The organism is Rhizobium sp. Root482, from assembly GCF_001426565.1.
In the GTDB taxonomy this organism is placed as follows: Bacteria; Pseudomonadota; Alphaproteobacteria; order Rhizobiales; family Rhizobiaceae; genus Pararhizobium.
Window position 1 is genome coordinate 225915 of the sequence record NZ_LMFA01000012.1, and the last position, 114834, is coordinate 340748.

103 protein-coding genes and 1 tRNA gene (1 of these 104 cut by a window edge) are annotated in these 114834 nt (G+C 62.2%); 44 read left to right on the top strand and 60 right to left on the bottom strand.

What is annotated here, in order from left to right; genetic code table 11:
• The 7 genes from alr to ASD31_RS09130 all read left to right on the top strand — a co-directional run.
• On the top strand, positions 1–530 hold the end of the coding sequence (gene alr, locus ASD31_RS09100) for an alanine racemase (protein ID WP_056332075.1). Its footprint begins 625 nt before the window's first position; the window shows 530 of its 1155 coding nt (coding positions 626–1155); its start codon lies off the left edge, out of view; its stop codon occupies positions 528–530.
• 46 nt (positions 531–576) lie between these two features.
• The gene (locus ASD31_RS09105; RefSeq protein ID WP_244483795.1) at positions 577–846 is read left to right on the top strand and encodes a type II toxin-antitoxin system ParD family antitoxin; all 270 of its coding nucleotides are present in this window, start codon (positions 577–579) and stop codon (positions 844–846) included.
• Entirely contained in the window at positions 846–1157 is a 312-nt protein-coding gene (locus ASD31_RS09110) for a type II toxin-antitoxin system RelE/ParE family toxin (RefSeq protein ID WP_056332077.1), read from the top strand. Before ASD31_RS09105 ends, ASD31_RS09110 begins: the two co-directional genes overlap by 1 nt.
• Positions 1157–2560, top strand: coding sequence for a DNA repair protein RadA (gene radA / locus ASD31_RS09115; protein ID WP_056332079.1), 1404 nt, complete (start codon positions 1157–1159; stop codon positions 2558–2560). The genes ASD31_RS09110 and radA overlap by 1 nt, the downstream gene beginning before the upstream one ends.
• A 237-nt stretch (positions 2561–2797) precedes the next feature.
• Entirely contained in the window at positions 2798–3412 is a 615-nt protein-coding gene (locus tag ASD31_RS09120; RefSeq protein WP_056332080.1) for a CvpA family protein, read from the top strand.
• Positions 3413–3562: 150 nt separating this feature from the next.
• Positions 3563–5053, top strand: coding sequence for an amidophosphoribosyltransferase (gene purF, locus ASD31_RS09125; protein WP_056332082.1), 1491 nt, complete (start codon positions 3563–3565; stop codon positions 5051–5053).
• A 129-nt stretch (positions 5054–5182) separates the two neighbouring features.
• The gene (locus tag ASD31_RS09130) at positions 5183–5923 is read left to right on the top strand and encodes an SDR family NAD(P)-dependent oxidoreductase (RefSeq protein ID WP_056332084.1); all 741 of its coding nucleotides are present in this window, start codon (positions 5183–5185) and stop codon (positions 5921–5923) included.
• A 73-nt stretch (positions 5924–5996) separates the two neighbouring features.
• Here ASD31_RS09130 and pssA read toward each other — a convergent pair whose 3' ends face one another.
• From pssA to ASD31_RS09150, 4 genes are all read right to left on the bottom strand, one after another.
• Entirely contained in the window at positions 5997–6851 is an 855-nt protein-coding gene (pssA, locus tag ASD31_RS09135) for a CDP-diacylglycerol--serine O-phosphatidyltransferase (RefSeq protein ID WP_056332087.1), read from the bottom strand.
• Positions 6852–6886: 35 nt separating this feature from the next.
• On the bottom strand, positions 6887–7585 hold the full coding sequence (locus tag ASD31_RS09140; protein WP_056332089.1) for a phosphatidylserine decarboxylase: 699 nt from the start codon (positions 7583–7585) through the stop codon (positions 6887–6889).
• A gap of 131 nt (positions 7586–7716) precedes the next feature.
• A complete protein-coding gene (locus ASD31_RS09145) occupies positions 7717–9603 on the bottom strand; it encodes an ABCB family ABC transporter ATP-binding protein/permease (RefSeq protein WP_056332091.1) in 1887 nt (628 codons plus the stop codon).
• Positions 9604–9776: 173 nt separating this feature from the next.
• On the bottom strand, positions 9777–11759 hold the full coding sequence (locus ASD31_RS09150; RefSeq protein WP_056332093.1) for a LysM peptidoglycan-binding domain-containing protein: 1983 nt from the start codon (positions 11757–11759) through the stop codon (positions 9777–9779).
• Between the two features lie 259 nt (positions 11760–12018).
• Here ASD31_RS09150 and ASD31_RS09155 point away from each other — a divergent pair, with 259 nt between their 5' ends.
• Positions 12019–12639 carry a TIGR00730 family Rossman fold protein gene (locus ASD31_RS09155; RefSeq protein ID WP_056332095.1) on the top strand — a complete coding sequence of 207 codons (621 nt, stop codon included), beginning with the start codon at positions 12019–12021 and terminating at the stop codon, positions 12637–12639.
• Between the two features lie 13 nt (positions 12640–12652).
• On the opposite strand, the gene rarD is transcribed toward ASD31_RS09155, so the two are convergent.
• Entirely contained in the window at positions 12653–13591 is a 939-nt protein-coding gene (gene rarD / locus ASD31_RS09160) for an EamA family transporter RarD (RefSeq protein WP_056332097.1), read from the bottom strand.
• 195 nt (positions 13592–13786) lie between these two features.
• Between rarD and ASD31_RS09165 the strand changes: the two genes are divergently transcribed.
• Positions 13787–15772, top strand: coding sequence for a bifunctional 2',3'-cyclic-nucleotide 2'-phosphodiesterase/3'-nucleotidase (locus tag ASD31_RS09165; RefSeq protein WP_056332099.1), 1986 nt, complete (start codon positions 13787–13789; stop codon positions 15770–15772).
• Positions 15773–15820: 48 nt separating this feature from the next.
• A complete protein-coding gene (locus ASD31_RS09170) occupies positions 15821–16642 on the top strand; it encodes a hypothetical protein (protein ID WP_056332102.1) in 822 nt (273 codons plus the stop codon).
• A gap of 45 nt (positions 16643–16687) precedes the next feature.
• On the opposite strand, the gene cimA is transcribed toward ASD31_RS09170, so the two are convergent.
• The 5 genes from cimA to cysS form a co-directional block, all read right to left on the bottom strand.
• The gene (cimA, locus tag ASD31_RS09175; RefSeq protein WP_056332104.1) at positions 16688–18307 is read right to left on the bottom strand and encodes a citramalate synthase; all 1620 of its coding nucleotides are present in this window, start codon (positions 18305–18307) and stop codon (positions 16688–16690) included.
• Positions 18308–18470: 163 nt separating this feature from the next.
• Positions 18471–19430: a prolyl aminopeptidase gene (gene pip, locus ASD31_RS09180; RefSeq protein WP_056332106.1), complete on the bottom strand. Its 960-nt coding sequence runs from the start codon at positions 19428–19430 to the stop codon at positions 18471–18473.
• The gene (locus ASD31_RS09185; RefSeq protein WP_056332108.1) at positions 19427–19903 is read right to left on the bottom strand and encodes a GFA family protein; all 477 of its coding nucleotides are present in this window, start codon (positions 19901–19903) and stop codon (positions 19427–19429) included. Before ASD31_RS09185 ends, pip begins: the two co-directional genes overlap by 4 nt.
• Positions 19903–20382 carry a GFA family protein gene (locus tag ASD31_RS09190; RefSeq protein WP_056332110.1) on the bottom strand — a complete coding sequence of 160 codons (480 nt, stop codon included), beginning with the start codon at positions 20380–20382 and terminating at the stop codon, positions 19903–19905. Before ASD31_RS09190 ends, ASD31_RS09185 begins: the two co-directional genes overlap by 1 nt.
• Positions 20379–21806, bottom strand: coding sequence for a cysteine--tRNA ligase (gene cysS / locus ASD31_RS09195; protein ID WP_056332112.1), 1428 nt, complete (start codon positions 21804–21806; stop codon positions 20379–20381). Before cysS ends, ASD31_RS09190 begins: the two co-directional genes overlap by 4 nt.
• Positions 21807–22213: 407 nt before the next feature.
• Between cysS and ASD31_RS26305 the strand changes: the two genes are divergently transcribed.
• Complete coding sequence (locus ASD31_RS26305) at positions 22214–22369, top strand: hypothetical protein (RefSeq protein WP_200952150.1); 156 nt, start codon at positions 22214–22216, stop codon at positions 22367–22369.
• A gap of 4 nt (positions 22370–22373) precedes the next feature.
• On the opposite strand, the gene ASD31_RS09205 is transcribed toward ASD31_RS26305, so the two are convergent.
• Positions 22374–23138 (bottom strand): SOS response-associated peptidase, encoded by a 765-nt coding sequence (locus ASD31_RS09205; RefSeq protein WP_056332116.1) that lies wholly within the window; start codon positions 23136–23138, stop codon positions 22374–22376.
• Positions 23139–23200: 62 nt separating this feature from the next.
• Between ASD31_RS09205 and ASD31_RS09210 the strand changes: the two genes are divergently transcribed.
• The 8 genes from ASD31_RS09210 (at position 23201) to ASD31_RS09245 (ending at position 28371) form a co-directional block, all read left to right on the top strand.
• A complete protein-coding gene (locus ASD31_RS09210; protein WP_056333134.1) occupies positions 23201–23626 on the top strand; it encodes an NUDIX hydrolase in 426 nt (141 codons plus the stop codon).
• A 53-nt stretch (positions 23627–23679) separates the two neighbouring features.
• Positions 23680–24099 carry a TIGR02301 family protein gene (locus tag ASD31_RS09215; RefSeq protein ID WP_056332118.1) on the top strand — a complete coding sequence of 140 codons (420 nt, stop codon included), beginning with the start codon at positions 23680–23682 and terminating at the stop codon, positions 24097–24099.
• A 124-nt stretch (positions 24100–24223) separates the two neighbouring features.
• Positions 24224–24493: a hypothetical protein gene (locus tag ASD31_RS09220; protein ID WP_156392573.1), complete on the top strand. Its 270-nt coding sequence runs from the start codon at positions 24224–24226 to the stop codon at positions 24491–24493.
• A 13-nt stretch (positions 24494–24506) separates the two neighbouring features.
• Positions 24507–25253, top strand: a complete 747-nt coding sequence (locus ASD31_RS09225) for a hypothetical protein (RefSeq protein WP_413813806.1) — start codon at positions 24507–24509, stop codon at positions 25251–25253.
• A gap of 124 nt (positions 25254–25377) precedes the next feature.
• A complete protein-coding gene (locus ASD31_RS09230) occupies positions 25378–26220 on the top strand; it encodes a YgfZ/GcvT domain-containing protein (protein ID WP_056332122.1) in 843 nt (280 codons plus the stop codon).
• Positions 26220–26825, top strand: a complete 606-nt coding sequence (locus tag ASD31_RS09235) for a YfbR-like 5'-deoxynucleotidase (RefSeq protein ID WP_056332124.1) — start codon at positions 26220–26222, stop codon at positions 26823–26825. Before ASD31_RS09230 ends, ASD31_RS09235 begins: the two co-directional genes overlap by 1 nt.
• Positions 26826–27365, top strand: coding sequence for a tyrosine phosphatase family protein (locus ASD31_RS09240; RefSeq protein WP_056332125.1), 540 nt, complete (start codon positions 26826–26828; stop codon positions 27363–27365).
• On the top strand, positions 27355–28371 hold the full coding sequence (locus tag ASD31_RS09245; protein WP_244483796.1) for an NUDIX hydrolase: 1017 nt from the start codon (positions 27355–27357) through the stop codon (positions 28369–28371). Before ASD31_RS09240 ends, ASD31_RS09245 begins: the two co-directional genes overlap by 11 nt.
• Positions 28372–28400: 29 nt before the next feature.
• On the opposite strand, the gene ASD31_RS09250 is transcribed toward ASD31_RS09245, so the two are convergent.
• A complete protein-coding gene (locus tag ASD31_RS09250) occupies positions 28401–28901 on the bottom strand; it encodes a superoxide dismutase family protein (protein ID WP_413813810.1) in 501 nt (166 codons plus the stop codon).
• A 110-nt stretch (positions 28902–29011) separates the two neighbouring features.
• On the bottom strand, positions 29012–29725 hold the full coding sequence (locus ASD31_RS09255) for a sulfite exporter TauE/SafE family protein (RefSeq protein ID WP_413813811.1): 714 nt from the start codon (positions 29723–29725) through the stop codon (positions 29012–29014).
• A 120-nt stretch (positions 29726–29845) separates the two neighbouring features.
• On the opposite strand from ASD31_RS09255, the gene ASD31_RS09260 reads away from it, so the two are divergent.
• Positions 29846–30070 (top strand): hypothetical protein, encoded by a 225-nt coding sequence (locus ASD31_RS09260; protein WP_056332128.1) that lies wholly within the window; start codon positions 29846–29848, stop codon positions 30068–30070.
• Between the two features lie 21 nt (positions 30071–30091).
• Here ASD31_RS09260 and nadC read toward each other — a convergent pair whose 3' ends face one another.
• From nadC to ASD31_RS09345, 17 genes are all read right to left on the bottom strand, one after another.
• Positions 30092–30994, bottom strand: a complete 903-nt coding sequence (gene nadC / locus ASD31_RS09265; RefSeq protein WP_056333144.1) for a carboxylating nicotinate-nucleotide diphosphorylase — start codon at positions 30992–30994, stop codon at positions 30092–30094.
• Between the two features lie 173 nt (positions 30995–31167).
• Positions 31168–32766 carry an L-aspartate oxidase gene (locus tag ASD31_RS09270; protein WP_056332129.1) on the bottom strand — a complete coding sequence of 533 codons (1599 nt, stop codon included), beginning with the start codon at positions 32764–32766 and terminating at the stop codon, positions 31168–31170.
• 186 nt (positions 32767–32952) lie between these two features.
• Entirely contained in the window at positions 32953–34029 is a 1077-nt protein-coding gene (nadA, locus tag ASD31_RS09275) for a quinolinate synthase NadA (RefSeq protein ID WP_056332131.1), read from the bottom strand.
• A 158-nt stretch (positions 34030–34187) separates the two neighbouring features.
• Complete coding sequence (locus ASD31_RS09280) at positions 34188–35429, bottom strand: MFS transporter (RefSeq protein ID WP_056332133.1); 1242 nt, start codon at positions 35427–35429, stop codon at positions 34188–34190.
• A gap of 105 nt (positions 35430–35534) precedes the next feature.
• Positions 35535–36377, bottom strand: coding sequence for an MOSC domain-containing protein (locus tag ASD31_RS09285; protein ID WP_056332135.1), 843 nt, complete (start codon positions 36375–36377; stop codon positions 35535–35537).
• Between the two features lie 157 nt (positions 36378–36534).
• Positions 36535–39369 carry a DUF2339 domain-containing protein gene (locus ASD31_RS09290; RefSeq protein WP_056332136.1) on the bottom strand — a complete coding sequence of 945 codons (2835 nt, stop codon included), beginning with the start codon at positions 39367–39369 and terminating at the stop codon, positions 36535–36537.
• A 376-nt stretch (positions 39370–39745) separates the two neighbouring features.
• Positions 39746–40249 (bottom strand): SRPBCC family protein, encoded by a 504-nt coding sequence (locus ASD31_RS09295; RefSeq protein ID WP_056332138.1) that lies wholly within the window; start codon positions 40247–40249, stop codon positions 39746–39748.
• On the bottom strand, positions 40242–40583 hold the full coding sequence (locus ASD31_RS09300) for an ArsR/SmtB family transcription factor (RefSeq protein ID WP_056332140.1): 342 nt from the start codon (positions 40581–40583) through the stop codon (positions 40242–40244). The genes ASD31_RS09295 and ASD31_RS09300 overlap by 8 nt, the downstream gene beginning before the upstream one ends.
• 119 nt (positions 40584–40702) lie before the next feature.
• Entirely contained in the window at positions 40703–41212 is a 510-nt protein-coding gene (locus ASD31_RS09305; protein WP_056332141.1) for a PaaI family thioesterase, read from the bottom strand.
• On the bottom strand, positions 41209–41973 hold the full coding sequence (gene recO, locus ASD31_RS09310; RefSeq protein WP_056332143.1) for a DNA repair protein RecO: 765 nt from the start codon (positions 41971–41973) through the stop codon (positions 41209–41211). The genes ASD31_RS09305 and recO overlap by 4 nt, the downstream gene beginning before the upstream one ends.
• A gap of 92 nt (positions 41974–42065) precedes the next feature.
• Positions 42066–45008: a tetratricopeptide repeat protein gene (locus ASD31_RS09315; RefSeq protein ID WP_056332145.1), complete on the bottom strand. Its 2943-nt coding sequence runs from the start codon at positions 45006–45008 to the stop codon at positions 42066–42068.
• 237 nt (positions 45009–45245) lie between these two features.
• On the bottom strand, positions 45246–46340 hold the full coding sequence (locus tag ASD31_RS09320) for a glycosyltransferase family 4 protein (RefSeq protein ID WP_056332147.1): 1095 nt from the start codon (positions 46338–46340) through the stop codon (positions 45246–45248).
• Positions 46337–48865: a glycosyltransferase gene (locus tag ASD31_RS09325; RefSeq protein WP_056332149.1), complete on the bottom strand. Its 2529-nt coding sequence runs from the start codon at positions 48863–48865 to the stop codon at positions 46337–46339. Before ASD31_RS09325 ends, ASD31_RS09320 begins: the two co-directional genes overlap by 4 nt.
• 1 nt (position 48866) lies before the next feature.
• Positions 48867–50180 carry an O-antigen ligase family protein gene (locus tag ASD31_RS09330; RefSeq protein WP_056332151.1) on the bottom strand — a complete coding sequence of 438 codons (1314 nt, stop codon included), beginning with the start codon at positions 50178–50180 and terminating at the stop codon, positions 48867–48869.
• Positions 50177–50911, bottom strand: coding sequence for an FkbM family methyltransferase (locus ASD31_RS09335; protein ID WP_056332153.1), 735 nt, complete (start codon positions 50909–50911; stop codon positions 50177–50179). The genes ASD31_RS09330 and ASD31_RS09335 overlap by 4 nt, the downstream gene beginning before the upstream one ends.
• Positions 50912–50924: 13 nt before the next feature.
• Positions 50925–52106 carry a glycosyltransferase family 4 protein gene (locus tag ASD31_RS09340; protein ID WP_056333146.1) on the bottom strand — a complete coding sequence of 394 codons (1182 nt, stop codon included), beginning with the start codon at positions 52104–52106 and terminating at the stop codon, positions 50925–50927.
• Positions 52107–52146: 40 nt separating this feature from the next.
• Positions 52147–53421 (bottom strand): nucleotide sugar dehydrogenase, encoded by a 1275-nt coding sequence (locus ASD31_RS09345; protein WP_056332155.1) that lies wholly within the window; start codon positions 53419–53421, stop codon positions 52147–52149.
• Positions 53422–53918: 497 nt separating this feature from the next.
• Between ASD31_RS09345 and ASD31_RS09350 the strand changes: the two genes are divergently transcribed.
• Positions 53919–55013 (top strand): glycosyltransferase family 4 protein, encoded by a 1095-nt coding sequence (locus tag ASD31_RS09350; protein WP_244483797.1) that lies wholly within the window; start codon positions 53919–53921, stop codon positions 55011–55013.
• A 4-nt stretch (positions 55014–55017) separates the two neighbouring features.
• The gene (locus ASD31_RS09355; protein WP_056332158.1) at positions 55018–56982 is read left to right on the top strand and encodes a heparinase II/III family protein; all 1965 of its coding nucleotides are present in this window, start codon (positions 55018–55020) and stop codon (positions 56980–56982) included.
• Between the two features lie 17 nt (positions 56983–56999).
• On the opposite strand, the gene ASD31_RS09360 is transcribed toward ASD31_RS09355, so the two are convergent.
• The 10 genes from ASD31_RS09360 to rpoZ form a co-directional block, all read right to left on the bottom strand.
• A complete protein-coding gene (locus ASD31_RS09360) occupies positions 57000–59318 on the bottom strand; it encodes a Tex family protein (protein WP_056332160.1) in 2319 nt (772 codons plus the stop codon).
• Positions 59319–59438: 120 nt separating this feature from the next.
• The gene (locus tag ASD31_RS09365; RefSeq protein WP_056332161.1) at positions 59439–60692 is read right to left on the bottom strand and encodes an SAM-dependent methyltransferase; all 1254 of its coding nucleotides are present in this window, start codon (positions 60690–60692) and stop codon (positions 59439–59441) included.
• A 335-nt stretch (positions 60693–61027) separates the two neighbouring features.
• Positions 61028–61960 carry a GTPase Era gene (gene era / locus ASD31_RS09370; protein WP_056332163.1) on the bottom strand — a complete coding sequence of 311 codons (933 nt, stop codon included), beginning with the start codon at positions 61958–61960 and terminating at the stop codon, positions 61028–61030.
• A gap of 105 nt (positions 61961–62065) precedes the next feature.
• The gene (gene rnc, locus ASD31_RS09375) at positions 62066–62782 is read right to left on the bottom strand and encodes a ribonuclease III (RefSeq protein ID WP_056332165.1); all 717 of its coding nucleotides are present in this window, start codon (positions 62780–62782) and stop codon (positions 62066–62068) included.
• Entirely contained in the window at positions 62779–63522 is a 744-nt protein-coding gene (gene lepB / locus ASD31_RS09380; RefSeq protein WP_056332167.1) for a signal peptidase I, read from the bottom strand. Before lepB ends, rnc begins: the two co-directional genes overlap by 4 nt.
• A 127-nt stretch (positions 63523–63649) precedes the next feature.
• Positions 63650–64057: a holo-ACP synthase gene (gene acpS / locus ASD31_RS09385; RefSeq protein WP_056332169.1), complete on the bottom strand. Its 408-nt coding sequence runs from the start codon at positions 64055–64057 to the stop codon at positions 63650–63652.
• A gap of 89 nt (positions 64058–64146) precedes the next feature.
• Positions 64147–64725: a DUF2062 domain-containing protein gene (locus ASD31_RS09390; RefSeq protein WP_056332171.1), complete on the bottom strand. Its 579-nt coding sequence runs from the start codon at positions 64723–64725 to the stop codon at positions 64147–64149.
• 179 nt (positions 64726–64904) lie between these two features.
• Positions 64905–65057, bottom strand: coding sequence for a DUF3563 family protein (locus ASD31_RS25395; protein ID WP_082520492.1), 153 nt, complete (start codon positions 65055–65057; stop codon positions 64905–64907).
• 193 nt (positions 65058–65250) lie between these two features.
• The gene (locus ASD31_RS09395) at positions 65251–67476 is read right to left on the bottom strand and encodes a RelA/SpoT family protein (protein WP_056332173.1); all 2226 of its coding nucleotides are present in this window, start codon (positions 67474–67476) and stop codon (positions 65251–65253) included.
• 153 nt (positions 67477–67629) lie between these two features.
• Positions 67630–68037, bottom strand: coding sequence for a DNA-directed RNA polymerase subunit omega (gene rpoZ / locus ASD31_RS09400; RefSeq protein WP_056332176.1), 408 nt, complete (start codon positions 68035–68037; stop codon positions 67630–67632).
• A gap of 586 nt (positions 68038–68623) precedes the next feature.
• Between rpoZ and ASD31_RS09405 the strand changes: the two genes are divergently transcribed.
• Complete coding sequence (locus tag ASD31_RS09405) at positions 68624–69202, top strand: NYN domain-containing protein (RefSeq protein ID WP_056332177.1); 579 nt, start codon at positions 68624–68626, stop codon at positions 69200–69202.
• Between the two features lie 55 nt (positions 69203–69257).
• On the opposite strand, the gene smpB is transcribed toward ASD31_RS09405, so the two are convergent.
• On the bottom strand, positions 69258–69737 hold the full coding sequence (smpB, locus tag ASD31_RS09410) for an SsrA-binding protein SmpB (RefSeq protein ID WP_056332179.1): 480 nt from the start codon (positions 69735–69737) through the stop codon (positions 69258–69260).
• Positions 69737–70621: a 4-hydroxy-tetrahydrodipicolinate synthase gene (dapA, locus tag ASD31_RS09415; protein WP_056332181.1), complete on the bottom strand. Its 885-nt coding sequence runs from the start codon at positions 70619–70621 to the stop codon at positions 69737–69739. The genes smpB and dapA overlap by 1 nt, the downstream gene beginning before the upstream one ends.
• Positions 70622–70934: 313 nt before the next feature.
• Between dapA and ASD31_RS09420 the strand changes: the two genes are divergently transcribed.
• Together ASD31_RS09420 and ASD31_RS09425 are read left to right on the top strand one after the other, a co-directional pair.
• Entirely contained in the window at positions 70935–72998 is a 2064-nt protein-coding gene (locus ASD31_RS09420) for a lytic transglycosylase domain-containing protein (RefSeq protein WP_056332183.1), read from the top strand.
• A gap of 94 nt (positions 72999–73092) precedes the next feature.
• Complete coding sequence (locus ASD31_RS09425; RefSeq protein ID WP_056332185.1) at positions 73093–74016, top strand: alpha/beta fold hydrolase; 924 nt, start codon at positions 73093–73095, stop codon at positions 74014–74016.
• Positions 74017–74103: 87 nt separating this feature from the next.
• Here ASD31_RS09425 and ASD31_RS09430 read toward each other — a convergent pair whose 3' ends face one another.
• Together ASD31_RS09430 and ASD31_RS09435 are read right to left on the bottom strand one after the other, a co-directional pair.
• Complete coding sequence (locus tag ASD31_RS09430; RefSeq protein ID WP_056332187.1) at positions 74104–75129, bottom strand: porin; 1026 nt, start codon at positions 75127–75129, stop codon at positions 74104–74106.
• A gap of 764 nt (positions 75130–75893) precedes the next feature.
• Positions 75894–75983 (bottom strand) — tRNA-Ser (locus tag ASD31_RS09435).
• Between the two features lie 308 nt (positions 75984–76291).
• Between ASD31_RS09435 and ASD31_RS09440 the strand changes: the two genes are divergently transcribed.
• From ASD31_RS09440 to ASD31_RS09455, 4 genes are all read left to right on the top strand, one after another.
• The gene (locus tag ASD31_RS09440; RefSeq protein WP_056332189.1) at positions 76292–76471 is read left to right on the top strand and encodes a hypothetical protein; all 180 of its coding nucleotides are present in this window, start codon (positions 76292–76294) and stop codon (positions 76469–76471) included.
• A 249-nt stretch (positions 76472–76720) separates the two neighbouring features.
• Positions 76721–77077: a PilZ domain-containing protein gene (locus ASD31_RS09445; RefSeq protein WP_056332191.1), complete on the top strand. Its 357-nt coding sequence runs from the start codon at positions 76721–76723 to the stop codon at positions 77075–77077.
• A 186-nt stretch (positions 77078–77263) separates the two neighbouring features.
• Entirely contained in the window at positions 77264–77632 is a 369-nt protein-coding gene (locus ASD31_RS09450; RefSeq protein WP_056332192.1) for a hypothetical protein, read from the top strand.
• A 120-nt stretch (positions 77633–77752) separates the two neighbouring features.
• Positions 77753–78877: a pyridoxal phosphate-dependent aminotransferase gene (locus tag ASD31_RS09455; protein ID WP_056332193.1), complete on the top strand. Its 1125-nt coding sequence runs from the start codon at positions 77753–77755 to the stop codon at positions 78875–78877.
• A 78-nt stretch (positions 78878–78955) separates the two neighbouring features.
• Here the strand turns inward: ASD31_RS09455 and ASD31_RS09460 are convergent, their stop codons facing one another.
• On the bottom strand, positions 78956–79222 hold the full coding sequence (locus ASD31_RS09460) for a sel1 repeat family protein (protein ID WP_056332195.1): 267 nt from the start codon (positions 79220–79222) through the stop codon (positions 78956–78958).
• 541 nt (positions 79223–79763) lie between these two features.
• On the opposite strand from ASD31_RS09460, the gene ASD31_RS09465 reads away from it, so the two are divergent.
• From ASD31_RS09465 to ASD31_RS09475, 5 genes are all read left to right on the top strand, one after another.
• Positions 79764–80105: a DUF2147 domain-containing protein gene (locus tag ASD31_RS09465; protein ID WP_056333152.1), complete on the top strand. Its 342-nt coding sequence runs from the start codon at positions 79764–79766 to the stop codon at positions 80103–80105.
• A 484-nt stretch (positions 80106–80589) separates the two neighbouring features.
• Entirely contained in the window at positions 80590–80760 is a 171-nt protein-coding gene (locus ASD31_RS26310; protein WP_156392574.1) for a hypothetical protein, read from the top strand.
• Positions 80761–80770: 10 nt separating this feature from the next.
• Positions 80771–80944 (top strand): hypothetical protein, encoded by a 174-nt coding sequence (locus ASD31_RS26315; RefSeq protein WP_200952153.1) that lies wholly within the window; start codon positions 80771–80773, stop codon positions 80942–80944.
• Positions 80945–81035: 91 nt separating this feature from the next.
• Positions 81036–81356, top strand: coding sequence for a YnfA family protein (locus ASD31_RS09470; RefSeq protein ID WP_162251152.1), 321 nt, complete (start codon positions 81036–81038; stop codon positions 81354–81356).
• Between the two features lie 75 nt (positions 81357–81431).
• Positions 81432–82934: an AMP nucleosidase gene (locus tag ASD31_RS09475; protein WP_056332198.1), complete on the top strand. Its 1503-nt coding sequence runs from the start codon at positions 81432–81434 to the stop codon at positions 82932–82934.
• A gap of 3 nt (positions 82935–82937) precedes the next feature.
• Here the strand turns inward: ASD31_RS09475 and ASD31_RS09480 are convergent, their stop codons facing one another.
• Positions 82938–83894: a lysylphosphatidylglycerol synthase domain-containing protein gene (locus tag ASD31_RS09480; RefSeq protein WP_056332200.1), complete on the bottom strand. Its 957-nt coding sequence runs from the start codon at positions 83892–83894 to the stop codon at positions 82938–82940.
• 93 nt (positions 83895–83987) lie between these two features.
• Between ASD31_RS09480 and ASD31_RS09485 the strand changes: the two genes are divergently transcribed.
• Positions 83988–85007 carry a glycosyltransferase family 2 protein gene (locus ASD31_RS09485; protein ID WP_056332202.1) on the top strand — a complete coding sequence of 340 codons (1020 nt, stop codon included), beginning with the start codon at positions 83988–83990 and terminating at the stop codon, positions 85005–85007.
• Here the strand turns inward: ASD31_RS09485 and ASD31_RS09490 are convergent, their stop codons facing one another.
• The gene (locus ASD31_RS09490; RefSeq protein ID WP_056333155.1) at positions 85008–85931 is read right to left on the bottom strand and encodes a diacylglycerol/lipid kinase family protein; all 924 of its coding nucleotides are present in this window, start codon (positions 85929–85931) and stop codon (positions 85008–85010) included.
• A 237-nt stretch (positions 85932–86168) separates the two neighbouring features.
• Here ASD31_RS09490 and ASD31_RS09495 point away from each other — a divergent pair, with 237 nt between their 5' ends.
• Positions 86169–87671 carry a glycosyltransferase family 39 protein gene (locus ASD31_RS09495; RefSeq protein WP_056332204.1) on the top strand — a complete coding sequence of 501 codons (1503 nt, stop codon included), beginning with the start codon at positions 86169–86171 and terminating at the stop codon, positions 87669–87671.
• 12 nt (positions 87672–87683) lie between these two features.
• Here the strand turns inward: ASD31_RS09495 and ASD31_RS09500 are convergent, their stop codons facing one another.
• On the bottom strand, positions 87684–88157 hold the full coding sequence (locus tag ASD31_RS09500; RefSeq protein ID WP_056332206.1) for an Lrp/AsnC family transcriptional regulator: 474 nt from the start codon (positions 88155–88157) through the stop codon (positions 87684–87686).
• 136 nt (positions 88158–88293) lie between these two features.
• Here ASD31_RS09500 and ASD31_RS09505 point away from each other — a divergent pair, with 136 nt between their 5' ends.
• Positions 88294–89199: a DMT family transporter gene (locus ASD31_RS09505; RefSeq protein WP_056332208.1), complete on the top strand. Its 906-nt coding sequence runs from the start codon at positions 88294–88296 to the stop codon at positions 89197–89199.
• 15 nt (positions 89200–89214) lie between these two features.
• Here the strand turns inward: ASD31_RS09505 and ASD31_RS09510 are convergent, their stop codons facing one another.
• Both ASD31_RS09510 and ASD31_RS09515 read right to left on the bottom strand, forming a co-directional pair.
• Positions 89215–89832: a L,D-transpeptidase gene (locus tag ASD31_RS09510; RefSeq protein ID WP_056332210.1), complete on the bottom strand. Its 618-nt coding sequence runs from the start codon at positions 89830–89832 to the stop codon at positions 89215–89217.
• A gap of 102 nt (positions 89833–89934) precedes the next feature.
• Positions 89935–91599 (bottom strand): electron transfer flavoprotein-ubiquinone oxidoreductase, encoded by a 1665-nt coding sequence (locus ASD31_RS09515; protein ID WP_056332211.1) that lies wholly within the window; start codon positions 91597–91599, stop codon positions 89935–89937.
• Positions 91600–92230: 631 nt separating this feature from the next.
• Here ASD31_RS09515 and ASD31_RS09525 point away from each other — a divergent pair.
• The 5 genes from ASD31_RS09525 to ASD31_RS09535 all read left to right on the top strand — a co-directional run bounded on the left by ASD31_RS09525 (position 92231) and on the right by ASD31_RS09535 (position 96573).
• Positions 92231–93529, top strand: a complete 1299-nt coding sequence (locus tag ASD31_RS09525; RefSeq protein ID WP_056332215.1) for an Hsp70 family protein — start codon at positions 92231–92233, stop codon at positions 93527–93529.
• 74 nt (positions 93530–93603) lie between these two features.
• The gene (locus ASD31_RS09530; RefSeq protein WP_056332217.1) at positions 93604–94488 is read left to right on the top strand and encodes a uracil-DNA glycosylase; all 885 of its coding nucleotides are present in this window, start codon (positions 93604–93606) and stop codon (positions 94486–94488) included.
• A gap of 152 nt (positions 94489–94640) precedes the next feature.
• Positions 94641–94817, top strand: a complete 177-nt coding sequence (locus tag ASD31_RS26320; RefSeq protein ID WP_200952155.1) for a hypothetical protein — start codon at positions 94641–94643, stop codon at positions 94815–94817.
• Positions 94818–94861: 44 nt separating this feature from the next.
• Positions 94862–95017, top strand: a complete 156-nt coding sequence (locus tag ASD31_RS26325; protein WP_200952157.1) for a hypothetical protein — start codon at positions 94862–94864, stop codon at positions 95015–95017.
• A gap of 221 nt (positions 95018–95238) precedes the next feature.
• Positions 95239–96573: an MFS transporter gene (locus ASD31_RS09535; RefSeq protein ID WP_056333158.1), complete on the top strand. Its 1335-nt coding sequence runs from the start codon at positions 95239–95241 to the stop codon at positions 96571–96573.
• A 12-nt stretch (positions 96574–96585) separates the two neighbouring features.
• Here the strand turns inward: ASD31_RS09535 and ASD31_RS09540 are convergent, their stop codons facing one another.
• Complete coding sequence (locus ASD31_RS09540) at positions 96586–97524, bottom strand: DMT family transporter (RefSeq protein ID WP_056332219.1); 939 nt, start codon at positions 97522–97524, stop codon at positions 96586–96588.
• A gap of 451 nt (positions 97525–97975) precedes the next feature.
• Here ASD31_RS09540 and pepN point away from each other — a divergent pair, with 451 nt between their 5' ends.
• Positions 97976–100624, top strand: a complete 2649-nt coding sequence (pepN, locus tag ASD31_RS09545; RefSeq protein ID WP_056332220.1) for an aminopeptidase N — start codon at positions 97976–97978, stop codon at positions 100622–100624.
• A gap of 202 nt (positions 100625–100826) precedes the next feature.
• Positions 100827–103232 carry a PAS domain-containing sensor histidine kinase gene (locus tag ASD31_RS09550; protein WP_082520493.1) on the top strand — a complete coding sequence of 802 codons (2406 nt, stop codon included), beginning with the start codon at positions 100827–100829 and terminating at the stop codon, positions 103230–103232.
• Here the strand turns inward: ASD31_RS09550 and ASD31_RS09555 are convergent.
• The 9 genes from ASD31_RS09555 to ASD31_RS09595 all read right to left on the bottom strand — a co-directional run bounded on the left by ASD31_RS09555 (position 103211) and on the right by ASD31_RS09595 (position 114742).
• The gene (locus ASD31_RS09555) at positions 103211–106168 is read right to left on the bottom strand and encodes a bifunctional [glutamine synthetase] adenylyltransferase/[glutamine synthetase]-adenylyl-L-tyrosine phosphorylase (RefSeq protein WP_056332222.1); all 2958 of its coding nucleotides are present in this window, start codon (positions 106166–106168) and stop codon (positions 103211–103213) included. The two genes, ASD31_RS09550 and ASD31_RS09555, sit on opposite strands and share 22 nt — an antisense overlap.
• Before the next feature lie 37 nt (positions 106169–106205).
• Positions 106206–107615, bottom strand: a complete 1410-nt coding sequence (locus ASD31_RS09560; protein WP_056332224.1) for a sensor histidine kinase — start codon at positions 107613–107615, stop codon at positions 106206–106208.
• Positions 107612–108313: a response regulator transcription factor gene (locus ASD31_RS09565; protein ID WP_056332226.1), complete on the bottom strand. Its 702-nt coding sequence runs from the start codon at positions 108311–108313 to the stop codon at positions 107612–107614. Before ASD31_RS09565 ends, ASD31_RS09560 begins: the two co-directional genes overlap by 4 nt.
• A gap of 142 nt (positions 108314–108455) precedes the next feature.
• Complete coding sequence (locus ASD31_RS09570; RefSeq protein ID WP_056332228.1) at positions 108456–110009, bottom strand: Do family serine endopeptidase; 1554 nt, start codon at positions 110007–110009, stop codon at positions 108456–108458.
• Positions 110010–110144: 135 nt separating this feature from the next.
• Positions 110145–110618 (bottom strand): cytochrome c-type biogenesis protein CcmH, encoded by a 474-nt coding sequence (locus tag ASD31_RS09575; protein WP_056332230.1) that lies wholly within the window; start codon positions 110616–110618, stop codon positions 110145–110147.
• Entirely contained in the window at positions 110615–112600 is a 1986-nt protein-coding gene (locus ASD31_RS09580) for a heme lyase CcmF/NrfE family subunit (RefSeq protein ID WP_056332232.1), read from the bottom strand. The genes ASD31_RS09575 and ASD31_RS09580 overlap by 4 nt, the downstream gene beginning before the upstream one ends.
• Entirely contained in the window at positions 112597–113049 is a 453-nt protein-coding gene (gene ccmE, locus ASD31_RS09585) for a cytochrome c maturation protein CcmE (protein ID WP_056332234.1), read from the bottom strand. The genes ASD31_RS09580 and ccmE overlap by 4 nt, the downstream gene beginning before the upstream one ends.
• The gene (ccmI, locus tag ASD31_RS09590) at positions 113046–114191 is read right to left on the bottom strand and encodes a c-type cytochrome biogenesis protein CcmI (RefSeq protein WP_056332237.1); all 1146 of its coding nucleotides are present in this window, start codon (positions 114189–114191) and stop codon (positions 113046–113048) included. The genes ccmE and ccmI overlap by 4 nt, the downstream gene beginning before the upstream one ends.
• Before the next feature lie 131 nt (positions 114192–114322).
• Positions 114323–114742 carry a hypothetical protein gene (locus ASD31_RS09595; RefSeq protein ID WP_056333160.1) on the bottom strand — a complete coding sequence of 140 codons (420 nt, stop codon included), beginning with the start codon at positions 114740–114742 and terminating at the stop codon, positions 114323–114325.
• Between the last annotated feature and the right edge of the window lie 92 nt (positions 114743–114834).

Consider the following 114834-nt stretch of genomic DNA (forward strand, 5'->3'; position numbering starts at 1 on the left):
CCGGCGTACATCTCGGCACCGACTACCATTTCGACCTGACCCGCCCCGGGATCGCCGTCTATGGCGGCGAGGCCGTCAATGGCGTGCCGAACCCGATGAGGCCGGTGGTGAAGGCGCAGGCGCGCATCCTGCAGATCCGCCGCGTCGCGACCGGCGAAACCGCAAGCTACGGCGCCTCGGCGCAGTTTGCCCGCGATAGCCGCGTCGCCATTGTCGCCGTCGGTTATGCCGACGGCTATCACCGCTCCGTCTCGGGCGGCGGCGTCACCCTTCGGCAGGCAACGCCCTCCGGCGCCTTCGGCTTCCTCAATGGAATGAAGATACCCCATCTCGGCCGCGTGACGATGGATCTCTGTCTCTTCGACGTCACGGACCTGCCGGAAGATGCTGCCCGGCCGGGCGACTATATCGAACTGTTCGGTGAGAATATCGCCATCGACGACGTGGCAAGGGCCGGCGGAACGATCGGCTACGAGATGCTGACCAGCCTTGGAGACCGGTACGAGCGGGCCTATATCGAGAGCGCGTAAGCTTTTCGGCTCGGCAGTCTTGGATTCACCGGAGGGATATTGTACCTTGGAACAAAAGGAGATCATCTTGAGCGATATCCAATTGACCGAGGAAGATCGGGCATTCGTTGAAGAGCGTGTGGGAAACGGTCCCTACAAAACTGCAAACGACGTTGTTCACGCCGGGCTTCAATCGCTGCAGCATGCGGAGGCGGAACTGAAGCGTCTCATCCAGGAAGGCGAGGATGATATCGCAGCCGGCCGCTTCTACGATTTTAGCGAAAGCGACGATCTCGCCGAGTTTATCATTGCGCGCTCGAAAACGCGTCACGCCTGATGCGACGAAGAGGCGTTCGCCTGTCAGAACGGGCGGCAGACGATCTGACAGCGATCTATGACTATGTGGCGGACACGAACCCTGATGCCGGCGGGCGCGTGATCAAGGGAATCACCGCCAAGATCAAGGCAATCGCTGCGTCGGGCCTTACCGGCGTTTCCAGGGAACACATGAAGTCGGGCTTGCGGATGATCGCTGTCCGGAATCATCTAGTCTATTTCCGCGTTACAGCTTCCCATGTCTTCGTGCTGCGCATCCTCCACGGGCGCCAGGACATTTCCTCCAAAGACTTCCCCGAAAGCGAGACTTGATGGCGAAAGCCCGGACACAATTCATCTGCCAGAACTGCGGCACCGTGCATGCCCGCTGGGTCGGCAAATGCGAAGGCTGCGGCCAGTGGAATACCATCGTCGAGGAAGACCCGATGGGCGGCATCGGCGGCGGACCGGGCAAGACGCCGAAGAAGGGCCGGCCGGTTGCGCTGACGACGCTTTCGGGCGAGATCGAGGACGCGCCGCGCATCACCACCGGCATCTCGGAACTCGACCGAGCGACCGGCGGCGGCTTCGTGCGCGGCTCGGCCGTGCTGATCGGCGGCGATCCGGGCATCGGCAAATCAACCGTGCTGATGCAGGCGGCGGCGGCCCTGTCGCGCCAAGGCCACCGGGTCATCTATGTCTCTGGCGAAGAGGCGGTTGCCCAGGTGCGGTTGCGCGCCCAGCGGCTGGGTGCCGCCGATACCGAGGTGCTGCTTGCCGCCGAAACAAATGTCGAGGACATTCTGGCGACGCTCGGCGAAGGCAAGCGGCCGGATCTCGCCATCATCGATTCGATCCAGACCCTGTGGAGCGACACGGCCGATTCCTCGCCGGGAACGGTCACGCAGGTGCGCATCGGCGTGCAGGCGATGATCCGGTTCGCCAAGCAGACCGGCGCCGCCCTCGTGCTGGTTGGCCATGTGACGAAGGACGGCCAGATCGCCGGTCCGCGTGTAGTCGAGCACATGGTCGATGCCGTTCTCTATTTCGAGGGCGACCGCGGCCATCACTACCGCATCCTGCGCACGGTGAAGAACCGCTTCGGCCCCACTGACGAGATCGGCGTGTTCGAAATGTCGGACAAGGGCCTGCGCGAGGTCACCAATCCTTCGGAACTCTTCCTCGGCGAGCGCAATGCGAAATCGCCGGGTGCGGCGGTCTTTGCCGGCATGGAGGGAACGCGTCCCGTGCTCGTCGAAGTCCAGGCGCTGGTGGCGCCGACATCGCTCGGAACGCCGCGCCGCGCCGTCGTCGGCTGGGACAGTGCCCGCCTGTCGATGATCCTTGCCGTGCTGGAGGCACATTGCGGCGTGCGGCTCGGCCAACATGACGTCTATCTGAACATCGCCGGCGGCTACCGCATTTCCGAGCCGGCCGCCGATCTTGCCGTCGCTTCCGCGCTGGTTTCCTCGCTTGCCGGTCTTGCCCTTCCCTCCGATTGCGTCTATTTCGGCGAAGTCAGCCTGTCGGGCGCCATCCGGGCGGTTGCGCATACGGCCCAGCGCCTTAAAGAAGCCGAAAAGCTCGGCTTTTCACAGGCCGTCCTGCCATCCGCCTCCGCCGACCTGCCCAAGGGTTCGGGCATGAGCTGGGCGGAAATGGAAAGCCTGCCGGATTTGGTGGCGCGCATTGCCGGCTCGAAGGGAGCCTTGAAACAGGCGGATAACGATGATTGAGGAACGGCATGCCTGAGGGGCGGTTCCGGCGAAAACGGAGCAGATCCCGCACCGACCTCGAAACGCCTGCGGCGTGACGATGGAATGTTCGCGAAAAATCGGCGCGGAATGGGGCGGGCACATGGTTTTTAAATCGCACTCGGTCTAAAAGGCATGCAGCAGAAACATAAGGGGTGCTGCGTCTTATGGCGCGTCCGGAGGGGCGCGCGGCGCGGCAGGCGTTCGGAGTAGGTCAATATGCCCATTACAATTCTCGACGGTATCGTTCTCGGTGTCGCGCTGTTCTCGGCCATTCTTGCCATGGTACGCGGCTTTTCCCGGGAAGTGCTGTCGGTCGCAAGCTGGGTCGGCGCGGCGGCGGCCGCCTATTTCCTTTACCCCTACTTGCTGCCCTTCGCCAAGAACTATACCACCAGCGATACGGTGGCGATGATCGGCTCGGCCGGCGTCGTCTTCCTCATCGCGCTGATCATTATCTCGTTCATCACCATGCGGATTGCCGATTTCATCATCGACAGCCGCATCGGCGCGCTCGACCGCACACTCGGCTTCCTGTTCGGGGCGGCGCGCGGCATTCTGCTCGTCGTCGTCGCCATGCTGTTCTTCAATTGGCTGGTGGCGCCGCAACAGCAGCCGGTCTGGGTAACGACGGCAAAATCCAAGCCGCTGCTCGACAATCTCGGCGGAAAGCTGATCGCCCTGCTGCCTGAAAATGCCGATGCGACGATCCTCGATCGCCTGCGCGGCAAGGATACGACCGGCGAAGGTGAAAGCGAAGGCACGGGCGGCGGCACGACCCAGCCGCCGGCCGAGGAAACGCCGGCCACCAACAGCCCGGCGACCAACGGCTGACGCAAATGACGAAAAAGTGACAGGCCGGGAAGCGCCTTTCGCTCTATCCGCATGAGAAATACGCCGTCCCCGGGTCCAGCGACTTGAAGGGCGGCAAAGCCGATACGATATGCGCAACGCGTTCCAGCCCCAAGACGAAGGCCAGCAGCGATGACCCATTTGCGATCCGAAGAGATCAACGACGAATTCGATGGCGATACGCTGCACGAAGAATGCGGCGTATTCGGCATTCTGGGCCATGCGGACGCCGCCGCCCTGACGGCGCTCGGCCTGCATGCGCTGCAGCACCGGGGGCAGGAAGCCGCCGGCATCGTCACCTTCGACGGCAAGCAGTTCCACACCGAGAAGCACATGGGCCTGGTCGGCGATCACTATACCGACCCGGCCACCCTGGCAAAGCTGCCGGGCTCGATCGCGATCGGCCATACGCGCTATTCCACCACAGGCGAAGTGGCGCTGCGCAATGTCCAGCCGCTGTTTGCCGAGCTCGAAGTCGGCGGCATCGCGATCGCCCATAACGGCAATTTCACCAATGGGCTGACGCTGCGCCGCCAGATCATCGCCACCGGCGCCATCTGTCAGTCGACCTCCGACACCGAAGTGGTGCTGCATCTCATCGCCCGCTCGCGCCACAGCTCGACGGCCGACCGGTTCATCGACGCCATCCGGCAGATGGAAGGCGGCTATTCGATGCTGGCGATGACCCGCACCAAGCTGATCGCCGCGCGCGACCCCACAGGCATCCGGCCGCTGGTGATGGGCGAACTCGACGGCAAGCCGATCTTCTGCTCGGAAACCTGCGCACTCGATATTATCGGCGCCAAATATATCCGCGACGTCGAGAATGGCGAAGTGATCATCTGCGAGATCCAGCCCGACGGTTCGATCGAGATCGATGCGCGCAAGCCCGTCAATGCGCAGCCGGAACGCCTCTGCCTGTTCGAGTATGTTTATTTCTCGCGCCCCGATTCGGTGGTCGGCGGCCGCAATGTCTATGTGGCCCGCAAGAACATGGGCATCAACCTCGCCAAGGAATCGCCCGTGGACGCCGACGTGATCGTGCCGGTCCCCGACGGCGGCACGCCGGCTGCCATCGGCTTTGCCCAGGCGAGCGGCATTCCCTTCGAACTCGGCATCATCCGCAATCATTATGTCGGCCGCACCTTCATCGAGCCGACGCAGCAGATCCGCGCCTTCGGCGTCAAGCTGAAGCATTCGGCCAATCGCGCCATGATCGAAGGCAAGCGTGTCGTGCTGGTCGATGATTCCATCGTGCGCGGCACCACCTCGGTAAAGATCGTCCAGATGATCCGCGAGGCCGGCGCTACCGAAGTCCATATCCGCGTGGCGAGCCCGATGATCCATCATCCCGATTTCTATGGGATCGACACACCGAATGCCGACAAGCTTTTGGCGAACCAGCATGCGGATCTTGCTTCCATGTGCGCCTATATCGGCGCCGATTCGCTGGAATTCCTGTCGATCGACGGGCTTTACCGCGCCGTCGGCGGCGAGGATCGCAACAATGCCCGCCCGCAGTTCACCGATCATTATTTCACCGGCGATTATCCCACCCGGCTGCTCGACAAGAACGGCGATGCCTCGGCACCGCGCCTCTCCATGCTTGCCAGCAAGGGCTGAGCACGCCTGCCCAGCGAAAGCGGCAAAACCCCTCGCCTGCGTCAAATCGAGGCGCCGCGCCGTCTTGCGCAGGGCGTCGCGGATATGGCACAGCAGGCCCCGTATCAATGAACTCGGAGCCATCACGCCATGATCGACCTCAAGGGCCGTCTCGCACTCGTTACCGGCGCCTCGCGCGGCATCGGTTTCTTCACGGCGCTTGAACTGGCCAAGGCCGGCGCCCAGGTGATTGCCTGCGCCCGGACCGTCGGCGGCCTGGAAGACCTCGACGACGCGATCAAGGCCGCCGGCGGGCTGCCGGCAACGCTGGTTCCCTTCGACCTCACCGACATGGCGGCGATCGACAAGCTGGGCGGCGCGATCCACGAGCGCTGGGGCAGGCTTGACATCCTGGTCGCCAATGCCGGCATGCTCGGCGTCATCGCGCCGATCGGCCATGTCGAGGCGAAAGTGTTCGAAAAGGTGATGACGGTGAACGTGACGGCGACCTGGCGGCTGATCCGTTCCGTCGATCCGCTGCTGCAGCAGTCCGATGCGGGACGGGCGCTGATCCTGTCCTCCGCCGCCGCGCACAAGTGCAAGCCCTTCTGGGGTCCCTACTCCGCCTCCAAGGCGGCGGTCGAGGCTCTGGCGCGCACCTGGGCCGGCGAGACGCAGCGCCTGCCCCTGCGCGTCCTCAGCGTCGATCCGGGCGCCACGCGCACGGCCATGCGGGCGCAAGCCATTCCCGGCGAGGATCCCGCAACCGTGCCACATCCTTCAGAGGTTGCCGCCAAGCTGATGCCGCTGCTCGGCCCCGGCCAGACCGAGACCGGCAAGCTTTTTGTCGTTCGCGAAAACCGGATCGTGGATTACCGCCTGCCGGAGTGAATTTCGTCGTTTCAACAAAAAAGCCGCCGCTGAGGTTTCAGCGGCGGCTTTTTCGTCTGCAGATATCGGCAGGCTATTTCGGTTCGCCCGGCAGGCCATCCTCGACTTCCGCCGGATGGTCCGGATGACCGGGCCAGTTGTTGCCATATTTCTTCTGCCATTTGCGGGCGCCGAACGGCAAGCTCAGCAGATAGCCGACGGCGGTGATTACCATGGTCTCCCAGGTAAAGCTCATCAAGGTCGCGACATAGAGCACGACGAATAGGATGATCGGCAGGACGAGATCGCGGCGCACCCGGTTTTCCGACTTGCCGGACCAGACCGGCAGGCGGCTGACCAGCAGAAAGGCGATCAGCACCGTGTAGGCAGAGGAAATGATGCCGATCAGCCGATCCGGCGCCAGTCCGAGAAGGCCGAGATACATCGGCAGGAGCACCAGCATGGCACCAGCCGGCGCCGGCACGCCGACGAAATATTCCGACTGCCAGGATGCCTTCACCTCCCGCTCCGACATGACGTTGAAGCGGGCGAGGCGCAGGCCCGCGGCAATGACGTAGATCAGCGCGGCGATCCAACCGAGCGAGCGGGCCTGGTCGAGCACGAAGGCATAGAGCACGAGCGCCGGCGCAACGCCGAAATTGACGATATCGGCGAGCGAGTCCATCTGCGCGCCGAATTTCGACGTGGCCTTCATCAACCGCGCAATGCGGCCGTCGATGCCGTCGAGAAAGGCGGCAATCAGCACCATGGCGACGGCAAGCTCGAAGCGGTTTTCGAAGGCGAGCCGCACGCCGGACAGGCCGGCGCAGATCGCCAGGACGGTAATCAGATTGGGAACGATCAGCCGCAGTGGAATTTCCCTCAGCCGCGGGCCGCGCGCCTCGTCATTGGGGCCGTTCGGTTCGAATGACGGAAAAGGCGTTTCCATGACGTGCTCCTCTTGCCTGAATGACGGTCGTCGCATCAGCCGCGACGGCTGATGACCGGACCCTTGGCGGAACCGAATTCGGCGAGCACCGTCTCGCCGGCGATCGCCGTCTGGCCGAGGCTGACACGCGGCTGGGCGCCATCGGGCAGGAAGACATCGAGCCGCGAGCCGAAGCGGATGAGCCCAAAACGTTCGCCGGCCTGCAGCGTGTCGGTCTCGCGCGACCAGCAGATGATGCGGCGGGCGACCAGGCCTGCGATCTGAATGACGCCGATCGTGCCGTGCGACGTCTCGATCGCCAGGCCATTGCGCTCGTTTTCATGGCTTGCCTTGTCGAGTTCGGCATTGACGAACTTGCCGGCCCTGTAGCTGATGCGCCGGATGGTGCCGCGCATGGGCGCACGGTTCACGTGGCAATTGAAGACATTCATGAAGACAGTGATGCGCAGCATCGGCGTCGTTCCGAGCTGAAGCTCTTCCGGAGGCGTCACAAGCGCGATGGAAGACACCCGGCCATCCGCCGGGCTAATGACCAGATCGTCATCGAGCGGGGTCAGGCGTTCGGGATCGCGGAAGAAATAGGCGCACCAGGCGGTCAGCAGGAAGCCGATCCACATCAGCGGTTCCCAGAGAAAGCCGAGAACCAGCGAAACGACAAAGAAGCCGGCGATGAAGCGATAGCCTTCCCTGTGCACAGGGACCAGCGTGTTGCGCACCGTATTGATCAAGCTCATGGACTGTCGTCTCCAGTTTTCTCAAGCCCCAGCCCCTACAGGGAAATGCGGAAGCGGGCAATGCGGGAGCTGGCTGGCGTTGGAGAATGGTGGGTAACATCCCTATTCGCTACTCACTACTCACTTCCCCTTCACAACGCCGTAGCGCCGCGGATTACCACGCCCAGATCGTCGCTCTCGCGCACTTTCTTCAATGTTTCCTCGGCCTGCGTCGCCTCGCGCTGGCGGTTCCACATGGAGGCGTAAAGACCGTCCCGGTCGATAAGTTCCCCATGCGTGCCGCGCTCGGCGATGCCGCCGTCCTTGAGAACGATGATCTCGTCGGCGTGGATGACCGTCGACAGGCGGTGGGCGATGATTAGCGTCGTGCGGTTGCGCGAAACGATATCGAGCGCCGTTTGGATCTCCTGTTCGGTGTGGGTATCGAGCGCCGAGGTCGCCTCGTCGAGGATCAGGATGGGCGGGTTCTTGAGCACGGTACGGGCGATCGCGACACGCTGCTTTTCGCCGCCGGACAATTTCAGGCCACGCTCGCCGACCATGGCGCCGTATCCCTCCGGCAGGCTTTCGATGAACTGGCCGACCTGGGCGATCTCGGCCGCCGCCTCGATCTCGGCTTGCGTCGCCGAGGTCCGGCCATAGCGGATATTGTAGGCGATGGTGTCGTTGAACAGCACCGTATCCTGCGGCACCATGCCGATGACGGCGCGCAGGCTCTTCTGCGTCACGTCGCGCACGTCCTGGCCGTCGATGGTGATCGCACCCTGCTGCACGTCGTAGAACCGGTAGAGCAGCCGCGACAAGGTTGATTTCCCGGCACCTGACGGGCCGACGACGGCCACGGTCTTGCCCGCCGGCACTTCGAAACTGATGCCCTTGAGGATGGGGCGGGCCGGATCATAGGCGAAGTGCACATCCTTGAAGGCGATCGATCCCTTGTCGATCGCCAGATCCTTGGCATCGGGACTGTCGATGACCTCGGCTTGCACTTCGAGCAGGTCGAACATCTGCTCGATATCGGTCAGGCCCTGGCGGATTTCGCGGTAGACGAAGCCGATGAAATTGAGGGGGACGGAAAGCTGCATCAGCATCGCATTGATGAAGACGAAATCGCCGAGCGTCTGTTCTCCACGCTGAACGGCGAGCGCCGACATCACCATCATGATCGCCGTGCCGACGCCGAAGATCAGGCCCTGGCCGAAATTGAGCCAGCCGAGCGACGTCCAGACCTGCGTCGCCGAACGCTCGTATCGAGCCATCGACTGATCGAAGCGCTTGGCTTCCATCTCCTCGTTGCCGAAATATTTGACCGTCTCGAAATTGAGCAGCGAGTCGATCGCCTTGGTATTAGCATCGGTATCACTGTCGTTCATCGCCCGGCGGATCGAGATGCGCCAGTCGCTCGCCTTGATGGTGAACCAGATATAGACAGCGACGGTGACGGCGGTGACGAGCAGATAGCTGAATCCATAGCCCCACCAGAAGATGACGGCCGTCAGCAGGAACTCGATCAGCGTCGGCACCGTGTTCAGAATGGTGAAGCGGACGATCGTTTCGATGCCCTTGGTGCCGCGCTCGATGATCCGCGACAGGCCACCCGTGCGGCGCTCGAGATGGAACCGCAGGGACAATTGATGCATATGGACGAAGGTGCGGTAGGCGAGCTGGCGCACAGCATACTGACCAACGCTGGCAAACAGCGCGTCGCGCAACTGGTTCAGGCCCACCTGCAGCAGCCGCGCCAGATTATAGGCGAGCACCAGCATGACGGCGCCGGTGAAGACCGCGGGCAACAGGCCGACAATATCGGTATGTCCGTTCAGCGCATCGGTAGCCCATTTGAAGAAGTAGGGGACGAGCAGCAGGACGATCTTGGAGATCAGCAACATCACTGTTGCCCAGACGACCCGCATCTTCAGGTCGGCGCGATCGCCCGGCCACATATATGGCCAGAGATTGACGAGCGTGCGAAGCGGATTGCCAGTGTCCGCCGATACCGTCTTGTTTTTCGCTGCCACGTTTTCCCCGCTATCGCTTCAAGCCGCTTCGCAACCTTGCCCGCCAGGGGCAGATGATGCCAAGCGCGTGCCTGTAATATCAATCAAAAGCGGCGCCTTTTCAAAAGACGCCGCTTCGTTTCAGATAGGTCCCGCAACAGCCTGCCGCAATGGAGCAGTGGCCAAAAAGGCGATCAGGGCTGCTTGTTCATGCGCTTGCGATGCAGTTCCTGCGCTTCCGCCTCGGACATGGCTTCGTCCGGCACGCCGAAGACCTGGCCGGGCAGGATGCGATCCGGATTGGTGATCTGGCCCTCATTGGCAAGATAGATCGTCGTATAGCGAACCCCGGCGCCATAGACCCTTCGCGAAATCTGCCACAGCGTATCGCCACGACGGATGATGACCGAGGACTTGCTCTCTCGCAGCGGCGCCTGCTGGACGGTGACCGGTTCGGCTGCGGCCGTGTCGACCGCCGGCGCCGGTGCGGGCTTGCTGTCGGCCGTTGCGGCGGCATTTTGCTCCGCCGTCGTTTCCGGCTGCGCAGGCTCGGTCGCTGCCGATTGCGTTGCCGGGGCCGGCTTTTCCACATCGCCCTGGGCTGCATCGGTTTGCGTCGCAGCCGCATCCTGTGCCGGGGCCGTATCCTGGGCAGGCGCTGCGGCAAGCATGCCGTTGCCATCGGTTCGCGGCATCAGCGCCAGATCGACCGCAGCCTCGATATTGCCGAGCGATGCCGAGACGCTTGCCGCATCCTGCGGCAGCGATTTCAACAGGGCCAGAGCATCGGTCGCGCCCTTGGCGGTCTTTGCCGCCATTTCCTTGACGTTGGCATCGAGATTGGCCGCGACCTTGTAGTCTGCCAGCGACTTCAAGGCGATTTCGGTGGCGGACCGGGCAGCCGCAAGCTCTTCCGCTGTCGGCACCTTGCCATTCTCGAACAGGCCCTTCAGCAGGCCAAGCGCCTTCGTCGCCTCCATTCTGAGGCCATCGAAGCTTCCGCCCTCGAAGGGCACGACCGCCCCTTGCACATTTTCTTCCGCAACAGCTGCGACCTGGTCCCCGACCGGACGATCGAAGGGCACGGCGGCACGCAGTTCGACCTTGCCGTTCGCATCAACCACATCGGCGCGGATCGTATGGCTTCCCACCGACAGATCGATCGTGCCATCGACGACGAAACGCCCCGCCTCGTCGGCCTTCATTTCGCCGACCAGTATGTCATCCGCATAAATCCGCACCAAGCTGCCGGCCTTGGCCTTGCCGGCGACGAAAATCTTTTGACCTTCAATCTCGACGGCCGAAACAGCAACGGCCGGATTGTCGCCGGCTGCAGGCGCGGCCGATCCAGCGTCCGTGGCAGGCGCGGCGGCGGACATATCGGCCGGTGCCTGCGTATTCGCCTGACCTGCCGGATCGACAGCGGCGGTTTCCGGCGAAGCGCCTTCGGCATTGCCGGCGGCCGGCGTCGATTGTTCCGTCGCGTCGGTCGGCTTTGCATCAGCCGTCGGCTTTTGCGCGGCGGCCCCGGAATTTTCGGTCGGCGTGGTGATGATGCGGCTCGCTTCGCCCGGCTTGGAAACCATGGCCAGCAGTTCGCCGCCGCCATCCTTGGGGATCGACACCGTCGCGACCTCCTGCGAGGATTTTGTGGCACCGTTTTCGCCGACACTTCGCAGCGACAACTGATAATCGCCGGCCGGCAGCGGCTTGTCGAAGATCGCGGCGAAATCGCCCGTCGCGCCGACATCCGCGGTTGCGACCACCGTATCGCCATCGACGATTTCCAGCTTGGTATTGGGTTGAGCCCGCCCGGCGATAACGGTCGAACCGTCCGGCTCGACACGCAGGACGTCGAAGCCGGGCACGGTCCAGCCAAGGGTCGGATCGGTACCTTCAGGTGACGAGGCCTGCTGGCCATCGGCCGGCCCGGAGCCGGCTTCCCCTGTCGGGGCGGGCGCGGCCGGCGTTTCCGTCTGGCCGGCGGCGTCGGCCATCGGGCGGGCGCCCTTGGCATCCGCTACGGCATCGGCGGGTTTTGTTTCCTCCTGCGCCGGCTTCTCGGCCGTGACGGTGTTCTCGCTCCCGTCGATATTGGGCAGGACGAAGAAAACCATCAGAAGCGATGCGATTGCCAGGACGATAAGAGCCACCCAGCTGGCCTTGTTCTTCATCATGCACATCTCCAAGCGGGACCGCGCCGCCCGCATCGCCATGATCGCGGAACTCCGGCATCTCTCCCCGGATGCGGCGCCTGTCACTCTCCGTGGGTTCATCCGGCGGAGGCAGCTTGCATCACATCGTCAGTTCAACTCTAAAAATAGCTAACGATTTCCGGCGCTTTCCACAAGCATGCTTGCATGTTCCGAAGCCCGGACACCGTGGTTTCCCGTCATTTTTCTTGACCTGCGCTGCGGTGCAATGTCTGTTTGGACCATGAATGAGAAAAATATCCCGATTCGATCCATCTGCGTCTATTGCGGCTCGCAGCCCGGCAATGATCTGTCCTATATGGAGGCCGGCCGCATACTGGGCAAATCCATCGCCGAGAATCATCTCCGGCTGGTCTATGGTGGCGGCACGAAAGGCATCATGGGTGCCGTGGCCAACGGCGTTCTCTCCCATGGCGGCCGCGTTACCGGCATCATACCAGAATTTCTCGTGGATATGGAGGCCACGCGCCAATCGCTCGGGCAATTGAGCGAATTGATCGTCACGCCGGACATGCATGTGCGCAAGCACAAGATGTTCGAACGCGCCGATGCCTTCGTCACCCTGCCGGGCGGGATCGGCACGCTTGAGGAAATCATCGAGATCATGACCTGGGCCCAGCTTGGCCGCCACCGCAAGCCGATCGTGCTTGCCAATATCGGCGGTTTCTGGGATCCACTGATGGAGCTGATCCGCCACATGGCCGATAGCGGCTTCATCCACACCGCCCATCTCGTCCAGCCGATCGTCATCGACCAGCCGGAAGAAATCGTGCCGGCGCTCATGGCCCATTGGGCCGGCGACGTGGACCGCCGCGGCGAAGCCGAAATCATTTCGAAAATGTGAACGGCGCCGCCGCCTATTCCGCCGGGTTCGGCGCGGCCACGCGCCTGGCGCGGCTTTCGCGGATCATCGAGACGGAATAGATGGCAAGGGCTGCCCAGATCAGCACGAAAGCGATCAGCTTTGATGTTCCGAACGGTTCGTGAAAAACGAAGACCGCGATCACGAAGATCATCGTCGGCGCGATATATTGCATGATGCCGATGGTCGATAGCTTCAACAGCTTGGCGCCGTTGGCATAGATCATCAGCGGCACGGCGGTGACGACGCCGGAGGCGAGCAGCCAACCGAAATTGGCCCAGCCGGTATCGACGAAATGCCCCTGCCCCGTTACCTCCAGATAGACCACGTAGCAAAGCGCGGGAACGCTGAGCAGCAGCACTTCGAGGAAAAATCCCTGGTTGGCGCCGATCGGCAGGGTCTTGCGGAAGAAGGCATAGAGCCCCCAGGACAGGGCCAATCCGATCGAGACCCAGGGCAGGCCGCCATTGTCGAATGCCAGCACGACGACGGCGACGGCGGCAAGGCCGATCGCCACGGTCTGCGCCGGAGTGAGCTTTTCCTTCAGCAGCACGGCACCGAGAAAGACCGAGAACAGCGGATTGATATAATAGCCGAGCGCCGTTTCGATGGCGCGCCCGGCGCCGATCGCCCAGACATAGATGCCCCAGTTGATGGTGATGAGCACGGCGGTCAGCATCGCCATCTTCACCATGCGGGGTGAGCGCAGCGCCGCCTTCACATCGCCGGTTCGCCCCAAAAACAGCAGGACGGCGCCGGCAAGCGGCACCGACCACAGGATTCGGTGGGCAACCACCTCGAAAGCCGGGATATGGGCAACGGCCTTCATGAAGAAGGGCAGGAAACCCCAGAGCAGATAGGCCACGAGCGCGAAGCCGAAGCCGCGCGGCGAATCGCCGCTCGGTGCAGCCGGATCTTGTTTCGCATCAGCCATGGCATGTGATCCTGTCGAGAGTGCAATTTGGCCCCGTTCCTACTCCAAAGACCATTGATCAACCAATTCATTTCGGTGAACCTTGCATGCAATCACGCTGATGGAACGATACCTGAAATTTAACGGGGTGCATTCCCGCCTCCCGCATTCTAGGCTTCGATCAGGCAATGACCGGACAGACGAAGGGACTTTCACATGGCATCCGTTCTCGATCTTCATCCGATAAGCCGCCGCTCGCTTCTGAGCGGAGCGGCCGCGACCTCCGCCCTTATCCTGCTGCACCCTTTCGCGGCGCGCGCCGCCGGCAACCAGGCGCATCTGCGCATCATGGAAACCACCGATATCCACGTCCATGTCTTTCCCTATGATTATTACGGCGACAAGCCGAACGATACGATGGGCCTTGCCCGCACCGCCTCGATCATCGATGCCATCCGCGCCGAGGCCGGAAATTCCATGCTGGTCGACAATGGCGACTTCCTGCAGGGCAATCCGATGGGCGACTACATGGCCTACCAACAGGGCATGAAGGACGGCGAGATCCACCCGGTCATCAAGGCGATGAACGTGCTCGGCTACGAGGCCGGCACGCTGGGCAACCACGAGTTCAACTATGGCCTGGACTATATGTTCAAGGTGCTCGGCGGGGCGAACTTCCCCTATGTCTGCGCCAACCTGACCAAGGGCGAACTGGCGTCCGACCCGAAGGACGATGTCCTTTTCTTCAAGCCTTACACCATTGTGGAGAAGACCATCACCGATGGCTCGGGCGCCGCAAGCGTCCTGAAAATCGGCATTATCGGCTTCGTGCCGCCCCAGATCATGCTCTGGGACGTCAAGAATCTCGAAGGCAAGGCACAGACGCGCGATATCGTCGAGACGGCGAAGGCATGGGTTCCGGTCATGAAGGAGGAAGGTGCCGATATCGTCATCGCGCTCTCCCATTCCGGCATCGATGGCTCGGGCCAGAGCGAGCGCATGGAAAACGCCTCGCTCTATCTGGCCGGCGTGGCGGGCATCGATGCGGTCTTCACCGGCCATCAGCACCTGGTCTTTCCCGGCCCGAAGAGCTTCGACGGTATCGAGGGCGTCGATCCGGTCAAGGGCACGCTGCTCGGCAAACCGGCGGTGATGGCGGGCTTCTGGGGGTCGCATCTCGGGCTGATCGATCTTCTGCTCGAAAAGGACGGCAATCGCTGGAAGGTGGTGGATTTCACCGTCGAGGCCCGGCCGATCTATCATCGCGAGGAGAAAAAGGTGGTGGCCGACGTGGCCGGCCGCGCGGATGTGCTTGCCGCAGCCGATGCGGAGCACCAGGCGACGCTTGCCTATATCCGCACGCCCGTCGGCAAGACATCGGCGCCGCTCTACTCCTATTTCGCGCTGGTGGCCGACGATCCCTCCGTGCAGATCGTCTCCAATGCGCAGACCTGGTACATCAGGGAGATGTTGAAGGACACCGAGTACAAGGACCTTGCGGTTCTTTCCGCGGCGGCTCCCTTCAAGGCCGGCGGGCGCGGCGGCTCGGACTATTACACCGATGTTCCGGCGGGCGATATCGCGATCAAGAATGTCGCCGATCTCTATCTCTATCCGAACACGGTGCAGGCCGTCGTCGTCACCGGAGAACAGGTGAAGAACTGGCTGGAAATGTCGGCCGGCATGTTCAACACCGTCGCGCCCGGCGAAAAGGATGTGCCTCTGCTTGCCACCAGCTTCCCGTCCTATAATTTCGACATCATCGACGGCGTCACCTACCGGATCGACCTGTCGCAGCCTGCCCGATATGACAATGACGGCAAGGTCGTGAACCCGGGCTCCAACCGTATCCGGGATCTCGCCTTCGAAGGAAAGCCTATCGACCCGGTGCAGAAATTCGTGGTCGCCACCAATAATTACCGGGCCGGCGGTGGCGGCAAGTTTCCCGAGATTGCCGCCGACAAGGTGGTCTTCGCCGCCCCCGATACCAACCGCGACGTGATCGTGCGCTACATCATCGAAGAAGGCACGATCAATCCATCGGCCGACGGCAACTGGAGCTTTTCGCCGGTCGAGGGCGCAACCGCGATCTTCGAGAGCGGCCCGAAGGCGCGCGGGCTGATTGCCGATGTGAAGGGCGCGAAGATCGAGGAGGTCGGCGACGGCGCGGATGGATTTGCGAAGTTCCGGCTGGTGTTGTGAGTTCACTATCTTGCCAGATCATAGCGACGATAGAGTGAGACCTCGAACATGCCGACAGACGCCGCACCCGACACTACGCAGCAGCCTGATATTGCAGCAATAGAGCCTTGGCATACGACGTTTAATCAGATGTGGGAACTGTTTTTCAGGCCGGAGATCGAACGCCGAAGGGCCTTTGGGAGAATATCTGGGAACTTTCATCTTTACATCGCACAGGTTCTGTTCCCAGAAAAAGGAGACAACCGCGTCCTTTTGAACGAGGAGGTAAAGGGCGAAGCACTGGTCCGCCCTCGCCGTGAATTTCAAAAAGGTGATCCGGTTTATTCAGACGATCTCGAAACTGTCGAGACATTCGAACTGCCTGATGAATTACTTGATCATGGGCATTTTACTATTGTCCGTTCCGGCGAGGGGTGGGCAATGATTTTCAACTTTATGAGCGGAAGGGCGAAAGCCCGAGATATGTTGGAGTTAGCAAATCAGTTTCTTGAAGTTGCAAAGACAAGCAGTATCTTAGGTCACGCCGGGCCGACGGTGGACAATCTCTTCAGTGCATCAGAACTGATTTGTAAGGCAGAGCTGATCTTGCATAGAAGTCGCGCAGTGAGTTCCAAGACGCATTCAACGATATCTAGCGCAATTAACAACTGGTCACGCCTCGGTAATATAAACGCCGCTTTCGTAGCGCTATTCAACGAGTTAGGTCGCCAGCGTCCCAATGCCCGTTACGGAGATGCAACCAGTCGTCCACCGATGCCCGATGCGGAGAGCTTCGAATTGGTTAGCGTTATGATTGAACGAGGCCTTGAGTCCGTCCAAAAGGCTACAGATCGAGCACGCACGCGTGAAGGCATTGAAGAAAACGGCTGATCTGCTGATCTATCGCGCCTCCGCCTTAGGACCACGGCCTCCGCCCTACTCCGCAGCCAGTCCCGCTTGATCCCGGTTCTTCAGCAGTTTGAAGACGATGGAATCCATCAGGGCCTGGAACGAGGCGTCGATGATATTGTCGGAGACCCCGACCGTCCACCAGCGGGCGCCGGTGCCATCGACGGATTCGATCAGCACGCGGGTGATCGCCTCGGTGCCGCCATTCAGGATACGGACCTTGTAGTCCACCAGTTCGAGATCCTCGATCTCCGACTGGTATTTGCCGAGATCCTTGCGGAGCGCCAGATCGAGCGCATTGACCGGCCCGTGGCCTTCGGCGACCGACATGGTGGCTTCGCCATTGACCCAGACCTTGACCACCGCTTCCGACACCGTTTTCAGCTGGCCATTGGCATCGAACCGGCGTTCGACCATGACCCGAAAGCTTTCCACATGGAAGAAGTCGGGAACCGAGCCCAATATCCGCTGGGCAAGGATGGCGAAGCTGGCATCGGCCCCCTCATAGGCATAGCCGGTCGCCTCCCGCTCCTTGACGATCGAAATCAGCTTGTCGAGCTTCGGGTCATCCTTCGAGACGGCAATACCGCGCCGTTTCAGCGCATTGATGAAATTGGCCTTGCCGCCCTGGTCGGAGACCATGACCTTGCGCAGATTGCCGACGCTTTCGGGCGTCACATGCTCGTAGGTGCGCGGATCCTTCAGCAGCGCCGAGGCATGGATGCCAGCCTTGGTGGCGAAGGCGGAGGCGCCGACATAGGGCATCTGCTGGTCCGGCGAGCGGTTCAGAAGCTCATCGAAGGAATGCGAGAGTGCCGTCAGTTCCTGCAGCCGCTCCGCGTCTATCGAGGTTTCGAAACGGCTTGAATAGGCCTCTTTCAACACCAGGGTGGGGATCAGTGCCACCAAATTGGCATTGCCGCAGCGCTCGCCGATCCCGTTCAAGGTTCCTTGAACCTGGCGCACGCCGGCCTCCACTGCGGCCAGCGAATTCGCGACAGCCTGTCCGGTATCGTTATGGGCGTGGATGCCGAGATGGGCGCCCGGAATGCCATGCGCGATGACGGCGGCGACGATCTCGCGGATTTCGAAGGGCTGCGTTCCACCATTGGTGTCGCACAGCACGATCCAGCGGGCGCCGGCATCGAAGGCCGTCCTTGCGCAGGCGAGTGCGTAGGACGGATTGGCCTTGTAGCCGTCGAAGAAATGCTCGCAGTCGATCATCGCCTCGCGGCCGCTTGCCGTGACGGCCTCGACCGAGGCCCGGATCGATTCCAGATTGTCCTCGTTCGAACAGCCGAGCGCGACACGCACGTGATAGTCCCAGCTCTTGGCAACGAGACAGACCGCATGGCTTTCGGCCTGCAGCACCGCTGCCAGTCCCGGATCGTTCGAGGCTGAGACGCCGGCGCGCTTGGTCATGCCGAAGGCGACGAAACGGGCGGTCTTTGTGCGCTTTTCCTTGAAAAACTCCGTATCTGTGGGATTGGCGCCGGGATAGCCGCCTTCGACATAGTCCATGCCGAAAGCGTCCAGCATCGCGGCGATGGCGATCTTGTCCTCGACGGAAAAATCGACGCCCGGCGTCTGCTGGCCGTCGCGCAGCGTCGTGTCGAAGAGATAGATGCGTTCGCGGGTCTTCGTCATCGCTGTTCCCTCCAAAGGAACGATATATCTTTTCCACAATGCCCCTCACCCTAGCCCTCTCCCCGCGAGCGGGGAGAGGGGACGACCGGTGTTGCGGCAATTCCCTTCTCCCCGTTTACGGGGAGAAGGTGGCCGATAGGCCGGATGAGGGTCAGTTCTGCTCCTATGATTTCCCCGCAAACCGATCCGTCGCGCGGATCAGCCGGTCGAGGATGCCGGGTTCCGAATAGGCGTGGCCGGCCCCCTCGATCAGGTGGAATTCCGCTTCCGGCCAGGCCTGGTGCAGCGCCCAGGCATATTTCGCCGGGCATGGCATGTCGTAGCGGCCGTGAATGATGACACCGGGAATGCCGTGGAGCCTGTGCGCGTCGCGCAGCAATTGCCCCTCCTCCAGCCAGCCGGTATTGACGAAGAAGTGGTTTTCGATCCGCGCGAAAGCGTGCGCATAGTCCTCTTCCTCGAACGGCGTCGATGTCGCCGGCTCCGGCAGAAGCGTGATCGTCTCGCCTTCCCAAAGGCTCCAGGCCTTGGCGGCGGCAATACGCGTCGCCTTGTCGTCGCTGGTCAGGCGGCGATGATAGGCATGCAGCATTTCATGACGCTCGGCCGGCGGGATCGGCGCGATGAAGCGCTCCCATTTGTCCGGGAACATTTCGGAGACGCCGAACTGATAATACCAGTCGAGCTCCGCCTTGGTCAGCGTATAGATGCCGCGCAGCACCAGTTCGGAGACACGCTCGGGATGCTTTTGCGCATAGGCGAGTGCCAGCGTCGAGCCCCAGGAGCCGCCGAAGACCTGCCATTTGTCGACGCCGGCCATCTCGCGCAGCCGCTCGACGTCGGCAACCAGATGCCAGGTGGTGTTGGCCTGAAGCTCGGCATGCGGCGTGGACCTGCCGCAGCCGCGCTGGTCGAACAGGGTCACATCATAAAGCTTCGGATCGAACAGGCGGCGATGACTGGGGGAAATCGTGCCGCCGGGGCCGCCATGCAGGAAGACAACCGGCTTGGCGCCGGGCGTGCCGGATTTTTCCCAGTAAATGACATGACCGTCGCCGACGTCGAGATGGCCGGAGGCATAGGCTTCGATTTCGGGGTAGAGGCTGCGCAAGTCGCCGGTCATAGTTTCAATCCGTGTTCTGGCCAGTGGGCGGTATCGTGGTCGGGATGCTGGAAGGAGATGATCTGTTCCTGCTTGGAATAGAAATCCGGATCGTCATAGGTCGGCTGGTCGAAGATCGTCGTCACCCATGGCAGCCGCGCGGCATAATTGACCTGGATTTGCGGCGCCAGGTCGGACCTGTTGTCAAAGGTGCCGATGGCGATTTCGAGACCGCCCGGATGCAGATAGGCAAGCGGCGTGCCGCAGTTCGCGCAGAAGCCGCGCTTCACATTCACCGAGGACTGGAAATAGCTGGGCGCCGTGCGGGTCCATTCCAGTTCGCTTTCGGGAACCGTCACCAGCGCGGAGAAGAAGCCGCCGAACTGTTTCTGGCACATGCGGCAATGGCAGATCGACGGGCGACCCAGTTCACCCTTTATCCTGAAGCGCACGGCGCCGCACTGGCAGCCGCCGGTTCGAATTCTGTCGGTCATCATCTTTCCTCCGGTGGCCAGGTATCGGTGTCGTGATCGGGATGCTGATAGGAAACGAGGTCGTTGAGAAAGGACGTGGCCCCCTGATCGGCCATCGTCTCCTCGCCCGGCAGTCCCGCCACATGATCGACATAGGAGAGCTTGCCCTCGATGCCCCACTGGATGGTCGGCGCGATCGCGTCCGGCTTGTCGAAGACGGCAATCGCCAGCGCGACGCCATCCGGCGCCTCATAGCTGAGCGGCGTGCCGCAATCGCCGCAGAAGCCGCGCCGGACGGCATTGGACGACTGGAAATATTTGGGCGCGCCGCGCGTCCAGGCCAGATTCGCCTGATGTACGGAAACAAGCGGCGCATAGAAATTGCCGAAGGCCTTCTGGCACATGCGGCAATGGCAGACGGAAGCATCGCCCAGCGCGCCCTCGACGCGAAACCGCACTGCGCCGCACTGGCAGCCGCCGGTGTGGATCGGTTCGCTCATCGCTTCACCTCCCAGATGGTCACCCGCTCGCCGGTCGCGGCGTCCTTGCCGTCCTTCAACTGAATGCCCCGCGCGAGCAGATCATCGCGAATCCGGTCGGCTTCGGCAAAGTTCTTCGCCTTCAGCATTTCCAGCCGCATCTCGACCAGTGCATCGACCGCCGAGGCGACGGCTTCGTCCACTTCGCTCTTGCGCGGCAGGAGCCCCATCAGCGCGGCACTTGCGGCAAAGGCCGGCAGACGCGCCGGATCGGCGTTGGCGGCCAGCGCCAGGGCGTGCAGGGCCTGGACGGCTGCAACCGTATTGAGATCGTCGGCCAGCGCCTCCACGACGGATGCATCCGGCGCTGCACCGTCGGCCTCGGCCACCGGCCATCTGGAAAACAGGCGTTCGGCCTCCTCGAGCCGCTTCACCGAAAAGTCGATCGGCTCGCGATAATGGGTCATCAGCATGGCCAGCCGCAGAACCTCGCCCGGCCATGTGCGGCCGCCGAGCTTCTCGCTGTGCAGCAAATCGTCGATGGTGACGAAATTGCCCTCCGACTTTGACATCTTGCGGCCTTCGACCTGCAGGAAGCCGTTGTGCATCCACAAATTGGCCATGCGCTCCGTGCCATGGGCGCAACGCGACTGGGCGATCTCGTTTTCATGATGCGGGAAGATCAGGTCGAGCCCGCCGCCATGAATGTCGAAGACCTCGCCGAGATAGTGCTGGCTCATGGCCGAGCATTCGATATGCCAGCCGGGACGGCCGAAGATGGAGGCATCCTTGCCATCGACGACAAAGGGGCCTGACCAACCGGGCTGGTCGGCGGCGGAGCCCTTCCACAGCACGAAATCGGACGGGTCCTTCTTGTGCGCCTCGACGGCCACGCGGGCGCCTGCCTGCTGGTCCTCGAGCTTGCGCCTGGAAAGCTGGCCGTAATCGGCCATAGAGCCCGTCGAGAACAGCACTTCCCTGCCCTCGCCGCCGGTCGCCACATAGGCATGGCCGCGATCCAACAATTGCTGGATGATCGCCACCATCCCGGCAATATGTTCGGTGGCCCGCGGCTGGACGGTCGGATCGAGGCAGCCGAGCGCCTTGGCATCCTCGATATATTGCGTCTCGGTCTTTTCGGTCACCAGCCGGATCGCCTGGTTCAGCGGCAGGCCGGGGTGGTCTCGGAGCGCCCGTGCATTGATCTTGTCATCGACATCCGTGATGTTACGCACATAGGTCACGTGACCTTCGCCAAAGACATGGCGCAGCAGGCGGAACAGCGCGTCGAAGACGATCGCCGGGCGGGCATTGCCGATATGGGCAAAATCGTAGACGGTCGGGCCGCAGACATACATGCGGACATTTTCCGGATCGATCGGCACAAAATCCGATTTTGCCCGTGTCAGCGTGTTGTACAGTCTCAATGTCGTCCGAGCGCCCATATCCAATCTCCCATTCCGCAATCACCGAATACGCGCAATCGCCCGGCTGAACCTTCGCGTTGTCATCTTGATTTTTGGGAGACGAAAACGGCCAGGCCAGCGGGAAGGCTAGCGAATAATAATCCGGCAGGTGATGCAGATAACCGTTTTCATGGTGAGACTTATCGCGCTTCGATCGGTTTCGGTCAAGAGGTCAGGCGCGCTCCAGCATCATATGATGAAATACTGGATTATTCGTCATCGTTTTGTCATGATTGCACTTATCTGGGAATGCCGGACGCCAGGGAACACAGGCACTTGCGGGATGCACATTAAAGCCTGTTTCCTGGGGCACAATGGGGAGCGCCGTTTCGTGGAAAACACGGGATGAAGCGTGACCGACGCGGGAACACCAAAGGAGAGTTGAAATGCCTGCACCCAAGACCGACAAGAACAGTCCGCGCCCAGCGGCCGATCTCGTCGAGCAGTATCGCCCGCTCGGCCTGAAGGCCGTCCTTGCCGCGGCTTTGCAGGTCAAGCCAAAGCCCATCAAGAAGGCCGCCCTGCCCAAACAGCCGGCCTGACCTTTCAAAAAAGCGATAGCTGATCTGTCGGCGGCTCCTTCGGTTTCGACGGGCTCGGTTGCAGCCGGGGCTGAACCGGGGTCTGCAGATCAGGACCGGTATTCGCGACCTTGTTCACTTGATCCGATACGGCGATGACCTCGAAGAGGTCTTCGTCCGCAGAGACCATGAGGTCGGCCACATCGCGCGGCTCCTGCGTCCGGCAGTCGAGCCAGCGGGAAAAATCCTCCGGCCCGATCACCACCGGCATGCGATCGTGAATGTCGCCGATCCTTGCATTTGCCTTTGTGGTCAGGATCGCGGCCGTATCGACTTCCGATCCGTCAGCCGACGACCACGTCTCCATCAGGCCGGCAAAGGCGACGATGCCTCCGTTCTTAGGTCGTATCCAGTAGGCCTGCGAGGGCTCTCCGCTTTCCTTTGGGGGGCGATGCCATTCATAGAAGCCGGACGCCGGGATGAGAACGCGCCGGTGGCGCATCGCTGCCTTGAACGAGGCCTTGCCGACCGCCGTTTCGGCGCGTGCATTGATCAGCAGCGGAAAGTCACGGGGATCCTTGACCCAGGATGGCGTCAGCCCCCAACGCACGAGCAATGCCCTTCGCTCCGGCAGATTGCTGCCCGGCCTCTGCCGCTCGCTCGCCAGGACGACCAGGATCGGCTGCGTCGGCGCGATATTGAAGCGCGCCGGAAAATCCTCGGTGTCCAGGAGACCGAAGACCTCCGCCAATTCCTTCGGTGTCGCCGTCAGTGAAAATCGTCCGCACATGGCATTCAGATCGCATTTCGCCTAATATAGGTCAAGATTTTCGGTGTTTGCCAGGTTTGAGGATCATGACGACGTCTCCGCAGCTTGCCTCTTCCGCCATCCTCGAACGGGATGGACGCTATCTCCTGGTGCGGCGCGCCAATCCGCCCTCGATGGATATGTTTGCCTTTCCCGGCGGCCGGGCGGAACTGGGCGAGACACCGGCGCAGACCGCGCTTCGCGAATTTCACGAGGAGACCGGCATCCGGGCGCGCAATCCGCACCTGTTCCAGACCTATGACCTGCCGCCCCGCACCGCCGACGGGACGGGCGCCCGGCATTTCTTTCTTTCCGTTTTCAAGGTCGATGCCGATCCGGATATCGTAGCGGTCGCCGGGGACGATGCGGCCGGCATCGGCTGGTACACGGCGGATGAGATATTTCAACTGCCGATCCCCGACAGCGTGCGCGAATGCGTGGAAAAGCTGGAAGCATTTCGGCCGAGATGACAGTTGTTCGAAAATCCGCTTGCCGCGGCGGTGATTCGAGGCTTGAAAGGGGCATGATCCGTTTTCCTGTCGCGCGCTGGTGGTTTTTGCTCGTCCTTGCGGGCCTGCCCGCTGCCGCCATGGCGCAGGCGGGCGTGGCGAATGGCCCGGCTGCAAATACCGAAAAGCCCGTTCCCTACGATGCGCGGCTGCTCCGGCTGGCCGAAATCACCGGATCGGTCCATTATCTACGCACGTTGTGCAAGGACGATAAAGCCGATGACTGGCGGCGGTCGATGCAGGAACTGCTCGACAAGGAGGCTGGAAGCGAGGCCTTGCGGCGTGCCCGGCTAACGGCGGCCTTCAACCGCGGCTACCGTGCATTCGCCTCGGTTTATATGGCCTGCACGCCGGCTGCGGTCACGGCCGACGGCAAATATCGTGCCGAAGGGGCAACACTTGCCTCGGAAATCGTCGCCCGCTTTGGAAATTAAGCATAAATTAACCTCTTTCTTCAGGAGCCCGTGTCGTTTCGGGAAAAGGCTGCTAAAGTCGTTAAGAGAGTGGTAAGAAGTGGCGCCGTTCGAGTCTGGCGGCGGGTAAAGAGCGTGAAACGGCATGGAACGAATGATGGAACCCAGTCTGAATGACATCGACGACATGATCGTTCATGAGAAGATGCAGGCAGCCCTGGAACACCAGAACGAGGCCTGGGCGGACGGAATGGCCGACGGCATCGAGCCGGAAATCATCGCCGATGCCGCCATTGCGCTGGCCATGCGCGAGACCATCCGCCTCCAGGGCGAAGATGGCGCCGAGGCCATGTTGAATTCGCTGCGCGAGCGCATGCTGGCCGGGGAATTCTCACCGGAACGAACCCTGCAGTAGTTTCGAGGCTGTCATGATAGGCCAGATGTCGGAAAACCGGTCTTTCGCGGTTCGTCTGTGTGCGGTCCTTTTCGCTGCCCTGTCCATCGCATTGATCGCCCCGCTGCAACCGGCCTTCGCGCTTAGCGAGTTGAAACAGATCCCCGGCGACAGCGACCAAGGCGAGACCACCGGCGACACGCCTGAAATCGAGGAACCCGAAGAGGTTGAGCCACTGCAGATTCCGATGCCGGATCCGCTGGTCAACAAGCCCTCGCGGGACACCAAGGACGATTCGCTCGAGGAAGAGCCTGTCGGGCCGGTAGAAGTCCTCACCGATATTTCCAAAATCCCGGCGCCCGTTGCGCGGATGCGTAAGCTGATCGTCGAAGCGGCCGCGTCCGGCGATATCGAGCGGCTGCGCCCTCTGCTCGGAAAAGGCCCGACCCAGACCCAGGTCAGCGGAAACGAGGGCGACCCCATCCAGACGCTGAAGGAACTTTCCGGCGATGAGGAAGGGATCGAAATCCAGGCCATCCTGCTCGACGTTCTCTCCACCGGCTTCGTGCTGGTCGACAAGGGAACGCCGGAGGAAGCCTATGTCTGGCCCTATTTCACGGAAAAGCCGCTGGCAACGCTGACCGCGCCCGAAAAGGTCGATCTTTTCCGGCTGATCACGGCTGGCGACTATGCCGAGATGCTCGAAGCCGGAAACTATAATTTCTACCGTGTCGGCATCACCCCGGATGGACAGTGGAAATTTTTCGTCGCCGGAGACTGAGGCGGGGCAAGGCGCTTGCCGGAGCGGCTACAACATCCTACCTGTTTCATTTCCGCGCGCGCGGACGATATGTGTCGGACGCGCCGGCCGGAAGCCACCACGCTTTGTGAACAGGACACTATCGATGCAGGCCTTCGCCCTTCCCGACCGCGCTCTCGTGACTGTCTGCGGACAGGATGCGCAGAATTTCCTTCAGGCGCTGATCACCACCGATCTTGACCAGTTGGAAGATGGCGAGGCGCGACCGGGCGCGCTCCTGACGCCACAGGGCAAGATCCTGTTCGATTTCATCGTCAGCCGCGACGCGGCCTGTATCCGGCTCGAAACCGGGCTCGACCAGGCCGAGGCCCTGTTGAAGCGGCTGACCATGTACAAGCTGCGGGCGCCGATCTTGCTTGCGCTGACGGCGCCGGCCGTGGTCGGCATCTTGCTTGAGGACGTGCCCGGCGGCTTTCGCGACACGGGCTTTGCCAAGGCCGGCCGCACGGTCTTTCGCGTTTATGCGGATGAAAACATGAATGAAGGCAACGCGGCGGATTACGATAGCCTGCGTATTGCCAGCGGCATTGCCGCCCCGGGTGCCGATTATGCCCTGCAGGATGTGTTTCCGCATGACGTGCTGATGGACAGGAATGGCGGCCTTTCGTTCAAGAAGGGCTGCTATGTCGGGCAGGAAGTGGTCTCGCGCATGCAGCATCGCGGCACGGCGCGCCGCCGCCTCGTTCACGTCGCGGCCGCAAGCCCCCTGCCCACGACAGGCACGCCGCTGACGGTCAAGGGAAAGGTGATCGGTGCGCTCGGCACTGTCATCGGCAGTGCGGGCCTGGCGATCGTGCGGATCGACAAGGCGGGCGAGGCGATTGCCGGAGGCGACGCCATTCTCGCCGGCGAACAGCCGGTCATCCTCGCCCTGCCCGCCTGGAGCGGCCTTGAATTTCCGTCGCAGGCCGACGAGGCGAGCGCCTGATGTCTGCGCGTGCCTGGCAGCGCATGCTCTCGGGGCGCAGGCTGGATCTGCTCGATCCCTCGCCGCTCGATGTCGAACTCTCCGACATCGCCCACGGCCTTGCTCGCGTCGCCCGCTGGAACGGCCAGACCGAGGGCGACCATGCCTTTTCGGTTGCCCAGCACAGCCTGGTCGTCGAGGAAATCTTCCGCCGGCATTATGGCGACGCGCCGGACGAATGCCAGTTGGCGCTTTTGCACGACGCGCCGGAATATGTGATCGGCGACATGATCTCGCCCTTTAAGGCGGTGGTCGGCGGCGGCTACAAGGGGGTGGAAAAACGGCTGGAGACGGCCATCCATCTGCGCTTCGGCCTGCCTTCGTCAATGCCCGCCGATCTCAAGAGCCGGATCAAGAAGGCGGACCAGATCGCCGCCTATTTCGAGGCCACCATCCTGGCGGGGTTTTCGCTTCAGGAAGCCCGGAAATTCTTCGGCCAGCCGCGTGGCATCACCCGCGAGATGATCCCGATCGAGCCGATGCCGGCGATCGAGGCGCAGCGCCGGTTCGCCGAGCGATTCCATGCCATCGAGGCGCGGCGCGCTCATGCAAAGGCGACATCCTGAATGCCCATGCTCATCGTTTCACCCCTGTCGCGCATCGGAGAAATGGCCGTCCGTCATCGCTGCCGGGAAATGGTCAGCCTTCTGGCAAAGAACCAGGCTTTCCACCGCCCTGCCGTCATCGCGGCGGACCGGCACCTGCTGCTCGGCGTCAATGATATCAGCTTTGCCGGCAATGCCGCACTGATCGCGCCGCAGGAGGAGCATGTGCGCGCGATCGTGGATTTTTCCCGCAGCTGGGATCGCACCGCGCCGCTGCTCGTCCATTGCTGGATGGGCGTATCGCGCTCTCCGGCCGCCGCCGCCATCCTCGCCCTTGCCGTCGAGCCGGAGCAGGACGAGATGGATCTGGCGCGGCGCCTGCGGGCAGCCTCCGCCTATGTCACGCCGAACGCGCGGCTGATCGAGATCGGCGATCACCTCCTGTCGCGGGGCGGCAGGCTGATCGCGGCGATCAAGACGATCGGCCGCGGCGCCGAGGCCGATGGGAACGCGCCCTTCCTTTTCTCGCCGCTGCCGGAGCCCGTCACCGATGCAGGTTGACGAGGGAGCGATCGGCCAGAGTCCGACAGACGGCGACCGGACGGATGGGGCGCCGATCGCAGTCGAGATCGGCCTCAATGCCGTCATCGTCGCGGTGGCGAACCGCTCTCCTTGCATCCTTTCGGTGAGCGGAGACGGCGACCGCGACGGCCTGCCGTTCGGCCCTTTCGATCCCGCCAGGCACCGGACCTTCGAAACCAGTCTGAGGGCGAGCGTCGAACAGCAGACGGCGCTTGATCTCGGCTATATCGAGCAGCTCTACACTTTTGGCGACCAGGGCCGTTACCGCACGACCGGAACCGGCAGCCGGCATATGGTCTCCGTCGGCTATCTCGCCCTGACCCGCACCGACGCGGAAAGCGATGCCCGGCTGACCGATGCCGGCGCCCATTGGCGCGACTGGTATAGCTACCTGCCCTGGGAGGACTGGAGGCAGGGGCGTCCGATCGTCATCGACCAGGTCATCCTTCCCGCCTTGCGCCTGTGGGAAACCTCAGCGTCGCAGGAGGAGCGCATGGGACTGCCGCAGCGGCGCACCCGCATGCGCCTTGCCTTCGGTCTCGACGATTTTCCCTGGGACGAGGAGCGCGTGCTTGAGCGATACGAGCTTCTCTACGAAGCCGGGCTGGTTGGCGAAGCCGTCATCGACGGCCGGATGGAGGCAGGCGAGACAGTGCCGGTCGGCCTCACCATGCGCCATGATCACCGTCGCATCGTCGCCACCGCCGTCGCCCGGCTGCGCGGCAAGATCAAATACCGCCCGGTGATCTTCGAACTGATGCCGCCGGAATTCACCCTGACGGACCTGCAGGCGACCGTCGAGGCCATTTCCGGCCGCCATCTGCACAAGCAGAATTTCCGGCGCCTCGTCGAAGGCGCCGAACTGGTCGAACCCACCGGCATGCTGACGACGGCCACCGGCGGCAGGCCGGCCGCCCTCTTCCGTTTCCGCCGCCAGATCCTCGACGAGCGGCCCGCCCCCGGGCTGAAGGTCGGCGGCCGGTAGCTCCATCTGAAACAGGAGGCGAATCGGGCTTACTCGATCACCGCGCAGGCAAGCCTTGCGCCGGCATCGCCGGAAGGCTGGCTGCGGTTGTCGTCGGAATTTTCATGGATCATAAGGGCTCGGCCGCGGATGCCGTTCTTGGCATTGTCAAGCACGACCATGGTGTTGAACACCTGGGCGCGCAAGACGCCGTCGCTGCCGACATATTGATTGGGCATGTCACCCGCATGCGGGCCGTTGGCGGCGAGAAAACCATGCTCGGTCTCGCCGGGGTTGAAATGCTTGCCGGCCGACTCATGGTGATCGGCGGCATCGCATTTGCCGGTCTCGTGGACGTGGAACGCCACCCATTTGCCAGGCGGCAGGCCGGTGACTTCCAGCTCGATCAGGACGCCGGCCTTGGCCGCGGTGAGCGAAGCGCGCCCGGTCTCCTTGCCGTCCTTTCCGATGAAATTGGCAATGGCCGTTTGCGACGATGACTGCGCGATGGCGGGCGTCGCGGCAAGCGACAAGGCAAGCAAGGCGATCATGCGTTCCATGAGACGTTCCTCCGGGAGCTGGAATTTCTCCCTTTGCAACGTGCCATCGAGCCGGGGGTTCCGGATTATTTCAGTTCAGCGATGTTTTGGTCGGGAACCGGTCAGAATATCCGGATGGCCGAAGTGGCGATGATCACCAGCGCAACCGCGATCATCAGGGGGCGCACAGGCAGGCGCTTGACGACCAGGGCACCGATCGGAGCCGCCAGCACGCCGCCAAGCACCAGGCCAGCCGCCGAACCAAGATCGGACCAGCCGAGCGTCATCACGAAGGTCGCCGAGATCGTCAGGGTGACAGCGAATTCGGTAAGGCTGGTGGAGCCGATCACCTTCTTGGGCTCATGGCCACGACCGATCAGCGAGGTTGTGACGATAGGACCCCAGCCGCCGCCACCGGCCGCATCGAGCGCGCCGCCGCCAAAGCCGATGAAGGGTACCGCCCAGTCCTTCACGTCGCGCGGCCAGAGGGGGCCGAGCGCCTTGAACAGAATATAGATGCCGACCAGCACCAGATAGGCGGACACGAAGGGCTCGATGATGTCGCCATCGATCCGGGTGAGGCCAAAGGCGCCGAGCGCCCCGCCAATCATGCCGGCCGGAGCCAGGCGCGCAACGAGGCGCCAGTCGATATTGCGATGATAGGCATGCGAAATGCCGGATGCGGCGGTGGTGAAGATTTCGGCGATATGGGTCATGGCGCTCGCCATTACCGGCGGCATGCCGATGGCAAGCAGGCTGGTGGTGGACAAGAGCCCGAAGGCCATGCCGAGCGCACCATCGACCAGTTGGGCAAAGAAACCGATGACGACGAACATCCAGAAATCTGGCGACACGGGCTGATCCTTCTCGATACAGGCGCCTATTTGCGTCAATTGCCGGCCATTGGTAAAGATGCCGGCACGGCACACGATCCGCAAGGGAGCGAAATCGAAGCGATGCAGACGATTGTTCTCTTCCTTGCCGCCACCCTGCTCACGACATCGCAGGATGGGCCGGCCATTCGCGACTATTTCGAAGGCGGTGCCAGCCAGCCGGCGGTCGCACTTTGCAACCTGATCGACGAGGCGGTGAACGGGTCTTCCAGGACCTGTCGCTATGATTGCGGGAAGATGCTGAGCATCGATGCGCGCCTGGTCTGCCCGTTCGTGCTGCCGGAATAGTTCGTTCGCGCGCGCCTGCCTTCAGGCGATCACCACGTCCAGGCCGATATCCAGCGTCGGCGCCGCCATGGTGATCTTCGATGTCGAGATATAGTCGACCCCGGTTTCGGCAATGGCGCGGATGGTCTGCAGATTGACATTGCCGGAGGCTTCCAGCCGGGTGCGGCGCAGGTCGCCAGCATAATCCTCTGCCGCCAGCTGGAAATGAGCGGCATTTAGCGAGACCGCCTGGCGCAGGACCTCCGGTCCCATATTGTCGAGCAGGATGACATCCGGACCGGCGACGAGCGCCTCGCGCATCTGCTCCAGCCCATCGACCTCGATCTCGATCTTGACCAGATGGCCGCAATAGGCGCGCGCGGCATGGACGGCGCCGGCAACGCCGCCGGAAACCGCAATGTGGTTGTCCTTGATCAATACGGCATCGTCTAGACCATAGCGATGGTTGGAACCGCCGCCGAGCCGAACCGCATATTTTTCCAGCGCGCGCAGGCCGGGAATGGTCTTTCGCGTGCAGCAGACCTTGGCGCGGGTATGGGCGATTTCGGCGGCAAAAATCGCGGTGTAGCTGGCGACCCCGCTCAGATGCATCAGGAAATTCAGGGCGACGCGCTCGGCCGACAGCAGTCCGCGAGCGGGCCCGGAGATACGGGCAAGCGCAGTTCCGGGCATGACCCTGTCACCGTCTTCCACCAGCGCCTCGAAGCGGATCGCCGGATCGATCAGGCGAAAGGCGGCGCGTGCCAGTTCGAGCCCGGCAATGACGCCCTCCTCGCGGGCATTCATCTCGGCGGTCGCCTTCTTCTCCGCGGCGATCGTGGCATAGGTGGTGATGTCGCCGGCACGGCCGAGATCTTCAAGCAGGGCGGATCGGACCTGTTCCTCCACCATCAGGGCGGGCAGTTCCGGGCGAAGGGTGGTCAGGGTCATGGCGGTTACTTTCGAAATCACGGTTGTTCGGAGACGGACGCGTCTGCGGAACCCCTCCCATCGTCATCCTCGGCCTTGAGCCGAGGATCCATACTCCCGGGCTGTGGATGCTCGGGTCAAGCCCGAGCATGACGGAGTTTGGGGGAGGCCGCAGTTGACTGGCAATATCAGGCTACTTCCATCTCACTGACCTCGGCGACGATCCGGTCGGCTTCCGCGAGCGTCAGGAATGTGCGGCGTTTCCATTCCGGCCGCGTCTCCGGGCAGTCGGAGCGATAGTGGCCGCCACGGCTTTCGGTGCGCCGGAGTGCGCCGGTGGCGATCAGCTTGGCGGTGGTGAGGATATTGCCGAAGCGCAGGCGGGTGTTCTGGCGCTCGAGATTGGCGATGGCGCGGATGGCGCGCACCAGCGTCTCGCGGGAGCGGACGACGCCGACATGATCGCTCATCACATGGCGCAGCGCCGTCAGCGGCGGGCTGTCCTCGAGCGTGACCGGATCGTCGTTTTCGCCGGCATTGTCACCCCAATCGGTGATCTTCGGCTCCGGCAGCATGCCCTTGATGTTCTCGGCGATGCGCGCCGCAAAGACCACGGCTTCGAGCAGCGAGTTGGACGCCAGTCGGTTGGCGCCATGAACGCCGGTCGAGGTGACCTCGCCCGCCGCCCACAAGCCATCGATCGAGGTGCGGCCTTCCGCATCCGTCAGCACGCCACCCATGTGATAATGCACGGCGGGCACGACCGGGATCGGCTGCGTCACGGGATCGATGCCGGCCGCCATGCAGGAGGCATAGACGGTCGGGAAGGCGTCCGGAAAATACGCGCCGACGGCCCTGGTGCAATCGAGGAAGGCGCCGCGTCCGGCCTTGACCTCGGCAAAGACACCACGCGAGACGATGTCGCGCGGCGCAAGTTCGCCGTCCGGGTGAATGTCGAGCATAAAGCGATGGCCGGCCGAATTGACGAGATGGGCGCCGTCGCCGCGCAGGGCTTCGGTTGCGAGCGGCGCCGGATCGCGGCCGATATTGATCGCCGTCGGATGAAACTGAATGAATTCCGGATCGGCGATGATGGCGCCGGCCCGCGCCGCCATGCCAACGCCCTGCCCGCAGGCCTCGGTGGGATTGGTCGTGACGGAGAAAAGATGACCGACGCCGCCCGAGCAGAGCACGACGGCGCGTGCCGGAAAGGCGACGCGCTTCTTCGACTGACCGGCTTCCGGCCGTGCGACGACGCCGGAAATGAAGCGTCCCTGGCGCATGAGTTCCTCGACCACATAGCCTTCGAGAACCCGGATCGAGGGCGTATTGCGCACGGCCGCGATCAGCGCTTCCATGATCGCCTTGCCTGCCATGTCGCCCTTGACGCGGACGATGCGGCGCTCGGAATGGGCAGCCTCGCGCGACAGGAGAAGCTTGCCTTCCAGATCGCGGTCGAAGGGAACGCCGTAAGCCAGGAGATCGTGAATCCGCGCCGGTCCTTCCGCCACCATCAGGCGGGTCAGTTTCTCATCGACGATACCGGCACCGGCCACCAGCGTATCGGCGACATGCTTGTCGACCGTATCGCCCATCCCCATGGCGGCGGCGATGCCCCCTTGCGCCCAGGCCGACGAGGCGCCATGGCCGATCGGGGCCGCGGCCAGCACCGTGACGGGACGCGGGCTGAGTTTCAGCGCGCAGAAAAGCCCGGCAAGCCCGCCGCCGACAATGACGATATCGTCGATGCCGTTGAAGGACTGCGGGCGGAAATGATCGGTCAGCATTCTCTCTCCTCCTTCGGGACTGTCTCCCTCTTCTCCCCAGTGGGGAGAAGAGCCGAGCGCAGCGAGGCGATGAGGGGGTGACGCGGCAAACTCCCGCTTGCTTGGCTCCCCCTCATCCGGCCCTTCGGGCCACCTTCTCCCCGCTGGGAAGAAGAGGTCCGCCACCATTACCGCTCGTCCTGCCCTCTACTGCTTCAAATTCACCATCCGCTCCACCGCAAGCCTTGCCCGTCCGGCGATCGCCGGATCGACCAGCACTTCCTGCGTCATGTAGAGCAGGCTGTCGAGGATCTTCGGCAGGGTGATGCGCTTCATGTGCGGACAGAGATTGCACGGCTTGATGAAATCGACACCCTTGATCTCCGCCTGGATGTTGGAGGCCATCGAACATTCGGTCACGAGGAGAACGCGGGCGGGCCGCTTGTCCTTGACGTAATTGATCATGCCGGAAGTGGAGCCGGCGAAATCGCAGACGGCGATCACGTCCGGATGGCATTCCGGGTGACCGATGATCTCGATGGTGGGGTCGGCTTCCTTGTAGGCCAGCAGTTCAGCCGCAGTGAAGCGCTCATGCACCTCGCAGTGCCCTTTCCAGGTCAGGATCTTCTTTTTCGTCTGCTTGGCGACATTCATCGCTAGATATTCGTCGGGAATGCACAGCACCGTGTCGCTATCCAGGCTCTCGACCACGGCGAGCACGTTGGACGAGGTGCAGCAGATATCGGTTTCGGCCTTCACATCGGCCGAGGTGTTGACATAGGTGACGACCGGCACGCCGGGATAACGTTCCTTCAGCAGCCGCACATCGGCGCCGGTGATCGATTCGGACAGCGAGCAACCAGCCTTTGCATCGGGGATGAGCACGGTCTTGTCCGGATTGAGCAGTTTGGAGGTCTCGGCCATGAAGTGCACGCCGCACTGGACGATGATCTCGGCATCGACGGTGGTGGCATCGCGGGCAAGCTGGAGCGAATCCCCGACGATATCGGCAACACAGTGGAAAATGTCCGGCGTCTGGTAGTTATGGGCGAGGATGACGGCGCCGCGTTCTTTCTTCAGCCGGTTGATGGCGTGCACATAGGGCGCATAGACCGGCCATTCGAAAGCCGGGATGAACGCCTTGACGCGCTCGTAGAGATCGGCGGTCTCGCGGGCGATCTCCGGGGTGAAGGTCAAGTCGGGCCGTTCGAGAATACCGAAACGTTCGGCGGCAGTGGGCAACGCTGAGGCCCCAAGGGCGGCCTGGTTCTGTGCGATCGTCATCGGTTGCTCCTTTCGCCGGTTTGGCGAGCGCCTATTTTGCTCAACATGAGCATAAATAGGCCAAAACAAAACCGGCACTGCCGGTGAGAGAGATTTAGAAAGTTTTGTGACGGTTTACAAGAACGCCCTCCCGCAAATTTCGCGGGAGGGCGAGACGATCAGGCCAGCGCCGGACGGGCGACGGCCCGCTCCTGGATCGGCCAATGAACCACGGCGGCGACGAGGCCAAGCCCGACCCCGAGCCACCAGACCGGATCATAGGAGCCGAAGCGATCGTAGAGATAGCCGCCCATCCAGACACCGAGGAAGGAGCCAACCTGGTGCGACAGAAAAACGATACCGCCGAGCAGGCCGAGATGGCGCGTGCCGAACATGATCGCCACCAGCGCATTTGTGGGCGGCACGGTCGATAGCCACAGAAGCCCCATGACGATGGCGAAGATCACCACCGAGAGCGGCGATTGCGGAAGCAACAGGAAGGCGGCAACGGCGATCGAGCGACCGATATAGATCAGCGACAGGAAATAGGGTTTCGAATATCGCTGGCTGATGGCGCCGGAGGCCAGCGAACCGATGATGTTGAAGAAGCCGATCAGCGCAAGCGCGATCACCGCATAGCGGGCATCGATGCCGATATCGCCGATATAGGCCGGAAAATGCGCGGTGATGAAGGCTACCTGATAACCGCAGACGAAAAAGCCGGAGACGAGCAGCAGATAGCTTTTATGGGCAAGCGCCTCCTTCAAAGCTTCACCGATCGACTGCTTGTAGACCGCTTCCTTCTGGCTCCCGGAAGAGGCATTTCCGCGCAGGGGAATGGCGACCAGCGGCACGATCAGCATCAGAATGCCGAGATAGACGAGGCTGTCCGACCAGCCATAGGCGGAGATCAGCCCTTGGCTCACGGGCGCAAACAGGAACATGCCGGCAGAGCCGGCCGCCGTGCAGATGCCGAACGCCATGGAGCGCTGCTCCGGCGTCACGTTGCGCGCAAAGGCCGACAGAAGAATGCCGAAGGAGCCCGAGCCCACCGCCATGCCGATCAGCACGCCGCCGCCGATATGCAGCCAGATCGGCGCATCGGCATGAGCCATCATGACGAGACCAGCGGCATAGAGAAGCCCGGACATGGTCAGCACCCGCCAGGTGCCGTATTTATCGGCAATGGCGCCGAAGAAGGGCTGACTAAGCCCCCAGCAGAGGTTTTGAAGCGCCATGGCAAGGCCGAAGGTGGTCCGGTCCCAGCCGGTATCGGCCAGCATCGGCAGTTGGAAGAAGCCCATGGCCGAGCGCGGGCCGAAGGTCAGCATGGCGACGATCGAGCCGGCCGTGATGATCAGCCAGGGCAAGCCGGGACTGGCGGTTGATGCGCCTGATGTGGCGGGGGAAACGGCGGACATTGTCGGCTCCGTGTTGTTGGAGCGGCAATCTACGCTCCGGCTCGCGATGAAAAAAGCCAAATATGGTGACGCATGGATCAATTCGATTGATATATGCGATTTTTCTCATCGAACCTTCATCGGCCAGCGTTCCTGCCGCGACGTGACAATCCGAGCCTCATCGCCAAGGGCAATCACTCCTTCCCCGCGCGGCACGGCATTCCAGCCGAAGAGCACGCCGGGCACGCGGCGGTCCGCCGACATGCGCTTCTCGGCCAAGGCCTGAATGGGATTGCCGCCGATGCGCTCGCCGGTCATCTGGTCCTGCGTCGTCATGATGCAGCGGGCGCAGGGCTTGACGAGATCGAAGCCGATGCCGCCGATCTCCAGGCTTTCCCAGAGATCCTCTTCCCAGGGATCGTCACTATCGAGGAGGATATTGGTGCGGAACCGGTCCATGCCGACCGGCTCCTGCCCCTTTTCCACCAGCGTCCGGTTGACATCGACAAGCGAGCCGGTTGTGGTGATCAGCACCGGAAAACCATCCGCGAAACCCACCTGCACCCCCTCGCCGGCCCACTCCGGCGCCGCCATGCGCTTGGCCTCGGCGTCCATGTGGACGAGCCTGACCGGCCGGCCGAGCCAGCCGGAAAGCGTCATGTTGACCGGCTCTGTCGCGAGTGCCGCATCGACGCCGGTCGACCAGATGGTAACGGCCATACGCGATCGCGGATCGAAGGAGGCGGTCAGTTCCTGTCCGTCCATGGAAAGATGGATGCCGTCTTCCGTTTCCCTGGCTTCGACCCTTGCCAGGCTCTGCAGTTCGCGCTGGGTGACACAGTCGCCCTGGGGATCGACCAGCATGAAGCGACGGTCGCCCCGGATGCCGTCGAGCGCCACGGAAACGGAGGTCTGCGCGATGGCACGGCCGCTTTTCAGGGGATGGATATTGAGACCGGTCACCTTCATGTCATTGCTCCCTATCGCCATTTCCCGGCGTTCAGATGATGATTCAAGCACATCGCGAACTGAATCCGGAAAAATCCGCAAATTGTTGTTCTGGCTAGATTTCCTCGATCAGCATGGCGAGCACGGCCTGCAGCCTTGCCTGCCGTTCGCTCCAGCTTCAGCCCGGCTCGCTGGCTTCAGCCGGTCGGTCGAGGGCAGGTTCCGGCCGGGTCTTGCCCGACAGGATCTTCTGGTAGAACAGCCCGATACCGATCAGGACGCCGCCAAGGCCGATGAAAGACAGGGCTCGGAGGAAGCCTTCCAGATTGGCCATGTCGATCAGGAAGACCTTCAGCACCGCGACGAAGACCAGGACGGCCGAGGTGATACGGATGCTCTTCGCATCGAAGCGCGAGCCGAGTGCCAGCAGAAGCACGCCAAGGCCCAGCCAGACGACCGAATAGCTGTAGGTCTCGCCCTGCAGGAACCCTTTCCAGTCGGCGATGTTCTGGCCCTGCCAGATGCGGCGCACCGTCAAGGTCGCCCAGGCGAAGGCAAGGACGGCGCCGGTGACCGCAAGGGCGGTGACATAGGGCACCGGTCGCCGGCCGCGCGCATATCGGGCAAGGCCGGCATAGCCCATGCCCGGCAGGAGGTAGCCGATCAGAAGCAGATCGAAGAACGGAATGGAGCCGAGCGATTCGCCGCTGAAATAGGGATTGAGGCCGATCAGATGGGCACTGAGGATCGACAGCATGGAGAGCACACCGATCAGCATGCTGCCATAGCGGAAGACCGGGCTCGGCGATTTCCTGTCGAGCGTTATCATGATCGCCGAGGCGCCGATGGCCAGCAGCGTATAGATCGACTGCTCGCCGAGGGTCGGCACCGCACTGTCGAGCACGCCGCCATTCATGGCGTGGCGCACGAGGATGGCGACCGTCAAAAGCACGAACAGGCTGGCGAGCGCCTGCAGCAGGTTTCGAAGTCGCAGATCCGGTGAATTGCGAAGTTCGAAGGCCGCCAGGACCAGAAGCAGCGAAGGCACGCCATAGCCGATGAGGAGCGCATTGAAGACCGGCGTCGTCGACAGGTTCCCGGCGCCGACGATGGTCGGTTCCCAGGCGATGCGCGCGAGGACCGCTATCGCGGCACCCACCATCATCCAGGGCAGCGCCGGCCAGGAGCGCAACCTAGTTGCAGCGACATAGGCGGCGCCAAGGAAGGCGATCAGCAGCGTCGTCGCAAGTCCGTCGGTGAGCGCATGCAGGGCGATCAGGAACAGGCCGAACGATCCGGCAACCAGAAAGCTTTGCGGAAGACGAATCGTCTCTTCCGGCTCGCCGCGGCGCGCCATCCATTCGGCAATTGCCAGGAAGACGATGCCGGCAGCGAGCGCGAACAGGCCATGCGGCAGATCGAAGGAAAGATTGCCGGTCATCAGCAGGGACATCGCGGTCAGCGCATTGGCCACGACGGCCATAATCGCGGCCCAGAGGGCAGCGAGCGGCGGATGCGTTTTCAGATGAAGCCGGTTTGCGACTGTCCCGAGTGCGACGAAGATGGAAGATAGCGCCATGCCGGCAAGCATTGCCGTTTTCCCCAACAGGGACGCCAATAAGACAGGCCTCGCGCCTGCCGGATCGATATAGGTCACGAGATCGCTGAGCGCCATCATGCTCCAGAGCCCGAGCACGGCCGCAAAGGCGGAAAGCAGGGCCGGATAGACGGCATGGCTGCGCAATGATCCAAGGGCGGCAAGTGCTGCAATGATGGCGCAGAATTCGGCGACGGGATAATCCGGCAGTGCGGCCAGCGGGCTGAGCATCGCAAGAGCGGTCAGGACGACACTGATGCCGGCGGTAATCGTCACGGCGGCGAAAGGTGGCGCCATCAGCTCTTCCCAGGCGGATGGCGAGGCGGAGGCATCTTCACCGGAAATTTTGACGTCGGGACCAGGCACGCCGGCCGGCCAGACGAGGCCTGTGCCGGCGATCATCAAAAGCATGACCAGGGTCACCGGCAGCGTCTCCGGCGGGATGGCCGAGACGATATAGAGAAGCGCCCAGAGGCAGAGCCCGATATTGGCCATGGAGGGCACGACCACCCAGCGGCGGAAACGTGAGGCCAGCAGCGTCGCGAGCCAGGCAAGGCCGAGAAAGCTAAACAAGCTCCAGGGGCTGGGGCTTTGCGAGGATACCAGGGCCGGCGTCAAGAGAGAGGCAAGCAGGCCCAGCCCGGCCAGCGCCTGACCATGCAGCAGGGAGAGCGCCACGATGGAAAGCGATACCAGCCCCAGGAGCAGGAAGGCACTTGCCGGCCCGATAAAACCGTAAATGCCATGGGCGGCATAGCAGACGCCAAACAGGGTGACGGCACCGGCGGCGGTCAGGATGCCGGGGATCATGGCGTTTCGGAAGGCGTCAGCCACCAGCGGCACGGCCCTGCGGCGGACGAATTCGCCGATAGCGAGCAGCACCAGCCCGAAGACGGCCGCCATGGACAGACGCACTGCCGGGCTCAAAAGCCCCGCCTCGATCGAATATTTGACCATGAAGATGCCGCCGAGCGCCAGCGCAATGCCGCCGACCCAGACGGCCCAACGGGCGCCGAGGCGGCTTTCGAGGCTTTCCCTTGCCGCCGGTGCGACGGTATCTGGCAGGCCGTCGGGTACTAGCGTTGCGCTGACCGGCTCGCCGCGCGAGGCTTTTTCGACAGCCTCCTGGCTGACCGGCGGCCCGCCGAAGATCGCATCGCCTTTGCCGATCTCGGACAATTGCTCGCGCCCGGCATCCGTGCCTTCGTCCGCCTGCGCGTCGCGCGCCACCACGGCAGCGGCAGTTTCGCCCGCAGCATCGCCGGCTATGGAGACACGGGGTTCCCGGTCGGCAATCCGCTTCAGTTCCTCCTTGAGGGCTGCGATCTCGCCATCCAGCCGCTCGGTCGTCTTGCGGCCGTTGAGAAGCGCCGCAAGCGCGATACCGAAGGCAACGAAAGCAATGACTTCGATCATATTTCCCCCTGCGGCGATGACGGCGCGATGCGTCAGACCATACAGGTTTTCAACCGCAGGCCAATCCGGCAACGGATCGGGGCCGCAATCTCTTCACCACTTTATCGCGAAGTTCTCGCAATGGGGATCATGGAGGTGGCACTGTAGCAGTCAAGGACCGTTGACGGCGGAAAACGGCTGCCAACGCGGGGAAAACCATTCCTTCGCGCCCGGCCAGGGCCGAAACGCTGCCTCTGTCGATCCGGGACGGCACGTTCCTCTTGCCGAGGGTCATGCAAGGCAACGCCTGGCAAAATCAATCTCGTTGCCTCGCGCAAGAGCGAGGGTGATGGCACCGCCTGCGTAACAGACGGCGCCATCACTGATTGCCTTTCGCTTACGAAACGGCGCGATGCCTGTTCTCGGAAAGAGGCGGCGCTCCGGCCGAGGAGAGGCAATTTCCAAGCGAATCCAGCGCCTCGCTCCAGCCGTCATAGACATTATCGTCGCCGGAGAAGCCCGGAAAACCGCGAAGATGGAATGTCAGTTCAGTCTGGGGGCCGCGCTGGCCGAGAGTAATGGTGACCACAGGTGCGCCGTCGGAGGGGTCGGCCGGATTCCCCCAGGTGAAAACCAGCCGCTCGGGCTCGGCCACCTCGAGATAAATCCCGGCGGTCGGAAATTCTTGGCCTGTGGATATATTGACCAGCGTGTAGCGGTAGCTGCCGCCCTCGCGCAGATCGGCAAAGATGCTTTCGGCGGGAATGGCGACGCCGCGCGGATGGTGCCAGAGCGCCAGTTGGGCCGGGTCGGTCCAGGCACGCCACACCTGCTCGCGCGGCGCATCCAGCAGGCGCGTCAGGGTAAATTCTGCTTCTCGGTTGATTGTCCGGTCATTCATCTCTTTTCTCCTCCTTCAGGGTGCGCAGATGTTCTTCCAGATTATCGAGGCGATCATTCCAGTCGTGCCGGTGCAGGTCGATCCATCCAGCAACCTCATCGAGGGCATCCGCGCGGACCGCGACTGTGCGCCATTGCGCCCTCGCCGTGCGCTCGATCAACCCTGCCCGTTCGAGCACTTTCAAATGCTGCGAGACGGCCGGCCAGCTGATGGAAAAGGGCGCTGCAAGCTCGCGAACTGTTGTCGTGCCCTTCGAGAGACGCGACAGGATGCTGCGTCTCGTCGGGTCGGCAAGCGCGAAAAAGGTCAAGCTCAGCGGGTCCGTGGCTGCCAATAAACCAAATCCTTAATTAAGTGATTTATTCGACAGTAGATCGAGACGAAGAAACTGTCAAGCGGAGGCGGCCGCTGGTGGAAGCGTTTTCTACGGAGAATGGCTCGGCTGGCGTGTGGTCAGCGCATCAGGTTTTCGATCGGAAAAATCGCGCAGGTTTCGGTGCCATGCGCCAGGAGCTTGCCGTTCCTGTCCTTCAGCGACGCCTCGGAGGTCGCCAGGGTGCGGCCGCGATGAACAACCCTACCCTCGCAGAAGACCTCGCCCATGCCGGGCAGCAGCGGGCGCACCAGATTGACCTTGAATTCCACCGTCGTATAGGCCTCGCCCGGTTTCAGCGTCGTCATCACGGCGGATCCAAGGGCCGAATCCATGATCGTCGCCGCCCAGCCGCCATGCACGGTGCCGAGCGGATTGAGATGTTCGTCCGTCGGCAGGCCGCGGAACACCACCCGTCCCTCCTCGACCTCATCAAGGCCGAACCTCAAGGTCGCGCTCATCGACGGTGCCGGATGGATGCCGGCCATGAGATCGAGCATGGCCTTCAGCCCTCCGTCGCGCGCGAGCGCTGCCAAAGGGACGGTGCCGATGCCCGAGACGGTCATTCCGGGATAGATTTCGACGGTCATTCTTTGGGGATTCCCTGTGGCTGGTCGGCCGCGTCCTTGGGCTTGAGCGCCTTCAGCGCCGCCTGAACAAAACCGTCGCGGGCGGTCGACAGATCGATGCCGCGCGGCTCACAGACATGCCGGTGGAGGAAGAAGGCCGTCATGCGGAAGGCGGCAAGCAGGCTGTCGTAATCGGCAGCGCCGCCTTGCGCGAGAAAGCTCGGCAGGGCCAGCATCCGGTCGGCATAGGGCGCGCCGGCCACACGGCTGACGGCGCGACCCGATTTCGGCGAGACATAGGCGAGGTCGTCGCGCGTCCCGGTCGCCACGCATTCGGCAAGATCGAGCCCGAAGCCGAGATCGTTGAGCACCGCAATCTCGAACCGAACGAAGAGTTCGCCCGCATCGCTGGGATCGTGCAGGTTTTCGAGAATGACGTCGAGCGCCTCGTAGAGATGGGGATGCGGATCGCGTTCCGGCAACAGCCTGAGCAGCGCGCCCATGGCCTGGACGCCGTAGACCGAGGTTGCCGCCTCCATCAGCCGGGCGGCGCGAAGGCGGACAGGCTCCATCTTGAACTCGCCGAGATGCTCGTCCAGCCGCGCGCGCCAGGTCAGTTCCACCTCGTTTCCCGGCTGCAGCACCGGCTGCATCGACCGCGACCGGCCGCCGCGCACCAATCCGAGATGGCGCCCGTGTTCGAACGTCATCACCTCGGCGACGACGGAGGTTTCGCCGTGGCGCCGGACGCCGATGATGATGGCCTTGTCGCTCCATTGCATGGGACAAGCATATAGCCGTGGTGCCGGGCCGCCACAAGTTCGCAGGCTGGCCTGTCGTCCTGGCGCCCTTCCGGACCGACCCTGACAGACCGTCAGGAGCCGGTTTCGCGCATGAATTCGACAAAGACGTTGCGCGCCGGCCAGCTGAGCGGGCCGGTCCTGCAGGGCTCCGCCCTGTCGCGCTGGTCGCAGAACCGGTTGAATGCCCGGATCGTCTGACTGGTCAGCACGCCGTTCAATCGGCCATCGTAGAAACCTGCGCCCTTGAGGCCATCCTGCAGCACGTAGACATAGGCGTTCCCATTGGCACCGGCGAGGCGGCTGACCAGCGTCGCCCGCGCGGCGGGCTGCAGGCTCTCGGCCTTTTGCGCGACGGCCCGGTAATCCTCCACCGAAGACGCCGTGGACGCCTCGATCAGCAGTTCCTCGCCTTCGCGCTCCTCCTGCGGAATCAGGCTCGCAACGCTCGCAAGCGTTGCTTTGGCGAGCCGAATATCGCGGCGGACATCATCGCCCCTCCCCTGCACATAGAGCTGGATGAGCGTGGACGCCGCCTGAGCATCGCCCTTGGCACTCGCCGTCTTCAATATGTCGATGGCGCCGGCGGGGTTCCGGGCGATGCCGGTTCCGTTGAACATGGCATTGGCAAGCGCCGAGGCAATATTGGGGGCATTTTCGGCCTGCCCTCTGGCGATCAGCGCATGCGCCTGTACCTGCTGCGCCTTCGTTCCCGACAGGAGGACGCCAACGGCATTCGCAAGCGCTGTTTCACGCCCCGCGAGATAGGCTTGCTGGTAGAGATCGGCAGCCTTGGCGACGTCGCGCTGGACCAGCTTGCCTTCGCGATAGAGATTGGCGAGCCCCATCATCGCGCCGGCATCGCCGGCCGCCACGCCCTCCCGGTAGAAATCCACCGCCTTGGCCGGATCGAGCCCGAGCGTCTTGCCCTGCCGATGCAGGTCGCCGAGCCTTGCGGCTGCGTCCATCCGGCCGGCCTGCAGCGCACCGGCATAAAGTTCGGCGGATTTGTGCGCGTCCTTCGCCACCAGCTTGCCGTCACGATAGAGAGCGGCAAGGCCGGCCATGGCCCCCGCATCGCCGGCCGCCGCACCCTGTTCGTAGTAGTCGAGCGCCTTGTTCACGTCGAGGCCGGCCTCCTCGCCCTTCAGATAAAGAGCAGCCAGCGAGGATGCCGCCCAGCTGTTTCCGTCGGCAAGGACCTCCTGGTAAAGAGCAACGGCTTTCGGAATATCCTGTCCGACACCGATGCCGTTTGCATAAAGCGCAGCAAGGCCGGCCTTGGCACCGACATCGCCGGCCGCCACACCCTGTTCGTAATAATCGATGGCCTTCGACGGATCGAGGCCGAGGGCTTCGCCCTGGCGATAGAGATCGCCAAGCTTGGACGCCGCCCAGATATAGCCGCCCTCCAGACTTTCTTCGTAGAGCTTGACCGCTTTCGGGATATCCCGCTCCACCGATAGTCCCGCCGCATAGAGACCGGCAAGCCCCGCCTTGGCCGCCGCATCGCCGGTCGCGACGCCCTGCTCGTAATAGCCAAGTGCCCTGGCCGGATCGAGACCGAGCGTCTTGCCCTGCCGATACAGATCACCAAGCCGGGTGGCGGCATCAAGCCGGCCGGCCTGGAGTGCATCCTCGTAGAGCGCGACAGCCTTCTGCACATCCCTCTCGACCAGCTTGCCGTCACGATAGAGGCCGGCAAGGCCCATCATGGCGCCGGCATCGCCGGCCGCCATGCCCTGTTCGTAGTAACCGACCGCCTTTGACGGATCGAGCCCGAGGCCCGCGCCCTGTCGATGGAGATCGCCGAGCTTTGCCGCCGACCAGATCGTGCCGGCAGCGAGGCTTTCTTCATAAAGTGCAACGGCCTTCGGGATATCGCGCTCGACGGTTGCACCGGTCGCATAGAGACCGGCCAGACCCGCCTTGGCACCGGCATCGCCGGCGGCGGCCGCCTGCTCGTAATAGCCAATCGCTCTGGATGGATCGAGGCCGAGGCTTTCGCCCTGGCGGTAGAGATCGCCCAGCCGGGCTGCGGCATCAAGCCGGCCGCCTCGCAGCGCTTGCTCATAGAGCGCGACGGCCTTCTGCACATCCCTTTCAACCAGCTTGCCGTCACGATAGACGCCCGCAAGGCCGATCATGGCGCCGGCATCGCCGGCCGCCACGCCCTGCTCATAATAGCCGCGGGCCTTCGAAGCATCGAGCCCCAGGCTTTCGCCCTGACGATAAAGATCGCCCAGCTTCGTCGCGACCCAGACCTGGCCAGCGGCGAGGCTTTCCTCGTAGAGCGCCACCGCCTTTGGTATATCCCGTTCCACGCCGCTTCCGTTCGCATAAAGCGCGGCCATGCCGGCCTTGGCACCGATATCTCCGCCTGCCAACGCCTGCTGGTAATAGCCGGCAGCCTTCGTCGGATCGAGGCCGAGGGCTTCGCCCTGGTGGTAGAGGTCGCCAAGCATGGTTGCCGCCCAGAGCTGACCTGCGGCAAGGCTTTCCTCATAAAGGGCGATGGCCTTCGGAATATCCCGTTTCACCGACAGACCGGCGGCATAGAGACCGGCCAGGCCCGCCTTGCCGCCGGCATCGCCCGCCGCTATCGCCTGCTCGTAGTAGCCGAGCGCCTTGCCGGGATCGAGGCCGACAGCTGCACCCTGACGATAAAGGTTGCCGAGCCTGGTGGCCGCGTCCGGGCGGTCCGCCTCGATCGCCTGTTCGTAGAGAACAACGGCCGTCTGAACATTCTTTTCAACCAGTTTCCCGTCCCGATGGAGGTCGGCCATCATCATCATGGCGGCGGGATCACCGTTCTCTGCCATCTCGTTGATAGCCGAAACCGCGGCCTGAAGCTCCGCGCCCGGCTTGGCCGCCTTGACGATCGCAACAAACTGCTCGAACGCACTCGGCCCGGCGGCCGGCATGGCTGGCGCTGCCGCCTGTTGCGAGAAGGCAAATGTCGCCCCGGAGGCCGCCAGGGCAACCGCGCCGAAAAGTATGAATTTATAGCGGGACATGGAAAAACCTCCGGAATATAAAATTTCAAACAATGAATTCGTGAAATGAAAAAACGATATTTATAATATGGCGGAAGCGTAAAACAGGCTTCCCGGATATTCTTCCGTCGCGCAAACAACGGCGCGCGCATCCAGGATTGCGTCGCCGTATCACTCCAACGACAATGTCGTTGCACGCTTTCCCCGGCAGCGATTATGGGCAAACATTTTCCATGGCGCAAGCCATAACGCCCCGGCTCAGAGGTGCCGGTTTCGCAGAAACGCCACATAGTCTTCAACCATGCGGCCGATGGTGAACTTCCTCTCGACCAGGGCCCTGGCGCGCGTACCGGCCCGGCGGCACGCCTCGCGATCCATGTAGCGGGACAAGGCATGGAAGAAGGCATCGTCATCGCCTAGAGTAAACAGCGCGCCGTTGACGCCATTCTCGACCATTTCATTGGCGCCGCCGACATCGCTCATGACCATGGGGATGCCACACGCCATGGCTTCGAGCGCGGCGAGAGAGAATGTTTCGGTAAAACTCGGCAAGACCGCCACGTCGGTCAACCGCAGGAAGGGGCGGACATCCGTCTGCTTGCCGGCAAACTCGACATGATCCGTGAGGCCGAGCGTTTCGACCAAGGCCCGGATGTTCCCCCGGGTCGGCCCGTCGCCGACCAGCAGGACCCTGATCTCGTATCCGGCATCCACCAGGCGGCGGGCGACCCGGATCAGGGCGGAATGGTTCTTCTCCGGTCTGAACGCCGCGATCAGCGACAGGACGATGCAGCCCTCGCCAATCCCCGCCGCTTTCCTGGCGGCACAGATGTCTTGCGGCGAGGGAGGAGAAAAATAATCTGTGTCCACGCCGTTGCGGATCGTGGCAGCGGGGCCGTCAAGCCCCTTGGCATGCCAGTAGGCTCTCTGGTTGGCACTGCAGAATATGGTGGTAAAGCCTTTGCTTATCCTGCCCAGAACGGTGAGTTTGAGTTTCTCCGAGAGCCGGTCGAGGATCGTGCTGTGGAAGATGAACACCACCTTGCGGCGGCGGAAATATCGGCTCAGCGTGCCGACGAGGGCCGCCGACTGGTTGACGCAGACGAGCCTGTCGGCGCCAAGAGCGTTTAGCGTGCGCACCGCCCGCCGCCAGCCGAGAATGTCGTGAAAACCGCCGCCACCGACCGAAACAACGCGCAGGCGATCGTCGATCACAAGGCTGGAATCGGCAGCCTGCGCATGGACGACGAGCGTCACGTCGAAGCCGGCCAGTATCAGATCCCGGGCAAGCCCGATCGTATGGATTTCCGCCCCTCCGGTACCCAGCGACCATATGTAGAACACGATCTTCACGCCCGGACCTCCGGAGGTCCGACGATGGCCCGCCCGATCGTCTTCCAGTTCATCGATGAACCGGCCGTGCGCATGGCACCCTGGCTCAGCCTTTCCCATTCCAACGGGTCGGAAAGGATTTTCTCGAGAGCGCCAGCAAAGGCCGCCACGTCGGCGGGCGGCACGGCGATCCCGTTTTGGCCATCGATCACTTCGACGATCGCCCCCACCGCAGCGGTGACGACCGGTCGGCCATTGGCCATGGCGGCGGCGAGCACGCCGCTCTGCGTCGCCTCGTCATAGGGAAGCAGGACCACGACAGCATCCTGCATGGCGCTGATGACATCCTCGGGCGAAGCATAGCCCTCGTTGAACGCCACGAAGGACCGCGTTGCTGCAAAGGCCCGAACGAAGGCGGCTTCCGAACCGTGGCCAACCACCGTCAGCCGAAACCCCTCGAGCTTCTCGGCCAGAAGATCGGCAACCGCATAAAGCGTCGGCAGGCCTTTATATTGCTCCAGCCTGCCGAAGAAGAGTATGTTTCCCGGCAGCGGCGACCGGAATTTTTCGGGCTCCAGGAGCGTGCCGTGATTGATGCAGATCACCGGCTTTTCCGGCGAAACGCTCTTCAAAAGTGCCTTGCGGCAATAGAGACCATGGACGACATAGCCCGTGGCGACCTTGCGCAGCATCCATCGCAAGCTTCGTTTCAGGCGCGAGATGGACGCGTCGGCGCCGGCATGCGGATCGGGATCGTGGACGATGAGGCGCAAGGGCGCGATCAGCCGGCAGGCGAAGGTCACCAATGCCGGCAGTGGCACAAGGGTTTCATGGGCGACGATCAGATCGGGGCGGAAGCGGCGAATGTCCATAAGGATGCGACCCGCCGACAGGATCTTGCCGAATGTCGATCGTCTCTCGTACCAGACGATATTTTCCAGTCGTTGAACCGAGCCAACGACGGACGACGGTGCCTCCCGGACCAGCTTGTCGCGGTCGACGATCATCTGCGCAGGGTGGTCGTCGCCCAGCGCAAGGCACAGCCGGGCGGAATATTCGGCGAAATGAAACGACAGGATCGTTACCCGGGCGGGTTTCGCCGCGGATCGATGCATGCCCTGCTGGCGCCTTCCAATCATCTTCCCGCCGATCAGGATGACTGTCATGAACAGGCTATAGGCAATGGTGCCGAGGAAGAACGCGCCGATCGGCGGCAGATCGAACTCCAAGGCTGCTTGTCGCATCGCGGCGGCGACAAGCCAGGCGGGTACGGCGCCGATGAGATAAAGCGGAGCACGCGGCCAGTATCCATGCACGCTACGGACGGCAACCAGCCTGATGATGTTGACGAAACACAGGGACAGGCAGGTCGCGACCGCGACGCCCTCCGCTCCGCCGGTCGAGGCACCGATGAACACCGCCACCAGCAGGACGCCGCCGCCGGCGGCGGTCAATGCGCTTTCGAGCTTGTGGTGATGCGCCATCGAAAGCGCGTATCCGACAATACCCAGCACGCCGCCAGCCAGATATCCGAAAGCCAGACTGGAGGCGGTCACCGCGCTGACCGTAAAGCCCTCGCCGAAAATCACATGAAGGTCCTGTCCGAAGACGGCAATTCCGCCGAACAGAAACAGGGAAACTGGAATTGCCCGCAGCGAGGCTTCGTCGATGAGATCCTTCAAGCCCATCCTGTCACCCGCCGCTGCGGCCGCCGCGACCTTGGCTCCCAGCCCCTGGCTGACGGCGAGCGTCAGGGATTGCACCGTCTGCGCGACGAAGCTCATCGCCGCATATCGTCCGACATCGCCGACGGAGACGAACAGGCCGAGAACCAACGTATCCGACGATCGCATCAGCCCGTAGAAGAAAATGCTGACCCCGAGCCACAGTGAGGTTTGAAAGAACTGGCGGAGTTCGGTCCGGCGCTCCTGAGGAGGACGCGTATCGGCCCCGCCGGCGATGCGGTTTTCGCTCATCGCATAGCCGAGCCATGTCAATGCGCCCGCGAAGATGGCGGCCGTCAGAACCGCCTGGACATCGCCGTCAAGCACCAGAACCGCGGCCGTCAGCGCCAGGCGCAACAGAGGCTGGAAGAACAGGATCCACAGCATATAGGGTCGCATGTCGCCGATGACCCGCCCCAGCGAGAAGATCAGCATGGCATCGATCAGGAACGGGGCCGACAGGAGCGTGACGACCAGCGCCATTGCGAGGCCCGGCGCCCGATAGGCATCCTCGAGCGCCGCCGCGCCGCCCATGAGCAGTACCAGGACCGTCACGAGGAACACGGCGAAGGCGGCCGTGCGGGCGAACCGCAACAACTGCGCCGGGCTGCGATTTTCCTGCACCGCCACCGACATGAACCGCTGCAGGCCGAGTTCCATGCCTAACGGCGCGATCATCAGGAAAAACTGCGCCGCCGTGCGGCTAAGCGCATAAATGCCGTATTGGTCGGGACCGAGGAAGCGGCCGACGAGGACGTTGAGCGCCATGCCGCACATCATGGTGAACAGCGAACCGGCCGCATAGAGATAAGCCTGCCGCATCCTAAGGGCCGCCCTTGGCCGGGGCCGGGCTACGCGCCGCCGCTGCCCGTTTGAGCGCCATCGCGACAATGACGAGCGCGCAGGCGAACAGGCCATTGTTGGGCCGGAACGGCGAGGTTTCGGTCACGGCATTCAGGACCCACATCGAGAGAATGACGATCCCAAGCATCGCAAAGGACGGGACGCTCGTTTTCAGTTTCCAGAGCGCCGCAAAGCCGGACAGGACAAGGTAGGAGAAGGCGGCGAGGCCAAGGGCACCCAAGGTCAGGTAGAGTTCGAGATATCCGCTATGGGCATCGACGACGGCCAGGCCGAAAGCATCCTGCAGGTGGCTGCCGATCGTGTAAAAATTGCCGAACCCCACGCCGTTGAGCCGGGGGGCGCCTTCATAGGCAAGCAGCCAGTTCCAGACCTGGGTGCGCCCGGTCAAGGTGAGTTCCCGTCCCGCCGCACCCAGGACGACATCGGCAATCTCGGCATAGAATACCAGGCCGAAGGGCATGGTGACGACCAAAAGGATCGACAGGAACATCCTGAGGGAAAGTGACAAGCGGATAAAGAAGAAAACCAGAATGGCGAAGACAAGCTGGATATAGGCCGTTGCTGACCCCGACTTCACCAGGACGGTGACTGAAACCATGAGCAACGCCCCCCTCAGGAGACCGTTGCTGATGATCTCCCGGCGAGAAAGAACCGTCATCGCCAAATGCAGGGAAGCGACCTGCCCGAGAATGTTCTTGTGAATGAAGATACCCCGCCACAGGCCGGCATGAACGCTTTGCTTGAAATCGTCTGCATTGTGCTGGCCAAGGCTCGGGAAGAGCACGGCATTCACCAGCGACAGAACGACCGCGACGCTGACGGTCACATAGATCAGCCGGAGGGTTTCATCGACTGTCCGGCAGGTGATGAGAACGAGGCCAAAAAGCACGCAAATTCCCAGCTCGAAAGTGGCGCGCGCGGTCAGATAGGGCTCGCTCGACCAGGCAACCGAGAAGAACGCGATCAGCAGAAAAGCAAAGAGCGGTGAAAGAGCCTTGATGTCCCCGATCTTCACCTTCTTGAAGAAAACGGCGACGGCAAGCAGGCAGAGCAACATTTTCAGGATCAGAAGATAGGACTTCCCGGCAGCGTCCCCTGAGGAGATTTCGTCCGCGCCCTTGAACAATTGCGGAAAGGGGTTGAAGGTCAGGAACAGCAGCAGCGAGAAGACGGTGTCCATCACCCGCCAGCGTGCCGTCGCCGGGGTCTTGACCGGGATTTTGGCCGGAATCTGGAAGGACTGCAGGTCCGATTGTGTCGCACTGTCGGTCATCGTTTCGGCAGGAACAGGAAATTGTTGTAATATTTCAGTTCCTGACGCTTGAACCGTTTGCCGGGAAAGACACCGAGGTCCGGTTGGTGGACCTGCTTGTCGAAGGCCGAGATCGGCGTCTGTTGGCCATCCTCGAAGAAGAAGCCTTCATATCCCCAACTCTCCATCATCTGCCCCAAGGCTTCGACGGACCCCTTCCTGTGGCGTTCCTCGACTTCCACAAGAACGACCGGGCGGTGTTTTCCGATCGTCGCGCGAGCGCCCGAGAGAACGGCGTGTTCGTGGCCTTCCACGTCGATCTTGATGAATGAAGGTGCCAGATCGAAGGAATCGAGTGTCCTCAAGGGAACCTGCAAGGCGCGCGCCTGGCTGTCGATCTGCTCGAGCGACGCCCAGCCCGGCGCCTCGCCATTGGAGCCGACGGGTATCGAAAGCGTCCCCTCGCCGCCATGGTCCGACAATGCGACGGCTTGGGTTTTCACCCGTGCGGGCAAACGGGAAAGAAAGCGCGCGAACATCGGGTTAGGCTCGAATGCGACGACCTCCGCGAAATGTCGGCTCATATGGTAGGAATAGGTGCCGTTGTTTGCGCCGATATCGACCGCAAGGGCTTTTCCCGATCCGTATCTCTTCAGGAGCCTCAGCTCCCATTCGCCGTCGCGCGTCAGCAACTGGCGAAAATAGTAGAGCCGCATCGCAACGAAAAACCGCAGATCCGCCCATGTTTGCATGTTCTCTATCCCGTCAGATCTTGTGCGCGCGAATATATTTGGGAGCTTCGAATTCCCAGGAGAGTTCCTCGACAATGCGGCGGCGGCCGATGGCGCCTCGCCTTTGCCGCTCGCCCGGATCGGCAAGCAGTTGCATGATCTTGTCGGCAAAATCGACCGTGTCGTTGGGTCTTGCGTAAAGCGAGGCTTCCTGCGCCGTATAGCGCCCTTCGGTGACGTCGAACTGAACGATCGGCTTGCTGAACGCCATATATTCCAGGATCTTGTTCATCGTCGACTTGTCGTTCATCTCGTTGACCCGGTCGGGATTGACGCAGATATCCGAGGTCGACAGGAGCCTGAACAGGATGTCGTCCGGCGCGCGGCCCATGAATTCGACATAGTCCTCGACGCCCAGTTCCTTCGACAGGGCCTGAAGCTTGACAAGGCTCGGTCCGCCGCCCACCAGGGTAAACTGGATATCGCGCCTTCCCAGGGTGAAGACGATATGGTGGACGACTTCCAGAAGGAGATCGATCCCCTCCTGTTCGCCCATGACGCCGACATAACCCACCAGGAAATCGCGGCCCCGCTTCAGTTTCGGGGCCGGCGGCGGAACGATGATGCGCGACAGGTCAGGCCCGCTTCGCACCACGACGATATCGCTTTCGCGTTTGCCGCCGCGCTGCATGGCGATCTTCTTGTAGCTCTCGTTCGTGGAGATAACGACATCGGCCGTCTTGAAGGTCAGCCATTCCATGGCGACCATTACCCGCCACCACAGGTCGCGCCGTCCGAACTTCGCCTCGTACAGTTCCGGGTTGATGTCGTGATGATCGAAAACATACCGCTTGCCGATCAGCTTGAACTGCCATGCGATCAGGAAGATCAGGTCCGGAGGATTGCATCCCTGTATGGTATCGAAGCCGTGGCGGAAGAATATCCTCCAGGCCAGATAGGTCTCCCAGACCAGCGCCGTCGCATATTCCACGAGATAGCCGATCGCGCCGCCGCCGCCCTCGGCCAGCGGATGGCGATAGACATGGATGCCTTCGAGATATTCGTAGCGGGCGAGATGATGCTTGCCCTGCGGGCAGATGACGCTCACCTGCGCGCCTGCCGTCTTGAGGGCGCGTGCTTCCTGCCAGACGCGCCTGTCGAAGGGAACGGGCAGGTTCTCGACGATGATGAGGATCTTGCGTCCGTTCATGCGCATGGGAATGACCGTGAATTGCAAAGTTGCATGCCGTAATTTCTCATTTCAGAGAGCCGATATCGATCACATCGCCGAAGGTGGCGAGATCAAGCAGCTTTGCCGTCGCATTGGTCAGCACGACACGATCATAGACGGTCGTCTCCGCCGTCTGCCTGTCGACCAGCATCCTGCTCAAGGTGGGGATTTGTGTATAGGCATAGCCCAGATTGGCGCCCACCAGCTTGGAGGCATCGATGGCAGGATCGAACACCGAGACGCGGAACCCGGCTTGCAGAAGGCCCCGCGTCAAATCGATGTTCGGGCTTTCCCTGAGATCGTCTGTCAGCGCCTTGAAGGCCAGGCCGACGACAAGGAGCGATGCTCCCGGCGGCAGGCCGCGGCTCACCTGCTCCAGCAGGCGGTATTTATGGGCATCGTTCGAACGCAGCAGCGAATCCACCAGATGCGTATGGGCGCCGCAATCGGCGGCGATATATTGCATCGCCCGCACGTCCTTCGGCAGGCACGAGCCCCCGAAGGCGCCGCCGGGCCGCATATAATAGGACGAAATGTTCAGCTTGGTATCGGACACGAAAATCTCATGGACCTTCGATGCGCTCAGGCCGAGTTGCAGGCAGACCCGGCCGATCTCGTTGGCATAGGCGACCTTGACGGCGTGCCAGGTATTGTCGACGAATTTCGTCAGCTCCGCCTCGCCCAGCGGCACGTAGAATGTCGGGGCCGAGATATTGCGGTTGAGAATGTCCATCCGCGCGCTGGGCTTGCCGTCCGCGGTGCCGATGACAATCTTGGGCGGATCGAAATAATCCTGTACGGCCGAGGATTCCCGAAGGAATTCCGGATTATAGACGAGTTCGATATCCGTCTCGAAGGCGTCGCCCAGTTCCGACGCCAGGATCGGCGCGATCAGGCCCGCCACGGTGCCGGGACGGATCGTCGAGCGATAGACCACCGTCAGCGGTGCCGTTCTCCTGGCCCCGCCGGCAATCGAGACGGCAATCTGGCGGGTCACTTCGGCGATAAAGGTCATATTGTGCGAGCCGTCCGGCGCGCTCGGCGTTCCCACGCAGACGATCGCCATGTCGCAGCGGTCGATATGGTCGCGGATTTCCGTGTGGGCCGATATCAGCCCGGCTTCGAGGCCCTGCGCCAGAAGGACGTCGACACCCGGCTCGGTGATCGGCGAAATACCTTCCCTGATCTGATTGACCTTCTTATCACTGACATCGAAGCCAATGACCTGATGCCCCTCCTTTGCGAGGCAACACATGGCGGTAAACCCGACATAGCCCAAGCCGAAGATCGCAATAATCACGAACTGCCCCTTAATATGTATAAAATATAAATTTTTTCGGCCAAATAAACCGGCCACATTCCCCGCATAACTGCGGATATTTACAATCAATACCAGAGTATCACATCACGCCCTATTTTGCGGATGTGATATATTTATGAGGCTACAAAATTACTTCCAAAACGACATTTCTAATGCAATTGCCGCGTCAAAATTGCGACTGCATGACTGAATAACCAACCGGCAAGTTATGGTCAACGGATAATGACGATCGCGGTTAATCCCTGAACGACTGGGACTGGCCTGTGCTTGCCGACACTGCGATCTATCCCCGCCGCGAGCCGGCCACTCTGTCTATCGGCATTGGCAAATTCCTTCTCCCTCACTATACAGTCGAGTGGTTCTTATGCTTTTGTATTTCCATATTTTACGTATTTCCATTCCGCATTTCCGTCGGCCGGCGTCTTTGGTCGATCCGGCAACCATTTAGAATCCCATAGCATTTTGAAGAGTTCCACATGTCCGCTCGCCCCCTTTCCGTCTTGATCGCCACCCCTCTTGGCGAGGGGGGAATGGGCGGGATCGACCGGATCATGGATGAGGTCAGAAGGCTTGCACTCGAGCATCCACCCGAAGACATGCGCATCTTTTTTGGGACGACGCGAGGGCAGGGAAAGCTCCTTTTCTCACCCTTCCATCTTGCCTGGTTTCTGGCGAGAATGACATTGCTGCGGGCGTGCGGAAACCTCGATGTCCTCCACATCAACCTCTCCAGCCACGGCAGCACGCGGCGCAAGAGAATGGTCGCGGCCTGGGCCCGGCTGTTGGGCATCCCCTATGTCTTGCACCTCCATGGTTCGCGCTACCGGCAATTCTGGAACGACAGTTCGCCTCGCGCAGCAGCAAGGATCGCCGAACTGTTCGCAAAAGCCACGCGCATCGTCGTCCTTGGCAAGGTCTGGGAAAATTTCGTGGCTGAGAAGGTGCCGGACGCTGGCGGCCGCATCGTCGTCATCCCCAATGCGACGCCGACGGCCAGGCACGCACGCCTGGAAGACGAAGACGGACGATTGCGCATCCTGTTTCTCGGCCGGGTCGGCGCACGAAAGGGTGTGCCGCAGCTTCTCGAAGCCCTGTCGATGACGGGCGACCGGCATCGCTGGCACGCGATCATCGCCGGCGACGGCGATCTGGCCGAGGCAGGCCGGGTCATCGAACGCCTTGGCCTGGCGGACCGGGTGACGCTGCCCGGCTGGGTAGGTCCCGAAGAGGTGCACCAGCTGCTGGCCAGCTCGGATGTCCTTGTCCTGCCTTCCTTCGACGAAAACCTGCCGATGTCGGTCATCGAGGGCATGGCCGCCGGCCTGGCGGTTATCGCAACCCCTGTAGGCGCGGTGGAGGATATCATCATCGACGGCGAAACCGGCCTGCTTGTTCCCGTCGGCGACGCCGAGGCGATCGCGGCATCGCTACGGCGCCTGATCGAGCAGCCGGAGACAAGAAGACGCCTCGGGGAAAATGCCCGGCGCCTGCACGCCGAGCGGCTGGAAATCGGTATGTATTTCGACAGCCTCGTCGCCCTCTGGGTGAGCATTGTTCGCAAGCCGGTGTGAACCAATGTCCCTTGCCTGGTATTTCAACCGCCTGAAAGCGATGGGCACCGCCGAAATCCGCCACAGGATCGTCGAGCAGGCCAGGAAGCGCCTGGCCAAAGGCCGGCTGGAGGGCTGGGAGCGCTACCGGGTCACCGCCACCCTCCCCCGACTTGCCGGCCTGTCCGAAAACCTCACCGCGGCACCGGAAAACCTGCGGCGAGACATCGTCGCCGCCAGCGCCGATCTGCTTGCGGGCCATTACCGGGCGCTAGGCGTGACCTGGCCGCAGCGCGCACCCGGCGACCTTTTTCCGCCGAAGATCTGGCGCCTCGACCCCGTTACCGGCCGCCTCTGGCCGGGCGCTGATACCTATTGCTTCGACATCGCCTACCGTCACGAACGCCAGCTTGGCGACATCAAATATGTCTGGGAATTCAACCGCCTGCAGTTCCTGCAGCCGCTGGCGGCGGATGCGGCCCTGACCGGCAACAGGGCGGCGATCGAGGCGATCGAGGCCGCTGTCGAGAGCTGGTATGACGCCAATCCGCCTTTCAGGGGGCTGTGCTGGAATTCCGGCATAGAGCTTGGTCTGCGGGCCATCAGCCTTCTCACCGTGACCAGCCTGTGCGGTCCGATGCTTTCGGAAGCGACGGTCGGCCGAATCTGCGCGATCCTTCATGCTCATATGGTCTGGATGGCGCGCTATCCCTCTCGCTTTTCCTCGGCCAACAATCATCTGGTTGCCGAGACGGCCGGTGAACTGCTGATCGCGCTGGCCATGCCGGATCTGCCTCTATCGGCCAGTCTGGAAGCAAAGGGCCGCGGAATCCTTGCCGAGGAAGCCCAAAAGCAGATCCTCGACGACGGTGCCGGCGCCGAACGGTCGCCGACTTATGGGGCCTTCACAGCCGAGTTCATTCTCCTCTGCAACCAGGTTTCGCGGTCTACAGGACGGCCCCTGCCCGGCGTCGATGCGCGGCTGAAATTGTTCACCCGATATATCGCCTGGCTTTCGGACAGTGACGGACGCGTGCCGGGCATCTGCGACGACGACGAAGGGCGCGTTTTGTCGCTCTGCCGGCATGAACCGGCCTATGCCGCGTCCGTCTGCGCGGCGATCGCCGGTTATCTCGGCGAACCACCGGCCGGTCCGCGGCCGCCGGAAGCCGATCTGCGGGACGCGCTTTTCCGCTCGCCGCAAACCGGCAGCCCGCCGCCCGAGGGAGTAAAAACCTTTGCTGATGGCGGCTACACGGTCATCCGCGAGACCAGGGCCGGCCGGGACCTGGCCGTCATCTTCGACCATGGGCCGCTTGGTTATCTCTCCATCGCCGCGCATGGCCATGCGGATGCGCTCTCGGTTCTCGCTACTGTGGACAACAAGCCGCTGTTTGCCGATCCGGGCACCTATCTCTACCATTCGGGCGGAGAATGGCGGGACTGGTTCCGGGGGACGCGCGCCCACAATACGCTGAACATCGAGGGCGCCGACCAGAGCATCATGTCCGGCGCCTTCAACTGGTCGCACAAGGCCGTGGCGCGCCTGGAAGAGGTTTCCGAAGGCCCGAACTGGTCGGTGACAGCCGCTCATGACGGCTATGAAAGTCGTTTCGACGCCGTTCACCGCCGCAGGATTTTCGCTACGCCAGACGGTTTTGCGATCCACGACAGGCTGGTCGGCGCCGGTTCCCGGACCGCCGAAATCACCTTTCAACTGCCGCCGGATTGCGATGCGCGGCTGGTTGGGGGACAGGTCCTGATCGGGCGCGCCGGAGAGGCAATAGCAACACTGTCCTGGGCACAGCCGGGAAACATTGCGATCCGGAGCGGTGGCGAGATCGGCGATGGCGGCTGGTATTCTCCTGCCTTCGGCCTGAAGGTCGAAGCACCGCGCCTCACCTGGCGCGGTCCCGTTCCCCCCGAGGGCGTGCTCTGCACGGTGACGCTCGCGCCGAAGCCAAACGACATGGTCGAGGCCGGCAACTGACCGCCGGCTCGCCTCGGTTATTTTCGCTTCATCGCCTCGGCAAGAGCCGCGCCGAAGGCACCCTGGGCGGGAACCTGAGGCTTGGCCGGCTGGACCTTCGCCAAGGTCTGGCGCGCCTGATGGGCAGCCTTCGGATCGCTGCGCGTCTCGCGTCCACCTGACTCAGCGGTACCGTCCTTGCGCATGGTCAGGCCGATGCGCTTACGGGGGATATCCACCTCGGTGACGCGCACCTGCACGACGTCGCCAGCCTTGACCACCTCATGCGGATCTTTGACGAAACGATCGGCAAGCTGGGAGACATGCACCAGCCCGTCCTGATGAACCCCGATATCGACGAAGGCGCCGAAGGCGGCGACATTCGTAACGGTGCCCTCCAGCAACATGCCCGGCTTCAAGTCCTTGATATCGTCGATGCCATCGGCAAAGGTCGCGGTCTTGAAGCTCGGGCGCGGATCGCGACCGGGCTTTTCCAGTTCGGCGAGGATATCCCTGACTGTCGGCAGGCCGAAGCGTTCATCAACGAAGCTCTTCGGATCGAGCTGTTTCAGCGCGGCGCTGTCGCCCATGATGGCGCGTAGGTCGCGGCCGCAGGCGGCAATGATCTTCTTTGCGACACCATAGGCTTCCGGATGCACGGAGGAGGCATCGAGCGGCTCCTTGCCGTCGCGGATGCGCAGGAAGCCGGCGCATTGCTCGAAGGTGCGGGCACCAAGACGCGGAACCTTCATCAGTTCCTTGCGGCTAGCGAAAGCCCCCGTTGCATCGCGATGGGCGACGATCGCTTCGGCGGCGGATTTTCCAAGGCCCGAGACGCGCGACAGAAGCGGCGCGGAGGCAGTGTTGAGATCGACGCCGACCGCATTCACGGCATCTTCGACGACGGCATCGAGCGAACGGCCAAGGCGAGCCTGGTCGACATCGTGCTGGTACTGGCCGACGCCGATCGACTTCGGCTCGATCTTCACAAGTTCCGCCAGCGGGTCCTGCAGGCGGCGGGCGATGGAGACGGCACCGCGCAACGAGACGTCGAGCCCCGGAAATTCATCCGCGGCGGCCTGCGAGGCGGAATAAACGGAAGCGCCGGCTTCCGAGACGATCACCTTGGTTGGCTTCGGTCCGGCCGGCAATTGCGTCAGCATGTCGGCAACGAGGCGCTCGGTTTCGCGACTGCCGGTGCCGTTGCCGATGGCGATCAGTTCGATCCCGTGCTTGCGCACCAGGCCTGCGAGTTCGGCCTGCGTGCCGCGAATATCGTTCCTCGGCGGAAAGGGATAGACGGTGGTGGTCTCCAGCAGCTTGCCGGTGCCGTCAATGATAGCGACCTTGACGCCGGTGCGGATGCCGGGATCGAGCCCCATGGTCGGCCTCGAGCCGGCAGGTGCCGCGAGCAGCAGGTCCTTGAGGTTGCGGGCAAAGACATGGATCGCCTCCTCCTCCGCCCTTTCGCGCAGTTCGCGCATGAGGTCGAGGGAGAGCGACATGGACAGTTTCACCCGCCAGGTCCAGCCGATCGCTTCCATCAGCCAGGTATCGGCCGGAAGGGTGCCGATGGCGAAAACCGCGGCGATCATCCGCTCGACGGGCTTGACCGGCGAGGTGTCATCCTTGTCGACGACAATATCGACGGACAGGAATTCCTCGTTCCAGCCGCGCAGCATGGCAAGCGCCCTGTGGCCCGGCACGGTCGCCCAGCGCTCGGAATGGTCGAAATAATCGGAGAATTTGGCGCCCGCCTCCTGCTTGCCCTCCACCACCCGGGACCGCAGAAAAGCCGATTGCCTCATATGGGCGCGCAGCCGACCAAGGAGATCGGCATTCTCTGCGACGCTTTCGGCGATGATGTCGCGCGCGCCGTCGAGCGCGGTCTTGATATCGGGCACTTCGGCGGTGATGAAGGCGGCTGCACGATCCGCCGGCGCGATGCGGCGATCGGCCAATATGGCGTCCGCCAGGGCCTCGAGCCCACGCTCGCGGGCGATCTGCGCCTTGGTGCGCCGCTTGGGCTTGTAGGGCAGATAGATGTCTTCCAGTTCCGCCTTGGTGGTGACGGCGGCGATCTTGCCTTCCAGTTCGCTGGTCAGCTTGTCCTGGCCGCGTATGGATTCGAGAATGGAGAGCCGGCGGGCTTCGAGTTCGCGCAGATAGACCAGGCGCTCGGCAAGAGTGCGAAGCTGCGTGTCGTCCAGTCCGCCCGTCACTTCCTTGCGGTAACGGGCGATGAAGGGAACGGTGGCGCCTTCGTCCAGCAGTTCGATCGCGGCCACCGCCTGCGCGGGCGTCGCGTTGATTTCACGGGCAATCAGGACGGAAATGGATTTGGACGGCAGGGACATGACATTCCGTGGAGTTGGTGATGATTTGCCGGAGCATAGAGCCAGCCGCCGCCAAGGCCAAGTCGAGGCGCCGGCCGCTTGGCCAGCGTCCACAGAAGGATGGCGGCTCAATGCGGCCGGTCAGAACTCCACAGGCTCCAGCGGCGGGCGCGTTTTCTCGAAGGCGCGCAAGGCCGCCTCGCGTTCGGCGATATAGTTGCGGGTATAGGGCACTGCGCCGTCGGCCCGCGACAGCTGGATCTGAAAAATCCGCAGCCTGTCGTAGAGGAATGCTGTTTCGGAGGCCGCCAGATAGAATTCCCACATGCGGAAAAAGCGCTCGTCGTAGAGCCGGATCGCCTCCTCCCGTCGCGCCGTGAAGCGCTCCCGCCAGGCCCGCAGCGTATGGGCATAGTGCATCGGCAGCACCTCGACGTCGCGAACCGCCAGCCCTGCCTTCTCGATCGCGGGCATGACTTCGGACAGAGCCGGCATATAGCCGCCCGGAAAAATATATTTCTCGATCCAGGGATTGGTCGCCCAGGGTTTTTCCGCCTGGCCGATATAGTGCAGCACCATGACGCCGTCCGGCGCCAGCAGATGCGCCATCTTGGCGAAGAAGCCGCGATAATTCGCCATGCCGACATGCTCGAACATGCCGACGGAAACGATCCGGTCGAACCGGCGGTTTTCCATCTTCCGATAGTCCTGCAGTTCGAAGCGAACGCGACCGGAAAGTCCCCGCTTTTCGGCGCGTCCCACCGAAACGCGCAACTGCTCTTCGCTGAGCGTGATGCCGGTCACGTCGACGCCGGAAGATTCGGCCAGATACATGGCCATGCCGCCCCAGCCAGAGCCGACTTCGAGCACCGTCTGCCCCGGCTCCGGCAGGAGCTTCGCGGCAATATGGCGCTTCTTTGCCAGTTGCGCCTCATCGAGCCCGATGCCCGGCGGATCGAAATAGGCGCAGGAATATTGCCAGTCCGGGTCGAGAAACAGATCGAACAGCCTGCCGTCGAGATCATAATGGTGGGCGATATTGTGCCTGTTGCGATTGACCGGCAGATGCGCCCTGATCTGTTGCCCCGCCACATGCAAAAGGGCGGTGGTCACATTGCCGGCCGTCGCGGCCTTTTCCAGGCCATTTGCCTTCATCAGGGCAATCACGTCGAAGATGGTACCCTGTTCGACGACAAGACGTCCCTCGACATACATTTCACCGAATTTCAGGCCCGGATCGAGCAGGATCGCCTTTTCTGCAGCCTCGTCGGCCGTACGAAGCACGACCAGCTCCCCGGTCCCATCGCCGAGCATAGCCTGTTCGCCGGAGGCGAGGATGGCTTTCAAATTGCCTTTTTGAACCAGTTGGCGGAGCATTCCCAGAAAATTGCTCATTTCAACTCCCAGACAGACGTCACGCGGATATGCCGTGCCGCAAAGGAGAAGCGGTCCCAGTCCAGGCGAAAGCAGGCGGACGACCCGAAAACGAGAAAGGAAGCCGGGGCCGAGGGGTGGCCGGGGATATCGCGGGCCGCGATGCGCAAACGCACTGCCCCGGAAACGGTCGCATGGCCGCCCCGGGAAGACGCTGTCCTTCAGGACATGCCCCACACTAATATGGTTTCGTCGCAGCGCAATACCGGCTTCGGACGCGCACGATTATTTGCGCAAAAATCCTGTCGTTGCACAGCGAGAGCACGGAGCCGCCATCAGTCTTTCGCAGCTGGCGGCTACTTCGGAAAATCCAGTCCCATCTCGCGGAAGCGCTCGGGGTCGTCGCCCCAGTTCTCGCGCACCTTGACGAACAGGAACAGGTGAACGGGCTGCTCGAGGATTTCGGAAAGTTCCTTGCGCGAGGCCATGGAGATGGCCTTGATCGCCTCGCCGTTCTTGCCCAGCGCGATCTTCTTCTGGCTGTCGCGCTCGACATAGATCACCTGCTCGATTCGCACCGAGCCGTCCTTGCGCTCTTCCCATTTCTCGGTCTCGACATGGGAAGAATAGGGAAGCTCCTGGTGCAGCCGCAGGAACAGTTTTTCGCGGGTGATCTCGGCAGCGAGCTGGCGCATGGGCAGGTCGGAGATCTGGTCTTCCGGATAGTACCATGGCCCTTCCGGCAGCTTCATGGCGAGATAATCGAGCACGTCATCGCAGCCGGAGCCTGTCAGCGCCGAAATCATGAAGGTGCGCTCGAATTCGACATACTCATTGGCCGCGGTCGCAAGCTTCAGCAGGTCTTCGCGCGACACCTGGTCGATCTTGTTGAGCACCAGCATTTTCGGCTGCTCGACATGCTTGAGCCCTTCGAGAATGGTTTCGGCGTCGCCCTTCAGTCCGCGTTCGCTGTCGATCAGCATCATGATGGCGTCGGCATCCTTGGCCCCGCCCCAGGCGGTCGTCACCATGGCGCGGTCGAGCCGCCGGCGCGGCTTGAAAATGCCGGGCGTATCCATGAAGACGATCTGCGCATTCTTGTGGATCGCGATACCGCGCACGATGGCGCGGGTCGTCTGCACCTTGTGGCTGACGATCGAGACCTTGGCGCCGACCAGCCGGTTGACCAGCGTCGATTTGCCGGCATTGGTGGCGCCGATCAGGGCCACGAAACCCGAGCGGGTCGGGCCTTTTTCGGTTGCCTGCGTGTTTGCGTCTGTTTCGTTCATGATGTCAGTGATTCCGATTGAGCGCCGGCGTCGCTTAGACGCGCAAGGTCGCATGGCCTGTCAAAGATTGCCTGATCTTTCGGGAGGACACTGCCTCCAGACAGATCAAGCCGTCGTCGGTTTCTTCCAGACGCCCTCGCGCTCCAGAATTTTTGTCGCGGCCACCTGTTCGGCGGCGCGCTTGGACCGGTCTATCCCCGTCGCCGGCGCTATGCCGGGTATTTCCACCGTGACGGTGAAGCGCGGATCGTGATCCGGCCCGGAACGGTCGTCGATGCGATAGTTCGGCGTGACGGCAAACCTGGCATGCGCCCATTCCTGCAATTCGGTCTTAGCGTCGCGGCGCGCGCCATCCACCCGGCTTGCCCGCGCCGACCAGTGCTGCTGGATGAAGCCACGTGCCGCTTCGAGCCCGCCGTCGAGATAGATCGCGGCAATGAGGGATTCTACCACATCGGCGCGCACATTCAGCATGTGTTTTCCGGTGAGCTTCTTCACGTCGGCGCCGGTACGGATGAACAGATGCAGCGACAGCGCATCGGCCACCAGCGCACAGCTATCGGCGCTGACCAGCTGGTTCAGGCGAACGGACAGTTCGCCCTCATCCGCCTCCTTGAAGGTCTGGAACAGCAATTCGGCGACGCAGAGCCCGAGCACCCGATCACCGAGGAATTCCAGCCGCTCATAGTTCGAGCCCTTGGCATTGCGGGCGCTGGCATGGGTCAGCGCCCGGTCGAGCCGCTCCTTCTGGACAAAGCTGTAGCCGATCGCCGCTTCCAGCCGCGCCCGGTCCTCCGTGTTCAGCGAACGGCCCTTGCTCATTCGACGCTCTTGAAGAAGCGGTCATAACGCAGATTGGTCGGCCATTTCCAGATTTCGAGGAAGGACGTGTCGTTGCCGAGCGAGAAGAAGATCACGCTGGCACGGCCGACGAGATTCTGAGCGGGCACGAAACCGACGTCGAAACGGCTGTCGGCCGAGTTGTCGCGATTGTCGCCCATCATGAAGTAATGGCCCTCGGGAACGATGAATTCCCGGGTATTGTCGCCGCGCGTATCGGTAAACTGATCGAGCGTGTCATAGGTCACGCCATTGTCCAGCGTTTCGCGGAAAACCGGAATTTCACCGCCGGTATCGTAGCCACCATCGGCACGGAAGACGCCGTCCGGCACGCGCTCGACCGCCTTGTCGTTGACATAGAGGACATTGTCGCGCACCTGCACGCGGTCGCCCGGCAGGCCGATCAGGCGCTTGATATAGTCGATATCCGGGTTCGGCGGAAAGCGGAACACGACGACATCGCCGCGCTCAGGTTCGCTTGCAAAGATGCGCCCGTCGAACAGGTCCGGCGAGAACGGCAGCGAATATTTCGAATAGCCGTAGGCGAACTTGTTGACGAAGATATAGTCGCCGACCAGAAGCGTCGGCATCATCGAGCCCGAGGGAATGGTAAAGGGCTGGAAGAAGACCGTGCGGATCACCACGGCCAGAAGCAGCGCCTGGATGATGACCTTGACGTTTTCCCACAGGCCGTCCTGCTTCTTTTCGATCTTCTCTGCCACGCCACGTCTTCCTTGATCTGGTCCTGGTGCCCTTCCGGGCGCCGAGCGAATGTCTTCGCGCCGCAAAGGGCGCCGGCTTTTCACATGCCCTGGGCTTGTCTCACCCGGACATGCTCTAAACGCTTCCTCAATCTTGAGCAACCGGCAGTGCCTCGATTATGACAAAGGCCTGCGCCAGGGGAAAATCATCGGTAATGGTCAGGTGAACGACGCCCCGATGGCCCGCCGGCAGCATCTCCGCCAGGCGCTCTGCCGCACCGCCGGTCAGATGCATGGTCGGCTTGCCGCCCGGCAGGTTGACCACGCCCATATCCTTCCAGAAGACACCCTGCGCCATGCCGGTGCCGAGCGCCTTGGAACAAGCCTCCTTGGCGGCAAATCGCTTGGCATAGGATTCGGCGCGGTTCTTCCGGCCTTCCGACTTGCGGATTTCGATCTCGGTGAAACAGCGATTGGAAAAGCGTTCTCCGAAGCGCGCGAGCGAGCTTTCGATACGCCTGATGTCGATCAGGTCACTGCCGATGCCGATAATCATCGAGACACAAAACTCCATTCAAATGCAAACACGCCTGGCGAAACAAGAGCAAAGAGGCGCTTGCCTGCCAAGTTACAAATTCGTCAGGTTCAGGTGGCATCGGCTGGGCCGGCCGTGCTGGCCTGGACGTGGCGTGAACGACGGGAACGGCGACGGGCCTGATAGAGACTGGCGGCATGGAAAGCCGCGACGTAAAAGATGAGGGCGCTGGCGGCTGCAAGTGGCACGGTTCCAATCAACATCGGCTTCAGGACCGGTCCCCACAGATGCGACAGATCAAGCTCACCGAGCATGTGAAGGATATCCCGGCCCGACAGGGCACCGTGGCCGCCCGCCCCGGAAAGAGCCGTGCCGACCTCATAGACGGCGGCGAAAATCACCGGAATGGTCACCGGATTGGCAAGCGCGGTCGATAGGCCGGCAGCAAGCAGGTTTCCCGAAAAGGCATAGGCCAGCGCCAGCGCGATGAGGATATGAAAGCCGATGAACGGCGTGGCCGAAGCGGCCGCACCCGCCGCAACCCCGACAGCAATGGAATGAGGCGACGACGACAGACGGATGACGCGCATCGACAGATAGCGCAGGCCTCGCGAAAAGCCCTTTCGCGGCCACAGGAACTCGCGGATTCGCCCCAGCCGGGTCGCCGGCCTCTTGCGTCTGAACAACATAATGCCGTGATAGACGATCCGCCCATGGCTATTCAATGTCTATTCAGTGGCACGATCGGAAAAATCGGCGTCCAGGCACCGGCCGAATGCCGGACCGGCGGTTCTGAGCTTTCAGCGTCCCATGCAGCTTTTGCAGGGGTCCCGGCGGCCTGCGAAACAGGCAGCCGGACGGGCATATGTCAGAAGGAGTTGCGGAACAGGCCGCGGTCGATCTGGCGCTGACGGTACTCCAGGTCGATCCTGTCGACGGAACCGTTGAGATAACGCAATTCGCGGTCTTGGGCAGTCGGTACGCGCAGGGCGTTGGTGATCTTTTTCAATTGCTTGAACATGGCAAACCTCGTTGTTTACCTCCCGACAAGAAGATAGGCGCGGCAGCCGTTTTCCACCAGACACGCAAAAGGACAGCAGCCATGCGCAAGCTGCATGGCCTGCCCGTTCCGACACTGGAGAATGCCTCTTTGATGGGCAACTGCCTCGGATACAGTGCGAACAGCTGCGTTACGCCATCATCCAAGGTGCGAACTATTCGAATACGCGCTTGATCGTGGAAACGCTCGGCAGATCCCTGATCTGGGTGATCAGATGATTGAGCTGGCGCAGATCCCAGACTTCGAGTTCAAGCTGGAATTCGCTGAAATCGGCGGCGACCGGCCCCATCGACAGGCTGCGGATATTGATATCGCTGGTGGCGATCGCCTGGGCGATCTCCGCAAGCGTACCCGGCTCGTTCAGGGCATTGATCTGTATGCGCGCCATGAAGCGCGTATTGTTCGCCTCGTCGAGATCCCAGCGCACATCGATCCAGCGTTCCGATTCCTCGTCGAACTTCTGCAGGCTCGGCGACTGGATCGGATAGATGGTGATGCCCTTGTCCTTTTCCATGATGCCGACGATGCGGTCTCCCGGTACGGCACCCGAAGGGCTGAAATTGACCTGAGCATTGCCCGACAGGCCACGGATCGGCAGCGCCTCCGGCCCCTCCCCCTCCGGCGCGTCGAACATGTCCTTCGAGCGACCCGGCAGCTTGAACACCATGCCGGCGGCGCTGCGCATATTGAACCAGCCCTCGTCGGTATTGGGCTTCACGGTGACGCGCTCGTCCTGGTGGTCCGGATAGACCGCCCGCATCACGTCGAGCGACGAGAGCTCGCCACGACCGACGGCGGCAATAGCATCCTCGACCTCCTTCTGGCCGAGACGGTGGAGGACCGGCTTCATCGCCTCGCGGCTGAAGGCTTTGCCAGCGCGCTCGAACGTGCGCTCCAGTATTCGGTAGCCGAGGCCGGAATATTGCTTGCGCACGGCGGCGCGCGTCGCCCGCCGGATGGCGGCGCGGGCCTTGCCGGTGACAACGATCTCCTCCCAGGCGGGCGGCGGCACCTGTATGCCCGATCGGACGATCTCGACCTCGTCGCCGTTGTTCAGCCGCGTGACCAGCGGCATGATGCGGCCGTTGATCTTCGCGCCGACGCAGGTATCACCGATATTGGTGTGCACCGCATAGGCGAAGTCGATCGGCGTGGCGCCCCGCGGCAAGGCAATGAGCTGGCCCTTCGGGGTAAAGCAGAAAACCTGATCCTGGAAAAGTTCGAGCTTGGTGTGCTCGAGGAATTCTTCCGGGTTGTCCCCCTCGGCTAGCGATTCGATCGTCCGGCGCAGCCAGGAATAGGCGTTGGATTTCGGCGACAGCTTGATCTCGCCGGCGGGTTCCACGCTGTCCTTGTAGAGCGTATGGGCGGCAATGCCGTATTCGGCGATCTCGTGCATCAGCCGGGTGCGGATCTGCAACTCGATGCGCTGGCGGGAGGGGCCGACGATCGTCGTGTGGATCGACTGGTAATCGTTCTGCTTGGGCGTCGAAATATAGTCCTTAAACCGTCCGGGAACGACGCGCCAGCGGGTATGGACGATGCCGAGCGCCCGATAGCAATCGGGAATATCCGCAACGACGATGCGAAAACCCCAGACATCGGAGAGCTGTTCGAAGGACAGCGACTTCGATTGCATCTTCCTGAAGATGGAATAGGGCTTTTTCTGCCGGCCCTTGACGAGCGTGCCGGTCAAGCCCTTGGCAAGGATGAGTTCGCCCAGTTCGTCCTCGATCTTCTTGATCAGGCCTTCATTGCGGGTCGACAATTCGTTCAGGCGGCGGGTGACGGTATCGAAGGCTTCGGGATTGATATGGCGGAAGGAGAGATTTTCCAGCTCCTCGCGCATGTCCTGCATGCCCATGCGGCCGGCCAGCGGCGCATAGATATCCATCGTCTCTTCGGAAATCCGGGCCCGCTTTTCCGCCGACATGTGATCGAGCGTGCGCATATTGTGCAGCCGGTCGGCAAGCTTGACCAGGAGCACGCGCACATCGTCGGAGATGGCCAGCAGCAGCTTGCGCAGGTTTTCCGCCTGCTTGGCCTTCTTGGTGACGAGATCGAGCTTCTTGATCTTCGTCAGGCCCTCCACCAGGGCGCCGATATCCTCGCCGAACAGATCGTCGATTTCCGCCCGGGTCGCCGTCGTGTCCTCGATCGTATCGTGGAGCAGCGCCACCGCGATCGTCGATTCATCGAGATGCATTTCGGTAAGGATGGCGGCCACTTCGAGAGGATGGGAAATGTAGGGGTCGCCGCTTGCCCGTTTCTGCTGGCCATGCTTCTGCATGGCGTAAACATAGGCCTTGTTCAGAAGCGCCTCGTTCACATCGGGCTTGTATTTTTGAACGCGCTCAACGAGCTCGTATTGGCGCATCATCCGTGAGCGACTCCAGGAAATCCGGAATGAAAAAGTGCGCCAATCATAGGAGTGGCGCACCGCTTTGCCTATGCCGACATCTCCCGCATCCGGGAGAAAGACGGCACCGCGTCAGAACGTCGCATCCGGGACGTTAGCCGGATGCGGGCCGTTTCAGTAATCGTCGCTTTTTTCCGGCGGAACAAGGCCTTCGATACCGGCCAAGAGTTCCTCTTCCGACATGCGATCGAAGGTGACCACTTCCGGCTGGTCGTCGTCGCCCGACTGTTCCGCGAAAACCGCAGCCGCGTCGTTGGCGATCAGCGAGGACGGATCGGGTTCCGGCTCGTCGATTTCGACATGCTTCTGCAGGGAATGGATCAGGTCTTCCTTGAGGTCGCCCGGCGACAGGGTTTCGTCGGCGATCTCGCGCAGGGCGACGACCGGGTTCTTGTCATTGTCGCGATCGATGGTGATCGACGCACCCTGGGAGATCAGCCGGGCGCGGTGGCTTGCCAGAAGCACGAGTTCGAAACGGTTATCGACCTTGTCGATGCAGTCTTCAACGGTGACGCGAGCCATTGCCTGTCCTTTGGATCTCAAGAGCGCAGCCCTGATCGCAGATGCCCTGAAACGACCCGGCGCTGGCGCTGATTAACAAAATCGGACCCCGTCCAGCCGTCGGCCTGACGGTCTACGTGGCTCCGATTTCAGGAATTAACCTGCCCGATACAAGCAAACCTGAACAAATTCAAGTTTTTCTTCATCCAGGGTCGAAGTTATCCGCTGGCAGCGCATGTCTTTGGTCAGCGAAGACAACCAGGCAGGCATCGAACGACCGGTCGTGCGGCTTCGGCATCCATAATCAAGAACGACACGTTATCCGTTCGAAATCATCCTTAACGAAAAAATCGACACTGGAGTAAGCTGTGCTGGCCTGATGCAAAAAAAATCCTAAATAAAGGCAATCCTAACTTAATTTCCGCAAAGAACTGCGAGATGTAGCCTTTTCGTCCAGAATTTTCTTGGACTAAAGCCAGTATGGACCTACAAGGCTCCATTGTATATGATGAAAGCTTAATGTACGCGAATTCTTTCTTCCTCGCCGCAATACGCTCGCGGAGGTTGAAAAAAATCATACGCATTGAGATAAACCAAAGGAAATACGATGTTCGATCCACGCGAAAAAATCGCGCTCTTTATCGACGGCGCCAATTTATACGCCGCTTCGAAAAGCCTGGGTTTCGACATTGACTATCGCAAGCTGCTCAAGGCTTTCCAGAAGCGCGGCTATCTGCTGCGCGCCTATTATTACACCGCGCTGATCGAGGACCAGGAATATTCCTCCATCCGTCCATTGATCGACTGGCTGGATTACAACGGCTACAAGGTTGTGACGAAGCCCGCCAAGGAATTCACCGATTCCCTCGGGCGGCGCAAGATCAAGGGCAATATGGACATCGAGCTGGCCATCGATGCGATGGAACAGTCGGAAACCGTCGATCATCTGGTGATCTTTTCCGGCGACGGCGACTTCACCACGCTGGTGGAAGCCCTGCAGCGCAAGGGGCGCAAGGTATCGGTGGTGTCCACCATGGCGACCCAGCCGCCGATGATCGCCGACGATCTTCGCCGCCAGGCGGATCATTTCATCGAACTGGTGAGCCTGAAGGCAGAAGTGGGCCGCGATCCCTCCGAGCGGCCGGCCCGGGCCAGCGAACCGGTTGCGGACGACGCCGAGGAATGAAAACGACGGGGGCCGGCCGAGAGGTCTGCCCCAACGCCGGAGAGACCCTCCCGCTTTAGTGGTGGTCCTTCATGATCCGGCTTTTCTGCCGGTTCCAGTCCCGTTCCTTTTCGCTTTCGCGCTTGTCGTGCAGCTTCTTGCCCTTACCCAATGCCAATTCCAGCTTCGCCCTGCCCTGATCGTTGAAGTAGATCTTGAGCGGGATCAGCGTCATGCCGTCACGATTGATGGCGCTTTGCAACCGATGGGCCTCGCGCTTCGACAGAAGCAGCTTGCGCCGGCGACGCGGCTCGTGGTTGAAGCGATTGGCCTGCAGATATTCCGGCAGATAGGAATTGATCAGCCACATCTCCCCGCCCTCGTCGGTGGCATAGGATTCGGCGATATTGGCCTTGCCTTCGCGCAGCGACTTGACCTCGGTGCCGGTGAGAACCAGACCGGCCTCATAGGTATCGATGATCTCGTAATTGAAGCGGGCCTTACGGTTCTCCGCGACGATTTTATTGACCACGCGCTGGCTGCCTTTGGGTGCCATCAGTTCATCAGCCCCGCATGGCGCAGCGCCGCGTCGATCGCCGCCTCCGTTGCCGGCTCGAGCGTCGACAGCAGGGGAGAACGCACCGTGCGGCTCATCTGGCGCAACCTGTTGAGTGCATATTTGGCGCCGCAAAGGCCGGGCTCCATGAAGATCGCCCGGTGCAGCGGCATCAGTTTGTCCTGATACTCCAGCGCCTTGGCATAATTGCCGGCGAGCGTCGCCTCCTGGAATTCGGCGCAGAGGCGCGGCGCCACGTTGGCCGTCACGGAAATGCACCCTACCCCGCCATGGGCGTTGAAGCCGAGCGCCGTCGCATCCTCGCCCGATAGCTGGACGAAGCCGGGGCCGCAGGCCAGGCGCTGCTCGGAGACGCGCTCGATCTTGCCGGTCGCATCCTTGACGCCGATGATCGACGGATGTGCCTTGTGCAGCGCCGCCATGGTCTCGACGCTCATATCGACAACCGAGCGGCCGGGAATATTATAGACCACGATCGGCAGCCGGATGCTTTCGGCAATGGCGGCATAATGGGCGAAAAGCCCCTTCTGGGTCGGCTTGTTGTAATAAGGCGTCACCACCAGGACGGCATCTGCACCGGCCTTTTCTGCATGCTGGGCAAGCTCGATCGCCTCGATCGTATTGTTGGAGCCGGCGCCGGCAATGACGGGCACGCGCCTGGCCGCCGTTTCGATGCACAATTCGACGACGCGTTTATGTTCGGCATGCGACAGGGTGGGCGATTCACCGGTGGTGCCGACCGGCACCAGGCCGTGACTGCCTTCGGCGATCTGCCATTCGACATGCGCGGCAAAGGCATCCGTATCCACCGCGCCCGATGCGGTGAACGGTGTGACGAGAGCGGGGAAGGATCCCTTGAACATGCACGACTCCTGACGGCCGGAACGTGAAACCAGCCCATGCTTTGGCCGTATTTCGTGGTTAGAAAACTGGCGCACCATAGTCATGTGAGGTGCTTGCGGCAAGCATTCTGTAGCGCCATTATCACCGGCTCCCGCTCTATTCATCCGGGAGCGACGGCGCGACGACCTCCGGCAATCGCCCGCCGCCCGGACGCGCCGATATCGACGGGATCGAATGGAAACGCACAGGCTTTCTGCAGCATCGGGCCGCACAGGCGAGAGAACCCCACCAGCCGGACCGGGGCGATTGGCCGCCCCACCTTTCCTGGGCGCGATGACGGCGGCGTTTTGCCTCGTGGCCCTCCCTTTTTGCACGGCCGCAAGCGCCGAGGAAAGCCCGGTCCCGATACCGCAATCCAGGCCGCCTATATCAGCGAAAGCCGACAGGATCACCGGCCCGACCGCTACCAAAACCATCGATGCCGGCCTCAAACAGGGCCTCGACGCACTTTCCAACAGGGATGCCGCGGCAGCTCTTGCTGCGCGCGATGCCATGCCGGCGCATGGGTTCGACCGGCGCGTGCTCACATTTGCGATCGCCGTTTCCGGGCAGAAAGGCGTATCCTCGCACGACGTTGCCGCCGCGCAGAACGAATTGAAGGGCTGGCCGGGGCTCGATGCGCTACGCTATCATCTGGAACGTGCGCTCTATCGGGAAAACGCGCCAGCCGGGAAGGTGCTCGCCGAATTTGCGACCACTCCGCCCGAAACGACGCAAGGCACGCTCATCCTTGCCCGCGCCCTGGTGACGCAAGACCGCGGCAACGAGGCGGCCAGCCTGTTGCGCGGGCTTTGGGCGAAAGAACGGCTGGACACCGCGAGCGAAAGCGAAATTCTCTCGGAGTTTTCAGGGCTCCTGACGACGGCGGATCACCGGCGGCGCATGGAAATGCTGCTTTATCACGGAGACGACAACCAGGCGGCCCGTTTCGCCGATCTCGGCAAGGCGCAATCGCTCTACCGCGCCTGGGTTGCCGTGGCCAGGCGCGCCCATACGGCAGAGGCGCTCATCGCAGCCGTCGATCCATCCTGGCACGATGCCCCGGCCTATCTGTTCATCCGTGTGGAGCATCTGCGCCATCAGGAGAAATACCAGGAGGCCGCGGCCTTGCTGGCCGGCATGCCCAGAGACGGGCAGGCGCTTGTCGATCCCTGCCAATGGTGGATCGAGCAGAGGATCATCAGCCGGGGGCTGTTCGACCAGGGCAAGACCCGCGCCGCCTATGAAATGGCAGCCAATCACGTGGCGACTGATCCCGCCGATATCGTGGACGCGGAATTCCATGCCGGCTGGTACGCCCTGCGCGGCCTTGACGATGCAACGGCCGCTGCCACGCATTTTCGGAAAATCCTGACGGTCTCCGACCGGCCGCTTTCTGCCTCGCGGGCCTGGTACTGGCTCGGCCGCGCCGCCGAAGCCGGCGGGCCGGGAGATGCAACCGAATTCTTCAAGCGGGCAGCCGGCTTTCCTGCCACATATTACGGCCAGTTGGCCGCCGCTCGCCTTGGTCGCGACAAACTCGATATCGCCTATCCCGCCCCGGCTGCCGGCGATCGCGTCCGTTTCGACAACCGAGAGGCCGTGCGCGCCATAGCGCGCCTCGAGGAAACCGGCCATGGCTGGCGCGCCGACAGTCTTTACCGCGCACTCGCCAGGCAATTGACCAGTCCGGGTGAACTGGCGCTGCTTGTCGCCCGGGCCGAAAAATCCAGGAACCATCAGCTATCCCTGCAACTGGGCAAGCTTGCGTTCGGGCGAGGCCTGGATGTGGCGGCACTTGCCTTCCCCATCGGGGTGATCCCGCCCACTGCCAAGATAGATGGCGCCGGAAAGGCGCTTGCCTATGCCATTGCCCGACAGGAGAGCGCTTTCAATCCCGCCGCCGTCTCGCCGGCCAATGCGCGCGGACTGCTGCAACTCCTTCCCGGCACGGCGAAAAATGTGGCCAGCCGCCACGGACTTGCCTATTCGAGGGAACGGCTGACGACCGATAGCGCCTACAACGCCACGCTCGGCGCCCATTATCTCGGCGAGCAGATCGACCGGTTCGATGGCTCCTATGTGCTTACCTTCATTGCCTACAATGCCGGCCCGCGCCGGGTGCGTGAATGGATCGAGCGGTATGGCGACCCGCGCGGCAAGCCGATCGACGCAGTGATCGACTGGGTGGAGCGCATTCCCTTTGCCGAGACCCGCGGCTATGTGCAGCGCGTCATGGAGAACTACCAGATTTACAAGACGCGGCTTGATCAGGAAGCCGATATCGTCGACGACTTGCGCATGGGCCGCCGGCAGTTGTCATCCATAGCGGCCGGTACACCGCGTTTGTCACCTTGATCCCGACCGACCAAGGCCCGGAAATAACATAGGCCTCTCTTCTCACGGCATCCTGGCCGGCTATGGTTCCTTCTTGAAAAGGAGACCTGCCACCATGACAGTCACAATCGGCACAGGATTTAAGGAGCGCTATTTTTCGGCAAGCGACGGATTGCGTCTTTATGCCCGCGACTATGGCCGCGACAATCCGCGAACGACGGCGGATCTACCTATCGTCTGCCTGCCCGGCCTCAGCCGCAACAGCCGCGATTTTCATTATCTGGCGCGGCAGCTCTCTCTTGCTCCGGAAAGGCCACGTCGAGTCGTTACACTTGATTATCGCGGCCGGGGACTTTCGGGCTGGGACACGGACAAGAGCCGCTACCAGTTGGCGGTCGAGGCCGAGGATGTCATCACCGCCTGCGGGGCACTCGATATTGCCCAAGCAATTTTCATCGGGACGTCGCGCGGCGGGCTGACCCTGCATCTGCTGGCGGCCTCACACCCTGCCCTGCTTCGCGGCGTCGTGCTCAACGATATCGGCCCGGTCATTGAGCTGGCGGGACTGGCTGCAATCCGCGACTATCTCCAGGCGCAGAACGATCCGCATTTCTGGCCGCACGCCTGGGCGCAAGCCGCCGAAACGCTGCAGCGAACCCATGGCGCCGCCTTTCCCGCGCTCAGTTCCAAGGATTGGCTGGAGATGGCAGATGCCATCTTCCGGGAACAGGACGGCATGATCCGCCCCGACTATGATCCCGCGCTGGTGGAACCCTTGGCGACGATGGACATGACCAGGCCGCTGCCGGATCTCTTGCCCGATCTTTGGGCGCTTTACGACGAACTGAAAAAGGTGCCGCTGATGGCGATCCGGGGGGAGAACTCGACGCTGCTCTCGGTCGGCACCTTCGAGGAGATGGCCAAACGGCATCCCGAATTGAAACGGGTAACGGCCAAGGGCCAGGGCCACGCCCCATTGCTGCACTTTCCCGATCTGCAGGCCGAAATCACCGGCTTCATAAACGGGATTTCAGGATAACGGCGACGCTGGCTGAAAGCGAAGGTACGAAACAGAAAAAGCCCGGCCTTTCGGCCGGGCTTTCCATCACTGACATGAAGCCAGAGATTAGAAGTCGCGCTGCAGACGGAGGAAGCCGTCCCAGGTGCCGTCGTCGTCGCCATCAACGTCCGTGTAGTTGACAGTTGCGAGCGTACGCAGACCTTCAGTGATCTGGTAGCCGGCAGTGATACCAACGCGCCAAGCGTCGTCGCCACCGAAGTCGAGGGTGTCGAGAGCAGCCGTGCCAACCGTACCGTAGTCGCCGAAGTACTGAACAGCCGGGGTGATGAAGAGCTTTTCAGTTGCCTGGATCTTGTACTCAGCAGCGACCGACCATTCCGAGATATCCCAGAAAGCGTTCGGGTCCGTTGCGTAGACACCGAGGATGCCGAGCGTGCCCGGGCCAAGGTCAGCCGTCAGGCGAGCCTTGAAGGCAGCTTCTTCAGCGTCGAAGTCGTAGGAAGCGATCAACAGGGCGTCAACGCCGCCAACCGTGCCACGGATAAGAGCCGAAAGGCCGACATCGTCGTTCGTGCCTGCATCGTAGAGAACGTCGCTCAGCTCTTCAACAGCGAGACCAGCCTGGAACGAGCCGCCGTCATAGACGTAACGAACAGCGTTGTGCAGGGTGTTGCCGTTGTCAGCCCAATCGGTTTCGCCGGACAGGCCGAAATCGTCCCACCAGTTGTAGAAGTAACCGATGTCAAAGCCAGCAACATTGATCCAAGCGCCGTCGAGCAGGTTGCCGTCGTCGTTGTCCCATGCTTCCAGGTTGATGTAAGCGCTGACCGTGCCAATTTCGGTGTCGTTCTTGGCAGCGAAGGTCAGGTAACCCTTGGTGCGAGCGTCCCAATCAGCTGCATCGCTGCCGCTGTCGTTGTCGATGTAGTTGATCTGCGTACGGACGTAACCGCCGACCTTCAGGCAGGTTTCCGTGCCCGGGATGTAGAAGTAGCCAGTGCCGAAAGCGTCGCAAACGCGAACGTATTCCATGGGCTCCGGCTCAGCAGCTACGATTGCGTCAGCTGCCTGGGCGCCGGATACTGCTGCGAGAGCCGCAGCGGAGCCGAGAAGAAGGCTCTTGATGTTCATTTCTGACCTCCAGTCAAAAGTTTCAAACGGGTCTGGGTATTTTGCTGAAGGACAGCGTTCCCTGCCCCATCCCCAACATTTAAGAAGTCGGACGATCAACCGCCCTTGCTTCCGGAGTTGAAAATACAAGACCGGACCGTCGGCGCAATCACCAACTTGCCAGTTCGTCCAGTTTGGCTCGCCCTTCCCCCCACGCTGTTGCTGAAACGACACAAAACCGCCCCATCCGGCCTCAAACTCTTAACAAGAGGTTAAGAAAACCCTTTGTTCATTGGCACTTAGCCGAGAGCAGCAACGCCTTATCCGTGCCATAACGAGGCGAAAATCGGGCAAAACCGGGCAATGGCGGAGTGAGTCTCCAGCAGATTCCCGTGCGGCGGCCCCGAACGGGACACCGACCCGAAGACGAAAACCGGGGGAATCATCTCTTCCCGCGATGGAGAATCATAGAATCACGTCACGCCCTACACATGCATTGAAATACCCATGTGCGAGGCGGTGTTGAATTGCGGTTGCGGAAAGGGAGGTTCACCGTCGTAGTGATCGACGTTCCATCCGACGTCGCGCCGATTTACCGGTCATCGTCAGCAAACAGGACGACCAAGTCCGTAAACCGATCTGCATCGCCGTATCCATGTAGCCGCGCTCCGGCCAATTCTGGCGGATTTAAATGTGGCGCCGACACGAACCCGACAGGCTCCGCCTAAAGCAAAGAACAGCTTGAGATGCCGCGCAGCAAAGGAAGAATGGAAAAACAAGGATGATGGCGGAGAAGATGGGATTCGAACCCACGATACCCTTCCGGGTATACTCCCTTAGCAGGGGAGCGCCTTCGACCACTCGGCCACCTCTCCGTTAGCGCCTGACTAAGGTCAGCGGCCCTTCATTGCAAGGGGTTTTTGCGCCTTGCGGCGACAAACTTGGTTTTTCGCGGTGGATGAGAAGACGGCCGACCATATAATGCCGGCTGCGCGGCAGCGCCTGCCACCATCCTTTATCAATGAGCCCTGTCACGCGCTTCCTGCCATGCGTCGGCGCGACACCTTCAGGCACATCGCTGCTCCTTTATTGCCAGTTGCCCGTCATCGACGTCCGGGCTAGGTCTTGCCAAGACAGCGCCCGCGATAAACGGTCGGGCAGCCAAACCGATCTGGAGCCCTACATGAACAAAGACAGCAAACCCGAAACGAACGTCGTGGTCGAAAAGCTCCGCAATGGCCGGTGGGCCTTCGTCATCCGGCGCGGCAGCGTCGTCTATCCCGCTTCCGGCCAGTTTACGAGCCAATTGCAGGCGCATGTCGCCGGACAGATGGCCTTGAAGGCGCTGCAGAAGCGGAGTTGACGACGGCGGCGCCTTCTTGCGCCATACATAAGGAAGGCGAGCTGTGAGCGACGACCGCGGTCTTTATCCTTGCTGCGGCCGTCAGGTCCTTTCATCGTCGGTTGATGGCATTGCCGGTTGCGACGTCAAACACGCCATCGACAGGCGGCAAGCCAAGGACAAGGATCGACGCCATATCGGGCGGCATGATAAACTCGCTTGCCGCCGCATTGCCGCAACCCTACGAAGACAAGCCACCGGAGCCCCTCCATGTCGATGCTGATGCATGTTGCTGATGCAAAGCCCGGTCAACCGACCACTCTCTACAAGCATTTCTATATCGAGCGCCCCTGCCGCATTCTCGTTGTCGGCCAGCACCTGAAGACGAAGAAGAAATATCGCGCCTTGCTGCGCCACATCTCCATCGGCGGGGCGATGCTGGATTTCAGCGCCAATATCCTGCTGCCGCACCACTTCTTCCTGGAGATCGAAGGGTTTCGCGAGGAAATCGGCTCATCGCTGGTCCACCGGCGCGGCACCGAGCTTGGCCTGCGCTTCAATATGCCGCTGGAAACCGGCTTCGTCAGCCGGCTGATCAGGATGGACTTCGCCAGCGGCGCGATCTGACCGGCCGGGGTCCCGGCAGTCGCCAGCCGCGCTTGCGCACTCCCCTAAATGTTTAGGAAATGTCTTTAACGGATTGCAATATCCGCATGCAATCGTGCCCCCTGCCTGAAGCCTCCAGGGAAGAGAGGCCAAAGGCGGCATTCGCCTGGGTTTATCTGTCCGGTATTCGGCAGCGGAGGTGGGTCAATGGAGAATTCGACGATGTATTCCGTCGTCCGCTCGAAGCTCTACGAGGAGCGCTTCGAGTGTTTCAGCATCGGCCAGGCGGGCACGCTGATGGCGGTGCGCCCGGCGCTCGGCGGCGTTTCGACCCGCATCTGCAAGATGCTGGAGATTTCGCGGGGCGGAGCGTGTTTCTCCGTCAATACGACGATCGGCCTGCCACAGCATTATTATCTCACCATCATCGGCACGAAACGACGGATCGGCTGTGCCGAAATCAACCGCCGCGACAATCGTCTCCATGTGCATTTCATCAAGCCGATCGACGAGGAATTCCTGCACGAGATCGTGCGGCACGAATTCTTCACCGGAAGCGCACCGAAAAAACACTGACGGCCAGCGCGCTCAATGACCTTGGATGATCGCAAAACCGCGACGGTTCCGGTTTCCATGGCGATCAAATATCGCTAGTCTCGCGACGATTTCATCCAACATCAGGCTCGATCAGCAGCAATGTCCGCATTTTCCCGCTTTACCCCCCTTGTCGCATCGCTTCCCTCAACCATTCCCTTTGTCGGCCCGGAGGCGATCGAACGCCAGCGCGGCCGCGCGATCGCGGCCCGGATCGGCGCCAATGAAAGCGGCTTCGGGCCGGCACCGGCGGTGCTTGCGTCCATCGGTGCTGCGGCAGCCGGTATATGGCAATATAACGACCCGGAAAATTTCGAGCTGAAGCAGGCGCTGGCGCGCCATCTCGGCACCACGCCGGCCAATCTTGCCATTGGCGAGGGTATTGACGGACTGCTTGGCCAGATCGTGCGGCTGGTGATCGAGCCGGGCCTGCCCGTCGTTACCTCGCTTGGCGGCTATCCGACCTTCAATTTCCACGTCGCCGGCCATGGCGGCAGGCTGGTGACCGTGCCCTATGCCGACGACCGCGAGGATCTCGCCGGCCTGCTGGCGGCGGTCCGGCGCGAGGATGCGCCGCTCGTCTATCTCGCCAATCCCGACAATCCGATGGGAAGCTGGTGGGATGCCGAAAAGGTGGTGGAGTTTGCCCGCGCCCTGCCGGAGACCTGCCTGCTCGTGCTCGACGAAGCCTATGGCGAGACCGCGCCGGCCGGCACCATTCCGTCGATCTCGTCGCTGATCGAAATGCCGAACGTGGTGCGAACCCGGACCTTCTCCAAGGCCTATGGCCTGGCGGGCGCCCGCGTCGGCTATGTCATCGGCACGCCGGAAACGGCGCAGGCCTTCGATAAGATCCGCAATCATTTCGGCATGAACAGGCTCGGCACGGCGGCGGCGCTCACCGCGCTGTCGGAGAAAGATTATCTGGCCGATGTCCTGGAAAAGATCGCCGCCTCGCGTCTGCGGATTGCCGGCATTGCCGAAGCCTGCGGCTTGAAGCCCCTGCCCTCGGCCACCAATTTCGTGACGGTCGATTGCGGCTGCGATGCCATCTTCGCGCGCGGGATCGTCGATCGGCTGATGGAGGATCACGGCATCTTCATCCGCATGCCGGGCGTGGCGCCCCTCAACCGATGCATCCGCATCAGCACCGGCCCTGAAGCCGATATGGCGCTTCTGGAAGACGCCTTGCCAAAGGTCGTCAAGGCAGTAGGCAGTAGGCAGTAGGCAGTAGCTGCTGTTCCACCTGTGCGCTCTTGTCTACTGCCTATTGGCTATTGGCTATTGGCTAATGCCTCACATCCCTCAATGCATCGTCATCCATTCGCGGGCGGCGCGCAGGGCCGTGGCGAGGTCGGTCTTGTTCATCGTCATCGCCAGATCCGCACGCAGCGCTGCGGCGCGGTCGGAACCCTTGATCGCGGCGACGTTGAGCCATTTATGGGCTGCGACCAGATCCACATCGCAACCACGCCCGGTTGCATACATCAATCCCATTTCGCAAAAGACGTCCGCGCGGTTTTCGCCACCCATCGTGGCATCCGAAGCATTCTGAATGTCAAAGCGTGCCATTTTCTATGTCCCTGTTTGCCTGGTTGGTTACGTCCGTAGTCCCTGTTTTTCCGCCTTTTCAGGCTCCTTCGCGGCCGGCCGTCTTTTGCGGCTTTCGGTCCTCGAAGGTTTTTCGGCCGGGTGATTTCCCCTGCTCGTCTTATGGATTTGACTATGCGCCATTGGTTTCAATACACGCTTAAAATGCATGATTAATTTGAGACGAACAAAGTTCAAACGATTGGTAAACTTGGCTTTTCGTTAAACATCGCACCACCTTCAAAGCCTGGCTTTCGCGGCAATATTTACGGAAAATTCAGGTCCCGATCTCAACCAATCGCTAACCACGTGAAAGGTTGGCCGGTTGGGACGACGGTTGATCCGTTTGTTCCGGGACCGCGGAAGCCGGCGATTTTTTAGAGCAAAGGCTCCCGGCCGTATTTACGTTTACGTCTGCGTAAGCTAGCTTTTCCACATTGAGCGGCGAGGAGGCCGCTCAAGAAGCATTTTTCGGCCGGACACCATGCCCGCCGACAATCCGACAACAACAAGGGAGGACTATATGATCCGTACATTCGTCGTTGCAGCAGCCTTGACGCTGGGAACAGCCGCGTCCGGTTTCTGCGCCGAGCCGATCGTCGGCAACTGGAAGACCGCGAGCGGGGAAACCGCCGCCATCAGTTCCTGCGGCGGCAGCTATTGCATTACCCTGAAAACGGGCAAGCATGCCGGCAAGCGCATCGGCAATCTTTCCGGCGGCGGCGACAGCTATTCCGGCGAAATCACCGACCCGGCAAACGACAAGACCTATAGCGGGTCCGCATCGATCAAGGGCAGCGCGCTGAAAATGCGCGGCTGCGTCCTCAAGGTCCTGTGCAAATCGCAGACCTGGACGCGCATGTAATTTGCGCGCGGCTCCGGCGGTTTGTCGCCGGAGCCGCTTCTCCGTCGTCGAACGATATGGTTGAGCAGGTCTTCCGGGCTTCCCATCCTGTGACGGACGCACCCGGCGCTCTCCGACCGGCACCCAAGTCCCCCCGATGCGCCTGGCGTCTCGAACCGGCGCTGCCGGCTAAAACCCCCGGCCATGCCTATAGGGGCCGGTTGATCGCGGCAGTATAGCGGGCGATCCCTCAATTAATCCTTCCAGCGCGTAACTGCGGAAAGATCGGCTTGGCAGGCCACCGATTCGAACGGCTCAGCCGTAGTCCATCTTCCATTAGTTCACCTGAAAATCCCAACTGCCCCCTGCCCCATTGCAGGTCGGGAACCCCGCGAAGATGAACGGGAGATGAACCGAGGTCTCAGCCACAATTCAGTTTGGCTGTGCGAAAACTCCGTCATCGAGTTGAACCCCGATCGACACACCCGACCAAACGGACAAAGCCATGGACATTCTCGCCCGCCGCCTCACCATCATCAGCATGCTCATGGTCGTCTTTGCACTCATGCTTGCAGCCGCCGTCAGCGCCGATACCCAGCGTCGCCGCAACTTCGCCGGCTCGCTTGCCGACTGCACCGCCCACACCGCCCAGTTCTGCGAACAGGCCAAGCTCTAAGGAAACCGCGATGTCGTCCCTCAATCGCTCACTCAGGACTGCTCTGCGCATGCTGACGCTCGCGGCCATTCTGATGGCGCCGATGGGGGCAATTGCCTACAGCAAGGCATCTGGCCTCGGTATCGGCAAGCAGGGCGCCGGTCTCGTCCTGTTCGTCACCCTGCAACGCCAGGCGATGATCTGAGGCAAGATCTTCCAGCTCTTCCGATCTCCGGCACTTGCGCATTTCGATCCGCTCCCTTCCTATGCCTCGTCTTCGGAAGGAAACCATGCCGATCTCCACATTCGCCATCTATGCTCTTGCAGCGCTTGCCGAAATCGCCGGCTGCTTTGCCTTCTGGGGCTGGCTGAAGCTGGAAAAGCCGATCTGGTGGCTCTTGCCGGGCATGGCAAGCCTCGCCCTTTTCGCCTGGCTCCTCACATTCATCGATACGGCTGCGGCCGGCCGCGCCTATGCTGCCTATGGCGGCATCTACATCGCCGCTTCGCTCACCTGGCTCTGGCTGGTAGAAGGCGTCCGTCCGGACCGCTGGGATGTGACCGGCGTGACACTTGCCCTTGCGGGCACGATCATCATTCTCGCCGGGCCACGCTGAAGCCGGCACCGCAAGCGAACCTGTGCATTCTCATCTTGTCGTTTGCTTGTAAAAAACGGCAATCTATAATGCCGCATGAACACACGAATCTCCTCCCTTTCCGCCCTCTCCATCGCCACGCCGGAACCTTTCGAACCGCAGATGTTCGATGACGCGGCAGCGGCGGTCGAGGCTCTGATTGCGCTCTATGAACGCAATACCAAATTCCTCTCCGACGCCTTCACCGAACTGGGACGGACCGGAACGCCGGTCTCGCGGTTTCGTGCCTGCTATCCGCAGGTCAGCATCGAGACCAGCAGCTTCAGCCATGTCGATTCGCGCCTCTCCTATGGCTATGTCAGCGGACCGGGCGTCTATACGACGACGGTCACCCGGCCGACGCTCTTCCGGCATTATCTGCGCGAACAGTTGGGACTGCTGATCCGCAGCCATGGCGTCGGCGTCACCGTGTCCGAATCGGCCACGCCGATCCCGCTGCATTTCGCCTTCGAGGAAGGCGCCCATGTCGAGGCGTCGCTGGCCGAAAATATCGATATTCCGCTGCGCGACCTGTTCGACACGCCGGACCTGACCACCACCGACGACGAGATCGCCAACGGCGCCTATGAGCCCGGTCCGGGCGAGCCCTCGCCGCTTGCACCGTTCACCGCTCAGCGGATCGATTATTCGTTGGCCCGTCTCAGCCATTACACGGCGACGAACGCCAACCATTTCCAGAACTTCGTGCTGTTTACCAATTATCAGTTCTATATCGACGAGTTCTGCGCCTGGGCCCGCCAGCAGATGGCCGAAGGCGGCAATGGCTACGCCTCCTTCATCGAGCCGGGAAACATCGAGACGCTGGCCGGATCCGACAAGCCGGAATCGGACCTGACATTGGCCCGCCTGCCGCAGATGCCGGCCTATCACCTGAAGAAGAAGGGCCATGGCGGCATTACCGTCGTCAATATCGGTGTCGGTCCTTCCAATGCCAAGACGATCACCGACCATATCGCCGTGCTCCGGCCACATGCCTGGCTGATGCTCGGTCATTGCGCCGGCCTGCGCAACAGCCAAAGGCTGGGAGACTATGTGCTTGCCCATGCCTATGTGCGCGAGGACCATGTGCTTGACGACGACCTGCCGGTCTGGGTACCGATCCCCGCACTGGCCGAGGTTCAGGTGGCCTTGCAGGATGCGGTGGCCGAAGTCACCGGTTACGAGGGCTACGACCTGAAGCGGATCATGCGAACCGGAACGGTTGCCACTATCGACAATCGCAATTGGGAACTGCGCGACCAGCGCGGCCCGGTCAAGCGCCTGTCGCAATCACGCGCCATTGCGCTCGATATGGAATCGGCCACCGTCGCGGCCAACGGTTTCCGGTTCCGCGTGCCCTATGGCACGCTGCTCTGCGTATCGGACAAACCGCTGCATGGGGAATTGAAACTGCCGGGCATGGCGACGGCCTTCTACAAGACCCAGGTCAGCCAGCATCTGCAGATCGGCATCCTGGCATTGCAGAAGCTGGCCGCCATGCCGCCGGAAAAGCTGCATTCGCGCAAGCTGCGCAGTTTCTTCGAAACCTCGTTCCAGTAGGGATTAACGCCGGGGCGAAAGAAGCATGGACAGGATCGTGCCGGCGACGGCCGAGACGACGACCAACAGATGGGCGTTGACGCTGGCTGTTGCGAGCAGGTCGAGGCTATTGCCGCCCCTCGCTGCGCCGAAAGACAGCGCGCCGGCGGTGATGCCCGCCGGATAGGTTCCGACGCCGGCGGGTGCATGGACCGGGAGTACCGACGACAATTCGCCGCCGAGCGCGCCGCCGAAACAGGCGGCAAGCGGCGCGACGCCCATCACCGCAAGCACCCATGCCAGGACCGCGACCTTCGTCGACCAGTTGACCAGCGTCATCAGCCAGGCCCGGAGGAAGGCCGGCGAAGTGGCCGGCAGTCCCGCCTCCGCTTCGGCAAGCAGCCGACCGAATTTTTTCGGCAGCCGCCGGCGCAGCGGAGCAAGAATGCCGCCCTTCAAGAGAAAAAACGCCAGCGGCGATAGAAGAAACAGCGTCCAGAGCAGCCAGGCGAAAACGACATCGTCGCGGCCGATGACGAGCCCGATCCCGGCCGCCGCAAACAGCGCATGCAGGTCGAGCAGCCGCATCAGCAGCAATGCCGAGGTGCTGCGCGTCAGCGGAATAGCGAATTCGGAGCGCATGAGAATGGGAAAGCTGGTCTCCCCGGCGCGGAACGGCAGCATGATATTGAGGAGATTGTGAACCTGGGTGACGCGCAGGAGCGGCAGGAAGCGGCCGCGGGTTTCCCCCGGGAAATAATCATAAATCCGGTAGCAGCGAATGAAATAGGTGGAAACCAGGAGCGCCAGCGCCATCAATACCGGTGCAAGACCGATTTCGGCCCATTGCCGGAAAAGAACCGGCCAGCCCCAGGCCCATTGCACGAAGGCCGCATAGGCGCCCACCGTGGCAAGCGAGACGATGCCCATCCGGTTGCGCGCAAGCCACGAACCCCGGCTGGCCTCCCTTTCTACATTCATATATTTGCTACTTTCCCGTCCGGTGCTAAGGGATCACGGCTGGTTATCACGATAAGCCGGACGAGAGAACTGCGGCGTTGAGAGGCTTTGATATTGGACCCTATCCTGGAAGAAAAACTGGCGGAAGCCGCAAGTGCCGCCCCGATCGAGCTGTCCCTTGTCGTGCCGATCTATAACGAGGAAGACAGTGTCGGGCCGCTGGTCGCGCGCATCCGCGCCGCGATGGCGGTTTTCGAACGTCCCTGGGAACTGATTCTGGTCGATGACGGCAGCACCGATGCGACGCTCGCCAATGCGCGCAAGGCGCTTTCGCAGGGCGGGCAGCCGCTGAAGATCGTCGAGCTGCAGCGCAATTTCGGCCAGACGGCGGCCATGCAGGCAGGCATCGATGCCGCCGTCGGCCGGCTGATCGCGACGCTGGACGGCGACCTGCAAAATGATCCGGGCGATATCCCGGCGATGGTCAAGGCCATAGAGGAACGCGAACTCGATCTTCTCGTCGGCTGGCGCAAGAACCGGCAGGACGGGCTTTTCCTGCGCAAGATCCCATCCTGGTGCGCCAACTACCTGATCGGCAAGATCACGGGCGTCAAGCTGCACGACTACGGCTGCAGCCTGAAGATCTACCAGGCGTCGATCATCAAGCAGGTCAAGCTGATGGGCGAGATGCACCGCTTCATTCCGGCCTGGGTGGCCGGCGTCGTGCCGAGCAGCCGGATCGGCGAAATGCCGGTGACGCACCATGCTCGCCAGCACGGAACGTCGAAATACGGCATTTCGCGGACCTTCCGGGTCATCCTCGACCTGCTGTCCGTGCTGTTCTTCATGCGCTACAAGGCGCGGCCGGGCCATTTCTTCGGCTCGATCGGACTTGCGGCCGGTGCCATCAGCGCCCTCATCCTCGTCTATCTGTTCGTCGACAAGTTCCTGTTCGGCAATGATATCGGCACGAGACCGATGCTGATCGTCGGCGTCATGCTGTTCCTCTCCTCGGTCCAACTGATCACCACCGGCATCCTGGCCGAGATGATGGCGCGGCTCTATTCGGGCGAGAACGAAACCCCACCCTATATCGTGCGCCAGGTCTTTGACGGGAACGACATATCGGCGTGATCAGCCCTGCGGCACGGCTTGTTGCTCCCGCCTGCCGACCAGCAGTTTCAACTCGCCGGGGTGAATGCGCAACGCGACATCGCTGCCAAGCGGCGTCAATTCGCCGTCGATGACGCAATTGCTGCGGCCACGGCTGTGGGGGAAATGCAGGTCCACGGCCTCGCCGCTCATCTCGGTGATGGCCGTGCTGTCACGGAATTTTCCCCTGACGATATCGAAGGCGAGCTTGGCGACCCCGAGCGGCTTCAGGGGCTGTGCCGTATAGAAGCCAAGGTGCCCGCCAGTGAGGTCGTCGGCATACATCATCGTGTCGCGACCGAAATGGTTGTTCGACACCGAAAGCGCCGAAATCCTGCGGCGCTCCTCCACTCCGTCGATCGTGATGTCGACATCAAATTCCGGCGGGTTGAAGATGACGCCGATGGCGGCCCGCGTGCTCGCCGAGATTTTTCCGAGGCGCGAGGCGAAGCTGTAGGATTCCCGGTAGCGGATCATCCGCGCATGCAGGCCGGAAGAAAACTGATGCACGAAGGCCCGGCCGTTGGCGCTGCCGATATCGGCCTCGATGACCTCACCCTCGGCAAGCACGTCGAGCACCTTCCAGATATCGAGCGGCAGTTTCAGCGTGCGGGCAAAAAGGTTCATCGTTCCGGCAGGAACGACGCCGAGGGGCATGCCGTGTTTCCAGGCAACGGCAGCGGCGGCCGAGATGGTTCCATCCCCGCCGCCCGCCAGCATCGCATCGAGATCGTCGCGGCCGGCCGCCTTTTCGAGCGTTGCGGCCATCTCCTTGCCCGAAACGACGGCGATCTCGATATCATGGCCGGCGGCCCGAAAAACCTCCTCCACCTTGCGGCCATAGGCCTCCATGTCCGTGGTGCGGAATGTTCCCCCGTCGCGATTGAAAATGGCCTTGATCTTCATCATCGTCCTTCGGCTGCACCCTGCAGACAGACTTCATATGGGATGAAGATGTCAAATATTCAGGCCCGGCGTGGCCAATCATGGCGATTTAGCGAAGGCCACCGCATCTGTTGCCAGCGCGCCGCCTTATGGTAGAACCGCGCCATCTCCACAGGAAGGCCTTGCCAGCATGAAAATGAGGAAAGTCGCAATGGACGCCTGCGCGCATTTTTGCACCGATGGCGAAGGGGCGAAGGCATGAATTTCCTTGCCGAAAAGATCGAGGCGCGGGCGCCCGCTTTCATCCTCCTGATCGGGGTCTATTTCGTCGTCAATCTCCTCACCCGCCTGTCCCTGCCGAACGCGCTGGAGATAGACGAAGCGGCGCAAATCCTGATGAGCCAATGGTATGCTCTAGGCTATGACAGCCAGCCGCCCCTCTACAACTGGGTGCAGCATCTTGTCATCGACGGTATCGGGCAATCGCTGTTTGCGCTCAGCCTGGTCAAGAACCTCTTCCTGTTCCTGAGCTATGTCCTCTATTACCTGGCCGCCCGGCAATTGCTGGCGAGCCGGAGCCTTGCAGCGGCGGCGGCGCTGGGGCTCCTGACCATCCCGGAAATCGGCTGGCTGGCGCAGCGCGATCTCACCCATTCCAATGCCTCGCTCCTCGCCGCCTGCCTGTTTCTCTACGGCCTGTCGCGCACCCTGCAACGGCCCTCAATGGCAAGCTATCTGGTGACCGGCATCGCCATCGGCATCGGATTGATGTCGAAATATAACTTCTCGATCCTGTGCTTCTGCGCCTGTCTCGCCGTCGTCATCGACCCGCTCTATCGCCAGCGGATTTTCGATCGGCGCATCCTGATTACCGCGACCGTCGCACTGGTAATCATCCTGCCGCATGGTCTATGGCTCGCGCAGAATTTCGACATCGCCTTCCAGGACACGGCTGCCAAGCTGGCGGCGGATGCGCAGAGAGGCACGGTTTCCCAGATCGGAGCCGGCCTTGCCGAGCTTGTCGTCACTATCGCCAGCTACTGCGCCTTGACGCTCGTCGTTTATGCCGCAGTTCTGGACGGGCCGCTCCGGTCCCTGCCGCGCGCCGGAAACAGCAAGACGCGGCTGATCGAGATCATGTTCGCCATCCTCGTCGTGCTTCTTTTATGTATGGTGCTGTTTGCCGGAACGGCGCAACTGAAAGTCCGCTGGGTGTCGCCGGTGCTGTTCATATTGCCGCTCTACCTCTGCCTGAAGATCGAGGCGGCTGGCATCGACGGCCGCCATTTCCTCAAGCGCCTATTGCCGGTCATTCTTGTACTGATGGTTCTGATACCCGCTTCCCTGGTGGTGCGGATCGTCGCGGCCGGCCCGATGGGCACCCATCCGAAACTGACCGTGCCCTACCAGGGCTTCGTCGAGGAGATCGTCAGGAAGCCGGAAATCGACCCGGCCCTGGTGATTGCTGGGGATGCCCTGATGGCCGGCAATCTGCGCATGCAGATGCCTGGCATTGCCGTGGACACGCAGTCCTATCCGCTCCATAGCCCGGCCTTTTCCTGGTCGGCGCAAAACCCGATCCTCATGGTCTGGCGGGCGAACGAGGAGACAGGGGCCATACCGCCAGGACTTCTCAGCCGGCTTGAGCAACGCATCGGCAGTGTTCCGCCCCTGGAGCCGGAGGTGATCGCCCTGCCCTATCTCTATGGCGATGACGGAGACGGCTTCCGCTTCGGCTATGCCTGGGTTCGCAAGCCATAGCGCCGGCTTGCGTCAGTTCGGCTCCGGCAGTTTCAGAGCGCCGCCTGTCTTGATCGTCCGGATAGCGAAATTCGAGCGAATGTCGGCGACGCCCGGCAGCGCCAAGAGCTTTTCGGTCAGAAGCGTTTCGTAAGCGGCAAGATCGGCCACGACCACTTCAGCCAGAAAATCGGCGCCGCCGGAGATCAGGAAGCAGGACGTGACTTCCGGGATGGACAGCAGCGCCTCCTGTTGCAGGAGGGCGTTATCGCGACTGTGGTGACCGACCTTGATCTCGACGAACACGGTCAGTCCGAGACCGACCTGCTTGCGATCGATATCGGCGCGATAGCCACGTAAAATGCCCGATTTTTCCAGGTTGCGGATTCGCCTGAGGCATGGCGAGGGCGAGAGGTTTACCCGCTCTGCGATCTCCACATTCGTGGCGCGCGCATCCTCCTGCAGGATGCGCAGGATCGCGATATCGAATTTATCCAGATTTGGCATATTCTTACTTCCTAGACGGAAATTGGGACGGATAATTGCTCGCATCATAAAAATGGAGGCATGAATAGCAAGGACATGCCTTGCCTACCGGGACTATCTTTTTGTCGGAGAGTGACCCACCCGGAAGGACAGGACCATGAACACATCCGCTTTTGCCCGTTCCAGCCATCCATCGGCCGCCGCCGGCTATATCGGCGGCACCGTAACCGTCCTTATCTGGGCGGGCTGGGTCCTTGCGACCCGCCACAGCGCCGCGACGCCGCTCGGGACGATCGATATCGGTCTCATTCGCTACGGCGTTCCGGTGCTGGCGTTGTCGCCGGTCTGGTGGCGGGTCGGCTTGCTGCCGAAGGGCGTTCCGCTGCACCTACTCGCCCTGATGGTCGCCGGCTCAGGGGCCTTGTTTTTCCAATTTACCACCTTTGCCATCCATGCGACGCCGGCCGCCTCGGCCGGTATCCTGCTCGGCGGCTCCATGCCGCTTGCGGCAGCGGTGATCGGCGTGACGGTCTTCAGGGAACGGCTGGATATGAGCCGCTGGATCGGCCTTGCCGCCATCCTCGCGGGCGCCGGCATCCTTCTGGCCGGCAGCCTTTCAAACCGTGGAATCCCCTGGACGAGCTTCCTCCTGCTGCCGCTATCGGCGCTCCTCTGGGCAAGCTATACGCATGCCTTCAAGCGCTCCGGCCTCACCGCCGTCGAGGCCGGAGCGGTGATCGCGCTCTGGTCGTTCCTCATCCATATCGGTCTGGCCTTGGTCTACGGCACAGCACTTGGCCTTGCCTCCGCCGGAGAGATCGCCCTGCAGGTGATGAGCCAGGGCATTCTGTCCGGGCTGATGGCCGTGCTTGCCTATGGCATCGCCGTGCGAGCATTGGGCGGTACGCAAGCGGCCGCGTTCACCGCGATCACGCCGGTTCTGGTGACGCTCGGAGGCGGGTTGTTGCTTGGCGAGACGGTCGGCCTGGTGGAAATCAGCGCCGCTGCCCTCACCGGGATCGGCGTCGCCCTGTCGACGGGGCTGTTTTCAAAACGACGCTGAGCCGAGCCTTGCCCTCTACGCCTGCAGCACGACGACGCGGCTGCCGGGCGTGACGCGCTCATAGAGATCGATGACATCGTGATTGAGCATGCGGACGCATCCGCTCGACATGGCGAGACCGATCGATTGCGGCTGGTTTGTGCCGTGGATGCGGAACATGGTGTCGTTGCCGCCCCGGTAGAGATAGATGGCGCGGGCGCCAAGCGGATTGTTGAGCCCGCCGGGCACGCCGCCGGCATATTTGCGGTTCTTGGCCGGATCGCGGCGCATCATGTTGTCCGTAGGCGTCCAGGTCGGCCATTCCGCCTTGCGGCCGATATAGGCCGTGCCGGCCAGCGCATAGCCGTTGCGCCCGACGCCGATGCCGTAGCGCATGGCGCGGCCGTCGCCCAGAATATAATAGAGCCGCCGCGCCGGCGTATCGACGACGATCGTGCCGGTCTCGTATTGCCCGGGATAGGCCACTTCCTGGCGCCGAAGTTCCGACTTGATCTTTTCCAGCGGCATGGCCGGCAGCGGAAATTTCTCCGCGGGCAGCGAGGCGTAATTGGCCGCATGGTTGGGACCATTGGTGGCGCAACCGGCCAGAAGGGCGGAGATGCCAAGAAGCAGGCCACGGCGGGAGAGCGACATATGTAGGGTTCCTTAATATCGGCTGATACAACCGAAATTAAGGAAAACATGGTTAACGGCTGGTTAAGCGCCGGAAACGAATGGTAAAAATCGCTTCCTCACTCACATGTTGGGATAGACCGGCCCCTCGCCGCCCTGGGGCGGCACCCAATTGATGTTCTGGTTGGGATCCTTGATGTCGCAGGTCTTGCAGTGGACGCAGTTCTGGGCGTTGATGACGTAGACCTCCTCGCCGTCCTTCTCCACCCATTCATAGACGCCGGCCGGACAGTAGCGGGTCGAGGGGCCGGCATAGACATCGTGCTCGGATGCCTTCTGCAGGGCCATGTCCTTGACCTGAAGATGGACCGGCTGGTCTTCCTCGTGGTTGGTATTGGACAGGAACACCGAGGAGAGGCGGTCGAAGGTGAGCACGCCGTCGGGCTTGGGATAGTCGATCTTCTTGTGCATCGAGGCCGGTTCGAGCGCCTGCGCGTCCGTCTTGCCGTGTTTCAGCGTGCCGAAGAAGGAAAAGCCGAACAGCGTGTTCGTCCACATGTCGAGGCCGCCGAGGCCGACGCCGAGCGCCGTCCCGAACTTCGACCAGAGCGGCTTGACGTTGCGTACCCGCTTCAGGTCCTTGCCGATCGCGGTGTCGCGCCATTCGTTCTCGATCTCCACCACCTCGTCATGGGCACGGCCGGCGGCCAGCGCCTCGGCGATCCGGTCCGCCGCCAGCATGCCCGAAAGCACGGCATTGTGGCTGCCCTTGATGCGCGGCACGTTGACGAAGCCGGCCGAGCAGCCGATCAGCGCGCCGCCCGGGAAGGACAGCTTCGGCACCGACTGATAGCCGCCCTCGGTGATGGCGCGGGCGCCATAGGAGATGCGCTTGCCGCCCTCGAAGGTGGCGCGAATGGCGGGATGTGTCTTGAAGCGCTGGAACTCCTCGAAGGGATAGAGATAGGGGTTCTTGTAGTTCAGGTGCACGACGAAGCCGACGGCGACCAGATTGTCTTCCAGGTGATAGAGGAACGAACCGCCGCCGGTCTTCATGCCGAGCGGCCAGCCGAAGGAATGCTGCACTAAGCCCCGTTTGTGGTTCTCGGGCTTCACCTGCCAGAGTTCCTTGATGCCGATGCCGTATTTCTGCGGCTCGCGGTCCTTCGAAAGGTCGAAGCGAGCGATCAGCTGCTTGGCGATCGAGCCGCGCACGCCTTCGCCGATCAGGGTATATTTGCCGAGCAGTTCCATGCCGCGGGTGAAGGCGGGGCCCGGCTCGCCGTTCTTCTCGATGCCCATGTCGCCGGTGGCAACGCCGATCACGGCGCCCGCCTCGTTGTAGAGCACTTCCGTCGCGGCAAAGCCCGGATAGATCTCGACGCCCAGACCTTCGGCCTTCTCGGCCAGCCAGCGACAGACGAGCCCAAGCGAGACGATGTAATTGCCGTGATTGTTCATCAGGGGCGGCATCAGGACATTCGGCAGGCGGATGGAGCCGGCCGGGCCGAGCAGCATGAACTGGTCGTCCGTCACTTCCGTCTTGAAGGGATGGCCTTCATCCTCGCGCCAGTCGGGCAGAAGCTTGTCGATGCCCGCGGGATCGACGACCGCGCCGGACAGGATATGCGCGCCGACTTCCGCGCCCTTCTCCAGCACGACGACGGAGAGCTCCGGATTGACCTGCTTCAGCCGGATGGCGGCTGAAAGCCCGGCCGGTCCGGCACCGACGATCACCACGTCGAATTCCATGCTCTCGCGCTCGGGCAGTTCCTGTCCGTCACTCATCTCGTCGTCTCCGTCATTCCGGCCTTTTCAGCCGATACGTCCCGTTCCCATGGGCATCCGTCATGACAAAATCGGCACCGCTTGTCGAGCCGATCCACGACGGACGCAATACGCATTTGCGCATGAGGTCATGCAGGGAGGATACAAAATAATGACGTGCACGTAAACGTCAAATAATTTGGAGCCTTGCCGGGCCCGACAGCTAAAATGAGCCGCAGAGGCGAATTCGTGGAGACGTCCCCCTCTATCACTCCGTGACATCCCCCCTCAACGGGGAGATTGGCCGAGAGACCATTGGCCTATCTACCCGTCACCAGCCCTACATTGATCTCCCCCCTTGAGGGGGAGATGTCGGCCCGGCCGACAGAGGGGGGTGAGCCGGGAATTCCGAGCTCACGGAGGCTTTGCCGGTCTCATGCCGCGTGACATTCACCCACGGCGAACCAAGCGGCAATAGCAACCCGTCTGTCCCGCCTTGCTTTGGCCGCTACCCCGTGCGAAGAGGCGCGCTCCAAATATAAAGCCCTCCGCCATCACCCGCATGCCGGCTGCCGCAAGGCATTGCCTGTCCGTGCGCGCGTCGGCTTCGCAGGGCAGCCGCCCAAGCGGCATCAGAAAGACGGAGACGTTCATGGCAAAGGCCCTCGGCTTTGATTTCGGCACCACCAATTCGGTGCTGGCCGCCTCGCATGGCGACACCACGCAATCGCTGCGCTTCACCAGTGCCGCCGGCACCACCGATACGATGCGCACGGCGCTGTCCTTCACCAAGCACGCAAAGCTCGGCGCCGCCGCCGTCAGGATCGAGGCCGGCCAGGCCGCCATCCAGCAGTTCATCGACAACCCCGGCGAGGCACGTTTCCTGCAGTCGATCAAGACCTTCGCCGCAAGCCCGCTGTTCCAGGGCACGCTGATCTTTGCCCGGCGCAACAGTTTCGAGGATCTGATGGCGGCGTTCCTGACCCGTATCGCCGACTATGCCGGCGAAGGCTGGCAGCAGGATTACGGCCGCATCGTCGTCGGTCGACCGGTGCGTTTTGCCGGCAGCAGCCCGGACGAGGCGCTGGCGCTCGAGCGCTATGACCGGGCGCTCTCCTCCTTCGGCTTTCCGGAGGTCCATTATGTTTATGAGCCGGTGGCCGCCGCCTTCTATTTCGCCCAGAACCTGAAGAAGGACGCGACCGTGCTGGTCGCAGATTTCGGCGGCGGCACGACCGACTATTCGATCATCCGCTTCGAAAGCCATGCCGGCAGGCTGACGGCCGTTCCGATCGGCCATTCCGGCGTCGGCGTCGCCGGCGACCATTTCGATTTCCGCATCATCGACAATGTCGTCTCGCCGCTGATCGGTAAGGGCAGCCAGTTCCGCAGTTTTGGAAAACTGCTCGACGTGCCCTCCGGCTATTATGCCAATTTCGGCCGCTGGAACCAGTTGTCGATCTTCAAGACGCTGAAGGATTTTACCGACCTGAAACAGTTGGTGCGCTCGGCCGTCGAGCCGGAGAAACTGGAGGCCTTCATCGATCTCGTCGATCACGACGAGGGCTATCCGCTCTACCAGGCGATCTCGGCCACCAAGATGCGGCTTTCGAGCGAAGAGGAGACCGAGTTCTTTTTTCCCGCACTTGGCGAAAAGAGCCGGCAGCGGGTGCGCCGGCAGGACTTCGAAAGTTGGATCGCGCCCGATCTCGCCCGTATCGAGGCGGCGCTCGATGAAGTGCTGACGACAACCAATACGCCGCCAGCCGGCATCGACAAGGTGTTTTTGACCGGCGGCACCTCCTTCGTGCCGGCCATCCGCCGCATCTTCGAAAATCGCTTTGCCCATGATCGCATCGAGAGCGGCGGCGAACTGCTGTCGATCGCCCACGGACTGGCGCTGATCGGCGAGCGCGACGATATCGACCACTGGACCGCCATGGCGGCGTGACGGACCGCCGACCGAACCAGCGACCGCCGGCTTTTCCCCTTCCCCGTCGCCGGTCGGTCCTGTAGAAGAAAATCATGATCTCCAGCGACGCCATGAGCCCGGCCGAACTTGCCGCCCTTCTGCATTTCCATGCGGAAGCGGGCGTCGAATGGCTGCTGGAAGAGGAGCCTGTCGACCGCTTTGCCGAATTCGAGCGGGCAAGGGCCGAGCGCGGGGCGGCGCGAGCTTCTCAAGACAATCGGTCCTCGCAACCGATGGATTCCTCACCCGCGTCGGCACAAAGGGACGCGCGCACCAACGCCGCCAGCCGCGCGCCGGCAGCCCCCGTTGCCGCAACGCCGCAACTGGCGATCCCGCATGAGGAGGCCGTGGCGGCTGCCCGTGCCGCTGCCCAGTCGGCCGGCACGCTTGAGGAATTGAAGAGCGTGATGGAGGCGTTTTCCGGCTGCGCGCTGAAAAACAGCGCTCGCAACACGGTCTTTGCCGATGGCGATCCGAACGCTCGCATCATGGTGATCGGGCCGGTGCCGAATGGCGACGACGACCGGGAGGGCATTCCCTTCTCCGGCAAGCAGGGCCAGATGCTGGAGCGCATGCTGGGAGCGATCGGGCTCAATCGGGAAAATCTGCTGCTCACCAATGTGATTGCCTGGCGGCCACCGGGAAACCGCGTGCCATCGCAGCGCGAGACCGATATCTGCCGCCCCTTCATCGAGCGCCAGATTATCTTGGCCCAGCCCCGGCATTTGCTGGTGCTCGGCAATTTTGCCGTCCGCTTTTTCTTCGGCGGCAATGAGTCCATCCACCATATGCGCGGCCAGTGGCGCGATCTGGACATCGGCGGCGCGACGGTGTCGGCGCTTGCCTCGCTTCACCCGCAAGACCTGATATCGGCGCCGGGCAGCAAGCGGCTGGCCTGGCAGGACCTCCTGGCTTTTCGCGCCCGAATCGACGTTTGAGCGCTCCGACAGGAGCCTCGCCCAATTCATGAACCATGCATGACGAAAGCCATGCGAATTGCGCATATCAGCAGCGCGAGCGCAGCCGTTGCGCATTTCATGTTGCAGTGCAATATAAAACCCGGAGGGAGACTGACGCAAGGAACTGAACCATGACTATCCGTTTTCGCCCCCTGCACAGCGGTTTTGAAACCCTGCGCCATGCCGGCTCCACTTTTGGAACGCCCTTTCATGGTTTCGGCTCGGCCGCGAACGAACAGATGACGGCTACCGGCTATGGCCGCACCACGCGCCCGACGCAAATTTTCTCGGAATTCATCCAGCGCTGACGGCGTCGTTCAATTCCCGGTCCCGGATTTCGAAAGGTTCGTCCATGTCCTCCTCCCTCCGCTCCATGCGTGCCCTGATCGCCAGCGTCGCCGATATCGGCACGGCCGTGCGCGCCTCGCGCGAATATAGCCGCCTCAGCGTCACCGCTCCCCTGGTCAAGGGCGAAGGCCGCACCATCGGTGCTTTTCTCCCGAACTGATCGGCCGCATTGAATGCGGGCAACGATCCCGCATTCTGCGCCAAGTCCTGTCGCAATCGACAGCGCCGGAAAAACTGGATAGAGCGACACTCGTTCCTTGATTCCGGGCGCCGATGCACGGTCGCGTTTCCACGACCATGCCACCGCACCAACATTTGTTCGGGCATTTCCTGGCCAAGCGATGCCCCGCGCATCCGGCCGGGCATTTTTTTGGAGCCTTCATGCTGGCCAGCCTCAGATCCGTGTTCAGCCTGATGCTCTCGACGCTTCTGATGATGATCGGCTTCGGGCTGGCAAGCTATGTGCTGCCGGTGCGCTCGGTGGCTGAAGGCTGGTCGACGCTGATCATCTCGCTGATCGCCACCGGCTACACGCTCGGCTTCACCCTGTCCTGCATCATCACACCGAAATTCGTCGCCCGCGTCGGCCATGTCCGGGTCTTTGCCGCGCTGATCACGCTTCTCAGCATCGCCATCCTGATGTGCGGCCTTGTGGTCGACTGGCACGCCTGGATCGCGTTTCGCGCCATTTCCGGCTTTGCTATCGCCGGCAGCTACCTGGTCGTCGAAAGCTGGCTGAACGAGCGCGTCACCAATGAAAATCGCGGCATGCTGTTTTCACTCTATCTGATCATCTCGATGGTCGGGACGATTGGCGGCCAGTATCTGGTGCCGCTCGGCGATCCCGGCAATACGTCGCTGTTCATTCTCTGCGGCGTCCTGTTCTCGCTGGCGCTGCTGCCCACCGCGCTATCGACCTCGGCGATGCCGGCGCCGCCGGCACAGGCTAATTTCGACCTGGCCGGGCTGTTTCGCCGCTCGCCGGTCGCCGTCGTCGGCGCCTTCCTTGCCGGCGCCATGTCGGGCGCCTGGCTCAATCTCGGGGCCGTTTTCACCCAGAAGATCGGGCTTTCGACCGGCCAAGGCGCCACTCTGCTTGCTGCCCTCCTTGCCGGCAGCGCCATCTCGCAGATTCCCATCGGCCGCGCTTCGGACCGAATGGATCGGCGGCTGGTCATGGTCGGCTGCGGCATTGCCGGCATCATCTCCTGCCTCACCATGATCGTCTTCGTCGGCGCCGGCCCGCTCGTGCTCTATCTGATCGCAGCCCTGGTCGGCTCCGTGCTGTTTCCGATCTATGCGCTCAATGTCGCCCATGCCAACGATCTGGCGCAACCGACCGAATATGTCGAAGTCTCGTCCGGCATGATGATCACCTATGGCCTGGGCACGATCTCGGGCCCGCTGATGGTCGGGCCGGTGATGGACCGGTTCGGGCCGGCCTCGCTGTTCGTGGTGCTGGCCATCTATTTCGCTCTCTATGCCGGTTACGCCGCTTGGCGCATCGCCCGGCGCGACCATACCGAAGGCCTCGTCGCCAAGACCGATTTCCAGGCGAACACCGTGCCGACACCGGGCATGGAGGCCGTCAGCGCCATGAGCCAGGCCGCGGCAACCCTGGAGGAGCCTATCCTGGAGGAGCCCATACTGGAGACCGGGCCGACGGAGATGGGACAGGGGGATGCCCGAACAGGACAACCGCCCCTTACCGATTGACGGACATTCCGGTCATCCCTGCGGCGTCACATGCTTGCGCGCGCCCTTGCGTTCGAGGCCGAGCTTGTGTTCGCGCAGGATGATGAAGATGCCGGCCGCCACGACGATTGCGGTACCCGCGAGCATCGTGCCGTTCGGCACCTCGTCGAACAGGAAATAGCCGATGACGAGGCCGAGCAGGATCGACGTATATTCGAATGGCGCGATCGTCGACATATCGGCGTAGCGATAGCTTTGGGTGAGGAATATCTGCGCAACGCCGCCGCAGAAGCCGGCCGTCATCAGCAGCAGGAATGCGCTCCATGAGAGCGGCTCCCAGCCGAACGGCAGGGTGAGAAGCGAAAAGCAGGAAGCCGAGAGCGAGAAATAGAGCACGATCGTATGGGTGCGCTCGCGGGCGATCAGTTTGCGCACCAGAACCATGGCGACGGCACCGAAGGTCGCCGACAGGAGCACCGCGATGGCGCCCATCGCCTCCTGCGAGCCGAAACCGCCGTCGCGCAGCAGCGTCAGGCGCGGCCAGATGATGATCATGACGCCGACGAGGCCGATGAGAACCGCCGACCAGCGATAGGCGCGCACCACTTCCTTCAGGAAGACCGCGGCGAAGACGACGGCAAGCAGCGGCATGGCGTAGCCGATGGCGATCGCTTCCGGCAGGGGCAAGTGCACCAGGCCGTAGAACCCGAAGCTCATGGCGATAATGCCGATGAAACCGCGCGCAAGGTGACCGAAGATATCGCGCGTGTGGAAGGCCGTGCGCAAATCCCCCGTGAAGGCGAGATAGCCGAGGACCGGCACCATGGCGAAGGCCGAGCGAAAAAAAGTGATCTGACCGGTGGGAACCTCGGAGCCCGCCGCCTTGATCAGCGACGACATGCAGATGAAGACCAGCACGGACAGGACCTTGAGGGAAATACCCTTCATCGGGTCGGAGGATTCAGCATCCATGCAATCGGACTCATCAGATGACGGCAGCGAGCCGGAATCGGATCGAACGACAGCTGCAGGGAAATGCGACCAGACATTTGGTCGCGCACTACGGCACCTTAGCGCGCGCAAATCGCCACGGGCATCAATTTTCGTGATGTGAACCGGAAATATTTGATGCTGTCATGGCAATCCCTTACGATACGGGGTGTTGACCGTCCAAGACATATAAAGCTGACGACGAAATGCAGGAATTGTTCCGAAATCGCACAGCGGTTTAAATATTGTTAGGGCTAATTTCGTAAGTCTCTGATCTAAGTAAGGATATGGGCCGGATCAGGTTTGCCGAAATTCGTGCATGCCGGGGGAAAAACCCAACCACACCGGAGCCTTCGCGCGACGCGCGAGCCTCCTCAACAGGACCAGCCTCGCCCGGCGACCTGACGCCCGGGGGATGCAAACGGGATAGACGATGCGGACAGATACCGGCGAGATCATTCATCTGGAAGACTATCGGCCAACGGATTTCGTTCTCGAAAGGGTGGACCTCACCTTCGAGCTCGATCCGAGACAGACCAAGGTCGAAGCCCGGCTGATCTTCCATCGCCGCGAAGGGGTGGGGCTCGACATGCCGCTCGTCCTTGACGGCGACGAACTGAAGATGACCGGCCTCCTGCTCGACCAGGAAGAGATTGCGCCGGCGAACTACGATGCGGCGGACCGGACCCTCACCATCCGCCACCTGCCGGCCAGCGCCCCGTTTGAAATCACGGTCGTCACCGAGATCGACCCGCAGGCCAATACCAAGCTGATGGGCCTCTACCGCACCAGCGACGTCTATTGCACGCAGTGCGAAGCGGAGGGCTTCCGCCGCATCACCTATTTCCCCGATCGCCCCGACGTACTTGCGCCCTACACGGTCAACATCATCGCCGACAAGGAGGCCGCACCGCTGCTTCTGTCGAACGGCAACTATCTCGGCGGCGCCAATATGGGCGACGGCCGGCATTTCGCCGCCTGGTTCGATCCGCATCCGAAGCCGAGCTATCTCTTCGCACTCGTCGCCGGCGATCTCGGCGTCGTCGAAGACAGTTTCACGACCCTGTCCGGCCGCGAGGTCGCTCTCAAGATTTATGTCGAACACGGCAAGGAGCCCTACGCCACCTATGCCATGGATGCGCTGAAACGCTCGATGAAATGGGACGAGGAGGCTTTCGGGCGCGAATATGATCTCGACATCTTCATGATCGTCGCCGTGTCGGACTTCAACATGGGCGCCATGGAAAACAAGGGCCTGAATGTCTTCAACGACAAATATGTGCTGGCCGACCCGAACACGGCGACCGATGCCGATTACGCCAATATCGAGGCGATTATCGCGCATGAATATTTCCACAACTGGACCGGCAATCGCATCACCTGCCGCGACTGGTTCCAGCTCTGCCTCAAGGAAGGCCTGACGGTCTATCGCGACCATGAATTCTCCGCCGACCAGCGCTCGCGCGCCGTCAAGCGCATTGCCGAGGTCCGGCACCTGAAGGCCGAGCAGTTTCCGGAGGATGCCGGCCCGCTGGCGCATCCGGTACGCCCGGTAAAATACCGCGAGATCAACAATTTCTACACGACGACCGTCTACGAGAAGGGCAGCGAAGTCACCCGCATGATCGCCACCCTGCTGGGTGCCGATCTGTTCAAGAAGGGCATGGATCTCTATTTCGACCGCCATGACGGGCAGGCCGTGACGATCGAGGATTTCCTTGCCTGCTTTGCGGAGGTGAGCAAGCGCGACCTCAGCCAGTTTTCGCTCTGGTATCATCAGGCCGGCACGCCGCTGGTTACCGTTTCGACGTCCTATGACGCGGGCAGGCAGACTTTCACGTTGTCGCTCGAACAGATGGTGCCGCCGACGCCGGGGCAGACCGCCAAGGAGCCGATGCACATCCCCTTGCGGATCGGACTTTTGCTGGAAGACGGCACGGAGATGTCCCTGCCCTCGCCGGCCGGCGCGGAAATGACCGGCGACGTCCTGCATCTCACCGAGCGCAAGCAGACCGTCACATTCGAAGGCATTCCATCACGCCCGATCCTGTCGCTCAACCGCGGCTTTTCGGCGCCGATCAACCTGCATTTCGAGCAGGCACCCGCCGATCGCGCCCATATCGCCAGGCATGAAAGCGATCTCTTTGCCCGCTGGCAGGCGCTCAACGACCTTGCCCTGCCGAACCTTGTGGCGGCAGCGGCCAGTGCTCGCTCGGGCGTGCCGGCGCGGTGCGACGCCGCCCTGGTCGATGCACTGTTGACGGCGGCTCGCGACGACCGGCTCGAACCCGCCTTTCGCGCCCAGGCGCTGGCGCTGCCGAGCGAATCCGACATTGCTCGCGAAATCGGCAGCAACAACAATCCGGATGCGATCCATGCCGGCCGGCAACAGATCATGACCGCCGTTGCGGTCGCAGGCCGGGAGTTTTTCGCGGAACTGTTCGACAAGATGGCGGCCACCGGCCCCTTCAGTCCGGATGCGGCAAGCGCCGGGCGCCGGGCGCTGCGCAACACCGCCCTTTCCTATCTCGTCTATGCCGAGAACGACCCGGCCCGCGCCGCTGCGGCGTTCCATTCCGCCGACAATATGACTGATCTCAGCCAGGCGCTGACGATTCTCGCGCACCGCTTTCCCGATGCACCAGAAACCTTGCAGGCGCTTTCCGCCTTCAAGGCGCGCTTTGCCGAAAATGCGCTGGTCATCGACAAATGGTTCACCATCCAAGCAACCATCCCCGGTGCCGAGACGCTTGGTCGCGTCCGCACGCTGATGGCCGACCCGCTGTTCGCCGGCTCCAACCCCAATCGGGTAAGGGCACTGATCGGCACGTTCGCATTTTCGAACCCGACCGGCTTCAACCGTGCCGATGGTGACGGCTACCGGTTCCTCGCCCATCAGATCCTCGATATCGACCCGCGCAATCCTCAGCTTGCCGCCCGCATCCTCACCTCGATGCGGTCCTGGCGGTCGCTGGAGGAGATCCGGGCCGAGCATGCGCGCAATGCCTTGCGCGAGATCGCGGCCGGGGCGACGCTCTCTCCCGATGTCGGCGACATCGTTGAACGCATGCTCGTGGGCTAAAGGCCTTAAATCTCGCAAAGCCCTGAAATTTCAGGGCTTTTTCGTTCTTTCCGGGCGACACCCTCGCCGAGCCTACAATTTCCCAATGATAATAAATGGTTAACAAATTTTAACGTTTTCCGCTGGACAAGCCGAATCACAATTGATTCATTGGGTCAGGTTCGAGCGAGCGGCGCGTCGAATCACATGAGGACCTATAGATTTGACGAAGATGGCGGAAGCGCAGCGGGGACGCGCAGCCGGCGGGCAGGTGCGACCAAAATTTCCGGGCTTTTCCGACCTGGAAAGAAACGTCATCCAGCACGCACGGATTTTTACCGAGCCGGCGGCCTTGCGCCTGGCACGCGCCGAGCCATTGCTGAAACGCTCCATCCCGGTCCTCATCACCGCCTTCCTGCTCGTCGTTGCCATTTCCCGCATCAGCGGCATCGTCATCGAACACGCACGCATGGAGGCAAGTGCGCGCCAGATAACCGTCCTTGCGGCGGCAACCGCAAGTGCAGCCCTGCAGGAAAATGGCACTGCGCTGTTCGACAAATCGCAGAAATGGGAGGTCGAGCAGCGGCTGAACACCTTCCTGCCGTCGGACATGCTCGAGCCCGGCGCCTTCGTGCTGGCCGTCCGCAATGACGGGCGCGTCTTCGCCGGCACAGCCGAAAGCAGCGCCGGCTATACCGGGCGGACGCTGGCGACAGTGGCCCCCGAGGTCGCCGCATTCCAGTATTTCGGCGAACGCTCGACGGTGATGAAGGCCTTTATCGGCGGCATCGAGCATATCGTCGCGCTGAGCCAGGTTCCGGGCGGGGCCGGCACCTTGATGGTCGCCAGTCCGTTGTCGCGCATCGAAAAACTTTGGCGCGACGAGGTGTCCCTGAACGTCACGCTGTTTGCCGGCATCTCCGCCATCCTGCTCGTCGTGCTCTACGCCTATTATATCCAGGCCAAGCGCGCCCGCGATGCCGACCAGATTTTCGCGGAATCGAACCTGCGCGTCGAAACGGCGCTGTCGCGTGGCCGCTGCGGCCTTTGGGATTTCGACATGCCGAACCGGCGCCTCTTCTGGTCGCGGTCGATGTATGAAATGCTCGGCATGTCGCCACAGGGCAATGTCATGTCTTTCGGCGATGCGGCACGGCTGATGCACCCGGACGACGGCAGCATCTACAAGGTCGCCCGCACCATCGCCAAGGGCGATGCCCGCCAGATCGACCAGATTTTCCGCATGCGCCATGCCGATGGTCATTATGTCTGGCTACGCGCGCGTGCGCAGGTCATCCGCACCACGACCGGCCGCGTCCACCTGATCGGCATCGCCATGGACGTGACCGAGCAGCACCGGCTCGCCCAACGCTATGCGGAAGCCGACCAACGGCTTGCCGATGCTATCGAATGTACGTCCGAAGCCTTCGTCCTCTGGGACAAGAACGACCGATTGGTCATGTGCAACGCCCACTACCAGCAGGCCTATCAATTGCCCGACAGCGTACTGGTGCCCGGCACCGAACGCGCCGTCGTCAACGCGGCCGCGGCCCGGCCGATCATCGAGCGCCGTATTGCCGATCCCGACCGCTCCAATCACTCGCAGACATCGGAAGTCCAGCTTTCCGACCAGCGCTGGCTGCAGATCAACGATCGCAGGACCCGCGACGGCGGCATGGTCTCCGTCGGCACCGATATCACCCTGTTGAAGCGCCATCAGGTGCGATTGCGCGAATCCGAGCGACGCCTGATGGCGACGATCGGGGACCTGTCGGCCTCGCGCATCACGCTGGAACGGCAAAAGGCCGAGCTTTCCGTTGCCAATGCCAATTACCAGGCGGAGAAAGAGCGCGCGGAGGCGGCAAACCGGGCGAAATCCGAGTTCCTCGCCAATATGTCGCACGAGTTGCGTACGCCACTGAATGCCATTCTCGGCTTCTCGGAAATCCTGCAGAACCAGATGTTCGGGCCGCTCGGCTCGGATAAATACGACGAATATTCCCACGATATCCACGACAGCGGCAAACATCTCCTCAACGTCATCAACGACATTCTCGACATGTCGAAGATCGAGGCCGGGCAGATGCAGATCAATCGCGAGACGATCGATCTTGGGCCGTTGATCGAGGAGACGCTGCGCCTCACCACCATACCGGCCGAACAGAAGAATATCTGCGTCGATCAGCGGATTTCATCGGGCCTGACGATTGTCGCCGACCGCCGGGCCATGAAGCAGGTGCTGCTCAATCTTCTGTCGAACGCCGTCAAGTTCACCAATGCGGGCGGCAGGATTTCGCTTCGCGCCCGCAAGGTGGCCGGCGCCGTGACGCTCACCATTGCCGATACCGGCATTGGCATTCCGCGCGCCGCACTGCAGAAGATCGGCCAGCCTTTCGAGCAGGTGCAGAACCAGTATGCCAAGAGCAAGGGCGGTTCTGGCCTCGGCCTTGCCATCTCGCGATCGCTGACCAGCCTGCACGGCGGCTCGATGAAAATCCACTCGATCGAAAATGTCGGGACGATCATCTCGCTGCGCATCCCCGATACCGGCCCGCGCGCGTGCCCAGGCCAACCGGCAGGCCGGACATTGCCCGTGACCGAGGAAAGTCAGCGCTTGACGGTCGCCTGAAAAATACGCCGCACGGCCTTCGAGAGCCGGCGGACTTCCGCTTCCAGCACCTTGATATCAGGCGCATCGCCTGCCCGGCAGAGCAGGTCGATCAGCCCCGCCGGCGCATCCTTCGGCTCCAGATCGCCCTCGATGCACAGACGCACGATCTGCGACAGATTGGTGAACAGGGCCAGCCCTTGCTGCACCGTATCGAGGTCGCTGGCATCGAGCAGCAGCGGCCCCAGTCTCGCCAGCACATCGGCGGTCGACATGCCGCCGGCCGGCACGTCGATGCCCTGCGCCGGCGCGATCAGCGCAAGATATTGAGCGATGAACTCGATATCGACGAGCCCGCCCGGAATGAGCTTGAAATCCCAGAGGTCGCTGGGCGGCTTTTCCTTGTCGATCAGCCCGCGCATCTCGGCAACATCGGCTGCGACCTTCGGCACGTCACGGCGCTGCTCGAGGATGTCGCGGATGATCGCATCCACCTGCGCCATCAGGCTCTGATCGCCGCAGAGCGCGCGGGCGCGGGTCAGCGCCATGTGCTCCCAGGTCCAGGCCTCCTCGCGCTGGTATTTCTCGAAGGCATTGATGCGCGTCGCCACCGGCCCCTTATTGCCGGAAGGCCGCAGCCGCATATCGACTTCGTAAAGCACGCCTTCGGCGGTGGGCGCGGAAAGGGCCGCGATCAGCCTCTGCGTCACCCGGGTGAAATAACGGGTGGAATCGAGCGGCTTGGCGCCGTCGGATTCGGTTGCCCCGTCGTCATGATCGTAAAGCAGGATGATATCCACATCGGATCCGGCCGTCAGTTCGTGACTGCCGAGCTTGCCCATGCCGATCACCGCCACCCGGCCGCCGGCAAATTTTCCGTGCGCCGTCTCGATTTCGCCAAGGACGGCGCCCAGCGCCGAGGCGAGAATGAGGTCGGCCAAATCCGTAAAGGCGTGCCCCGCCTGGATGCCGGTGATCACCCCCGTCAAAAGCCGGATGCCGATCAGGAAACGCTGTTCGGAAGCGATGATGCGCAGCCGGTCGAGGATATCCTCGTAGTGACGCGCGCCGGAAAGCAGACCGGAAATGCGCTCGGCCAGATGGTCGCGTGTCGGCAGTTCGGCAAGCAGGCTCGGGTCGAGCATTCCGTCGAACACATGCGGCCGGTCGGCAATGATGTCGGCCAGCCGCGGTGCGGAGGACATGATGTTGACGATCAGGGAAAGCAGCCCCGGATTGTTGCCGAGCAGCGAGAAAAGCTGGATGCCGGCCGGTAATCCTGCGATAAAATGATCGAACCGCAGCAGCGCCTCGTCGGCGCGCTTGTTCTCGCCAAACACGCTTAGAAGCTGCGGCGTCAATTCCGTCAGCCGCTCGCGCGCCTCCACCGATTGCGTCGCCCTGTAGCGGCCGTAATGCCAGGTGCGAATGATCCTCGAAATGTCCTGCGGTCGCGCAAAGCCCAGTTTCCGCAGCGTTTCCAAGGTGTCGGGATCGTCATTTTGCCCGGTGAAAACGAGGTTTCCGGCCTCGGTGGAAAGCTTCGCCTCCTGTTCGAAAAGCTGGGCATAGCGTCGTTCCACCGTCTTGAGCAGGCGCGACAGTTCGGCCGAGAAAGCCGCCGTGTCGGCAAATCCCATCATATAGGCAATACGCTTCAGTTCAGCCTCGGTGGTTGGCAAGACATGGGTCTGCTCGTCCCGGACCATCTGAATCCGGTGCTCGACATCGCGCAGGAACCAGTAGGCGGAAACCAGTTCCTCGGCCGTCTTGGTATCGATCCATTTCGCCCGCGCCAGTCCGCGCAGCATCGGCTCGGTCGCCCGCAACCGGAGGTCCGGCATCCGCCCGCCGGCGATCAGTTGCTGGGTCTGGACGAAGAACTCGATTTCCCGGATGCCGCCACGGCCAAGCTTGATATTGTGGCCCTTCACCGCGATTTCGCCATGCCCCTTATGGGCGTGGATCTGGCGCTTGATCGAATGAATATCGGCAATCGCCGCATAGTCGAGATATTTGCGGAACATGAATGGGGTGAGTTCGCGCAGGAAGGCCTCGCCGGCGGCGATGTCGCCGGCCATGGCGCGTGCCTTGATGAAGGCCGCCCGCTCCCAGTTCTGGCCCCTGCTCTCGTAATAGAGCATGGCCGCGTCCACCGAAATGGCGAGCGGCGTTGCGCCGGGATCGGGACGCAGGCGCAGGTCCGTGCGGAAGACATAGCCGTCGCCGGTGCGCTCCTGCAGGATGCGGATCAGGCGGCGCAGCAGCCGGGCAAAGGTTTCCGGCGCATCGTCCGGGGCAAGGATCAGCGGCGCCTGCGGATCGTAAAAGACAACGAGGTCGATATCGGAGGAATAGTTGAGTTCGAAGGCACCGAGCTTTCCCATGCCGAGAACCACGACGCCCGAACGCCGGCTCGGATTGCCCACATCGACGACGTTGAGCTTGCCGCCGTCATGGGCACCAAGCAACAGGTGGTCGATCGCGGCCGATACGGCGGCATCGGCGAAATCGCTGAGCCATTTTGTCGTTTCGCGGGCATCGAAAAGCTTCGACAGGTCGGCAAGCGCAATGGCAAAGGCGATGTCCCGCTTGGCCTGCCTGAGGCGCGTCATGATCTCGGCGTCCGATAAGGGCTTGCCCGGCTCATCGCCTCTCCAGGCGCCCCGCGCCGCGTCGATACGGGTCTTGAGATAGGGAATGATCGGTTCTTCCAGCGCCCGGGCCAGTAGGGGCGGATGCGCGACGGCGGTGTCGCGCAGATAGGGCGAAAGCGAAAAGGCTGCGACGATGAAGTCCTTCAGCGGCGTCTCGCCGGCCACAAGCGTCGCAATCTGCGGATGAGCCTTTGCCATGTCCTTCAGGCTGGACAGAACGGATTTGGCATCCGTCTGGCTCATCGGCCGGATCGCGCAGGCGCCGATTTGCGCAAGGCGGCGTTCGTCTGGCTTGGTCATGGTCCCTCCCCGCCCGGTCTGCGGCTCTCTATGCCTATCAGGCCGACGGCGGAGGGAAAACCATGCTGATCGTCAAACCACGATTGTTTTGCGCCTCCGACACCGTATCGGCCAGTTCCAGCGATCCGCGGTGCATCTCCATCACCGCCTCGACCAGCGCCAGTCCCAGGCCGGTTCCCGGCTTCGTGCGGCTCTCGTCCAGCCGCACGAAGCGCTCCACCACGCCGGCACGCTTGTCGGCGGGAATGCCGGGGCCGTGATCGGCCACCGAAAGCATGATCCCGTCATCGCCAGGAACGAGGCTGACCTTGATCGATGGATCGTCGCCGCCCTCGGCATATTTTATGGCATTGTCGATAAGGTTGCCCAATGCCTGGCCGATCAGTTCCCGATTGCCCGAGACGCAAATACCGGGATCGATCGCAGCCTCCAGCCTCAGGGCCTGTTCCTCGGCCACCGGCTCGTAAAGCTCGACGCAATCCCCGGCGATCTGCGAGAGATCGACGAGGTTCATCTCGGCTGCCGCCGCGCCCGCCTCGACCCGCGAGATCATCAGAAGGGCGTTGAAGGTGCGGATCAACTGGTCGGATTCCCCGATGATCTCCTCGAGCGAGGTGCGATAGCCGGTATTGGTCGCCTTGTGCGCCAGCGCCGCCTCGGCCTTGTTGCGCAGCCGGGTGAGCGGTGTCTTCAGGTCATGGGCGATATTGTCGGAAACCTGCCGAAGTCCCTCGTTCAGCTTTTCGATCCGCCCGAGCATGGCGTTCAGCGATTCCGACAATCGATCGAACTCGTCGCCGGAACCGCTCATCGGCAATCGCTGGGAAAGATCGCCGGCCATGATCCTCGTGCTGGCATCCGACATGCGGTCGATCCGCTTCAGCGCATTGCGGCCGATGGCAAACCAGATGATCAGCGCTCCAAGCCCCATGATGCCAAGCGCGACCATAAGAGCCTGGCGCACCAGCACGCGAAATTTTTCTGGCTCCTGCAGGTCGCGGCCGACGAGGATACGCAGGCCGTTGTCCAGAACCAGCACATGCGCCAGCGCCACATGGCTGTCTTTTCGGCTTTCGTCGGTATAGCGCTGATAACGGAAGGGCTCGTCCGTCCATCCCTCCCGGTCCAGAAAACCCGGCTGCAGCGAGGCGACGTTGCCGGCAAGGATCTCGCCCGTCGGCCCGGCGATGACATAGAGATTGGCGCCCGGCTGGCGGGCACGGCGCTCCAGCGCGCGCAGCAGGCCGTTCACGCCGGCCCTTGCGTAGATGTTCTCGATCTGCGCCACTTCGGCGGTCACCGCGTCGCGCGTCTGCTGCTGCAGGAGCCCCTCCGACATGGCTGTGACATAGAATACCAGGAAGGCCGCGCAGAGCGAGAAAAGCAGGAGATAGAGCGCCGAAAGGCGAAAGGCCGTGGTGCGGAAGAGGACGCGCAGCCGGTTCATGGAGAGGGGCGGTCCTCGTCCTTGATCATATACCCGGCGCCGCGCACCGTGCGCAGCAGCGGCTGGTCGAAATCCTTCTCGATCTTGGAGCGCAGCCGCGACACATGGACGTCGATCACATTGGTCTGCGGATCGAAATGGTAATCCCAGACATTTTCGAGCAGCATGGTGCGCGTCACCACCTGGCCGGCATTCTTCATCAGATATTCCAGAAGCCTGAATTCGCGCGGCTGCAGCGGCACCTCCCGCCCCTGCCGGCGCACCGTATGCGACAGCCGGTCGAGTTCGAGGTCGCCGACCCGGTAGACCATGTCCTGTTCGGGCGTGCCCTTGCGGCGGCCCAGCACTTCGACGCGCGCCAAAAGTTCGTTGAAGGCGTAGGGTTTCGGCAAATAGTCGTCGCCGCCGGCGCGCAGGCCCGTCACCCGGTCGTCGACCTGGCCCAGCGCCGAGAGAATGAGCACCGGCGTATGGATGCCCTTGTGGCGCAGTTCGGTGATCACCGAAAGCCCGTCGCGGCGTGGCAGCATCCGGTCGATGACGAGCACGTCGTAGTTGTTTTCGCTCGCCATGAACAGTCCGCTCTCGCCGTCGCTGGCGTGATCGGAGACGATACCGGTCTCGCGAAAAGCCTTGGCCAGGTAGGCGGCGGCCTCAATGTCATCTTCGATAATCAGAATCTTCATACGCGTGACCATAGCCCTGCATCCGTATGTTCGACAACCGGTCTGGCTGCGGGAAACCACGCCTCGCCGCCTGTTAGAAGCGCGCGGGCCTGAAAACAGCAGGCGCCGCGAAACCGTCAGGTCACGCGACGCCCGTCTTTGTCTGCCGGAAGCCTTAGCCCTGGCTGATCGGCAGTGCTACGAAGCGGCTGCCATTCTCGGTTTCGATCTGGAACAGCGCCTTGGTGCGGCCGTCCTTCTTCGCAGTATCGATCACACCGAGGATATCGTCCGCCGAGCCGACCTCCTTGTTGTTGACCGAGACGATCTTCTGGCCTTCCTTCAGCCCGCGCTCGCTGGCCTCGGAATCCGGATCGACGGAGACGATGGCGACGCCTTGGCCGTCGTCGGCCGGCGAAACCGTAACGCCGAGATCGGCAAGCGCCTTCTCGCTTGAGGGCTGGGCCTCCTCTTCCTGCTGGTCGGTGCCGGCAGAAGCCTGCGTCGTGTCATCCGGCAGTTCGCCGATTTCCAACTTGACGGTCTCGGACTTTCCGTCACGCCAGAGTGCGACGTCGACCTTGGTACCCGGGCGCAGGCTGGCGATCTTGCGGGCCAGTTCGCGCGGCCCCTTGACCGTATCGCCATTGACGGCGGTGATGACGTCGCCCTTCTCGATGCCGGCCTTTTCGCCCGGAGAGCCTTCCTGCGGCTCGACGACGAGAGCACCGCCTGCCTCGGCAAGTCCAAGCGATTCGGCGACATCCTTGTCGACCGGCTGGATCTGCACGCCGAGCCAGCCACGGGAGACCTCGCCGTTCTTCATCAGGTCGGCAACCACGTCCTTGGCGACAGACGAGGAAATCGCAAATGCGATGCCGACATTGCCGCCGGAGGGCGAGAAGATCGCAGTGTTGATGCCAACTACTTCACCGTTGAGATTGAAGGTGGGGCCGCCGGAATTGCCGCGGTTCACCGCCGCATCCACCTGCAGATAGTCATCATAGGGACCTGAGCCGATATCGCGGCCACGCGCCGAGATGATGCCGGCGGTCACGGTGCCGCCCAGGCCGAACGGATTGCCGACGGCAACCACCCAGTCGCCTACACGAACCTTGCTGTCATCAGCGAAGGTGACATAGGAGAATTTGCGCTTGCCATCCACCTTCAGCACGGCAAGGTCGGTCCGGCTATCCTTGCCGACCAGCTTGGCGTCGAGCTCGGTGCCATCGGTGAGGATCACGGTAAAGGCGGAACCGTCGGAGACGACGTGATTGTTGGTAACCACATAGCCGTCTTCGGAAATGAAGAAGCCGGAGCCCTGCGAGGTCGGGCGAAGACGGCCCGGCTTGTCGTCGCGGCGTCCGTGGCCGCGCTCGGCGCGGTCGCCGTCCGGTCCACCGAATTCCTTGAAGAAGCGCTTCAGCGGGTGATCGTCGGGAAGCTCATCGAAGCCGCGGCCGCCGAAATCGAAGGAGAAGCCGTTGCCGGAGGTCTTGTCCGGAGCTTCGCGGGACTGGACGCGCACGGAAACAACCGCCGGGGAAACCGCATCGACGACATCCGCGAAGCTGGGAACCTGCGGCGCTTCGATCCTTACCGCGTCGGCAAAGGAGTTGGTGACGGCAGCGGGGATGCCGGTCGTCAGCATCACGGCCGCGAGACCCGCGACGGTCGATGTTTTCAGAACGGTCTTGAGGGAGGGACGAAGTGCGTTTGTCTTGAACATCGGTTTTGCCTTTTCTCTTCACTGTCCGGGACTGATCTAGGACCAGCCGATGGGAAAGAAATAGGCCAATGCACCTTACTGACGCGTGTCCGTTAAATGAAACTTTGGTAATGTTGAACGCCGGTGGCCGCCTGGCTACCGCCGGCTCTGCTCATCTTCCGAAAGTACCGCATCCAGCCGCGCCTGTTCCTCCGGTGTGAGGTTGGTTCCAACCTCCTTGCCGGTCCTCCTTCGCGCCGAAACCACCATGACCGATGCACCGGCAAGAAACAGCAGCAGGGGCGCACCCCAGAGGATCAGCGTCTTCGTCTCGAAGCGCGGCTTGAGCAGGACGAATTCGCCATAGCGCGACACGACATAGTCGATGACGGCGTCGTCGCTGTCGCCATTCTCCAACCGCTCGCGCACGAGCAGGCGCAGGTCCTTGGCAAGCTCGGCATTGGAATCGTCGATCGACTGGTTCTGGCACACCATGCAGCGCAGTTGCGCCGAGAGCGCGCGCGCCCTTGCCTCGAGCGCCGGATCGGCCAGCACCTCGTCGGGATTGACGGCGAATGCCGGCCAGGCACAGGCCAGCATCGCGAGGATCAGCAGGCTCCGCCGGATCATTGCGCCGGCTCCAGAACCGGCTTCGGCTTCTTCGATCGCGTGGGCGCGCCGATGCGCAAGCGTCGGTCGCTGAGCGAAACAAGGCCGCCGGCCATCATGAACAGGGCCCCGCCCCAGATGCACAGGATCATCGGCTTCCACCAGACCCGTACCACGATCCCGCCATCGGCCATGTCATCGCCAAGCGAAACATAAAGCTGGCTCAGCCCGAATGTCCTGATGCCCGCTTCCGTGGTGGGCATCCGCCTTGCGGTATAAATCCGCTTCGAGGATGTGATATCCCCCATCGCAACACCATCGCCACTGACGATGAAATGCCCGACTTCCTCGCTATAGTTCGCGCCATTGCCTTTGCGCAATCCCTCGAAGCGCAGGCTGTAGCCGCCGGCCTCCGCCGTCATTCCCGGCTTCATCTCGATGATATGCTCAGTCTCGAAGGCCGTGACCGCGACGATGCCGATCAGGGTGACGCCAAGCCCGATATGCGCAAGCGCCGTACCAAACACCGAGCGCGGCAGGCCCGACAGGCGCCGCCATGCAACGCCGGCTGCCACCTTGCCGAGCCCGGAGCGCAAGAAAAGCTCCATCATCGAACCGAGGATCATATAGGCGCCGAGCGCGATGCCGAGCGCAGCCAGGATCGGCCCGCCATTCTGCGCGTAGTAGACCACACAGCCGACGACGAGGCCGAAAGCGACGGCCGCAAACAGTCTTTGTGCGGCTCCCGGCAGATCGCCGCGCTTCCAGGCCAGAAGCGGGCCGAAGGGCACGGCCAGCAACAGCGGCAGCATCAGCAAACCGAAGGTCATGTTGAAGAAAGGGGCGCCGACGGAAATCTTCGCGCCGGTCAGCGCCTCCAGCGCAAGCGGATAGAGCGTGCCGGTCAGCACCGTCGCTGCGGCCGTCGTCAGGATAAGATTGTTGAGAACGAGCGCGCCTTCGCGCGAGATCGGCGCGAACAGCCCGCCCGCCTTCAGCCGCGCGGCGCGAAGGGCAAACAGCGACAGCGCGCCACCGATGAAGAGAATGAGGATGATCAGGATGAAGACGCCACGCGTCGGATCGGTGGCGAAGGCGTGGACCGAGGTCAGCACGCCGGACCGCACCAGGAAGGTTCCTAGAAGCGACATCGAGAAGGTCATGATCGCGAGCAGCACGGTCCAGATCTTCAGCGCTTCCCGCTTTTCCATCACCAGTGCCGAATGCAACAGCGCCGTCCCGGCAAGCCAGGGAATGAAGGAGGCGTTCTCGACCGGATCCCAGAACCACCAGCCGCCCCAGCCGAGTTCGTAATAGGCCCAGTAGGAGCCCATGGCGATGCCGGCCGTCAGGCAGGTCCAGGCGGCAAGCGCCCATGGTCGCACCCAGCGCGCCCAGGCGGCGTCGATGCGCCCCTCGATCAGCGCCGCGATGGCGAAGGAGAAACAGACGGAAAATCCGACATAACCGAGATAGAGCAGCGGCGGATGGATGGCGAGACCGATGTCCTGCAGTACCGGATTGAGATCCTTGCCCTCGCCCGGCGCATTCAAGAGCCGGTTGAAGGGGTTGGAGGTCATCAGGATGAACAGGGCAAAGGCCGCGGTGATCATCGCCTGGATAGAAAGCACATTGGCCTTCAGCGTCTCCGGCAGATTGTTTCCGAACAGCGCGACCAGGGCCGAAAAGAAGGTGAGGATCAAAACCCAGAGCAGCATCGAGCCTTCATGATTGCCCCAGACGCCGGAATATTTGTAGATCAGCGGAATCTGCGAATGCGAATTCTCCCAGACATTCTGGACGGAAAAATCCGAGGTCACATGCGCATAGGTCAAGGCGCAGAAGGACAAGGCGACCAGAAGGAATGTCGCCTTCGCCGCGATCGTACCGATTTCCATCAGCGCCCGGTCGCCGCGAAGCGCGCCGGCGAGCGGCAGTGCCGCCTGCAAAAGCGAGGTCGCAAGCGCCAGCACCAGTGCATAATGGCCAAGCTCGACGATCATCGGATGGTCTCCTTGCCGCCGAGCGAGACGCCCTGCTCCGCCAGCCGGTCCGCCACGTCCTTGGGCATATAGGTCTCATCGTGCTTGGCAAGAACCGTATCGGCGACGAAGACGGCACTTTGCGCATCGAAAGCACCTTCGGCGACGACGCCCTGACCTTCGCGGAACAGGTCGGGCAAGATACCCGTATAGCGCACCGGCACGCGATCCAGCGTATCGGTGACACTGAAGGTGATGGTCCGTCCGTCGCCGCGCTTGACCGTTCCGGTCTCGACCAGCCCGCCCAGCCTGATGCGGGTTCCCGGCGCCAGGTCCGCCTTGGCGAGATCGCCGGGCACGTAGAAATAGGCAACCGACTGGCTGAAGGCGAACATCACCAGAAGCACGGCCGCGATGAGAAAACTCACGCCGCCGCCAATGATTGCCAGACGCTTCTGTTTGCGGGTCACTTCACGTCTCCATCGGCTTCAAGCCCCAGTTCCCCGGCCAGCGCCAGCAGTTGCTGCCCTTCTTTCCCGCCGGCGGGGAAAGCGGCTAGGCTCTGTTTCACCGCGGCGGTCGCCATATCGGTGCGCCCCAGCACCGCATAGGAGCGGATGATGCGCATCCATCCTTCGAAATTCTTGGGATCCTGCTTCAGCTTTTCGGCGAGGCTGCCGACCATGCCCTCGATCATCGCGGTACGGTCGCCTGCACTCATCTCGCTTGCGGCGGCGATATCCTCGCCGCTCGGGTGTCCCGGCAGTGCCTGGCCAGCCCCCTGGGCCGTCTTGCCGCCGAGGCTTGCAATATGCTCGTTGACGAGCGGCAGCCAGGGCGCCCCGGCCGGAGACGTCCTGACGATTTCGCCGAATGCCGCAAGTGCCTCAGGCGTCTTGCCCTCCTGCTTCATGGCAAGGGCGAGATAGAAGCTGGCGCGGGGATCGTCCGGCTCGATCGTCAGCGATTTCCTGAGCGCGGCCTGTGCCTCGTTCGTCACGATCCCGCCCGACAGCGCGATCAGGCTTTCAGCATAGCCGCCCAGGCGCGCCGGGGTCGCGCCGAGGAGCCGCGCGGCGTTCTCATAGGCCGCAGCTGCTTCCTCGAGCCGGCCGCCGCGATAGTAGATCGGAGCCAACACGTCCCAGCCGGCACCGTCTTGCGGATTATCGACCAGATGACGTTCCGCCCGCGCGATCAGGATATTCATGTCGTCGCCGGGATTTGCCAGTCGTGCTGCCAGCGGTGCATCGGGCACATCGGGATGTCCCGTGCGCAGATAGAGGCCCAAGCCTATGGCGGGCAGGACGAGGATGATCGCAAGCTGCGCCAGCCGGTTGCTCCGTGACGCCGGCGCCACCGGTCCGGCCGCTTTTATCGCGTCCGTCGCCGCAAGCAGGCGGCGCGCCACTTCGGCGCGCGCAAGGGCCGCGTCCGCGCCGGAAATCACCCCGTTGGTCTCGTCGCGCTTCAATTCATCGAGCTGATCGCGATAGACCTCGGCATCATGGGATTGCGGAGCCACGCCGCCGGCTGGCGCGCGCAGCAGGGGAAGCAGCAGGACAGCGGCGACGGCCGCCGTGAGGGTGGCGACAAGAATCCAGAACAGCATGTGCGCTCAATTACTATGGGCGGCACGCCATTCCAATCGGAAAAGGGAAAATGACGGAAAATTGAGGCATTTGGCCGCAATGCAGCGGATGGCAGGGGCCATGCCGGGATCGAGAGATGATCAGGCCGTGATCAGGTCAGCGGCGTCCAGGTGCCGTTCGGGTTACGGCAGGCCGCGCCGCGCGCGACGCTCTCCTGGCCCTTGACCGTCACCGTATGGCTGTACTGGCGGCAATTCTGCGAACCGACCTGATAGGGAGCGGCCGCCACGACCGAGCCGGTAATGCCGGCCCCTTGCCACACCACCGGCTGGCCGCTGCGGGCTGCTTCCAGAGCGCGGTATTCCGCCTCCAGCGCCCGCTGGCGGTCGCCCTTGCTGATCGAAAGCCCGGGCGTGCGTCCGATGACGCCGCCGCCGAGAGCGGCAATGTAGGATGCCGAGTTGATCGTCTGGCCGCCCTTGCCGCCGTCGCGCGCCGTCGTGCCGCAACCGCTGAGTGCCAGCGAAAGGACGAGCAGCGGGGCGGCTATGTGGGGGATGGAAACCGGCATGGAACGGGCCTTGTTGGTCATAAGCGGGGCAGCTCTCGCAATGTTCGTTCTGTCGGCAACCATGGCGGCCTCATGCCTAGTCCATGGCTGGC

What these genes read in the sequence shown, in the direction of transcription:
- ASD31_RS09510 (WP_056332210.1), bottom strand. Translation starts at nt 89,832, where the DNA reads ATGTCGCTCTCCCGCCGTGGCCTGCTTCTTGGCATCTCCGCCCTTCTG.
- rnc (WP_056332165.1), bottom strand. Translation starts at nt 62,782, where the DNA reads ATGAGCAAGGGCCGTTCGCTGAACACGGAGGACCGGGCGCGGCTGGAA.
- ASD31_RS09355 (WP_056332158.1), top strand. Translation starts at nt 55,018, where the DNA reads ATGTCCCTTGCCTGGTATTTCAACCGCCTGAAAGCGATGGGCACCGCC.
- ASD31_RS09315 (WP_056332145.1), bottom strand. Translation starts at nt 45,008, where the DNA reads ATGTCCCGCTATAAATTCATACTTTTCGGCGCGGTTGCCCTGGCGGCC.
- ASD31_RS09250 (WP_413813810.1), bottom strand. Translation starts at nt 28,901, where the DNA reads ATGATCGCCTTGCTTGCCTTGTCGCTTGCCGCGACGCCCGCCATCGCG.
- ASD31_RS09140 (WP_056332089.1), bottom strand. Translation starts at nt 7,585, where the DNA reads ATGAGCTTGATCAATACGGTGCGCAACACGCTGGTCCCTGTGCACAGG.
- ASD31_RS09335 (WP_056332153.1), bottom strand. Translation starts at nt 50,911, where the DNA reads ATGCAAACATGGGCGGATCTGCGGTTTTTCGTTGCGATGCGGCTCTAC.
- ASD31_RS09220 (WP_156392573.1), top strand. Translation starts at nt 24,224, where the DNA reads ATGGAACGAATGATGGAACCCAGTCTGAATGACATCGACGACATGATC.
- radA (WP_056332079.1), top strand. Translation starts at nt 1,157, where the DNA reads ATGGCGAAAGCCCGGACACAATTCATCTGCCAGAACTGCGGCACCGTG.
- smpB (WP_056332179.1), bottom strand. Translation starts at nt 69,737, where the DNA reads ATGGCACCCAAAGGCAGCCAGCGCGTGGTCAATAAAATCGTCGCGGAG.
- ASD31_RS09295 (WP_056332138.1), bottom strand. Translation starts at nt 40,249, where the DNA reads ATGAATGACCGGACAATCAACCGAGAAGCAGAATTTACCCTGACGCGC.
- ASD31_RS09565 (WP_056332226.1), bottom strand. Translation starts at nt 108,313, where the DNA reads ATGGTCACGCGTATGAAGATTCTGATTATCGAAGATGACATTGAGGCC.
- nadA (WP_056332131.1), bottom strand. Translation starts at nt 34,029, where the DNA reads ATGACGATCGCACAGAACCAGGCCGCCCTTGGGGCCTCAGCGTTGCCC.
- purF (WP_056332082.1), top strand. Translation starts at nt 3,563, where the DNA reads ATGACCCATTTGCGATCCGAAGAGATCAACGACGAATTCGATGGCGAT.
- rpoZ (WP_056332176.1), bottom strand. Translation starts at nt 68,037, where the DNA reads ATGGCTCGCGTCACCGTTGAAGACTGCATCGACAAGGTCGATAACCGT.
- acpS (WP_056332169.1), bottom strand. Translation starts at nt 64,057, where the DNA reads ATGATTATCGGCATCGGCAGTGACCTGATCGACATCAGGCGTATCGAA.
- ASD31_RS09205 (WP_056332116.1), bottom strand. Translation starts at nt 23,138, where the DNA reads ATGTGCGGACGATTTTCACTGACGGCGACACCGAAGGAATTGGCGGAG.
- pssA (WP_056332087.1), bottom strand. Translation starts at nt 6,851, where the DNA reads ATGGAAACGCCTTTTCCGTCATTCGAACCGAACGGCCCCAATGACGAG.
- ASD31_RS09430 (WP_056332187.1), bottom strand. Translation starts at nt 75,129, where the DNA reads ATGAACATCAAGAGCCTTCTTCTCGGCTCCGCTGCGGCTCTCGCAGCA.
- ASD31_RS09455 (WP_056332193.1), top strand. Translation starts at nt 77,753, where the DNA reads ATGTCCGCATTTTCCCGCTTTACCCCCCTTGTCGCATCGCTTCCCTCA.
- ASD31_RS26325 (WP_200952157.1), top strand. Translation starts at nt 94,862, where the DNA reads ATGTCCTCCTCCCTCCGCTCCATGCGTGCCCTGATCGCCAGCGTCGCC.
- ASD31_RS09305 (WP_056332141.1), bottom strand. Translation starts at nt 41,212, where the DNA reads ATGACCGTCGAAATCTATCCCGGAATGACCGTCTCGGGCATCGGCACC.
- ASD31_RS09535 (WP_056333158.1), top strand. Translation starts at nt 95,239, where the DNA reads ATGCTGGCCAGCCTCAGATCCGTGTTCAGCCTGATGCTCTCGACGCTT.
- ASD31_RS09530 (WP_056332217.1), top strand. Translation starts at nt 93,604, where the DNA reads ATGATCTCCAGCGACGCCATGAGCCCGGCCGAACTTGCCGCCCTTCTG.
- ASD31_RS09390 (WP_056332171.1), bottom strand. Translation starts at nt 64,725, where the DNA reads ATGTTGTTCAGACGCAAGAGGCCGGCGACCCGGCTGGGGCGAATCCGC.
- ASD31_RS09290 (WP_056332136.1), bottom strand. Translation starts at nt 39,369, where the DNA reads ATGATCGAAGTCATTGCTTTCGTTGCCTTCGGTATCGCGCTTGCGGCG.
- ASD31_RS26320 (WP_200952155.1), top strand. Translation starts at nt 94,641, where the DNA reads ATGACTATCCGTTTTCGCCCCCTGCACAGCGGTTTTGAAACCCTGCGC.
- ccmI (WP_056332237.1), bottom strand. Translation starts at nt 114,191, where the DNA reads ATGCTGTTCTGGATTCTTGTCGCCACCCTCACGGCGGCCGTCGCCGCT.
- ASD31_RS09330 (WP_056332151.1), bottom strand. Translation starts at nt 50,180, where the DNA reads ATGACCGACAGTGCGACACAATCGGACCTGCAGTCCTTCCAGATTCCG.
- ASD31_RS09490 (WP_056333155.1), bottom strand. Translation starts at nt 85,931, where the DNA reads ATGAAGATCAAGGCCATTTTCAATCGCGACGGGGGAACATTCCGCACC.
- dapA (WP_056332181.1), bottom strand. Translation starts at nt 70,621, where the DNA reads ATGTTCAAGGGATCCTTCCCCGCTCTCGTCACACCGTTCACCGCATCG.
- ASD31_RS09215 (WP_056332118.1), top strand. Translation starts at nt 23,680, where the DNA reads ATGATCCGTTTTCCTGTCGCGCGCTGGTGGTTTTTGCTCGTCCTTGCG.
- ASD31_RS09555 (WP_056332222.1), bottom strand. Translation starts at nt 106,168, where the DNA reads ATGACCAAGCCAGACGAACGCCGCCTTGCGCAAATCGGCGCCTGCGCG.
- ASD31_RS09570 (WP_056332228.1), bottom strand. Translation starts at nt 110,009, where the DNA reads ATGTTCAAGACAAACGCACTTCGTCCCTCCCTCAAGACCGTTCTGAAA.
- recO (WP_056332143.1), bottom strand. Translation starts at nt 41,973, where the DNA reads ATGCAATGGAGCGACAAGGCCATCATCATCGGCGTCCGGCGCCACGGC.
- ASD31_RS09190 (WP_056332110.1), bottom strand. Translation starts at nt 20,382, where the DNA reads ATGAGCGAACCGATCCACACCGGCGGCTGCCAGTGCGGCGCAGTGCGG.
- ASD31_RS09440 (WP_056332189.1), top strand. Translation starts at nt 76,292, where the DNA reads ATGAACAAAGACAGCAAACCCGAAACGAACGTCGTGGTCGAAAAGCTC.
- ASD31_RS09155 (WP_056332095.1), top strand. Translation starts at nt 12,019, where the DNA reads ATGAATGAGAAAAATATCCCGATTCGATCCATCTGCGTCTATTGCGGC.
- ASD31_RS09340 (WP_056333146.1), bottom strand. Translation starts at nt 52,106, where the DNA reads ATGCGCATGAACGGACGCAAGATCCTCATCATCGTCGAGAACCTGCCC.
- ASD31_RS09475 (WP_056332198.1), top strand. Translation starts at nt 81,432, where the DNA reads ATGAACACACGAATCTCCTCCCTTTCCGCCCTCTCCATCGCCACGCCG.
- ASD31_RS09405 (WP_056332177.1), top strand. Translation starts at nt 68,624, where the DNA reads ATGTTCGATCCACGCGAAAAAATCGCGCTCTTTATCGACGGCGCCAAT.
- ASD31_RS09150 (WP_056332093.1), bottom strand. Translation starts at nt 11,759, where the DNA reads ATGATGAAGAACAAGGCCAGCTGGGTGGCTCTTATCGTCCTGGCAATC.
- era (WP_056332163.1), bottom strand. Translation starts at nt 61,960, where the DNA reads ATGAACGAAACAGACGCAAACACGCAGGCAACCGAAAAAGGCCCGACC.
- ASD31_RS09595 (WP_056333160.1), bottom strand. Translation starts at nt 114,742, where the DNA reads ATGCCGGTTTCCATCCCCCACATAGCCGCCCCGCTGCTCGTCCTTTCG.
- ASD31_RS09270 (WP_056332129.1), bottom strand. Translation starts at nt 32,766, where the DNA reads ATGCTGACCGATCATTTCCGCCCGCAGTCCTTCAACGGCATCGACGAT.
- ASD31_RS26315 (WP_200952153.1), top strand. Translation starts at nt 80,771, where the DNA reads ATGTCGTCCCTCAATCGCTCACTCAGGACTGCTCTGCGCATGCTGACG.
- ASD31_RS09465 (WP_056333152.1), top strand. Translation starts at nt 79,764, where the DNA reads ATGATCCGTACATTCGTCGTTGCAGCAGCCTTGACGCTGGGAACAGCC.
- ASD31_RS26310 (WP_156392574.1), top strand. Translation starts at nt 80,590, where the DNA reads ATGGACATTCTCGCCCGCCGCCTCACCATCATCAGCATGCTCATGGTC.
- ASD31_RS25395 (WP_082520492.1), bottom strand. Translation starts at nt 65,057, where the DNA reads ATGTTCAAGCAATTGAAAAAGATCACCAACGCCCTGCGCGTACCGACT.
- ASD31_RS09120 (WP_056332080.1), top strand. Translation starts at nt 2,798, where the DNA reads ATGCCCATTACAATTCTCGACGGTATCGTTCTCGGTGTCGCGCTGTTC.
- ASD31_RS09395 (WP_056332173.1), bottom strand. Translation starts at nt 67,476, where the DNA reads ATGATGCGCCAATACGAGCTCGTTGAGCGCGTTCAAAAATACAAGCCC.
- cysS (WP_056332112.1), bottom strand. Translation starts at nt 21,806, where the DNA reads ATGGGCGCTCGGACGACATTGAGACTGTACAACACGCTGACACGGGCA.
- ASD31_RS09505 (WP_056332208.1), top strand. Translation starts at nt 88,294, where the DNA reads ATGAACACATCCGCTTTTGCCCGTTCCAGCCATCCATCGGCCGCCGCC.
- rarD (WP_056332097.1), bottom strand. Translation starts at nt 13,591, where the DNA reads ATGGCTGATGCGAAACAAGATCCGGCTGCACCGAGCGGCGATTCGCCG.
- ASD31_RS09110 (WP_056332077.1), top strand. Translation starts at nt 846, where the DNA reads ATGCGACGAAGAGGCGTTCGCCTGTCAGAACGGGCGGCAGACGATCTG.
- ASD31_RS09480 (WP_056332200.1), bottom strand. Translation starts at nt 83,894, where the DNA reads ATGAATGTAGAAAGGGAGGCCAGCCGGGGTTCGTGGCTTGCGCGCAAC.
- ASD31_RS09245 (WP_244483796.1), top strand. Translation starts at nt 27,355, where the DNA reads ATGCAGGTTGACGAGGGAGCGATCGGCCAGAGTCCGACAGACGGCGAC.
- pepN (WP_056332220.1), top strand. Translation starts at nt 97,976, where the DNA reads ATGCGGACAGATACCGGCGAGATCATTCATCTGGAAGACTATCGGCCA.
- ASD31_RS09445 (WP_056332191.1), top strand. Translation starts at nt 76,721, where the DNA reads ATGTCGATGCTGATGCATGTTGCTGATGCAAAGCCCGGTCAACCGACC.
- ASD31_RS09260 (WP_056332128.1), top strand. Translation starts at nt 29,846, where the DNA reads ATGCAGACGATTGTTCTCTTCCTTGCCGCCACCCTGCTCACGACATCG.
- ASD31_RS09495 (WP_056332204.1), top strand. Translation starts at nt 86,169, where the DNA reads ATGAATTTCCTTGCCGAAAAGATCGAGGCGCGGGCGCCCGCTTTCATC.
- ASD31_RS09240 (WP_056332125.1), top strand. Translation starts at nt 26,826, where the DNA reads ATGCCCATGCTCATCGTTTCACCCCTGTCGCGCATCGGAGAAATGGCC.
- ASD31_RS26305 (WP_200952150.1), top strand. Translation starts at nt 22,214, where the DNA reads ATGCCTGCACCCAAGACCGACAAGAACAGTCCGCGCCCAGCGGCCGAT.
- ASD31_RS09255 (WP_413813811.1), bottom strand. Translation starts at nt 29,725, where the DNA reads ATGTTCGTCGTCATCGGTTTCTTTGCCCAACTGGTCGATGGTGCGCTC.
- ASD31_RS09365 (WP_056332161.1), bottom strand. Translation starts at nt 60,692, where the DNA reads ATGAGCAATTTTCTGGGAATGCTCCGCCAACTGGTTCAAAAAGGCAAT.
- ASD31_RS09580 (WP_056332232.1), bottom strand. Translation starts at nt 112,600, where the DNA reads ATGATCGTCGAGCTTGGCCATTATGCACTGGTGCTGGCGCTTGCGACC.
- ASD31_RS09425 (WP_056332185.1), top strand. Translation starts at nt 73,093, where the DNA reads ATGACAGTCACAATCGGCACAGGATTTAAGGAGCGCTATTTTTCGGCA.
- ASD31_RS09500 (WP_056332206.1), bottom strand. Translation starts at nt 88,157, where the DNA reads ATGCCAAATCTGGATAAATTCGATATCGCGATCCTGCGCATCCTGCAG.
- ASD31_RS09420 (WP_056332183.1), top strand. Translation starts at nt 70,935, where the DNA reads ATGACGGCGGCGTTTTGCCTCGTGGCCCTCCCTTTTTGCACGGCCGCA.
- ASD31_RS09325 (WP_056332149.1), bottom strand. Translation starts at nt 48,865, where the DNA reads ATGCGGCAGGCTTATCTCTATGCGGCCGGTTCGCTGTTCACCATGATG.
- ASD31_RS09170 (WP_056332102.1), top strand. Translation starts at nt 15,821, where the DNA reads ATGCCGACAGACGCCGCACCCGACACTACGCAGCAGCCTGATATTGCA.
- pip (WP_056332106.1), bottom strand. Translation starts at nt 19,430, where the DNA reads ATGACCGGCGACTTGCGCAGCCTCTACCCCGAAATCGAAGCCTATGCC.
- ASD31_RS09360 (WP_056332160.1), bottom strand. Translation starts at nt 59,318, where the DNA reads ATGTCCCTGCCGTCCAAATCCATTTCCGTCCTGATTGCCCGTGAAATC.
- ASD31_RS09280 (WP_056332133.1), bottom strand. Translation starts at nt 35,429, where the DNA reads ATGTCCGCCGTTTCCCCCGCCACATCAGGCGCATCAACCGCCAGTCCC.
- ASD31_RS09460 (WP_056332195.1), bottom strand. Translation starts at nt 79,222, where the DNA reads ATGGCACGCTTTGACATTCAGAATGCTTCGGATGCCACGATGGGTGGC.
- ASD31_RS09350 (WP_244483797.1), top strand. Translation starts at nt 53,919, where the DNA reads ATGTCCGCTCGCCCCCTTTCCGTCTTGATCGCCACCCCTCTTGGCGAG.
- ASD31_RS09525 (WP_056332215.1), top strand. Translation starts at nt 92,231, where the DNA reads ATGGCAAAGGCCCTCGGCTTTGATTTCGGCACCACCAATTCGGTGCTG.
- ASD31_RS09185 (WP_056332108.1), bottom strand. Translation starts at nt 19,903, where the DNA reads ATGACCGACAGAATTCGAACCGGCGGCTGCCAGTGCGGCGCCGTGCGC.
- cimA (WP_056332104.1), bottom strand. Translation starts at nt 18,307, where the DNA reads ATGACGAAGACCCGCGAACGCATCTATCTCTTCGACACGACGCTGCGC.
- ASD31_RS09515 (WP_056332211.1), bottom strand. Translation starts at nt 91,599, where the DNA reads ATGAGTGACGGACAGGAACTGCCCGAGCGCGAGAGCATGGAATTCGAC.
- ASD31_RS09575 (WP_056332230.1), bottom strand. Translation starts at nt 110,618, where the DNA reads ATGATCCGGCGGAGCCTGCTGATCCTCGCGATGCTGGCCTGTGCCTGG.
- ASD31_RS09130 (WP_056332084.1), top strand. Translation starts at nt 5,183, where the DNA reads ATGATCGACCTCAAGGGCCGTCTCGCACTCGTTACCGGCGCCTCGCGC.
- ASD31_RS09285 (WP_056332135.1), bottom strand. Translation starts at nt 36,377, where the DNA reads ATGAAGGTGACCGGTCTCAATATCCATCCCCTGAAAAGCGGCCGTGCC.
- ASD31_RS09235 (WP_056332124.1), top strand. Translation starts at nt 26,220, where the DNA reads ATGTCTGCGCGTGCCTGGCAGCGCATGCTCTCGGGGCGCAGGCTGGAT.
- ASD31_RS09540 (WP_056332219.1), bottom strand. Translation starts at nt 97,524, where the DNA reads ATGGATGCTGAATCCTCCGACCCGATGAAGGGTATTTCCCTCAAGGTC.
- ASD31_RS09165 (WP_056332099.1), top strand. Translation starts at nt 13,787, where the DNA reads ATGGCATCCGTTCTCGATCTTCATCCGATAAGCCGCCGCTCGCTTCTG.
- ASD31_RS09230 (WP_056332122.1), top strand. Translation starts at nt 25,378, where the DNA reads ATGCAGGCCTTCGCCCTTCCCGACCGCGCTCTCGTGACTGTCTGCGGA.
- ASD31_RS09225 (WP_413813806.1), top strand. Translation starts at nt 24,507, where the DNA reads ATGATAGGCCAGATGTCGGAAAACCGGTCTTTCGCGGTTCGTCTGTGT.
- ASD31_RS09560 (WP_056332224.1), bottom strand. Translation starts at nt 107,615, where the DNA reads ATGAACCGGCTGCGCGTCCTCTTCCGCACCACGGCCTTTCGCCTTTCG.
- ASD31_RS09450 (WP_056332192.1), top strand. Translation starts at nt 77,264, where the DNA reads ATGGAGAATTCGACGATGTATTCCGTCGTCCGCTCGAAGCTCTACGAG.